The following is a 113,274-nucleotide window of genomic DNA, read 5'->3' as shown; positions in this document are numbered from 1 at the left end:
CTGTCCCTGTCGGCTGACATGGCGGTTGCGATCGTTGCGAACATCGCAACAAGGCGGACGGTGTCGATTGTCGTCATGCTATTGTCCCTTGACGAGGAGCAGGTTTAGCCGGCGCGAAACATGGCGCAATCGCAAGGGTGGTCCAGCATCGTCTGCAACTCGCCGTCCAGCCGGTGCAGAGAGATCGAGGCCCCGGCCATTTCGAGCGAGGTGCAGTAATTGCCGACCCAGGTCGCGTGGATGGACACACCGATCTCATCGAGCCTCTGCTTCACGCGTCGGTTCATGATGTAGAGTTCCATCAGCGGCGTCGAGCCGAGCGAGTTGACGAGCACCGCGACCTTGTCGCCGCGCGTCGGTGCCATCTCGTCGAGGATACTGTCCAGCATCTCGTCAGTGATCTCGTCTGCTGTTTTCAGCTTCTCGCGCGCGATGCCGGGCTCGCCATGGATACCCATGCCGATCTCCATCTCGTCCGGCCCGATCTCGAAATTCGGCCGGCGGGTCTGTGGCAGCGAGCAAGGCGACAGCGCTACGCCCATGGTGAAAGTGTGGTCGTTTGCCTTGCGGGCGATGCGCTCGCATTCGTCGAAGGACAGCATCCGGTCGCAGGCGGCACCGGCCGCCTTGAAGATGAAGAAATTGCCGGCGACGCCGCGGCGCTTGTGCCGATCGCCAATGGGCGCGGAGGCGACATCGTCCGTGCTTAGCACGGTACGAACCTCGATGTCGTCCATGGCAGCCATCTCGGCGGCCATGTCGAAATTCATCACGTCGCCGGCATAGTTGCCGTACATGAACAGCACGCCGGCGCCGCCGCTGACTGCCTTGGCGCATTCAAGGATCGGATCTGGCGGCGGCGAGGCAAAGACATTGCCGATGGCCGCCGCGTCAGCCAACCCCTTGCCGACGAAGCCGAGAAAGCTCGGCTCATGGCCCGAGCCGCCGCCGATGACGAGGCCCACCTTGCCCTGGCGCGGTCCGTCGCGGGCGATGATGGAGCGTGGACTGCCGTCCACACTTCTGAGATGGCGGGGATGCGCGGCGAGAATGCCTTCCAGCATCTCGTCGACGGCGCGGTTGCCATCGTTGATGATCTTCTTGGTCTGCACCCGGCATCCTCCCGATTTCGGTATTTTCGCAGATAATACTGGGTGTTACCGGGATTTCCACCCGGCAAGGAGCATTTCGCGCATCGAAGTGCACCTGATCCAGCCATCGGCTGTTTCAACCGCCGAGGCCATCGCGGATGGCTGAGAAATAGCGATCGGTTCCGACCTGGCCGCCCTTGAGCGCAACCTCCAGTCCGTCGATCGCCTTGACGCGTGAATGGGCAACGCAAAGCGGCGAGCCCGGCGAAGCGGGCAGCGGCATGCGGATTGTCAGGGCATCGACACCCATCTCGCCGAGTGCGTGGCTCGACGTGTCGCCGCCGGCAATGACCACGCGCCGCAAACTCTGTTCGATCGTCAGGCTGCGAAGGATTTCTCCGAGACCGCGGCCAAGCTTGTGGCGGGCGCCTTCCTGCCGGTCGATTTCGGCGCCCCTGTCGGCAGTGGGGCCAAGCGCGGTGTAGAGGATGACGCTGCGCCCGGCTTGCAGACTGGCACGGCCGCTTGCCGTCGCACGCGTGATCGCCTGCTCCGAAGCCTGCGAAACCAGTTCGACCGGATCGACCTCGATGCCGTCGAAACCGTCCGTCAGGGCATGTCGGATCTGTCGTTCGGTGGTCGGCGAGCAACTGCCCGACACGACGGCTATCCGGTCGGCAACGCCCGGCGGCGTGAAACCTGGCCCAGCGCTGACGATGTCATTCGACGCCCATTCGGCCAGCAACGCATACTCGACCCCGGACGAGCCGACGACAAAAGAACCGCCTGGCTTGCGAATGCGCCACAGCTCCTTGCCGGCCAGAGCCTGCGTTTCCAGATTGTCGACATCGACAAGCACGATAGCGGTGCCGTCTCCGGTCAGGCGATCGAACGCCGCCGACCGCGACGCGGACTGCAGCATCACGAGGTCGACCAGCCCGGAACTCAGCGCCGTCTGCCGCGACAGATGGATCAGCAGATCGGATTCATCCATCGGCGTCGTCGGATGGCGGCTCATCACCGGGTGGCGGTCGATGCGAAAATATTGGTCGCGATAGGCGGCGAACAGATGGCCGAAGGCGGTGTAGCGCTTGAGCTGCGGCGCGCCGACCAGCAGCGGCACGCTGTCCTGCGCGAACACCGAGCGGCCGATCTCGATGGCTCGGCCGATGCTGCCGATCGTCGGGCTGGAATCGAAGGTCGAGCAGACCTTGTAGTGGCAGATCGCGGCGTTCAGCGTCTTCAGCCAGGCGAAGGCCTCGCGCAGATGCGTGTCCATCCACTGCGGCGTCTCGCTGCGGCTGGAGCCGGCCAGCCCGATCGCCTGGCAATGCGCGAATCGCGACAGCAGGGCTGCATCCGGCTGGCGCATGAACAGCACGGTCGGCACGCCGCCGAGCTCGAGCGCCTCCATGACATCGGTCGAGCCGGTCAGATCGTCGCCATAATAGCTGAGAAGCAGGTCTTGCATGGCTTCAGGCTGCCTTGCCGTCGCCGAATTTTTCGATCGACCGCGCCAGTTCGGGATGGTTTTCGGCGAAGTCCGCCAGCGGAATGCCGTCGACCGCCGCTTGCCAGGCTTGCTGCACGGCGCGCACGCCGGCTCCAGGCCCGTCCGGATGGCTGACGATGCCGCCGCCGCAGAGATAGAGAAGATCGACCGTCCGTCCGGTCCGCGCATATGTCTCGGGCGCCTGACCGCCCCACTGGCCGGAGCCGGCAACCGGCAAGGCGCAGTCCTCAGGCGAGAAGATCGGCGTCGTCACCGCCTTGAAGGATTCGACGAAAGAGTCATCCGGCTCCCAGTATTTTGAGGCGATGCCGTTGATCTGGAATTGGTCGACGCCAAGCAGCCGCCAGAACTGCTGCCAGACCTTGAAGTCCATGCCAAGGCCCGGGTGGCGGGTGAGGATGTCCCAGCCGTTGCGGTGAGCATGCAGCACTAGGCTGGAGCGCTTTCTCAGGAACGCCATGCCGCCGAGCCCGATCGAATTGATGTTGATAACAGCGCAATTGCCGCCGGCCTTCGCCACCATATCGTGGTTGCGCATCATCTCGTCCGGATCGGCATGCGAGATACCGAAGGCATACATCACCTTCTTGCCGGTCTTCTGCTCGTGGTCGAGGATCAGCGGCATGATCGCCTTCACCCGTTCGGCCAGCGGCGAGTAGGCCGGGCTCATCAGCTTCTCGTCGTCCTTGATGAAATCGACGCCGGCGGCGATCAGTTCCGCTACCATTGCCGCCGTCTCATGTGGCCTCAAGCCCAGCGCCGGCTTGACGATCGTGCCGATGATCGGGCGGTCCGTCACACCGGTCAGCCGGCGGCTGCCGGCGACACCGAACTGTGGGCCGCGATGCGCGCCACGAAAATCCTCCGGCAGCTTCATGTCGACGACGCGAATGCCTGTGAGGCCCTTGATCGAATAGGTGCCGCCGATGGCGATCGTCATCAATGCCGAAAGGTCGGTGCCGATGGCATCGAACGGAAAGCCGATATCGACGTCCGCACGTCTGAATGGCCCGTTGCCGTCATCGGGAAGCGACGGCCGCTCAGCGTCGGGCAGAGGCCGGATCGCCAGCACGCGCGCCGCCACCCGGGCCTTCAGCTCCTCGGTCTCGCCGGGCAGCGCGACGAAGGTGCCGGTCGACTGATCGCTGGCGATCTTGGCCGCCAGGGCTTCGATGCTTCCAGGCGTTTCGATGCGATAGGTGAGGGTGATCATGGTCTGCTATCTCAGGCCGAATGCATTCGAAAAAAGTTCCCCGATCCTCGAAATCTGGTATAATGAGTACATAAGTATTGCAAGCGATATCCTGCTCGCCGGACACTGGCCGGTTGACGGACAATCATTCCGGGAATCGCGGCAGCAATGCTAAATAGGGGCCGGTCAAAGGAGTGATTCGCGACGATGAACCGTTCGGAGCCGATTGTCCGGCGCAAGCTTTCCGACGAAGTGTTTCTGAGGCTGAAGCGGCTGATCACCAGCGGCGAATTGATGCCGGGCGACGACATGCCGTCGGAGCGCGAACTGATGGAGCGCTTCGAGGTCGGCCGACCGGCGATCCGAGAGGCGATGCAGGCGCTGAGCAATATGGGGCTGGTCGCGATCTCGCATGGCGAGCGCGCCAAGGTGCTGCAGCTGACCGCCAAGTCGATCATCAAGCAGGTCGATGGCGCCGCCAAGATCATCCTGTCGTCATCGAAGGACACGCTGGAGCACCTGAAGACCGCGCGCATCTTCTTCGAACGCGGCATGGTCAGGGAAGCCGCCGAAAAGGCAACCGCCGAGGACGTGCAGCGGCTGCGGGCGACCGTTGCCGAACAGCGGGGCTTCCGTGGCGACTCCGAAGCCTTCATATCCGCCGACATGAAATTCCATACCCAGATCGCCGCGATTTCCGGCAACCCGATCTATGTCGCCGTCAGCGAGGCGATGCTGGGCTGGCTGAAGGAATACCACACCGAAATGCTGATCTGGACCGGCAAGGAACAGTTCACGCTGACCGAGCATGAAGAGATCATCGGCCGCATCGAGAAGATGGATGCGGACGGCGCCGAAAAGGCGATGATCAAGCACCTCGAGCGCTCGCGCGCGCTCTATGTGATGAACTCCGAAAAGTAATTTCAGCCGAGCCGGGTGATCGCATAAGGCGTCATCACGAGATGGCCTTGGCCAAAAGCTGAAATGTCGACCGGCACGTCGACCGCCGTCAGGTTCGCCAGCCATGCGATTGTCTTGCCCGAGGCCGAGCGCCCGGCCAGCGCCAGCACCTTGGTCTCGTCGCTTGTCCTCGCCGCCACATGCGCAAGGCCGGCCAGTTCGCAAAGTCCTTTGACCGCCCTGAAGAGCGGCCGGGGTGATCCTTCCGCGACGGGTTCTCCGGATGACGCCAGCACGCCGAACGGTCCTGTGAAGCTGGAGAGCGTGAGCTGTTCCAGTCCGGCCGGTGCGACACGCGCGGCATAGCCGATCGTCCATACCGCCGCGAACAGGCCGGCATGGCGCGGATCCCGATCGGCCATGGCGATGCGCTGTCTGCCGGGATTGGGTTTGGTCGCGCCGCCATAGGGGTTCTGGCGCATGGCAATCGTCGACGGACCGATCCGGTAGGGTTTTGCCCCGAAGATCGCCCGTGCCGATTGGGTGATGAAAGGCAGCGCCTCCAGTGATTGCATGAGGCTGAGATCGTCGGCGGTGTGCACGATCGGGCAGGTGCAATGGGTGACGAAATCGAGCTGGTCTGCGGGCACGCGCTTGCGGTTGAGTTCGGTGAAATAGCTGAACATGCCGCCGCCGAGGCGGATATCGGGAAAGGCGCGCCGCGCCGCCGCATAGACCTCTTCGAGCGGCGGGCAGGGCGGCCACGCGCTGCCCGGCGGCGTCGACTGCCGGTCGACCGAAGGCGACACCGCAATGGCCGAGAGTTTCAGCCCGGCCTCGCGCACGAGGCCGGAGACGTCTGACAGCTCGGCGTCAAGATCGCCTGTGCCGGCAACGACGCATTCGAGGGTCGTCTCAACTGCGCAGGCAGTTGCGAGTCGGGCGAAAGTGCGCAAGGCGTCGAGCCCGTGGCCGCGCGTCGGATCGTAGTGAAACAGCAGCTGTTGTGGGCCGAGAGTCGACAGCGTGGAGAGGTTCGCCAGCGCCGTCTCGATATCCTCGGGATAGATGACCACACCGACATCGGGCAGCCTTGGTCCGGCCTCGCCGAGTTCAACGCGGACCGGTTCGCCGGCCACGGCGGTAGCCGGCGCTTTGCCTTCACCTGTGATGCGCAGGCTGATCGTCTGGCGCAGGGACTGGCCGGCAGGCAGCACGTACGGCCATGGCAGCGCCAGCGGCCGCACATAGGTCTTGTAGGAGGCGTCCGACCAGTTGCGCTGGTCCTCCATCTCGAATGTATCGCCTTCCATCCGGCATTCTGCTGTGACACCAGGCCGAACCTGATGGATGATGGCGCGGATATCCTTGAAAGGCTGCCAGGGGTCGATCAGTTCGGGAAGCTTTGTCGCCACCACGTTGCCGTCTGTATGCTCGACCGTGACCGGGCTGCCGGCGAGGTCGGCGATCGGGTGCAGGATGCAGAAGCCGCAGCGATTGGTTTCGAAATTGCTTTCGGGAAGGGCGCTGACGTCGAAGACCAGACGGCCATCGGCGGAACCTTTGATGGTGGCGCGGAAGCCGAGCCGGCTTCCGTCGGGAGCCACACAGCTTGCCGAATAGCTGACCGAAAAAGCGTCGGCGTCCTGGTCGATGATCAGGTCCGTCAACGTTGGCTCGTAAGTGCCCCAGTCGCGGTCGCGGACGATATAGGCGATGGCGCGCAGTACTTCGGTGCCGCCATGGCGAATGGTGCGCAGATTGCCATTGACGAAGTCCGCGCTGAGCGCGCCTGCGCTGAGCCTGACCGGCTCGGTCTCGACCGCACGCGTGCCGTAGAGCAGGAGGGCGTCGGCGGTCATTTCAGCAAGGCGTCGAGTTGCACCGGTTGCCGGCTCGCGGCACCGGCATAGGCGGCCTCGACCAGCGCGAACGTTTTGAGATTGTCGGCGCCCGAAGTCGCCGGTTCGATCCCCTTTGCCAGGCAGTCGACCCAGTGCTGCTGGATGGCGACGACGCTTTCCTGGATGTTGTGCCAGGGCCGCGACGCCCACGGCAGCAGCGGCGGCGAAACGTCGGTGACGGCCGTGCCGCTCTTGCCGGTGACGGTGAGCCGGTATCCCTGCGCCAGCCGGATCGTGCCGTCGCTGCCGTCGATCTCGATCAGCGTCTCGGGAAACGGCTCGGTGGCAAGCTTCGTCGCATAGCTGCAATCGACCACAGACGTTGCACCGCTGTTGTGATCCATCAGCATCGTCGCGACGTCCTCGCCTGCGATGCCAGGGTTGATGCGCGTTGTTCGCGTGGTGATGACAGACACGTCGCCGAGCAGGAAACGGGCGATGTCGAGGATATGGATGCCGAGATCCTCGATGATGAAGCGCTTTCCCGTCGCCAGATAGGGCTGGCCGGAAAACACGTCATAGGCGGAGCGGAAGGAGATGCGCCCGAAGAAAGGCGTGCCGATCTTGCCGCTGTCGAGCACGGCGCGCACCGCCTGGATCGGCGACTGCCAGCGAAAATTCTCATGCACCATCAGCGGCACGCCGGCTTCCACGCATGCCCTGACCATCGCCTTTGCGTCGGCAAGCGTCGGCGCGAACGGCTTTTGGCAGATCACCGGAACGCGATGGGCGGCCGCCATTTCGACAAGCGGACGATGGCTGGGCGCGGTGGTGGCGATATCGACGAAGTCGAGGCTTTCGCCGGCAAAAAGTTCCGCCGCATCGGTATAGCGCTTCGCAATGCCGAACTGGTCGCCGACGATCTTGAGCCGCTCCGGATCACGGTCGCAGATGGCGACGATAGAGGCGCCTGCTATGTCGCGCCAGGCATGCATCTGGTTGACGGCAAAGAAGCCGCAGCCGATCAGTGCTCCTCGCAGCTCCGCCATGATCAGCCAGCCTTTGCCATCTGCATCAGTGTCACGCGGCTTTGCAGCCGGCGCTGTGCCTGGTCGACGACGACGGCGACGATGATGACGAGACCCTTGATCACCATTTGCCAGAACGAACTCACACCCATCATCACCAGTCCGTCCGAAAGAATGCCGATGACGAAGGCGCCGACGATAGTGCCGCCGATCGTGCCGCGGCCACCCGACATCGAGGTGCCGCCGAGCACTGCCGCCGCAATGGCGTTGAGCTCGAAACTTTCGCCTGTCGCCGGATGCGAGGCCATCAGTTCGGACGAGATGATCAGGCCGACGATCGCCGCGCAGAAACCAGAGAACATATAGACGAACATCTTCACCATGTTGACACGGACGCCCGAAATCCGCGACGCCCGTTCGTTGCCGCCGACGGCGAAGATGTGGCGGCCGAGCGGCGTGTATTTGGCGAGATAGGCGGCTCCCAGTGCAACGACGATCAGGATCCAGATCGCCACCGGCAGGCCGAGCAGCCGGCCAGCACCGAGGAAGCCGAAGCCGGTGGTGCCCAGTTCCGGCTTGCCGACGAGGTTGGGGAAGGTGCGGCCGTCCGACGACAGCAGCGCCAGGCCGCGCGCGACATAGAGCACGCCGAGCGTGGCAATGAACGGTGCGACGTTCAGCCTGGTGATCAGCAACCCGTTGACGGCGCCGATCAATATGCCGACCGCCAGCGTGATCAGAGCGATCTCGAAGACGTTGAAATAGATCGTGTAGCCGATCTGCAGGTCGATGCCGTTGAGCACGAGATAGCCGGCCACCATGCCGCACAGGCCGACGATCGAGCCGACCGAAAGGTCGATGCCGCCGGTGATGATGACGAAGGTCATGCCCATCGCCAGGAACGCGTTCAGCGCCACGTGTTTCGACATCAGGATCAGATTCGCGGTCGACAGGAAATTCGGCGCCGCGATCGAGAAGAAGATCAGGACGGCGATGAGCGCGATGAAGGTCCTGAGCTTCATCAGAGTCAATAGCACGGAGCCGCTGGAAGCGGAGGGAGTGGCCGCCTTGGCTGGGACGTCAGTCATGGACGGTGCTCTCCGTGTGGGGCCGGTCCGTGGCCAAGCGCCGAGGCAGCGACGAGTATCGCCTCCGTCGCCTCGGCGCGGTCGAACATGCCGGTCAGTTTTCCATTGCTCATCACCGCGATGCGGTCGGACAACGCCATCACCTCGTCGAGATCCGAGGTGGCGAACAAAATCCCCAAACCGTCGCGGGACAGTTTGCGCATGGTGCGGAACACATCGGCCTTGGCGCCGACATCGATGCCTCGGCTGGGCTCGTCCATCAACAGCACCTTGGGTTCGGTGAGCAGCGCCTTGCCGATCACCACCTTCTGCTGGTTGCCGCCCGACAGCGACGACACTTCCTGCGCCGGGTCGGCGACCTTGATCGCCAGTTCCCGCACCATCCGTGTCACTGCCTGCCTTTCGTCGGCGCCACGGATATGGAACAGGCGGGCAAATCGCGACAGGCTGGCAAGCGTCAGGTTGCTGGCGACCGAGAGGATCGACACCAGCCCTTCACGCTGGCGGTCTTCGGGGATCAGTGCCAGCCCGCGCCGGATGCGCCGCGTCGTGTCGCGCTCCGTGACCTTTATGCCGCCAATGAAGATCGCGCCTGTCGAATGGCCGTGGCGGCCCATGATGCAGTCGAACAGTTCGCTGCGGCCGGCGCCCATCAGGCCGTAGATGCCGAGGATCTCGCCGGCGCGCAGCGACAGCGAGACATGGTCGACGGCAAGCCCGCCGGTGGCGCGCGGCAGGCATATCTCCTCGGCCCGGAAGATCTCCTCGCCCGGAAGGTGGCCGTCGGCTTTGGCGAAGTCCTTGGCGTCGGAGCCGATCATCTGGCGAACGATCCACTGCGTGTCGACGTTCTTCATCTCTTCCTGGCCGGTGATGCGGCCGTCGCGCAGCACGGTGATGTAATCGCCGATACGGATCAGCTCTTCCAGCCGGTGCGAGATGTAGACGATGGCCACGCCGCGCGCCTTGAGGTCGGCGATCACCTTGAACAGGATCTCGACTTCCGCCGCGCTCAGCGCCGAGGTCGGCTCGTCCATGATCAGGATGCGTGCGTCGAGTGAGACCGCCTTGGCGATCTCGACCAGCTGCTGCTGGCCGATGCGCAGATCCTCGACCAGCATGTCGGGCCGTATGCCGGCTTGCAGGCGTTCTAGAAATTCCGCCGCGCGGTTTTCCTGTTCCTTACGGTCGATCTTGCCGAACCGGTTGGTGATTTCGCGGGTGGCGAAGATGTTCTCGGCAACGCTCATGTTACCAAACAGGTTCAGCTCCTGGAACACCATGCCGATGCCACGGTTCACCGCATCCGCTGACGACGAGAAGGAAACCTCTTCGCCCTCCAGCAGAATGCGGCCGGCTGTTGGTCGTTCGACACCGGCGATGATCTTCATCAGCGTCGACTTGCCGGCGCCGTTTTCGCCGACCAGCACGTTGACCGCGCCCTTGCGCACCTCGAAATTGGCGCGCTTGACCGCGACGGTGCCGGAATAGACCTTGGAGATGTCCTCCAGCTTCAGGATGATTTCGCGCTCCGCGGCCGCGCTCATGCTTTCGGCCCGATCTCGGCCTCCGCCGGCGTCACCAGCGGCAGGTCCTGGCCGCTGCCCAGCGTATAGGCGCCCACCACCTTGGCGCTGCGGCCTTCCAGCGCTTCGCGCGGCAGCTTGGACAGCACCGTCTTGTCGGCGTAGCTGTTGAACGCCTTGCCGAACTGGGCGAAGTCGATCTGGTTGGTGAAGTCGTTGAACTGGATGAAGTCCAGGCTGTCGCGCAGCGCCGTGCCGCGCACCGCCGGTCCGATCTGCACCCGCGCATCGGCCTTGCCGTCGCCGTCGACATCGATATCGATCGTCGCCGCGCGGGACTGCGTGTTCGCCGCGACGATCTTGCCTTCCAGGCGAACCGCGAAGGTCCACGGCGAATTCGCCTGCTTGTTCGGATTGCCGTATTTGGCGCCGGCAGAAGCGGCGTCCGTCGTTGCCAACGCGTGAACCTCCGGAAACGGTCCGGCTTTCTGCTGGAGATAGGGCACGACCTTCGCCGCCCATATCTCTTCGACCATCTTGTCAGGATTGAAGGCGGGAGCATTGCCCGCGTCTCCCGATTTCGTCGGCAGGATCTTGCAGGCGGTCAGGCTGATGCCGACCATCACGGCAAGGATCGGCCAGTTCGGCTTGGTGTTCAGCATGGCGGCCTGTTGTTCAGCATCGTGGGCGGTCCACGGAAAATGGCGGCGAGGGGCGCCCCTGGGGTTCGCCCCTCGCTATTCGTCTCACGCGGGCTCAGTTCGTCAGCGCGAAGGTCTCCAGCTTGGCGGCATTGTCGCCATTGACCAGAACGCAGTCCATCAGCTGCTTTTCCTTGGCCGGCGACTTCTTGTTCTTGATGAAGTCGTTGGCCTGCTCGACCGCCATCTGCGCCTGCGCGAAGGCGGGCTGCAGGACCGTCGCCTTGATGCCGCCGGAGGTGATGGAGTCGCGCACGTCGTTCGATCCGTCGAAACCGACGACGATGACGTCCTTGCGGTTCGCCGCGGCAAGTGCCGCATAGGCGCCCATCGCCATCGTATCGTTGCCGGAGATGACGCCCTTGATGTCGGGATTGGCCTGCAGGATCGATTCCATCTTGGAATAGGCTTCCGTCTGGCTCCAGTTGGCCGACTGCTGGGCGACCATCTTCAGGTCCGGATAGTCGTCGATGACGTCGTGATAACCCTTGGAGCGGATGCCGGCATTGGTGTCGGATTCCTTGCCGACCAGCTCGACGAAATTACCCTTCTCGCCCATCAGCTTGACGAATTCCTGCGCGCCGAGTTGGGCGCCCTGATAGTTGTTGGAAACGATCTGCGCGACGGCGACGCCGGTGGCGTTGATCTCGCGGTCGATCAGGAAGGACGGAATGCCTGCGTCCTTGGCCTTCTGCACGGCGGCGACGGTTGCGTCGGCGCCGGCATTGTCGAGGATGATCGCCTTGGCGCCACGGCCGATCGCGGTGTCGATCAGCTCGGACTGCTTGTTGGCGTCGTCGTCATGGACCAGCACCAGCGCCTCGTAGCCGAGCTCCTTGGCCTTGGCTTCGGCGCCGACGGCTTCCGCCTTGAAGAACGGATTGTCGTGCGACGGCGTGATGATGGCGATGAGATCCGCCGCGTAGGCGGGAACGGCCGTGCCAAGCGCCAGCATGCCGGCGAAAGCCGCAAGCGTCATTCTGCGTGTGAGTTTCATGAAGTCCTCCCGTTTGAAAAATTGCCTTGGTCAACCAAGGCCTCTGTCGGCATCCGAATTCGTCAGGCAGCGCGGCGGCGGATCGCTTTCGGACTAAAGAGCCGTTTGCCGGCTTCCCCTCCACGGATCGTCACTCCAGCCATCCCCATTCGCCCAGGCTTCGAACTCCCTGCGAAACCCTGTCGATCCGAGCCATGAACAGCTAAGCCAACTGGTATGATGAGTCAACCACAAATTCAGGTGATGTGTACCTGATGAGAGCGCTGGCGCTCTTGCCTTCTCCCCTTTGTGGGAGAAGGTGGATTGGCGCGCAGCGCCAAGACGGATGAGGGGTGTTCCAGGGAACGCCAACGCCTCACTCCGCTGGAACACCCCTCATCCGTCGCCTTCGGCGACACCTTCTCCCACAAGGGGAGAAGGCAAGGGCGTCAAGTGATGCGCTGAATGCTGGCGGCGATCTCTTCCGGCTCGAACACGCGTTTCCAGTCGTCACGCATCAGCACCGGCTTGCCGAATTCGATCGCCTTGTTGCAGGCGTCCGAGAAAACGCCCTTGGTCTCGCCGAAGATGACGGCGCCGAGCACGTTCATATGGCCAAGCAGGAAGTCGAGCGCCGCCTGCTTGTCGACGCCGCGTGCCACGACCTCGTCGACGGCTTCCTTCATGACAACCAGCAGCGAGGCGCACACCGTCTCCGAAAGGCCAGGCTCCAGCAGCGCCATCTGTTCGACGCTGACGCGGTGCGAACGCATGACCGGCGCCCAGATGATCTTCGCGATCGCCTCGCCCTTGGCGTAATCCTCTTCCGGTCCCTGCATCAAGGCGCTGACCATATGCTGCTTGGCCTTGACGCCGCCGAAATAGTCCTTCTTGGCCGCCATGTCTGTCTCGTCATTGAAGATCGGCGGGTGGCAGGGGTGGGTGACGAAATAGGTGAGGTCCGGCCGCTTCGGCAGATGGCCGGCAAAGGGTGCCGCCGCGTCGAGCACCACCACCATCGTGCCTGATACCAGCTTGCTCTCGATGCTGGTCGCCACCTTGCCGATATGCGTGTCCGGAACCGCCAGGATCACCACATCGGCGCCCTTGAGCGCCTCGTCGGCGCTGACCGTATCGAAACCCAGTCCGGTCTTCAGCCGTTCGCGGCCGGCATCGCTGACCTCGACATGGCGTATCGTGTAGGGCGATCCGCGAAAATTGGTCGACAGGCGGTAGCCCATTTTTCCGCCGGCACCGAACAGCGCAATCGTTGTCATCTGGTCACTACTCCTGATCTCAATCGACGGTATCGCCCGTCGTCAACTTATCAACTGGTATAATCACGCTACCAGATTTTGGCAATCCGATAATGGCGAAATGCGGTGCAGGTCAAGCGCGCGCCGCGTCATCGCCTGCCGCCCGGCAAGCTCCAGCACAAATTGCTCCGTGAACAGAACCTTGGATGGCGCGCTCAGGGATACGATCTCTAGATCAGCCCGAAGAAGCCCGCACTGGCCGCTAAGTGCGCATGGGCGCTGCTCTGCCATCACCAGAGATAAACCGGCATGTGATAGGCGGTCGGAGACCGAGCGCTACTTCAAAAGATCGACCAGCACGTCGAAAGCGGCGTCGATGTCGGCGCGGACCGCGGCCCTGACGGCCTCCGCGTCCCGGTTTCTCAATGCCGCGAACATCTCCTGATGGTGTTCGTTGGCGGTCGAGTAGTTTCCCGAATCGTGCAGCATGTTGAAGTAGGGGCTGATCTGCAGCCAAAGGTTCTCGATGATGTTGAGCATGTTCTCGGAACCGGCCGCCCGATAGATCGAGAAATGAAAGGCGTAGTTGGCGCGCAGATAGGATTTGACGTCGCCGGCGGCATTGGCCTGTTCGAGTGCATCCAGATGCTGGCGCAGCTGCGCCACACCCTGGTCGTCCATGCGCTCCGCCGCCCATGCGGCCGCGATCGCCTCGATCTCGAACCGGACATTCCTGAGGTCGATGAGGCGCGCGCGGCTGAGCGCTGGAATGCCGATCGACCGGCCTGAAACCACCATCAGTGCGTTGGCGGCCGTCAGGCGCCGCAGTGCTTCCCTGACCGGCATCGGGCTGACGCCGAAAGCGTCGGCGAGGCTCTGAACGGTGACCATCTCGCCGGGCACGATGGAGCCGTCGAGGATCAGTTCGGTGACATGGCGATAGACCCTGTCCTGCAGGGTTTCCCTGGACAGGGGCGTGATCTCGACCCCCGGCTTTCTGTACGCCGATCCAGCCATCTCCCATCAACCTTCCCGCCCAAGGGCGACGCTACCGCTAGAGCAATTCCAGGAAAGTGGAAAACGGTTTTCCGTCCGGAATTGCGCCAAAGCAAAGAGATTCCTGTGTCCGGAATGCAAGGTTCAAGGTGCCGCGTCAAGCGCTCACGACTCCCCGGTTTTGATATCAAGCTATTTCATCATTGATCTTTGATCAAATCATGTTACGGTCGCTGGCATCGAATGACAAGGGTTACGTTCGTGCCCTTGGGAGGCATTCGGTCGTTCGGATCGGGAGGAGTTTCATATGGGTATCGGATTGAAAGTCCGGCGGCTCGCGCTGCTGGCCGGCATGGCTGTATGCGCCCTTGGGCTGTCGGCCGCTCAGGCAGCCGAGAAGCACAAAATCTTTCTCAGCATGAGCTACATCGGCAATGATTGGCAGGCGGAGGCGGCCAACATGGTCAAGGCCATGGCCGCTCACAAGAGCCTGGCCGACAAGGTCGACCTGCAGGTCCAGGTCGCCGGACCCAACGCACAACGCCAGATCCAGCAGATCAACGCCATGGTGCAAAGCGGCGCCGAGGCGATCGTCGTCTACCCGATCTCGCCGACCGCGCTCAATCAGGTCGTCAAGAATGCCTGCGACAAGGGTGTGAAGGTCTTTGCCTACGACGCCGAGATCACCGAGCCCTGTGCCTACAACGTCCACATCGACCAGCTGGAAGCGGGCAGGGTGACCGCCGAATGGCTGGTCAAGAAGCTCAATGGCAATGGCAACATCATCGCCATCACGGGTGTTCCAGGAACATCCGTCGACGATCAACGGACAAAGGCCGCCAAGGAAGTCTTCGCCAAGTACCCTGACATCAAGATCGTCGGCGAGGCTGTCGGCATGTGGAGCCAGGCGGTCGCACGCACCGAGCTTTCGAAGATACTGGCCACCCGCAATTGGGACGACATCAACGGGCTGTGGATGCAGGTCGGCTGCTTCACCGCCAACTCGATGCAGCTCGAGGCCGGCAAGAAGACCAGCGAACTCCTGCCTTGCGCCGGCGAAGGCTCCAATGGCGGCCGCATCCAGATGCTGCCGGAAGGGACCGAAGTCGAAGGCGCGGCGCCGCCCTATGCACCGGCGGGCGCGCAACGCATTTCCTATGCCTCGCCGCCCTATTCCGGTGCGCTGGCGCTGAAGCTCGCCGTCGAGGCGATCGAAGGCAAGGACGTGCCGAAGACCACCATCCTGCCACTGCCGGTCGTCACTAATGAGACGATCAAGCTGTGCGACGAAGGCACATGGGCGGAGATGAAGGCAGGCTGCAACGCCTTCAAGCCGTCGCTGGTCTCCAATCCCGGCTGGTTTGCCTCGATCTTCTCGGACCAGACACCCGAGGTCGGCCTCGCCGCTGCCCTCGTCGGACAGCCGGAGAACTAATGCTTGTCGCCCAAAAGTGCTTTGCGGTTTTGGGACAACGACATGCATAAAAACAAAAGACTTAAAGCGCGTCACGCGCTTTAAGGCCTCCCAAGGCAAATCGCGACGATGCACGGATGTCTTGTCTGTGCATCGTCGATCCGCGCTCATGCGTGGCGTCCCAAAATGCGCAGCCTGCGATCGAGGATATGACAGAACATACCGCGCTTCCCGCCATCGAGATCGACGGCATCAGCAAGGCGTTCGGCCCGACCGTCGCCCTGGACGGCGTGTCGTTCCGGATCGCGCCCGGCAGCGTCCATGCACTGCTGGGTGAAAATGGCGCCGGCAAGTCGACGCTGGTGAAGCTGCTCTCCGGACTGGTCCGGCCCAGCGAAGGCCATGTCCGTGTCTTCGGCAAGGAGATCGCCTACGGCGCACCGCGCGCCGCACACGCGCTGGGCGTGCAGACCGCGTTCCAGGAGATGACCCTGGTGCGCGATCTCTCCGTTCTCGACAACATGCTGCTGCCCTACGCCCCCGTCGGCGTCTCCGGCCTGATCCGGCGCAGTGCCGCCCGCACGGCTGTCCGCCGCCATATCGACGAGCTCGGTTTTTCCGTCGATCTCGACGCCGAGGTGAGCGAGCTCGAGCTTTCGGTGCGCCAGAAGATCGAGATCGCACGCGCCGTCTACCGCAAGCCGCGCATCCTGCTGCTCGACGAACCGACCTCGACGCTCGCCGGCCGCGACGTCGACTGGCTGGGTGACATCATCGCCAGGCTGAAGGCGGCGGGCACCACCATCGTCTTCATCACCCATCGCATGCGAGAAGTCCGCGCCTTTTGCGAGACGCTGACGATCCTGAGAAACGGCCGCCACATCGTCACCGCGCCGGTTGCCGACGTCTCGGATGGCGACGTCATCGAAAAGATCATCGGCCGCAGCATCGAGCAGACCTTCCCGCCCAAGCCCGATGGCGCCCAGGCTTTCGGCCCGCCGGTTCTGGGCGTGCGCGACCTCAAGGTAGGACGCAAGCTCGACGGCGCCGGATTCGACCTGCGCAAAGGCGAGATTCTCGGCGTTGCCGGATTGCAGGGCATGGGCCAGCAGGATCTGTTCCTGGCCTGTTTCGGCATGGCCGAAATCACTCGCGGCCACATCCTCGTCGACGGCCGCAAGGTCTGGCTCGGTTCGCCCGCCGATGCCTTGCTGCCCAACATGGCGATCGGCCTGGTGCCTGAGGATCGCAAATCCGAAGGCCTGTTCCTGAAACTGTCGGGCAGCCAGAACGCCACGCTTCCCGTGATATCGCGGTTCACACGGCTAGGCCTTGTCGACGCGCAAGCCGAGACCCGCTCCGTCGAGGCGACATTCGCCACTGTCGAGGTCGATCGCCGCGCGCTGTGGACACGGGCCGGCGCATTTTCCGGCGGCAACCAACAGAAGATCGCCATCGCCAAATGGCTGGTGGCGCAGAGCCGCATCCTGCTTTTGTTCGATCCCACCCGCGGCATCGATGTCGGCACCAAGCATGAGCTCTATGTGATGATGCGAAACTACGTGGCTTCGGGCGGTTCGGTCCTGCTGCACTCGACGGAGATTCCCGAACTGGTCCACCAATGCGACCGGGTCCTGGTTCTCTATGACGGGCGCATCGCAGCCGAGCTCGAAGGCGACGCCATCACCGAGCCAGCGATCATGCGCCCGGCGCTCGGCCATGCCGGAGAAGCCGCCGCATGAGCAGCGCAAGCCTTTCATCTCCCGGTTCCGGTGGCTTGGGGCTGCGCCGCGCGCTGATGCGCAACCGCGGCGCGCTGATCGCCGCGGCCGTCCTTGCGATCCTGCTTTTCATCGTCGACTGGATCAGCGCCGGGCCGCTGACCTATTTCGATGTGTCGTTCCTGTCGAGCGGCGGCGCGACGTCGGCGCTCGCGGCGATCGGCCAGACGATCGTGATCCTGTCGGGCGGCTTCGACCTTTCCGCCGGCGCGGTGATATCGCTGGTCAATGCCGTGCTGGCATCGAGCATGGACCCGATGGCGCCAGGCGCCAGCATCATCTTGTGGACCGCCGTCGGCATCGGCGTCGGCATGGCCGTGGGTGCCTTCAACGGCTTCTTCATCGCGGTGCTGCGCATGCAGCCCATCGTGGTGACGCTGTCCACCATGTTCATCCTGCAAGGCGTGACGCTTCTGGTGATGGACAAGCCCGGCGGCTTCGTGTCGCCCGATCTCGGTACGTTCTACCTCGGCGACGCGATCACCGGCTGGCTGCCGATGCCGCTGGTGGTGATCGGCGTCGTCCTGCTCGCCTGGTTCTGGCTGAAGGGAACCCGCTTCGGCATGGCACTTTATGCGGTCGGCAGCGATACGGAGTCGGCCGCTTCCGTCGGCATCAATGTCGTGCTGGTGCGCTTTGCCGTCTATGTCATCGCCGGCGGCTGCTATGGCCTTGCCGGCGTGTTCATCAGCGCGCAGACCGGCAGCGGCGATCCGCTGGTCGGCAATCCGTTGCTTTTGTCGATGTTCGCGGCGGTCGTCGTCGGCGGCACGCGTCTAGGTGGCGGGCAGGGCGGCCCGGTGGGCTCTGTCTTCGGCGCATACATCCTGATGATCGTGGTGAACATCCTGCTTGTGCTCAACGTGTCGGCCTACTATTCGACCATCGCCGAAGGCACCATTTTGGTGCTGGCAGCGCTTGCCGGCTCCATCTCCCATGCATCGGTGCTTGCCGTGCAGCTGCGCGCCGCGCGCGCCCGGCTTGCCGCCTGGCGCGCCGGCATATTGCCCTCGCAGCTCGAGCGCGTGGACCGGCGTCTCAAGATCACCGAGCCATCGCCTGGCCAACGCAGTCCGGCAGCGCCGCGCCCTGCCTTCCATCTGCGCAATGCGGAGACGCTGCGCTATGCGCTGCCGGCCTATGTCTGCCTGCTGCTCATCGTGGTCGTCACGCAGATCTGGCTCGGCCGCGCCATCCTCAATCCGGGCTACTGGAACTCGCTGCTTGTGCTGTCGTCCTTCCTCGCCGTCCTGGCGCTCGGGCAGGGAACCGTCATCCTGACCGGCGGCCTCGATCTCTCCGTGCCGTGGACGATCGGCATTTCAGGCGTAGTCCTGGCCGGCATGGTCAACGGCTCCGACGCGGCCCTTGTCTACGCCTTGCCGGTCGTGCTGGTGATGGCTTGCGCGATCGGCTTCGCCAATGGTTTCGGCATCGTCTATCTCGGCATCTCGCCGATCGTCATGACGCTCGCCACCAACGGCATCCTGCAAGGCTGCGCGCTGCTCTATTCGCAGGGAACGCCGGCCGGTTTTTCCTCGCCGATGCTGCGCTGGGTCATGACGGCCAGGCTCGCCGGCCTGCTGACGCCGATCGTCCTGCTGATGGTTGTCTTTGTCGTGGCGGCGGTGCTGCTGCTCGGCCGCACGCCGTTCGGACGCAGGGTCTACGGCATCGGCAATGGACTGCGCGCGGCGCGCTTGTCGGGCATCGGCGTCGAGCGCACGCTGATCCTGGTCTACATGCTGTCGGCCGTCTGCGCGGCTGTTGTCGGCATCATGCTGACCGGCTTTTCGGGACAGGCGAGCCTCGGCATGGGCGACGACTATCTTTTGCCCTCGATCGCCGTGGTGGTGGTCGGCGGCGCGCTGATCACCGGCGGCCGCGGCCACTATCTCGGCATGCTTGGCGGCGTGTTGTTGCTGACGGCATTGCAGATGCTGCTTGCAGGCACCACGCTTCCCTACGCCACAAGGGCAATTCTTTACGGGCTGGTCGTTCTGGGCGCCGTCATGGCGCTGCGCGAAAGACGGCTGCAATGAGAAGGACAGGACGATGAGCACAAGAGCGCCGGCATCGGCGGACGACTTTCTGACTGGGCTGAAAGGCCAGCGCGTGCTGGTGACGGCAGGCGCCGGCGGCATCGGTTTTGCCATAGCCGACACGCTGTCGCGGCTCGGCGCCCGCATCGTCGTCTGCGACGTTTCCGACGAGGCGCTGGCCGCTGCTCCCGGCAAGATCAACCTGGTCGCCGCTGTGAAGGCGGACGTTTCGCGCGACGAGGACGTCGACCGCCTTTTCGAGGCGGTCGAGAAAAAACTCGGCGGGCTCGACGCGCTGATCAACAATGCCGGCATTGCCGGGCCGACCGGCGGCGTCGATGAGATCGATCCGGCCGACTGGCGGCGCTGCATCGACATCTGCCTGACCGGCCAGTTCCTGTGCGCCCGACGTGCCGTGCCGCTGATCAAGGCAGCGGGCGGCGGCTCGATCGTCTCGATGTCGTCGGCCGCCGGCCGCCATGGCTACGCCTTCCGCACGCCCTATTCGGCGGCCAAGTTCGGCGTCATCGGTTTGACGCAGAGTCTCGCCAAGGAGCTTGGGCCGCATGGCATCAGGGTCAACGCCATCCTGCCCGGCATCATCGAGGGACCGCGCATCGAAGGTGTCATCTCGGCACGCGCCAAGCAGGTCGGCATCAGCCACGAGGAGATGACGGATCGCTATCTGCAGAACATCTCGCTGCGCCGCATGACCAGCCCCTATGATGTCGCTGCGATGGTCGCCTTCCTGCTCTCCGATGCGGGCATCAACATCTCCGGCCAGTCGCTCGGCGTCGACGGCAACGTCGAAACACTTTGAGGAGCGGGTCCATGGCCAATGTCGCGATTGTCGGAAGCGGGTTCATCGGCCGGGCCTGGGCGATAAGCTTCGCCCGCGCCGGCCATGATGTGCGCATGTGGGACCAGTCGCCCGCCGCGACAGGCGGTGCGCGCGATTACATCGCTGGCGTGCTAGGCGACCTCGCCGGCAACGACCTGCTGCGCGGTCAGTCCGTCGATACGGTGCTCGGCCGCATCGCCATTGTCGCCGAGCTGGCGGAAGCGCTGGCGGGTGCGGTCCACGTTCAGGAAAACACGCCCGAAAACCTCGAGGTGAAACGGGAGGTGTTCTCCCTGATCGATACACTTGCCGATCCGCAAACCGTCATCGCCAGTTCCACCTCGGCGCTGTTGCCGTCGAAATTCACCGACCATCTGCAAGGACGGCACCGCTGTCTGGTCGTGCATCCGATCAATCCGCCCTATCTCATTCCGGCGGCCGAAATCGTGCCAGCGCCGTGGACTTCGCCCGAGACGATCGAGAAAACCCGCGCCTTCCTCATCGACGCCGGCCACGCGCCGCTGGTGATGAAGCGCGAGCTTGACGGCTTCATCATGAACCGCTTGCAAGGGGCGTTGCTGGAGGAGGCTTTCCGGCTTGTCGCCGACGGCTACGCCAGCGTCGAGGATGTCGATATCGGCATCCGCGACGGACTGGCGCTGCGCTGGTCGTTCATGGGTCCGTTCGAGACCATCGATCTCAATGCGCCCGGCGGCGTGCGCGACTATGTCGAGCGCTATCAGTCGATCTATTCGAACATTTTTCCGCAGATGCTGCGCCGCGTCGACTGGGCGGGCGAGGTGATGAAAACCGTCGAAGCCGACCGCCGCGAACGCCTACCGCGCGAAAACCTCGGCGAACGGCAGGTGTGGCGCGACCGCCGGCTGATGGCGCTGGCGGCGCACAAGAAAAAATCGGACCAGGAGTACGGACAATGATCGAAACGAGCCGCAAGCCCGGCGCTCAGCAGACCAGGGGCAAGGTCATCATCACCTGCGCGGTGACGGGCGCCATCCACACGCCGACCATGTCGCCCTATCTGCCGATCACGCCGGACCAGATCGCGTCTGAGGCAATCGCCGCGGCCGAGGCTGGCGCGGCGATCCTGCATCTGCATGCGCGCGATCCGGAAACCGGCAAGCCCGACCAGACGCCGGAGGCCTTCGCCCGCTTCCTGCCACGCGTCAAGCAAGGCACCAATGCCGCCATCAACATCACCACCGGCGGCAGTCCTTACATGAAGGTGGAGGAGCGCGTGCGGCCGGCCGCCCAGTTCAAACCGGAAGTCGCCTCGCTCAACATGGGCTCGATCAATTTCGGGCTCTATCACCTGGCCGACAAATACGAGACCTTCAAATTCGACTGGGAAAAGCCGCATCTGGAAGCGACGCGCGACCTCGTCTTCCGCAACTCGTTCAAGGACATCGAGTACATTCTGGCGACCTGCTACGACAACGGCACGCGCTTCGAGTTCGAGTGCTACGACATCGCCCATCTCTACAACCTTTCCCACTTTGCCGACCGCGGGTTGGTGAAGCCGCCTTTCTTCGTGCAGTCGGTGTTCGGACTTTTGGGCGGCATCGGCACGCATCCCGAAGACGTCGCCCATATGAAGCGCACCGCCGACCGGCTGTTCGGCGATCAGTTCCGCTGGTCGGTGCTCGGCGCCGGCGCCAGCCAGCTTCGCATCGCCGCGCAATCAGCAGCCCTTGGCGGCAACATCCGCGTCGGGCTGGAGGACAGTCTGTGGGCGGGCAAGGGCAAGCTTGCCAAGTCGAATGCCGAGCAGGTCTTGCTTGCCCGCAAGATCATCGAAGGGCTCGGCATGGACGTGGCGACGCCTGACGAGGCGCGCGAGATACTGTCATTGAAGGGCGGCGACAAGGTCGCCTTCTGACGCGACCTGACCAATCGCTGCGTGGTGCCAATATCGAGGAGGACGGCATGAAGATCGAAGTCGTGGTGGACGTGAAGACCACACTGGGCGAGGGGCCGCTTTGGGACGTCGAACAGGAGCGTCTCTATTGGATCGACAGTTTCGACGGGCGGGTATTTCGGGCAACCGCCGACGGGCGCGAGATCCGATCATGGGATGTGCCGATGAAGATCGGCTCGATGGCGCTGCGCAGGGATGGCAGCGGCGCGGTGGTGTCTCTGCAGCGCGGTTTCCATCTGCTCGATTTCGCCACCGGCGATGTGACGTTGATCCACGATCCGGAGCCGGACAGGCCGATGAACCGGCTCAACGACGGCAAGGTCGACCGGCGCGGCCGCTTCTTCGCCGGCTCCATGGATACGATGGAAGAGGGGCCGTCCGGCGGTCTCTACAGGCTCGATCCGGATTTCACCGTCACCCGGATCGATTCCGGCATCATCTGTTCCAACGGCCCATGCTGGAGCCCCGACGACCGCACCTTCTATTTCGCCGACACCTGGACTGGGGAAATCTGGGCCTACGACTACGATATCGCCACCGGCGCCGCCACCAACCGGCGCACCTTCGTGCGCGTCGACACCAGCCGGGGTGGTGCGGCGGACGGCTCGACGGTCGATGCCGAGGGCTATCTGTGGAACGCGCTGGTCTATGATGGAAGGCTGGTGCGCTACGCGCCGGACGGCAGCATCGACCGCGTCATCGACATGCCGGTCAAGAAGATCACCAGCGTCATGTTCGGCGGGCCGAAGCTCGATATCCTTTACGTCACCTCGATGGCCAAGCCGCCGCTGCCGCGCTTTCCCGGCGACGGCGTCTTGCGGGGCAGCCTGTTCGCCATCACCGGTCTTGGCATCAAGGGCGTTGCGGAACCGCGCTTCGGCGGCTGACGCCAAGCAAACGAAGCGCCCGCATGCATACGCGGATCAAGCCTTGGCGTGCACGAATTCCTCGTTGAAAATATGGGCCGACACCAGGCCGCGTTCGAGAAGCCGCGCGCGTGCGGCTTCCACCATCCCCGGCGGTCCGCAAAGATAGGCCTCGCTGCCGGCGTCGAAAGCGATGGTTTCGACGCGCTTGAGCGAAAGATCCGCCGCCGAAGTCCCGAAACCTTTAGCCATTTGAGAACAGCGGTCACTTCGTCGTTGACGAACAGCCGGATCAGGTCATCGCCCTGATTGCCTCAGCCAATGACACTATGCGCGGCGGTCAACGGATCACTGGCCAAACAGATCCGGTCGGGCGACGTTGAGCCGTTGCACCGTCCGCAGCACTTCGCGCAGATGCGCCGCCATGCGCGCGCCTGCCTGTTTTGCCTCGCCGGTTTCCACGGCCTCGAAGATCGCCACATGCTGGGCGAGCAGCGTTTCGAGGTGGCCGGGCTCGGGCAGGCTCAGATAGCGCACACGGTCCATCTGCAGCTTGACCACCTGGATCACCCGCCAGCTCTTGGGCAGGCCGGCCTCTTCGCACAAGCTGCGATGGAAACCCTCGTCGAGCTCGAGGAACAGCTCGCGGTCGCCCTCGGCAACCGCCTTGGCCTGCTGGGCAAGGTTCACCCTGCCTGCCGCGATGAAGGCGCTCGAGCCGTGGCCAGCCAGCTTCTGCACGACGGAGACTTCGAGCGCTTCGCGAATGAACTGCGCTTCCTCGACGTCGCTCAGCCGGATCGGCGCGACGAAGCTGCCGCGCTGCGGCAGGATGTCGATCAGCCCTTCATCGGCAAGCCGGATCAGCGCCTCGCGCACCGGCGTGCGGCTGACACCGAGCTGCTGGGCGAGATCCTGTTCGCTGAGCGCTTCCGACGGCAACATCGCCAGCGTCGTGATGGCTCGGCGCAGGCGCTCGTAGATCTGCGGCGAGATCGGCATGCGGTTGTTGACCGGCTCCAGCACCCGCGAGGGTTCGCGCTGACCGGCGTTCTTCAGCCTGGCAGCATTGCCTGAAAACCTGGTCGCCCCCGAAAGCTTGGTTCCCATGACGAATCCGTTGCTGTGAATGGCACTGCACTGCTCCGGTCATGACACTGCGCACGTCGCAACTCAAGCGGCAAGCAAGATCGAGACATCATTGACATACTACCATGGTAGTGTGTATGACGCCACTCGGCCAGGGGAGAGGAGCCGGCATGAAGATCACGGACATCAAGGCGACCACCGTCACCGTTCCGCTGGAAGCAGCATTGCGGCACAGCAACGGCACGCATTGGGGGCGCTTTGTCCGCACCGTGGTCGAGGTCGAGACCGACGAAGGCATTCTCGGCCTCGGCGAAATGGGCGGCGGCGGCGCGGGCGCCGAGCTGGCCTTCGCCGGACTGAAGCCCTACCTCGTCGGCCACGACCCTTTCGATCTCAACCGCATGCGCTACGCCATCTGCAATCCGACAGCGTCGCTCTACAACAACCGCACCCAGCTCCATGCAGCGCTCGAATTCGCTTGCCTCGACATCATCGGCAAGAAGCTCGGCGTGCCGGTCTATCAATTGCTTGGCGGGCGCGTGCGCGATCGGATCGGCTTCGCCTCCTATCTGTTCTTCCGCTATGCCGACCGCCGCAGCGGCAAGGGCGAGGTCCGCACCGTCGATCAATTGCTCGAGCATGCCCGCGCGCTCAAGGCCGAACACGGGTTTTCCGCCCACAAGCTCAAGGCCGGCGTATTTCATCCCGATTACGAACTCGAGTGCTTCAGGGCGCTTGCCGCGGAATTCCCTGCCGACACGCTGCGCTACGATCCGAATGCGGCACTGTCGGTCGAAGAGGCGCTGCGTTTCGGCCAGGCCATCTCGGACCTCAGGAACGACTATTTCGAGGATCCGACCTGGGGCCTGGCCGGCATGCGCCGCCTGCGCGAGAAGCTTTCCATCCCGCTGGCCACCAACACCATCGTCATCGATTTCGAACAGCTCGCCACCAATGTGCGCGACCCTGCCGTCGACGTGATCCTGCTCGACACAACCTTCTGGGGCGGCATCCGCGCCTGCGTGCGCGCCGCGCAGATCTGCGACACGTTCGGCCTCGGTATCGCGGTGCATTCCTCAGGCGAACTCGGCATCCAGCTCGCCACCATGCTGCATCTCGGTGCCGTGCTGCCCAACCTCGTCTTCACCGCCGACGCGCATTACCACCATCTCGCCGACGACATCATCGTCGGCGGCAAGATGCGCTACGAGAACGGTGCGATCGCCGTGCCGGAGGCGCCGGGCCTCGGTGTCGAACTCGATCGCGACAAGCTCGCAACCTATGCCGAGCTCTACCGCTCGCTGGGCGGCTATGCCTACGACCGCGATCCTGGCCGGCCGGGCTGGTATCCGCTGCTGCCCAACACGAATTTCGCCGACCATCGAGACGCCGCCGTCCCCGATCTCGGGCTGGGGTGAAATTTTTCGTTCGAAATGGTCGGTGGGAGGACGCTATGACTTTCAACAGGAGGAGAACGAAATGAGCAGAACCAGAACAGCTGGCAGGGCCTTCCTTATCGCGGCGCTGCTTTCCTGCACGACCCTTGCCACGACGGGCGCGCGCGCCGATGACGGCGTCGCCAAGGGCGACACGTCGGCCAAGAAGATCGCCTTCAGCAATTCCTACGCCGGCAATTCCTTCCGCCAGGTGATGATCAAGAGTTTCGAGGAGATGGGCGCCAAGGCCGTGGCCGACAAGCAGGTCGCCGCCACCGCCGTCGTCAGCTCGAACAATTCGGTGACCGAGCAGGCGAGCCAGATCGAGAACCTGATCCTGCAGGGCTATGACGCGATCATCGTGCTTGCCGGCTCCGACACCGCACTCAACGGCGCCATCAAGGATGCCTGCAATGCCGGCATCACTGTCGTCGCCTTCGCCAGCGGCGTCACCGAGCCTTGTGCCTATGTCGTCGACTACAACCTCGATTCCTATGCCAAGGCCGAACTGGATTTCATCTCCAGCAAACTCGGCGACAAGCCGGCCAACATCCTCGAAATCCGCGGCATGGCCGGCGATGGTTTCGACAAGCGCCTGCATGAAGGCGTCGAGAAGGCGATGAAGGCTCACGCCAGCTACAAGGCCGTCGGCGAGGTCTATGGCCAGTGGACGGCGACGGTGGCGCAAAAGGAAGTGTCGGGCATCCTGCCTTCGCTGCCTCAGGTCGATGCCGTGCTGACGCAGGGCGGCGATGGCTATGGTGCCGCGCAGGCGTTCAAGGCCGCCAACCGGCCGCTGCCGATCATCATCATGGGCAACCGCCAGGACGAACTGGCGCTGTGGAAGCAGGAACACGACGCCAGCGGCTACCAGACCTTCTCGCTCGGCGCGACGCCAAGCGTCTCGCAGGTCGCGTTCTGGGTCGCGCAGCAGATCCTCGCCGGCAAGCAGGTGCCGAAATTCGTCGAGGTGCCGCTCTTGCAGATCAACCAGCCCGACCTCGATGCCTGGCTGAAGACGGTTCCCGAGGGCGGCGTCATCAATGCCGAATATCCGCAGGAGCTGGTGGCCAAGATCATCGACGCCAACGTAAAGAAGGAGCCTCTGCCGGGCGTTCCCGCGCCGAAATGAGCAGCATGGCTGAATGATGAACGATCCCACGCCGCCCAAAAAGGACGCAGCAGAGACAGGCGATGCCGACAGCCTCCTCATCGAGGTGCGCGATGTCCGCAAGCACTATGATGCCGTGCATGCCCTGGGCGGCGTGGATTTTCATCTGAAGCCCGGCGAGGTCGTTGGCCTCGTCGGTCACAATGGCGCCGGCAAGTCGACGCTGATGAACGTGCTTGCCGGCACGGTCGAACGCAGCAGCGGCAGCTTTCGCCTCGGGGGGCGTGAGATCGGCGCATGGAGTGCGGCCAGCGCCCAGCAGGCCGGACTGCGCTGCATCTTCCAGGAACTGTCGCTCTGCGCCAACCTGACGTCGGCGGAAAACACCCGCATCGTGCACAGGCCTTTGCGCGGCTTGGGCTGGCGGCGGCGCGCGCGCCAGGTGATCGGCCCGGTGCTGGACGAGATCTTCCCCGGCCACGGCATCGATCTCGACAGGAAAGTCGCCGACCTGCCGATCGGCGAGCGCCAGATGGTCGAGATCGCGCGCGCCTTCACGCAGACCGGCATCAAATTGCGCGCCGTCATCCTCGACGAGCCGACCTCGGCGCTCGGCCACGAGGCAACGGAACAATTGCTCGCCCATATCCGCCGCGCCGCAGGGCGCGGCATTGCCTGCATTTTGATCACTCATCGCCTGAACGAGATCCTCGCCGTCTGTGACCGCACCGTCGTCATGGTCGACGGCAAGGTCGTCGCCGAGCGGCCGACCGCCGGCCTGTCACGCGCCGCACTGGTCGAGCTGATGGGCAGCATCGAACGGCCGCGCGACCGCTCCGCCGGCAAGGCGGCCTCGGTGCGAGCTCCGGTGATCCGGCATGCCGGCTGCGACACCGCTGACCTGACCATCGAAGTCGGCAAGGGCGAGATCATCGGCTTCGCCGGGCTCGACGGCCACGGCCAGCGCGAGCGGCTGCGCGCGATGTTCTATGCCGCGCGCCGGCAGCGCGAGGCCTTGCCGGGTGCCTATGTCGCTGGCGACCGCGGCTCGGAAGGCGTGTTCTCGCTGTGGTCGATCGCCGACAATCTGACCATCCGCAGCCTGAATGCGCTGACGCGCGGCGGCATGATTTCAAGCGCCGCCGCCCGCAAGTTGGCCGAGACCTGGTCGGACCGGCTCAAGGTCAAGGCGCCTTCGATCGACACGCCGATCCTGTCGCTGTCCGGCGGCAACCAGCAGAAGGTGCTGTTCGCCCGCGCGCTGGCGTCGGACGCTGAGGTGATCTTCCTCGATGATCCGATGCGCGGCGTCGATGTCGGCACCAAGCAGGAGGTCTACCGGCTGATCCGCGCCGAGGCCGAGAACGGACGTTCCTTCGTCTGGTACACGACCGAACTCGAGGAACTGACCAATTGCGAGCGCATCTATGTCTTCCGCGAGGGCCGCGCCGCGACCAGGCTGGAAGGCAACGCCATCGAGACCGGCCGCATCCTGCAGGCCTCGTTCGGAGGCGAGCATGTCTGACACGGCTGCCCGTGTTTCCGCCCGTTCCTCTTCCAATGCGCGCCCGGCCTTGCTCAATGCCCTGCAGGTTGGCCTGCCGGCGGTGGCGCTGCTGGTCATGCTGGTCATCATCTTCAGCATACGCCCGGCGGCGATGAGCTATTTCGGCTTCCACCTGCTGTTCAAGCTCTCGGTGCCGCTGGTCTTTGCCGCACTGGCGCAGATGATGGTGATCATGCTGGGCGACATCGATCTTTCGAATGGCGCCTTTGTCGGGCTGATCACCTGCATCACTGCGCTCTATCTGCAGGACGCGCCCGCGCTCGCGCTGCTGTGCTACCTGGTCCTGATCGCCGCCTATGCCGGCTTCGGCCTGCTCATCCACTCACGGCAACTGCCGTCGATCATCGTGACGCTGGGCATGTCCTTCATCTGGCTCGGCATCGCCGTCATCCTGCTGCCGGCGCCGGGTGGCGCGGCGCCGGTATGGCTTGCCGCGTTCATGAGCTGGCAGCCGCCTTTGATGCCGCTGTCGATCTGGCTGGCGGCACTGGCGGCGCTCGCCGGCCATCTCGTCATCTCGCGCTCCTCCTATGGCGCGGTGTTGCGCGGCGCCGGCGGCAATCCGCGCGCCGTCGAGCGCGCCGGCTGGTCCGTTATCGGCATCCGCGTCACGGTCTATGCCTCAGCCGGCCTGCTCGCCTGTCTGGCCGGGCTGACGCTCACCGGCCTCACCACATCGGGCGATGCCAATGTCGCGCCCGCCTATACGCTGCTCGGCGTCGGGGCAGTGATCCTCGGCGGTGGCGCCTTTACCGGCGGCGTCGTCTCGCCGGTAGGCACGGTGATCGGTGCGCTGACGCTGTCGCTCGCGGGCTCGTTGCTGTCCTTCCTGCAGGTGCCGCCGACATGGCAGATCGGCGCCCAGGGCGTCATCCTGTTTCTCGTGCTGGCCGGGCGCGTGCTCTTGTCGGAGCGGGCGCGATGACCCGGAGATTGAGCCTCGCGCCGTGGACCTACGGCTTCATCGTCGCGCTCGCCATGTGGGTGGCGACATCAGCCTATTCGGGTATCGGCAGCGCCGGCGCCACGCTCTCGGGCGCGCTCGCCTTCGGCGCTTTCAGCGTCGTGGTGGGAACCGGGCAGATGTTCGTGGTCGCCTCCGGGCCGGGCAATATCGACCTGTCCGTGCCGTCCGTGCTGACGCTGGCCGCCTATGTGTCGATGACGGTCATGCAAGGGTCCGATGGCATGCTGCTGCCTGGCCTCGCTGCCGCACTTGCTGTCGGCGCCGTCGCCGGTGCCGCGAACTTCCTTGCCATCATCGCATTGCGGCTGCCGCCGATCATCGCCACACTTGCCTGGAGCTTCGTCTTCCAGTCGCTTGCCTTCAATCTCGGCGGCCAGGCGACGCTGAAGCCACCGGCAGGCCTTTCCCGGTTCACCTCGCTAAGCTTGGGCGGCGTGCAGATCATGCCGATCGCGGTGATGGTGCTGACGCTGGTCGCCATGGTCGCTCTCAAACGCACGGTCTGGGGCCGGCAATTGCTGGCCACCGGCCAGAGCGAACCGGCGGCGCGGCTTGCCGGCATCAACGTCGCCGGGGTGCGGCTGATGGCCTATATGCTGTGCGGCACGGCCGCCGCGCTCGCCGGCTTTCTGCTCGCCGGCTTCAGCGGCGGCGCGGCACTCAACATGGGCGACGCCTATCTGATGGAATCGATCGCCGTGGTGGTGCTTGGCGGCACCAGCGTCGCCGGTGGACAGGCCAACGCGATCGGCATATGGGGGGCCGCATTGTTCTTCAACCTGATGTCCACCATGCTCAACACCTTTGGTATCCAAGCCGGCGTGCGCTTCCTTCTGACCGGCGCGCTGATCATCCTGATCGTCGCTCTCGTGCCGAGGCCGCGCGTCAGATGACATCCGCCACCGACACGCTCGCCGACCTGTTCGAAACAAAGGCGGTTTCCTTCGTCGACCTGACGCATCCGATGAAGCAAGGCATGCCGGTGTGGCCGACCCACCCGCATTACTGCCAGGAGATGGTTGAATCCTACGACCGCGGCGACGTCGCCTGCAACCACGCGCTAGCCATGAGCGAACACACCGGCACGCATTTCGACGCGCCGGTCCATTTCGTCCGCGGCGGCGCCGCCATCTCGGATATTCCCGTCGAACGTTTCTTCGGCCGCATGGTGACGATCGATGCGCGTGGCTGCCAGCCCCGGCAAGCGGTCGAGCCGGAGCACGTTTTCGCTTTCGAGGCCGAACATGGCCGCATACGGCAGGGAGACGCCGTATTCTTCCATTTCGGCTGGGATCGGCTCTGGGACGATCCGGCAGCGTTTCTTGCCGACTGGCCCGGCCTGTCGCGGCAAGCGAGCGAATTGCTGGTCGAGCGCGGCGTGCGCATTGTCGGTTCGGATTGCCTGTCGATCGATTGTTTCGGCAGCGAGGATTTCCCGGCGCACAATACGCTGCTTTCAGCCGGCGTGCTGATCGGCGAGAATTTCGCCCGGCTTGGTGAAGTGCCGCCGCTGTGCTTCCTGATCAGCTTGCCGCTGGCGATCGAAGGCGGCACCGGATCGCCGCTGCGCGCCATCGCGCTGGTCGAGGGCTAATTCCGGCTCATGAGAAGTCCAACTGGACCTTCAGCGTTCGCTGCGGTTCCTTCTCGATCAGGTCGAAGGCGGCGCGCGCTTCCGTCGCCGCGAAGACCTGCGTGATCATGCCTTGCGGGTCGAGCCGCTTGTCGGCCAGCCATTCGACGACGCGCGGCAACAGCCGGCGGTTCAGGCGCGAGCCGACGATGGTCAGTTCCTTGCGCACCACTTCCTGCTGGCTGAGGTTGGACGGGGCATCGGAAAAGCCGAGCAGGCCGATGCGGCCCGCCGGGCTGGCCAGCCGGCAAGCCTCGTCCAGAAGTGCCGGGATGCCGGCGCCATCAATGACCAGCGTCGGGCCAAGACCGTCATTTTCGCCGCGCACCGCGGCCGGCACCGGTTCGCGGATGGAGTGGATCACCCTATCGGCACCGAAGCGAAGCGCGCGCTCGAGACGGGCTTCATCGATGTCGGCCACGATGCAGCGCGCACCCTTGAGCTTGGCGACCTGCAGCAGGGTGACGCCGACCGTGCCGGCACCATAGATCAGCACCGTGTCCTCGGGTCCGCAACCGGTACGGTCAAGCACATTGGCGGCGATGGAAAACGGCTCGGCCAGTGCCGCAAGTCCAAACGGCATGTTGGCCGGCACCGGTATGGCATTTGCCGCCGGCACCGCCACGAAGGCGCGAAAACCGCCATCGCGGTGAACGCCCATCACTTCGAGGTTGGCGCAGACATTGGAGCGGCCGACCCGGCAGGGATAGCAGTGGCCGCACGACACCACGGGATCGACCACCACGCGGTCTCCCGCGGCAATGCCGGTCACATCGCGTCCGAGCGCGGTGACGGTGCCCGCGAATTCATGACCGATGATGCGCGGATAGACGGCGAACGGATTGGAGCCGTGCAGGATGTGAATGTCGGAGCCGCAGATGCCGGCACGGCTGACATGAACGATGACTTCGCCGGCGCCGGGCTCTGGCATGGCGCCCTGCCGGACTTCCAGCGACTGCGGCGCACGAACGAGAACTTCAAGCATGGGCCCACCACCTGTATACTAGTCGACAAGTGGCTGAAGTTCGTTCCGACGTCAAGCCACGAGCGCGTGTGGCGGCAGTTCGGGGGCCAGCGCGGAATGACAGGGCGGCCGCCCCGAACATCCGGGTCGGCTGTCCGGCGCGGTCGGGAAGCCGCGGTCGGATCAGGTATCAGGGACCGTGGGGGCCGCAGAGGTCGAGCGTCCACTGGATGGTTCCGCAATAGTCCCCGGCATAGCCGTTGTAGCTGCCGTAACCATTGTAGTAGCCGTCTATCCAGCCTTCATCGCCAACCCAATCATCGCCAACCCAATCGTCGCCAATCCAACCGCCGGCGGCCCAACCGCCACGGTGTCCATATCCGCCGCGCACAGCGTGTCGATGCGTGCTGCCGTGATGGGCCGCGGCGTGGTGGACAATATGGTGCCTGACGACCGCCGCATCGGCGACGGTGGCAAACGGGATCGCGCTCGTGGCCAACGCCAGCATGATGGAACCGATGATTGCTATTTGCCTTTTCATGAGGATGCCTCCTGTACATGCGAGACATAGATGGGGAAGAAAACGGCCTCTCACTCGACACGTTCCTTCACGAAATCGGGATGGGCACGCGCGTAAACGCAAATGCACCTTCAGGCGACGGCAGTTCGGACGCCGATCGCCGCTGACTTTGCCGATCTCCTCTCCGCCGGACTGGCAGTCAAAATTTGTTGACTTCCATCACAGCGGAAATGACTACCGCTTGCCTATTTGTCGGACCATAAGACAGGCCGTGTGATCAGGCTTCGGCTGGCTTGCCGCACAGAAGGCGATCCTGCCTTTGGGATAGAGCAGCCGCCTGCATGACGGAATTGGCCACAGTATTGGAACAGCCTCAATTTGCCACCGAGCGCGACCCGAGGCTGAGACTGATTATTCCGATCATCGTCGCCATCGCCTTTCTGATGGAGCAGCTCGATTCCACCATCATCACCACCGCGATCCCGGCCATCGCGCGCAGCCTCGACACGACGCCAGTCAGGCTGAACCTTGCGATCACCACCTACATTCTGACCCTGGCCGTGTTCATTCCCGTCAGCGGCTGGTTCGCCGACAGGTTCGGCGCACGAAGCGTGTTTGCGCTGGCGCTTTTCACCTTCACCCTTGGCTCGGCGCTGTGCGGCATGGCCAACAGTTTCGGCATGCTGCTGGCGATGCGCGCCCTGCAGGGGCTGGGCGGCGCCATGATGACGCCGGTCGGGCGGCTGATCCTGCTGCGCAGCTTTCCGCGCAGCGGGCTGATCACCGCCATGACCTACATGACCTTGCCCGCCATCATGGGGCCCGTGATCGGGCCTTTGCTCGGCGGCCTGTTGACCACTTATGCATCGTGGCGCTGGATATTCTATGTCAACGTGCCGTTCGGCTGCCTTGGCATTCTGGCCGCGCTGCGCTTCGTCGACGACTTCCGCGAGGAAGCGGTGCAACGCTTCGACTTCGCCGGGTTCCTGATGGTTGGATGCGGCGTCGCACTGCTGCAGTTCGGACTGGAAAGCATCGGCCGGCCGATCATCCCCGTTTCCGCGACGGTGCTGGTGCTGGCCGCTGCAATCCTGCTGCTGCTCGCCTTCGGTCGCTATGCGCGCCGCGTCGCAGCACCGGCCGTCGATCTGACGCTGTTTCGATTTCGTTCGTTCTGGGTCGGCACGCTGGCAGGCGGCCTGTGCCGCGTCGGCCTCAACGGCGTGCCTTTCCTGTTGCCGCTGATGCTGCAGGTCGGCTTTGGCATGAGCCCGGTCACTTCGGGCTCGCTGACATTCGTCGGCAGCTTCGGCGCCTTGCTCATCCGGCCGCTGCTGTCGCCATTGTTGCGGCGCTTCGGCTTCAATGTCGTGCTGATCGGCAGCGCGGTGGTCGGCTCAGCCGCCGTGGCGGGCTTCGGCTTGATCGACGCCGATACGCCGCACTGGATGATCGGCCTCTACGTCTTTGTGTTCGGGATCATCCGGTCGGCGCAGTTCATGACCTCCAACACGCTGTCTTATGCCGATCTGCCGGCCGACAAGCTCAGCCGCGCCACCAGCCTCGGCGGCGTCCTGCAGCAGCTCAGCGTTTCCTTGGGCGTTTCGATCGCGGCCATGGTGCTGGGTCTGGTCGCTGGCGAAACCCACATCGTGACGCCGGAGCGCTTCCATCAGGTGTTTTTGCTGACCGCGATCATCCCGCTGCTGTCCATTCCCGGTTTCCTGTACCTGCGCGCCGAGGACGGCGTGCAGGTCAGCGGTCACATTCGGAAGGGCGATCCTCGCAAATGACGTCGGATGCGCCTGACGGATTGCCTCACCGGATCGGTCGATTATTATAGGGCAGCCGCGTGATTGACAGCAGCCAGAAACGCTCTTTGCGGCAGACAGCTCGGAAAGATCGCAATGGCGAAGCGGGAAACGCGGGGAATGTGGGTCAAAGAGCTTTCGGCCGATGAGAAGCTGGCTGTGGGCACCTTATGCGAGCGATTCGTCGCCGATGTTTTGAAGCCTCGGTTCATACCCGGCCGGCCGAATCCGCTTGGCCAGCTGGTGGACATTTTCGGCAAATGGCGAGGAAGCAAATACGGTTTCTCCGCGCGTTACCGTTCGGGCCTTCCAGATGATGCCGGCGAAGAATTTGACGTCCCCTTCGCTCGGCTGGACCATGTGGAGGAGCATCGCGCCGAGACCCGGTTTAACGCTATGTGGTACAGGCACACCGGAACATGGTGGCGACTGCATGCGGCCGTCACACTCGATGAGGCCCTGCGTCTCATCGAAACCGATCCAAGGCTGCAGCCGCCGCTATGAACCGCGAGAGCATACCCCGTTTCGAGGTTGACGCCCTGCGCGACCTTGTCGGCAACAAGGTGTTCTCGCGCGGCGAAGCCTATTGGCGTGACGGGCTGGTGCAACTGCTGACTGTTGGGCCGAAGCGGGTGCTGGCGCAGGTTGCCGGTACGGAGGACTACCGCGTTGAGCTGATGGGGCGTGGCGAGTCCGTTGATGGTTCGTGTTCCTGCCGTGCCTTCGGCGATTGGGGCTATTGCAAGCATTTGGTGGCAACAGCGCTGGCGGCAAATGCGGCGGGCAGCGATGGCGAAGCGGAAGGTGCAAGCGTGTTCGCGCGTATTCGCGAACATCTGGAGGGTAAGGACAAGGCAGCACTTGTCGACATGATCATGGATATTGCCGAGCGCGACCCGACCCTGTTGCGGAGGCTGGAGATGACCACGCTGGCCACTCAGGACGGCGATGAGGCGACCCTCGAGGCGCGCCTCGGCAAGTTGATCGATGGCGCAACCGCCACGAATGGCTTCATCGACTACAGCGAGGCGCCCGACTGGGCGCAAGGTGTCGACGAGGCACTCGATGTGATCGCCTCGGTATCGAGCAAGCATGCCGGCATCGTTATGCGTCTCGCGATGCGAGCCATCGATAGGATCGAGGCTGCCATCGAGGATGTGGACGATTCCGATGGCCATTGCGCCCCACTTCTCGACCGGGCATGCGAAATTCATGGCAACGCTGCCCGCGAGGCGCCTTGCGAACCCTTGTCCCTGGCGCGTGACCTTTTCGCACGCGAGATGAATGGTGGCTACGACACCTTCGGCGGCGCGGCCGGGCGCTATGGCGACATACTCGGCGAAGAAGGATTGGCTGAATACCGTCGCCTTGCCACCGAGGCCTGGGATGAGTTGCCCGCAACCGCCGGCAAGAACCGGGCGGGTCACGTACTGCCTGGGGACCATTTCAGGCTCCAGGAAATCCTCGACTTCTTTGCCGAACGCGATGGCGATGTGGAGGCTCGCATCGCGCTTCGCGCCAAGCACCTGTCCTCACAGCAAGCCTATCTGCAAATCGCCAAATTCTGCCTCTCGCAGGGGAGGGCGGAAGAGGCCTTGCGCAGGGCCGAGGATGGCCTGTGGATATTCGAGGACGATCGGCCCGACGATCGGCTCGTTTTCTTTGCAGTCGACCTGCTGACCACAGCCGGTCGCGATGCTGACGCCGAAGTGCATCTGTGGCGCGCATTCGAGAAGGCGCCGAGCCTGGAACTGTATCAGCGGCTGTGCAAGGCGGGGGGCACGGTAGCACGCGATCGAGCGGTCTCGCGTCTCCAATCCAGGCTGGCGCGCGAGAAGCCATCCGCGTGGCATTATCCGGCCGATCTGCTCATCAGCATCCTGATCGAGGAGATGCAGTTTGACCTGGCGTGGGCGAACACGCGTGAACATGGCGCTTCCGAAGGGCTCAAGGAGAAGCTCGCGCAGGCCAGCGAAGCCACGCATCCGCGCGAAGCACTGAAGATTTATGCGGAGCGGGTCAACCAGCTGGCTCAGTTTGGCGGCAACAACGCCTATGCGGAAGCGGCAGTCTTGATCGGCCGTATGGCCGGCCTGCGCGGGGCATCCGAACACGCCGCTTACCTGGCGGATGTAAAGGCCCGCTTCGCCCGCAGGCGCAATTTCATGAAACTGTTGGCCTGACATGCGACGAGCGGCGATCGAGGAACAAGACCGTTACATGCTGGAACGCCAGCGGCAGTTCCGCGCGGCGGCGGATGTCGTCACCGATGCCTGGACGCGCTTCCGCGAGGTGGCGACGGTGGCCGTCATAGGCTCGGTCGCGAAGCCGCTCTGGAAAGAGGTGCCGCGCTTCAGCGAATTCCGGCGCGCACGGATCGAGGTCTGGCATGAATGCAGCGATCTCGATCTGGCACTCTGGCTCGACTCGCAGGAAGGACTTGGCGAGTTGCGCCGCGCCGCCACTCTTGCCCTGCGCGACGCGTTTGAGAGGGGAACAGGGATCAGCGTTGCCAATCACCAGCTGGATGTTTTTCTGATCGAACCCGGTAGCGACAACTATCTGGGTCGGCTCTGCGACTTCAATCGATGCCCGAAGGGAAAACACGACTGCCTGGTTCCCGGCTGTGGCGAGATCGCCTTCAACAAGCGCGTCGCGGGTTTCACGCCGCATGCCGATCTGCTCGCGCCGGCCCAGGGCGCGATGCTCTACAAGCGTGGCGTCGGCCGGATGCGCTCGGCGCTTGAGCTGCCGCAGGTCGGCTGAACGCCTGCAGAATTGGGCGAGCCGCGCTTTCACACTTTGCGGCCTTCCTGGTGCCGCTCGGCGCAAAAGCGGTGCGTATACAGGCATACTTATATCCACAAAGAGGATTTTTCATTAGGCTGGTACCACGTGAACGGGAGCATCGATTGCGAGGATTTGCGGAAAGCGTGATGCAGGGGCCGCGGACCGTGGCCGAGCAGGTCGCGAATGTCCTGCGCGAGGCCATTGCCAATGGAACCATCAAAGCAGGCACTCCGCTTCGCCAGGACGAGCTGGCCGAGCAGTTCGGCTTCAGCCGGATGCCCATTCGTGATGCCCTTCGCCAGCTGGAAGCCGAGGGCATTGTTTCCATCCACCCGACGAAGGGCGCGCAGGTCGCCCGGATGGACAGCGCCGAGATCAGTGAAATCTATGCGCTGCGCGAGCTGCTCGAAAGCGAGGCGCTCCGGCTCTCAGTACCCAGCCTCGCTGCCGCGAAGCTCGATGAGGCGGAACAGGTGCTCGATCAGATCGACGCGGAGCGCAATGTCGGCCGTTGGGGCGCACTGAACAAGGGCTTTCATCTGGCTCTCTACGACGCCTGCGGCAACCATCGATTGCTCGGCCTGATCGAGGCGCACCACAATGCGGCCGATCGCTACGTCCGCATCCTGCTGTCGAACCTGGACTATCGCAACCGCTCGCAGACAGAGCACCGCGACCTGCTGGCCGCCTGCCGGCGGCGCGACGGCGACAAGGCCACAAGCATTCTGAGGCAGCATCTTCGCGAAGGAAGCGAGACGCTGGTCAGCGCGATCAAGGAAGATGGCCTGTCGCGAAAATCCTGACGGCGTGGCTCGGGCTCCAGCGCCGGTTGCCTCCGCGCACGTTCACTGCCACATATTGCAACATCGATACTCGACCCGAGGATCATCACCATGTCCCCCGACAGCAGCTTGCCGGCGCGTGCCCTTGCCCCGCGTCGCCACGAAGAGATCCTGCGGCGGCTGGGCGTCCAGGGGTCTGTCAGTGTCGCCGAACTGGCCGGGTTCTTCGATGTCTCGCGCGAAACCATCCGCCGTGATTTGAAGCTGCTGTCGGACAAGGGGCAGCTCGGCATCGTGCATGGCGGCGCCGCTCGTTTCGAACCGAGCGAACCGGCGATGAGCCTGCGCAGCCAGGAAAATGCCCGCGGCAAGGCCGCGATCGGCAGGGTGGCCGCAGGGCTCATCCGCAACGGAATGGTGGTTTTCCTCGACTCAGGCACAACCACGCTGGCCGTGGCACAAGCCATGACCGACCTGCGCGATCTCACCATCTGTACCGCGAGCCTGCCCATCGCGCTTCTCCTGTGCCACGCTCCAGGCATGCGCGTGCATATGCTGGGTGGCGAAATCGACCCGGGGGAGGAGGCGGCGTCCGGCATCGACATGCTCGAGGCCATGTCGCGCTTTCGCGTCGATATCGCCTTCCTTGGCGGCGGCGCGCTCTCGCCCGACGGCGAGGTCACCGACTTCACCCGCGCCGGCGCCGAACAGCGAGGACGGATGATCGCACTTGCCGCGAAAACCTACTTCGTTCTCGACAGCAGCAAGTTCGCAAAACTGACGCCGCTCAGAATCCCGAATTTCGAGCGCGCCGCCGGCGTGATTGTCGATGCGAAACCGCAGGCGGACATCGCTGAAGCGATTGCGCGCAAAGGGCCTGAGCTGATGGTTGCATCGTGATGTGATATTTTGTGGCATTTTGTGTTGATATTTGGGATTCGCCTGCTATGATCCAGCCGGTGTCAAAACGGCAGGATGTCCCATGGCAAACGAATTCCCCACGCAAGCGCGCGTCGTCATTGTCGGCGGCGGCATCATCGGCTGCTCCGTTGCCTATCATCTGACCAGGCTTGGTTGGACCGATGTCGTGTTGCTCGAGCAGGGGCAGCTCAGCGGCGGCACCACCTGGCATGCCGCCGGCCTTGTCGGTCAGTTGCGTAGTCATTCCAACATGACCAGCCTGATCAAATACTCCACGCAGCTCTATGGCGAGCTGGAGGCCGAGACCGGGCTGGCCACGGGCTGGAAGAATTGCGGCTCGCTGTCGGTGGCGCGTACCGCCGACCGCATGACGGTGCTGAAACGCACGGCCGCGTCGGCGCGCGCTCAAGGGGTCGCCATCGACGTCATCTCGCCGAAGGAGGCAGCCGATCTGTGGCCGGTCATGGCGACCGACGATCTGGTCGGCGCCGTCTGGCTGCCGGGTGACGGCAAGGCCAATCCGACGGATCTCACGCAATCGCTGGCCAAGGGCGCACGCAATCGCGGCGCCAGGATCATCGAGCGGGTCAAGGTCACCGGCATCAGCGTCAGGAACGGCGTCGCCTGCGGCGTCGAGACCGACCGCGGCAACATCACCGCCGAGATCGTCGTCAACTGCGCCGGCCAATGGGCGCGCAAGGTCGGGCTGATGTGCGGCGTCTCGGTGCCGCTGCATTCGGCCGAGCACATGTACATCGTCACCGGCAGGATCGAGGGCGTGCATCCGGACCTGCCGGTCATGCGCGACCCCGACGGCTTCATCTATTTCAAGGAAGAGGTCGGCGGCCTGGTGATGGGCGGCTTCGAGCCGCATGCCAAGCCATGGGGCATGAACGGCATTCCGGAGAATTTCGAGTTCGCGCTGTTGCCGGACGATTGGGATCAGTTCGAAATCCTGATGGAAAACGCGCTTGTCCGCGTGCCGCAATTGGCTGAGGCCGAGGTCAAGAAATTCTACAACGGTCCCGAGAGCTTCACGCCGGACAACAATTTTCTCCTTGGCGAGGCGCCGGAGCTCAAGAACTTCTATGTCGGCGCGGGCTTCAATTCGATGGGCATCGCCAGCGCCGGCGGTGCGGGCAGGGCGTTGGCCGAATGGATCGTCAACGGCACGCCGACCATGGATTTGTGGCCGGTCGATATCAGGCGCTTCGCCGCGTTCAACAACAATCCGCGCTGGCTGCATGACCGGGTCAAGGAAACGCTCGGCCTGCACTACGCCATGCCGTGGCCGAACCGCGAACTGGACACCGCACGGCCGTTCCGCCGCTCGCCGCTCTACGACCGGCTTGCCGCCAAGGGCGCGTGCTTTGGCTCCAAGATGGGCTGGGAGCGCGCCAACTGGTTCGCTGCCCCGGGAGAGAAGGCCGAGAACGATTACGCCTTCGGCCGCCAGAACTGGCATGAGGCGGTTCGCCTCGAGATGAAGGCGACGCGCGAAGCCGTCGCCATCTTTGACCAGACCTCCTTCGCCAAGCTTCTCGTGCAAGGCCGCGACGCCTGCGTCGTGCTCAACCGGATTTGCGCCGGCAATATCGATGTACCGGTCGGTACGTCTGTTTACACGGGCGTACTCAATGCGCGTGGCGGCTACGAAAGCGATCTCACCGTGATGCGGCTGGGTGCCGAAAAATTCCTCATCGTCACCGGCTCCGCACAAGCGGTCCACGATGCCGACTGGATCGTTAAAAACATCCCGGCTAATGCCCATGCCATTCTGACCGACGTCACCTCGTCCTACGCGGTGCTGGCCTTGATGGGGCCGCGATCGCGCGATCTGTTGGGCAAACTGTCCTCGGCGGATCTTTCCAACGCCGGCTTCCCCTTCGCCACCATCTGCGAGATCGATATCGGCTACGCCACCGCCTATGCCAACCGCATGACCTATGTCGGGGAACTCGGCTGGGAACTGATCGTGCCGACCGAATTCGCCGTCGGTGTCTATGAGGCGTTGCATGAGGCCGGCCGCGAATTTGGCTTGACCGATGCCGGTTACTACGCACTCGACGCCTTGCGCATCGAAAAGGGTTTTCGCGCCTGGGGCCGTGAATTGACGCCTGATATCAACCCCTGGCAGGCCGGGCTTGGCTTCGCTGTCGCGATGGACAAGCCTGATGGTTTCATCGGCCGCGACGCGCTCGTCGAGGCAAGGCCCTCGGCAGCACCGGCAAAGCGCGTGGTGCTGTTCACACTCGACGACGCCGAACCCATGCTGTGGGGCGGCGAACTGATCCTGCGCGACGGCAAACCGGTCGGCGAGGTCCGCTCGGCCGCCTACGGCCACACGCTTGGCCGCTCGGTGGCGCTCGGATTGATCGAGAACGAGACCGGCGTCGACGCGGCGTTTCTCACCGGCGGCCGTTTCGAGATCGACCTCGCCGGCGATCGCCATGCCGCGACAGCGCATTTGCGCAGCCCCTATGATCCGAAGTCGGAGCGGGTGAAGGCGGATGTGGTGGAGGTGAGGGCGGCGGCTTAATCCACCGACATCGAGCGCGCCATGTCGAGGAACGCGCGCACGAGCTTGCCGCCGCTGCGTTCGCGTAGACAGATCAGCGCTTCATCCATCAAGGTCTCGGGAGCGTCGATGGCGATCGGCACCAGCCGCGAATCCTGGCCGAATTCGGCTGCCGAGACAAAGCCGATGCCGGCGCCCGAAGCGACGATCTCGCGGACGGCTTCGCGACCCTCGGCCTCGATCACCGGTCTGAGCTCGATCTTCGACGCAGCGGCCAAGTCCTCGAGCTTCTGACGGGTCTTCGAGCCGCGCTCGCGCATGACCAGCGATTCCTGCGCGAGTTGCTTGAGCGTCAGCGATTTCTTCGCCGCCAGCGGGTGATCGACGGATGCAAACGCGATGATCGGCGTCGAGTTGAGTTTCAGCACCTCGAAATCGCGCCCGGTCGGCACCTCGCCCAGCACGCCGATGTCGGCGTCGTAGCTGTAGAGGCTGCTGATCACCGTCTCGGTGTTGCCGGCGCGCACCGAAACCTGGACGCCGGGATAGCGGGCACGGAAGCTGCCGAGGATGTGCAGAAGATGATGTGCGGCGTCGGCAACGATGCGCAGCGTGCCGGAACGCAAAGCGCGTGACTCCGTCAGAAGCTCGAGCGCCTGCTGCTCGGTATCGAACATGCGGTGGGTTATTTCGAGCAGCTTCTGGCCCGAATGGGTCAGCGTGACCTGCTTCTTGTTCCGGTTGAACAGCAGCACATCATACTCTTCCTCGAGCTTGCGCACCTGATCCGATATCGCCGGCTGGGTCAGGAACAGCGCTTCGGCAGCCCGCGAAAAACCGCCGGAAATGGCCACTTGGTGAAAGGCCCGCAGCTGGACGTAGCGCATCTTCTATACCTCCGAAATTCCCGAAATCGTCGGCAGTCTATCATAAGGTGTGCTAACTAAAAGATAGAAATGAACGATTTGACTTATGCGTGGTCGGCCATCAGCCTTACTATGGGTCGACGTCTCTGCCGGCCGTTGGAGGCGCGGCCATGCAATTTTCCATCATTCTGCTGCATCTGGCGGGCGCCGTCATGTTGCTGCTGTGGGCGGTGCGCATGGTGCGCACAGGGGTTGAGCGCGCCTGCGGTCCCGCGTTGCGCGATGCGCTGAGGCAGGCGCGGGGCGCACGGCTCAGGTCAGCCGGTGCCGGCACCGTGCTTGCGGTGCTGCTGCAGAGCTCCACCGCCGTTGCCATGCTGGCGGCCGGGTTTGCCGCCAGCGGCATGGTTTCGACCGCCGGTGGGCTGGCGATCCTGCTTGGCGCCGACCTCGGTTCAGCCCTGGTCGTCCAGGTGCTGTCGTTCGACCTCAGCTGGCTGGTGCCGGCGCTGATCCTGGTTGGCGGCGCGATGGTCCTGAAATTCGAGGTGCGCGGCGTCCAACAAAGCGGGCGCATCCTGATGGGCATCGCATTCGTTCTGTTGTCGCTGCACATGATCGGCGAGGCGACCGCGCCGATGCGGCAGAGCACATTGCTGCCGCTGGTGATTTCCTATCTGCGCGCGGATTACTTCACCGCCTTTGCCGCCGCGGCCCTGTTCACATGGCTGATCCACTCCAGCGTGGCGGCGATCCTGCTGTTCGTCACGCTTGCCGCGCAAGGCGTCTTGCCGGTCGAGGTCGGCCTGTTCTTCATCCTCGGCGCCAATTGCGGCGGCGCGCTGATCGCGGTGTGGCTGACGCGCGGCGATGCCGTAGAGGCACGGCGTGTCCCGCTCGGCAATCTGATCTTCCGGGGGATAGCCGCGCTCGCCGCCTTGTTCGCTCTCCAGGCGGTGGTGTTTCCCGCATATCTGTTCGGCGCAACCGAAGGCCGCCAGCTGGTCAATCTGCATCTCGCTTTCAATCTGGCACTGATCGTCAGCTGTTTGCCCTTCACCGGCATGATGGAGCGGCTGGTCACCTTGCTGATCCCCGACAGGCCGGCGGCAAAGGCAGGGGAGGGCGTGGATCTCATGTCACGCCGCACCAGCGCGCTTGACCGCACCGTCATGCGCACACCCGGTCTTGTGCTGGCCAGTGCGACCCGCGAATTGCTGCGCATGGGCGAGGTCGTCGAAGTGATGCTGCGCCCGGTGATGGATTTCTTCGACGCCGGCACCGCCGACCAGATCCGCCAGGCACAGAAGCTCGATGACGAGGTCAACCGCGCCCATACCGAGATCAAGCTCTACATTGCCGAAGTCAATCGCGGCAGCATGACAGCTGCCGAGGCGCAGCGCGGCATCGAGCTCACCGATTTCGCCATCAATCTCGAACGCGCCGGCGACATCGTTGCCAAGAACCTGCTCGTGCTCACCGGGGAATTGCGTGACAAGAACCTGCGCTTTTCACGCGACGGCTGGAGCGAACTGGCCGGGCTTCACAACCGTGTCATGGCCAACATGCAGCTTGCACTCAACGTGCTGGTGTCGAGCGATCTCGAGTCGGCGCGGCAACTCGTCGTCGAGAAGGAAAGGATGCGCAAGCTGGAACGCATGAGCCATGATCGCCACCTCAGGCGCCTGCAGTCGGGAATGCCGCAGAGCATCGACACCAGCGACATCCATCTGGAGGCGGTGCGGGCGCTGAAGGAAATCAATTCGCTGATGGCTTCGGTCGCCTATCCGCTGCTGACGCAGAGCGGTGATCTGCTTGAAAGCCGGCTGGCGAGGGGCGGTGAGGCCGCGGACGCAATAGCGCCCGCGCTGGCCTGACGGGCGGCATTCGCCGCTCGCGAGTGGCAATTTTTACCCATCGTTAGAATCGATACTTCGATACAAAATAACGATTTTACAAATATGTCATTCAGGCCAAGAATAAGGCCACATCGAAAAGCAGATCGAGCGGAGGACAATATGCTCGCCGAGACGAAATTTGCCACGGAGCCGCTGGCCAGGCCGGCGCTGGGTGAGCCGTATCTGCTGACCCCAGGACCGCTCACCACGGCCTATTCGGTCAAGCAGGCAATGCTGCGCGACTGGGGGTCCTGGGACGGCGACTTCCGCGCCATGACATCAGACATGCGCCGCCGCCTACTGGCGCTGACCGGTGACACGCAAGGCGAGTTCGATTGTGTGCCGATGCAAGGCAGCGGTTCCTTCTGCGTCGAGGCGATGCTGGGTTCGTTCGTGCCCAGGGACGGCAAGGTTCTGGTCCTGGCCAACGGCGCCTACGGCCTGCGCGCCGCGCAGACCATGCAGTATCTCGGCCGCGCCTACACGCTGATCGACAAAGGCGACTATCTGCCGCCGCGCGGCGACGAGGTGGCGGCGGCGCTTGAGGCCGACCCTGCCATCACGCATGTGATCGCCATCCATTGCGAAACCAGTTCCGGCATCCTCAACCCGGTCGCCGAGATTGCGCAAGCCGTCCATGCCAAGGGCCGCAAATTGCTGGTCGATTCCATGAGCGCCTTCGGCGCCGTCGCGCTCGACGTCAACGAGATCCGCTATGAGGCGATGGTCTCGTCGGCCAACAAATGCATCGAGGGCGTGCCGGGTTTCGGCTTCATCATCGCCCGCAAGGACGAGCTCGAAGCCGCCAAGGGCCGCAGCCACTCGCTGTCGCTCGACGTCCATGCGCAGTGGGCGCACCTGAACAAGACCGGCCAGTGGCGCTACACGCCGCCGACGCATGTCGTCGCCGCCTTCCTCGAAGCTCTGCGCCAGCACGAGGCGGAAGGCGGCGTTGCCGGGCGTGGCGCCCGCTATACCAGGAACCGCGACGTCATGGTGGCCGGGATGCGCGAGCTCGGCTTCGAAACATTGCTGAAAGACCGCTGGCTGTCGCCGATCATCGTCACCTTCTTCAACCCGGCTCACGCCAATTTCGCCTTCGACCGCTTCTACGATCTGATGAAGGACAAGGGCTTCATCATCTATCCGGGCAAGCTGACCGCCGTCGATAGCTTCCGCGTCGGCTGCATCGGCCAGATGGATGAGCATGTCATGCGCCGCGTCGTCGAGGCGGCAGCTTTCTCATTGCATGAAATGGGCGTCGACACCGCCGCCCCACCCGCCGCGGCAATCGCCGAGCGCGCCAAACTCGCCGCCTGAAGCGGCTGATTTTCGAGGATTTTCGATGAACCAGATGTCTCCCATCAACGTCGCGGTCAACGGCCGCACTTACGCTTGGCCGCGTGTGCCGGCGATCGCCATCTGCCTTGACGGCTGCGAACCGGCCTATCTCGACGAAGCGATCAAGGCCGGGCTGATGCCGGCGCTGGTCAGGATCAAGCAAAAGGGCACGGTGCGTTTTGCGCACTCGGTCATTCCGAGCTTCACCAATCCCAACAATCTGTCGATCGCCACCGGCCGCCCGCCGTCAGTGCACGGCATCTGCGGCAACTACCTCTACGAGCGCGAGACCGGCAAGGAAGTGATGATGAACGACCCGCGCTTCCTGCGCGCGCCGACCATTTTTCAGGCCTTCTATGATGCCGGCGCCAAGGTTGCCGTGGTGACCGCCAAGGACAAATTGCGTGCGCTGCTCGGCAAAGGCCTCGCCTTCGATGAAGGCCGCGCGTTGTGTTTCTCGGCGGAGAAGTCGGACGCCACGACCAAAGCCGAGCACGGCATCGACAACGCCTCGAAGCATTTCGGGCTGCCGGTGCCGGAGGTCTATTCGGCCGAACTGTCGGAATTCGTCTTCGCCGCAGGCGTCCAGCTGCTGAAGGAGTTCCGCCCCGACATCATGTACCTGACGACGACCGACTACGTGCAGCACAAATACGCGCCTGGTGTGCCACAGGCCAACGCCTTCTACGAAATGTTCGACAAGTACCTGACCGAGCTCGATGCGCTGGGCGCGGCGATCGTCGTCACCGCCGACCATGGCATGAAGCCCAAGCACAAGGCGGATGGCTCGCCCGACGTCGTCTATGTCCAGGACCTGCTCGACGAATGGCTAGGCAAGGACGCCGCCCGCGTCATCCTGCCGATCACCGACCCCTATGTCGTGCACCATGGCGCGCTCGGCTCGTTTGCCACCGCCTATCTGCCTGATGGCGCCGATCAGGCCGATATCATGGCGAGGCTGGCCAAGATCGACGGCATCATGCTGGTCGTCGACAGCCCGACCGCCTGCGAGCGCTTCGAACTGCCGGCCGACCGCATCGGCGACATCGTGCTGATCTCGACCGAGAACAAGACCATCGGCACCAGCGAGCACCGCCATGATCTGGCAGCGCTCAACGAACCGCTGCGCTCGCATGGCGGGCTGACCGAGCAGGAGGTACCGTTCATCGTCAACCGGGTGCTGCCGGAACTGCCGAACGAACCTGTGTTGAGAAACTTCGACGCCTTCTACTACGCCACCATGGCGGCGGCACTGGCGTGACGGTTGGGTTGGGCGCCAGTAGGGTGTGTCGCCGTCCATGATGGTGCTGGTCGACCCCCACTCCGGCCCTTCGGGCCACCTCTCCCCCGATCGACGGGGGAGAGGAAGGGTGCTGAGCTCGCCGGCCTTGGCTCCCTTCCTCTCCCTCCGGAGGGGGGAGAGGTGGCGCCGCGAAGCGGCGACGGAGTGGGGGAAGCCATTGCCAAAGCGCGATGGCCTCGCCGACAAAAGATCAATGTTGCTCTCTGAGCACCGGGAACACTGACATGACCAAGCTTGACCCTGCCATCAAGGTCCGCCACGAGCCGATGCGCATTGCCGGCAAGAAAGTCGATGCCGACGGTGTCGTCGAGGTGCGCTACCCCTGGAACGACACCGTTATCGGCACCGTCCCGGCCGGGCGCGCCGAGCATGCTCGCCAGGCCTTCGAGATCGCCGCCGGCTACAGATCGAAGCTGACGCGCTACGAGCGCCAGCAGATCCTGTTTCGTACCGCCGAAGCGCTGGCGTCGCGCCGCGAAGAAATCTCCGATCTGATCACGCTCGAGCTTGGCATCTCCAAGGCCGACTCGCTCTATGAGGTCGGCCGCGCCTATGACGTGTTCACGCTGTCGGCGCAGATGTGCATCCAGGACGACGGCCAGATCTTCTCCTGCGATCTCACCCCGCACGGCAAGGCGCGCAAGATCTTCACCACGCGCGAACCGCTGAAGGCGATCTCGGCGATCACGCCGTTCAACCATCCGCTCAACATGGTCTCGCACAAGGTGGCGCCGGCAATCGCCACCAACAATTGCGTGGTGGTCAAGCCGACCGAATTGACGCCGATGACGGCGTTGCTGCTGGCCGACATTCTCTACGAAGCCGGCCTGCCGCCCGAAATGCTGTCGGTGGTGACCGGCTGGCCGACCGATATCGGCAACGAGATGATCACCAACGGGAACATCGACCTGATCACCTTCACTGGCGGCGTGCCGGTCGGCAAGATGATCGCCCGCACCGCCGGCTACAAGCGCCAGGTACTGGAGCTGGGCGGCAACGACCCGCTGATCATCCTCAACGATTTGTCGGACGACGATCTGGCAAAGGCGGCGGACCTGGCGGTGGCCGGAGCGACGAAAAACTCCGGCCAGCGCTGCACCGCGGTCAAGCGCATCCTCGTCCAGGAAAGCGTCGCCGACCGCTTCGTGCCGCTGGTGCTGGAGCGGGCAAAGAAGATCCGCTTCGGCGACCCGATGGACCGCTCGACCGACCTCGGCACCGTCGTGCACGAGAAGGCTGCTGCACTGTTCGAAGCCCGTGTCCACATGGCCGCCGAACAGGGCGCCGAAATCCTCTACAATCCGGGCCGGCAGGGCGCGCTGCTGCCGCCGATCGTCGTCGATCGCGTGCCGCACACATCCGAACTGGTGATGGAAGAGACGTTCGGGCCGATCATCCCGATCGTTCGCGCGCCGGACGATGACGATGCGCTGATCGCTTTGTCCAACTCGACCGCCTTCGGCCTGTCGTCGGGGGTCTGCACCAATGATTTCCGCCGCATGCAGAAATACATCGCAGGCCTTGAGGTCGGTACCGTCAACATCTGGGAAGTGCCGGGCTACCGCATCGAGATGTCGCCGTTCGGCGGCATCAAGGATTCGGGCAATGGCTACAAGGAAGGCGTCATCGAGGCGATGAAGAGCTACACCAATGTGAAGACATTTTCGCTGCCCTGGTCCTGACCGGACGGCATTGGCGAGCAGAACAATCGAGGGGGCGCTCGTCGCTCCCTCATTCGCGTTTCGGAGACCATGATGGCCGCGATATCTGAACTTGTGCATACCGAGGGCGATTCCAACACGACGGCGGCGCGCGGCCGCTGGGATGCCGGGCAGGACGATCCGCGGATCCGCGGCCTGCTCGATCGCGACGCTGCCGCCTTCATGCACCAGAGCCTGTCCAGCCCCTGTCTATCGACGATCGCAAAAGCCGAAGGCATCTGGATCGAGGATACCGCCGGCCGCCGCTTCATGGATTTCCACGGCAACAGCGTGCATCACCTCGGCTATGGTCATCCGAGGCTGGTGGCCGCGATCAAGAAGCAGCTCGACGACCTCTGCTTCGCACCGCGCCGCTTCACCTGCGAACCCGCCGTCGAACTGGCCGAGAAGCTGGCCACTCTGGCGCCGGGTGATCTCGGCAAGGTGCTGTTCACCACCGGTGGTTCCGACGCCATCGAGGTCGCGCTGAAGATCGCCCGCGCCGCGACCGGCCGCTTCAAGACCGTGTCGTTCTGGGATGCTTTTCACGGCGCTGGCTTCGGTGCCGCCAGCGTCGGCGGCGAGGCGACCTTCCGCTCCCACATCGCCGGCCCGATGATGACCGGCACCGAACATGTCGCGCCGTGGGATGGTTACCGCTGCCCCTATGGCCACGATTCCCTGGAGGCTTCGGGGCTCGCTTGCGCCAACATGATCGCCTACGTGCTTGGCCGCGAGCAGGACGTGGCGGCGGTCGTCGCCGAGCCGATGCGGGCGACACCCAACCCGCCGCCGCCCGGCTTCTGGAAGCGGGTGCGCGAGGCCTGTGACCGGCACGGCACGCTGCTGATCTTCGACGAGATCCCGACCGGCCTCGGCAAGACCGGCAAATTCTTCGCGCACGAGCATGATGGCGTGACGCCCGACATCGTCGTCCTCGGCAAGTCGCTCGGCGGCGGCATCCTGCCGATCGCCGCCGTCATCGCGCGCCGCGACCTCGACGTCACCGGCGGCTTCGCCATCGGTCACTACACCCATGAAAAGAACCCGGTGACGACGCGCGCCGCACTGACGACGATCGACATCATCCTGGAAGAAGGGCTGGTCGAGCGCGCGGCCGAACTCGGCCGGCACGTGCTGGGACGCATGCACGACCTGATGGCGCGCTCGCCCCATGTCGGCGATGTGCGCGGGCGGGGACTGATGGTCGGCGTCGAGCTGGTCGAGGACCGCGCCACGCGCCAGCCGGCGCGCGATCTCGCCGAGCGCGTGTTCTACGCCTGCCTCGAACAAGGCCTGAGCTTCAAGGTCAGCCAAGGCAATGTGCTGACGCTGTCGCCGCCGCTGGTCATTTCGAAAACCGATCTCGACCACGCGCTCGACATCGTCGAGGCCGCCGTGCTGACGGCCTGACCATGAAGGCCGTGCGCACCGACAGTGAACTCGAATGCCCTGAAATCGACGCCGGCTTGCGGGCGAGGGGCGTCGAACTGGTGACGCTGCCGGATGGCATCCCCGAAGCCGATCTCGTCAGCGCGGTCGCCGACGCCGACCTTCTGCTCATGTGCTACACGCCGGTCACTGCCAGAGTGATCGACGCGGCGCCCAAATTGAAGGGCATCGTCAAATATGGCGTCGGCATCGATGCCATTGACATCCCTGCCGCGATGCGGAGCGGCATTCCTGTCGTCAACGTGCCGGACTATGCCGAGGAGACCGTCGCCGAAGGCGCCTTCGCGCTGATGATCGCGCTGGCCAAGCGGCTGCCAGCCATCACCGCGGCGGTGTCGCGCGACGGCTGGATCTGGCCCGAGCAGCGCTAGCTGGGACGCGACATGTCTGGCGCCACGCTTGGGCTCGTCGGTTGCGGCAAGATCGGCCGCAGCATGGCGCGCATGGCCGGGCAGGGGTTTCGCGCGCGGGTGCTTGGCTTTGATCCCGGTGTCGATGCCGCAACGATGAGCAATGCCGGCGTCGAAAAGATGGATGACCTCCACGCCATGCTTCGTGTCTGCGACTTCGTTTCCATCCATTGCGTGCTGAACGACAGGACGCGCGGCCTGATCGGCAAGGCCGAGCTCGCCTGCCTCAAGCCTTCCGCCATCATCGTCAATGTCTCGCGCGGCGCGCTGGTCGACGAGGCCGCCCTTGTCGAGGCGATCATCTCGGGGCGCATCGGCGGCGCCGGGCTCGACGTCTATTCGGTGGAACCGCTGGCCAAATCGGGTCATCCGATGAGCGCGCTGTTCGGCCGCGACAACGTCATCCTGTTCCCGCATCTCACCTTCTTCACGCAGGAGGCGATGCGTCGCCTCGAAGACGACACGCTCGCCCGCTGCTTCGAAATCCTCGACGGCCGGCTGGTGACTGTCCGCTCGTTCGACCCGCGATTGCGGGCGCAGACCGCAGGCGTCACATTCGCCTGACCACCGCCACCTCTGCCGCCAATTACCGGCCTTCGGCGAGCCCGGATTGCCGCCACGACAGCGTTGCGACAATTCCATGACAACTATCAGAAGAACTTTGTCTATCATAAAATAAATAGATTTTACTTATCGATTGCCAATCCCCAGAGTTGCCACAACGACGAGATCGAACGGCGCCGCATGAGCCTCCGGCCCACAGGCGAGATCGTCACAGTGCATCGCAGAATGTGCCATCAATCACAGGGGAACTGATCATGAAATCGCGCAATGCAACCATAGTTATGGCCTTCGCCGCGTCGCTGTTGTCGTCGTCGGCTCTTGTCGGACCGGCGTTCGCCGACGGTGTCGTCACCATCTATTCCGCCGACGGCCTGCATGACGGCAATGGCAGCTGGTTCGAGACCGAATTCGCCGCCTTCACCAAAGCCACCGGCATCACCGTGCAGTACATCGAGGCAGGCTCGGGCGGTGTCGTCGAGCGCGTCGCCAAGGAAAAGTCGAACCCGCAGGCCGACGTGCTGGTGACCTTGCCGCCCTTCGTCCAGCGCGCCGCAGCCGACGGGCTGCTGCAGGATTACAAGCCGGAAGCGGCGGACCAGATCGATGGCGGCACCGACAAGTACCGGCCGCTGGTCAACAACTACATGAACTTCATCTACAACAGCGCCGTGCTGTCGGAAGCGCCGAAGGCCTATAACGATCTGCTCGACCCGAAGTTCAAGGGCAAGATCCAGTACTCGACCCCCGGTCAGGCCGGCGACGGCACCGCCGTCATGCTGCAGGTGATCCATGCCTTCGGCGGTGAGGATGCCGGCTTCGACTTCATGAAGAAACTGCAGGACAACAATGTCGGCCCCTCCGCCTCGACCGGCAAGCTGACGGCACTGGTCAACAAGGGCGAACTGCATGTCGCCAATGGCGATCTGCAGATGAACATGTCGCAGATGGCCGACAATCCCAACATCAAGGTGTTCTGGCCGGCGGGTCCCGACGGTGTGCGCTCCACCTTCGCGCTGCCCTATGAAATCGGCCTGGTCACCGGTGCGCCCAATGCCGACAACGGCAAGAAGCTGATCGACTTCCTGCTGGCCAAGGAAGCGCAGTCGACCATTAGCTCCGTTGCGCTCGGCATGCCGGCGCGCAAGGACGTGAAGCCGGATGACGCCAACTTCGCCAGGGCGCAGGAGGCGATGAAGGGTGTGACCATTTGGTCGCCGAACTGGGACGACGCGCTGAGCAAGCTCCCCGACTACGTCAAGCGCTGGAACGAAGCGACCGGAAGTTGATCCGCAAGGGAAACCTGGAGGACCACGCCATGTCGGCCGCAGCCTTTACTGGTACCAGTGTCATGGACATCGACGCCGCGAAGGTTCGCGGCGCCGGCTCCAACGTCCATTTCGACAAGGTCAGCGTCGCCTATGGCGCGCATGTCGTCCTGCATCCGCTGACCCTGGATATCGCGCCGGGCGAAATCCTGGCGATGATCGGCCCGTCCGGCTCCGGCAAGACCACCGCCCTGCGCGCCGTGGCCGGTTTCGTGCGGCCTGTCAGCGGGCGCATCCGCATCGGCGCCACCGACGTGACCGATCTGCCGCCCTATGAACGTGGGCTCGGCATGGTGGTGCAGAACTACGCGCTGTTTCCGCATATGCGGGTCGAGGACAACGTCGCCTTCGGCCTCAGAGCACAAGGCGCCGACAAGGCGCTGATCGGCGAGCGGATCAAGGATGCGCTCGGCACAGTCGGCATGTTGGCCTATGCCAGGCGCTATCCGCGCGAGCTCTCGGGTGGCCAGCAGCAGCGTGTCGCGATTGCACGCGCACTCGCGGTGCGGCCACGCGTGCTCCTGCTCGACGAGCCGCTTTCGGCGCTCGACGCGCAGATCCGCCGCAACATGGTCGAGGAGATTGCCCGGCTGCACCGCAGCCTGCCGGGTCTGACGATCCTCTACGTCACCCACGACCAGACCGAGGCGCTGACGCTTGCCGACAAGATCGCCATCATGCGCGATGGCAGGGTCTGTTCGCATGGACCGACGACCGAACTCTACCGCCGTCCGCCAAACCGCTTCACTGCCGAGTTCCTCGGCCGCGCCAATCTTCTGCCGGTCACTGTTGCGGAGGCCGTCGGCTCGAAGGGTTTTGCCACGGCAAGGCATGGCGACGCGCTGCTCACAGGCGCCGGCCGCAACGAGAAGGCAGGCGACAAGAGCCTGCTCTGCATCAGGCCGCAGCATCTGAGCCTGACGGCCGATAGTGAACATACCAACCGCATCGTCGGCACGCTCAGGGAAGTGCACTGGCAGGGCGAACTGACCCACCTTGTGCTCGATGTCGACGGCACGCCGGTGCGTGTCTCTGCGACCAGGCTGCCGATCGCCTTGCCCGAACCCGGCGCCAAGGTACCGCTCTTCTTCGCGCCCGCCGACACCTCGCTTCTCCCGGAAGATGCCGGTGTCTGAGGCGGTCGCACTTCGCGCGCCGGCGGTTCGGAGGGAACCCGGAAAGCTGTGGATCGTGCCGCCGGCGGCCCTGCTGGCGCTGCTGTTCTTCTACCCGCTGGCGCTGATCGCCCGGCAGGCCTTCCTCGATGACAGTGGCATCGCCAATTTCGCTGAAGTCATCCGCGTGCTGCATTCGCGCTTCTTCCTCAACGCGCTGATCAACACGGTGTCGATCTCGGTCGCGGCGACAGCCGGATGCCTGGTCGTCGGCCTCGTGCTGGCGCTGATCCTGGCCTTCGTGCCATTCCCCGGCAGCGGCTTCATCGCCCGGCTGATCGATACCTTCATCGCGCTGCCGACATTCCTGGTGACGCTGGCCTTCACCTTCCTCTACGGCTCCGCCGGCATGCTCAATGCCGGGCTGATGGAGACCTTTTCGCTGCCGCTGCCGCCCGTCGATTTCCTCTATTCGGCGTGGGGCGTGATCCTGGCCGAGGTCACTGTCTACACACCCTTCATCCTGCGGCCGCTGCTTGCGGCCTTCTCATTGGTTGACCATGGCCAGATCGAGGCAGCGAGCGTGCTCGGCGCAAGGCCGTTTCGCATCGTCCGTCAAATCATCCTGCCGGCGGCGGTTCCCGCGCTCATCGCCGGCGGCAGCCTGTGCCTGCTTTTGACCGTCAACGAATTCGGCATCGTGCTGTTCATCGGCGCCAAGGGCGTCATCACCCTGCCGCTGCTGATCTACGGCAAGGCGATCCAGGAATCAGCCTATCAGGTCGCCTGCATCATTGCCGTGGTCAACATCGCGCTGTCGCTCGGCCTGTTCGGCCTTTACCGTTTCGCCGCCGGCCGGTTGGGAGCCTAGCCATGCTGGTCTGGTCGCGCTCCGGTCGCCTTGTCCTGTGGCTGCTGTTCGCACTGCTGTTCGGCGTGCTGTTCCTGGCGCCGCTTGCGGTCATCCTCTTGTCCAGCCTCGCCGACCAATGGAACGGTGTGCTGCCCAATGGCCTGACGACGGAGCATTATACCGATGTCGTCAAAGGGCAGGCGTGGAACGCCGTCAAGGCCAGCCTGATCACCGGTTTCCTGGCCAGCGCGCTGGCGCTGGTCAGCGGCACCTGGGCGGCACTGTCGCTGCGCCTCCAGGGTCATGCCTTGCGGCGGTTGCTGGGTCTTTTGTTCTTCATCCCAAGTGCTGTGCCTTCGGTGTCCGTCGGCCTTGGCCTGCTGGTCGCGTTCAGCCATCCGCCGCTGCTGCTCAACGGCACGGTGGCGATCGTCATGATCGCGCATTTCGTGCTGATCTCGGCCTTCACCTTCGGCAATGTCTCGGCCGGCCTGGCACGGCTGTCACCCGATTTCGAGCAGGTGGCGTCGAGCCTCGGCGCGCGGCCCGCCTATCGGCTGTGGCACGTAACGTTGCCCTTGCTCGCGCCCTATCTGGTCGCCGCCTTCGGTCTGAGCTTCGCGCTGTCCATGGGTGAACTCGGCGCCACCGTCATGGTCTACCCGCCGGGTTGGGTGACACTGCCGGTCTCGATCTTCAGCCTCACCGATCGCGGCGACATCTTTGCCGGTGCCGCACTGACCATGATCCTGGTCGTGGCAACGCTGGCCCTGCTGCTCGGGCTCGAACGCATCACCGCGCGCGCCACGGGCTCGTAGGAATTTCCTGAGTCTCAGCCCTGCGCCGGCCTGCGTTCGACGATGTAGATGTGGTCGGCCGCCAGCACCACGTCGCCGCGCTGGTTGATCACCTCGCAGCGCTCGATCACCCGTCCTGAACCCGGTCGCTTCGGGTCGTCTTCCCTGGCTGCGATGGTGGTCCGTGTGCGGATCGTGTCGCCGATGAACACCGGCTTGATGAAGCGCAGCCGGTCATAGCCATAGGAAAAGGCGACGGGATTGACGACGCTTGCCGTCAGGCCAACGCCCACCGAGAACACCAGCGTGCCATGCGCAATGCGCTGGCCGAATGGCGTCGTCTTCATGAACTCGGCATCCATGTGATGCGGGAAGAAATCGCCGGTATGGCCGGCATGGACGATGAAGTCGGTTTCGGTGATGGTGCGGCCGCTGGTAAGGCGCGACGCACCAATCTCATAGTCCTCGAAATACTGGATCTGTTCCATCAGGGTCTTTCCGCGATCGGCGTTGCCGGTGCCGCACTCGATTGATACGCGGCCTCGACCAGCGCCATTGTGCCCCACGCATCTTCGACCGGGCTGATCAGCGTAGCATCTTCTCCGGCCGCAAAGCGCTGGACATTGGCCATGCGGCCGACGAAGGCGTCGGGAAACCACTCGCCGGCCAAGGGCACCGCGACCCAGTCCGTTCCGCCTTTCGGATGGATCTCCAGAATGTCCGGCTCGCCTGTGGGATAGTCGAGATTGAGGCCAAGCTTGAGATAGGCAGCGCCCTCGGTGCCGCAGATGCGGAACTCGCAGGCCTGGTGCCGGCGGCCGAACTTGTGGTCGTGGTTGATCGACAGGGCGCAGCGCACGGTGTCGCCATAGTCGAGAATGGCGCTGGTACGCGTCTGCGCCACCGCGTGTTTGGGGTGGCCGAGCGTCTTGGCGTGGACGCCTTGCGGGTCGCCGAGCAACTGCCGGATCAGATCGAGATAGTGGATCGAATGCATGGCGATCTCGACGCGCGGCGCCTTGAGCAGGAATTCCCACAGCTCCCACGGTGTCGCCAGCGCCAGCCAGGCGTCGAAGTCGACGATCTCGCCGAGCCAGCCCTTGCCGATCGCGTCCTTCAGCGCCAGCATCATCGGCGCGAAGCGCAGCTGGAAGTTCACCGCCGCATGCAGCTTCCTGGCGCGGCAGGTTTCGAGGATCGCAGTAGCCTCGGCAAGGTTGCTGCCCATCGGCTTCTGGATCAGCGCTACGGCGCCATCGGGCAAGGATTTCAGCACATCGGCATGACGCGAGGGCGGCGTCGCGAGGTCGAAGATCGCACCCTCGACGGCGGCAGCCTCCTCGGCCGAGCGAAAGGCTGTCACGCCCCATTGGTTGGCCAGTTTTTCAGCTCTGGCGTGGTCGGGGTCGTAGAGGCCGGCGATAGGAAAGCCGGCCTTCCGATAGGCCGGGAAATGCGCGTCGCCGACGATCGATCCGGCGCCGAAGGTGACGATCGGCCGGGGCTTGGAGGGTTTGGGCCAGGACTGGACGAGCAAGGCAGGGTCGAAACCGCCTTCAGTCATGATGGAAGACCTCATCCATCTCAGCCCACCACTCGCCTTCCTTTCGGGTCGCCAACGGCTCCTGGCAAGGCATGCAGACCGCCCACCATTCCTGCGTCTTCGGGTCGGCCGCCATCTTGGCCATGTCGGCGGCATAGTCGGTGCCATGGTACTCGAACGTGCTGAACAGCAGGTTCTCCGGCCGCTTCAGGTAGATCGAATAGTTCTTGATGTTGCAGGCCGAGATCATGGTCAGCACATCGGGCCAGACGGCGGCATGCAGGCGGACATACTCCTCGACCTTTTCCGGCTTCAGTCCCAGAACCATCCCCATCCGCTGCATATCAGTTCCCCTATTTGGTGATCGCCGTGGTGAATTCGGCGATGCTCATGGCCTTGACCGCGTCCCAGTCCCAGTCGATGCCGATGCCCGGTTCGTCCGGCGCCAGCGCCTGGCCATCCTCGATGCGCATTCGCTTGCCGGTCAACTGGTCGAGTTGCGGAATGTACTCGACATATCGGCCGTTCTGAACAGCGCAGGTCAGGCTGACATGCAGCTCCATCAGGAAATGTGGACAGACCGGAATGTCGAAGGCCTCCGCCGCGTGCGCAATCTTGAGCCAGGGCGTGATGCCGCCGATGCGGCCGACATCGACCTGCACGATCGAGCAGGCGCCTTTCTGCATGTATTCGCGAAAATGCCGGATGGAGTAGAGTGACTCGCCGATGGCGATCGGCGTTGGCGTCGAGTTCGACAGGCGCACATGCCCGTCAATGTCGTCGGCCGGCAGCGGCTCCTCGATCCAGGCGAGGTCAAGCTCGCGCAGCCTGGCGGCACGCCGGATCGCCTCGTCGACCGAGAATCCCTGATTGGCATCGGTCATGATCTCGTAGCCGTCGCCGACCGCCTTGCGCACCGCCGACAGGCGGGCAAGATCTTCCGAGCCGTGCGGTCTGCCGATCTTCACCTTCGAGCCGCGAAAGCCCTTCCCCTTGGCAGCCAACGCATCGTCGACCAGCGCCTGCGTCTCGATGTGCAGCCAGCCGCCTTCGGTCGTGTAGAGCGGGCAGCGGTCCTTGGCGCCGCCGGCCAGTTTCCACAAAGGCAGGTTCTGCTTCTTCGCCCGCAGATCCCAAAGTGCTGTATCGATGGCGGCGATGGCGATGGCCGTGATTGCGCCGATGGTGGTGGCATGCGTGGTGAATTCGAGATCGTGCCAGATCGCCTCGATCCTATCGGGGTCGCGGCCGATCAGGCGCGGCACCAGATGGTCGGACAGGAGCCGCATCACCGACGAACCGCCGGTGCCGATCGTGTAGCTGTAACCGGTGCCGACCGCGCCGTCGGAATCGGTGATGGTGACGATCGGCGTTTCCTGGCTGACGAAGCTCTGGATCGCGTCGGTGCGCTTGACCTTGGGCACAAGGTCCACCATCCGCAATTCGACTTTCTCAATTCTGGTCATGCCGATCAGCTCCGCAATGTCTTTCCGGTCTCAGTGGCAAACAGATGCGCCTGCGACATGTCGAGGCTCATGGCGACCCGCTCGCCCGGCCTCAGCGGTCTCGGGTTCAGCATGCGCGTCACCCAATCCGTGCCGTTGAATTCGACGAACACCAGCGTCTCGTTGCCGAGCGGTTCGGTGACGGTGATCGGCAGTTCGATCTGGTGGACGTCGGCCGCACCGCCGGAACTGATGCCATGGCCGGTCGGATAGATGTCGTCCGGCCGCAGCCCGAACACGACCTTATCGGCGGTCGCGACGTTGGCCTTGAACTGGCCGGGCAGCGGCAGTCTTTCGCCGCTGGCGAAAACCATCTGGCCGTCATCGATCGTGGCCTCGTGCAAATTCATCGGCGGCGAGCCGATGAAGCCGGCGACGAAGCGTGTCGCCGGCCGCCGGAAGACCTCGTCGGGCGTGCCTACCTGTTCGATATGGCCGTCGCGCATGATGACGATGCGGTCGGCGAGCGTCATCGCTTCGACCTGGTCATGGGTGACGTAGATCACCGTCGATTGCACCTTGGCATGAAGCTTCTTGATCTCGGTGCGCATCTGCGTGCGCAATTTGGCGTCGAGGTTGGAGAGTGGCTCGTCGAACAGGAACACGTCTGGATCGCGCACGATGGCGCGGCCCATGGCGACGCGCTGGCGCTGGCCGCCGGACAGTTGCGACGGGCGACGATCCAGCAGCGTGTCGAGGCCGAGGATGGCCGAGGCCTCGGCGACGCGGCGCTCCATGTCTTCCTTGGCCGCCCCCGCGATCTTCAGGGAAAAGCCGAGGTTCTCGCGCACCGTCATGTGCGGATAGAGCGCGTAGGACTGGAACACCATCGAGATGTTGCGCGAGCGCGGCGGCAGGTCGTTGACGACACGCCCGCCGATCTCGATCGAGCCGGCGCTGATTTCTTCCAGCCCGGCGATCATGCGCAGCGTCGTCGACTTGCCGCAGCCGGACGGGCCGACCAGGGCGATGAATTCGCGGTCGGCGATATCGAGGTTGATGCCATGCACGATCCCGATATTGCCGTAGCGCTTGGTCAGCTTGGTGAGGGTAACGGTTGCCATTGGATCAGCCTTTCACCGCGCCGGAGGTCAGGCCGCCGACAAGGTGTTTCTGGACGATGTAGGTGAGGGTGAGCGCCGGGATGATCATCACCACGGCCAGCGCGCACATGCCGCGCCAGTCTATGGTGAACTCGGCCGTGTAGTCGAGCAGGCCGACCGGCAGCGTCTTGGCGCTCACCGAGCGGGTCAACTGCGAGGCCAGCGCGAACTCGTTCCAGCAGGTCAGGAAGGCGAAGATTGCGGCAGACGCAATGCCCGGTCCGGCGAGCGGGAACTCGACCTGCCAGAACGCCTGCCAGCGCGTGCAGCCATCAATCTGCGCCGCCTCCGCGAGGTCCTTGGGCACCTGACGGAAGAAGCCGTCGATCAACCAGATCGTGAACGGCACGTTGAGCGCGACATAGGCGAGGATCAGTCCGAAATGCGTGTCGATGATGCCGAGCCGCACATAGAGGAAGAACAGCGGCAGCGAGAGCGCAATGCCCGGCACCGTGCGCGTCAGCATCAGGCCGAGGAACACGCTCGATTTGCCGCGGAAGCGGTAGCGCGCGAAGGCATAGCCGCCGGCCATGCCGATGGCCACCGCGATCACCGTCGAGGTCACCGAGATGATCAGCGAGTTGCGGAAATATTCGATGACAGGGATGCCGCCCTTGCCGATACCGCTGAACATCGCGACATAGGCGTCGAACGAAATCTCCTGCGGGATCCACACCGGCGGCTTGGCCATGATCTCGACGGTCGGCCGTAGCGACGAGATGACGATCCACAGGCCCGGCAGGCAGATCGTCAGCATCGCCAGGAACAGGCCGATGCGATAGACGATGCCCGTGAGCCGGCGCTTCAGGCGGGCGGAAGAATTCTCGTCCATCTTCACCACTCCGCACCGATCTGCGTGCGCGCCGCGGCGAGCTTGTTGAAGAAATAGACGGTGAAGGCGATCGACAGCAGGATCGAGAAATAGGCCATGGCGTTGGCCATGCCCATGCGCCCGTCGCTGTAGGCGGTGCGCGCCACCAATGTCCAAAGCAGCTCGGTGCGTCCCGCCGGTCCGCCATCGGTCATGATCTTGACGATGTCATAGGCGCGCGCCACGTCGAGCGAGCGGATGGTCATGGCGATGTAGGCGAAAGGCATGACGAACGGCCACGTCACATAGCGGAATGTCTGCCACGGCGTGCAGCCGTCGACGCGCGCCGCCTCGATCGGCTCCTTGGGCATCGCCAGCAGACCGGCGAGGATCAGGATGGCGAAGATCGCCGTCGACGACCAGATCTCGGCGATCGAAATGGCGATGAAGGCGAGATGGCCTTCGATCAGCCACGGTATGGCATCCCTGGTGATGCCGAGTGATTGCAGCGCATTGTTCACCAGGCCGATATTGTCGTTGAACATGAACTTGAACTGGAAGCCGACCAGGATCGGCGAGAACATCATCGGAAACATCATCAGCGTGCGCAGGATGCGCTGGCCGCGCGTCGCCTTCTCGACCAGCATGGCGAGGCCAAGGCCGAGCAGCATTTCAAGATTGAGCGCGATGGTCAGCAGCAGAACCGTGCGGCCGAAGGCCCACCAGAAATCGGTGTTGGACAGGATCGAAAGATAGTTCCGGATGCCGATGAAGACGTAAAATGTCTCGGGCTTGGTCAGGCGGAACGGCGTGAAGCTGGAGTACAGGGACAACAGCAGCGGTACCACGACAACCGCCGCCAGCACGATGCCAGCCGGAAGCAGCAGCAGGAATGGCGCGGATGGCTTGAAGCCCTTCATCAGAATTCCTGTAAGGCATTGCATTAGGTTGTCGGCGCCTGTCGAGGCGAGGGCCGGGCGATAGAAGAGTCAAATTGGATCGGCCAGCGCTCTTGCCCGGCAAGACGCGATCGCCTCCCCCATTCATGATGGGGGAGGCAGTCCTGGGAGTAGTTTCTACAGCTTGCCGGCGTCCTGGAGGATTTGCGTTGCCTTGGCAGCCGCTTCGTCCAGTGCCTGCTTGGAGGTCTTGTCGCCGAGGATCGCCGCCTGCAGCTCGGGATAGACGGCGTTCGAGATCTCGATCCACTCAGGCGTCTGCGGCACGGCAAAGGCGTGCTTGGCCTCTTCCTGGAAGGCGGTAAGAACCTCCTTCTTGTAAGGATCGTTTTCGGCCTGCTTCAGGTCCCAGTCCCAGACCGCGGTACGGGTCGGCAGCGGGCCGGCGGCGGCCTCGAGCTTCTGGCTGTCCTCGTTGGTCAGCCACCACACCAGCGAGGCCGCTGCCTCCTTGTTCGGGCAGTTCTCGGTCACCGAGAAGCCATGGAAGCCGGACCAGCCGGTGCGCTTGCCGGAAGAGCCCTTCGGCGCGACTTTCACGCCGACATTGCCCGCGACCTTCGACGACTTCGGATCGTTGAAGAAGCCTGCCCAACCCGGCCAGTCGAGGTTGATGGCGACGGTGCCGGAAGCAAAGCCCTGGCCGAGATCGTCCCAGAGATAGTTGGTGGTTCCGGCCGGCACGGCCTTGGCCTTGTAGAGGTTGACGAACCAGTCGAGCGCCCGGATGCCGGCCTCGGAATTGAAGACGGGCTTGCCGTCCTTGTCGAGGTACTCGCCGCCTTCGGCAACCACCATCTCGTAGAAGCGGCCGTTGATCGCCTCTTCCTTGCCGGCGAACTGCGTGCCGTAGAAATTGGGCGGGTTGGCGAAGAACTCGGCCTGGTCGGTGACCTCCTTCCAGGTGTCCGGCGGCACCAGATCATAGCCATATTTCGCCTTGAACTTGGTCTTGTTGTCGGCGTTCTCGTACAGGCTCTTCTGGTAGTAGAGCGCCGAAACGTCGAACTGGGCGCGCGGCAGCATCTCCAGCTTGCCGTCGATGGTGGCCGACTTGATCGTCGACGGCACAAAGGCGTCGATCTCCGCCTTGGGCAGCAATTTGCTCAGGTCGGTGTAGAGGCCCGTATATTGCGGCGCGAAGGACGAATGGTTCCAGCCGACGCACCAGTTGGTGCTGCCCGAAGCAATGTCGGACTTGAGCTCCTTGTCGATGTCGAAGCCGTTCTTCTTGGTCAGGATGTTGACCTTGGCGCCGGTCGCCTTCTCCCATTCGGGGATGCGCTCGTAGAGTTTTTCATATTGCTGGCCGCCGATCAGCTTCACGTCGACGGTCACGCCTTCGAACTTGCCGGGCAGGTCGCCGGCGAGGGCAGCGCCTGCACCTGACGCAAGCATCAATATGCCGGCGGACACGCCGGAAAGCAGTCTGTTCATTGGTATCCTCCCTTGGTGCGCCTCAGCGGCGACCGCAACTCGTCTGATGACAAGAAGTGCTACATTCATATACAAACAAAACATTCACGGATACGTCAAGGCGAAATTTGTTTCCGCCAGACGTGTTCCTGCGTATATGAAGGGCAAAATTCACTGGAGGGATGAGCCATGGACGACAGCGAAGACGAGCGCTATCGCGCGCCGGCGCTCGACAAGGGGCTCGATATCCTTGAACTGCTGGCGGGCGTCGACGGCGGCCTGACGCAGGCCGAAATCGCCAAGAAGCTCGACCGCAGCCCCAACGAATTCTACCGCATGCTGGACCGGCTGGTGCGGCGCGGTTATGTCACCAGGCTCGACGGCGACCGCTATTCGCTGACGCTCAAGCTGTTCGGCCTGGCGCAATTGCATGCGCCGGTGCGGCGGCTGGTTTCCTACGCCACGCCGCTGATGCGCGAACTGGCCGAGACTTCGCAGCAGGCCAACCAACTCGTTGTTTTTGATCGCGGTTCCGCCGTCGTCATCGGTCAGCAGGAGGCACCGAATTATTGGGGCATCTCGATCCGTGTCGGCTCGCACATCAGCCTGTTCGACACGGGTTCGGGCCATGTGCTGCTCGCCTTCCGCTCGCCGGAAGAGCGGCAGATGATGATATCGGAACATGTCCGCAGCACCGACAAGACGGCGCAATCGGCCGAGTTCTTCACCCGTCTCGACCAGATCCGCGACCGCGGCTACGAGATGATGGCCTCGATGCAGACCGCCGGCGTCTTCAACCTCTCCGCCCCGGTGCGCAGTTCCGACGGCAAGGCGATCGCCGCGCTGTCGATTCCCTACATCACCGTCGTCAACGCGCCTTCGGCGCCCGACATCACAAGGACGATCGAGCTGCTGCTGGTCACGGCGGAAAAGCTGTCGCACCTCGCCGGCTCTGCGGTCGGCTCATCGGCGTAAATTCTTATTTGAATGAAGAATTCCTCCGTGAGATGATTTGAAAAGCCCGGAGGAGGAGCCAGCCATGATCATCGACACCCATCTGCATCTCATCGATCGCTCGGCCCTGCGCTACCCCTGGCTCGCCGGCGTGCCGGCGCTCAACCGCGATTTCGCCTATGAGGATTACGCCGTGGAGGCGCACCGTGTCGGCGTCGAGCGCGTGCTGCATATGGAGGTCGATGTCGATCCGGCCGACATCGAGGCCGAGACCGCTCGTGTCGAAGTACTGTCACGGCAACCCGGCAGCATGCTGGCCGGGGTGATCGCGTCCTGCCGGCCCGAAGAGGCGGACTTTCCCGCCTATCTCGAGCGTCAGCGAGTAACCCCTTTCGTCAAGGGCTTCCGCCGCGTGCTGCATGTGATGCCCGACGAGCTTTCGGAGGGCGCGCTGTTTCGCGACAACATCAAGCGGCTTGGCGGTACGGGCCTGACCTTCGATCTCGTCGTGCTGCCGCACCAGATCCCGAAGGCGATCGCGCTGGCCGATCTGGCGCCCGATGTCCAGTTCGTGCTCGACCATTGCGGCGTCCCCGATATCAAGGGCGGAGCCGAGCATCCGTGGCGCGAACACATGAGCGAGATCGCGCGGCGCCCGAACGTCACGGCCAAGATTTCCGGGGTCGTCGCCTATGCCGATGCGGGCAGCTGGACGGCTGAGACGCTGCGCCCTTACGTCGAGCACACAATCGGTGCGTTTGGCTGGGACCGTGTCGTCTGGGGCAGCGACTGGCCGGTCTGCACGCTTGGCGGCGGCCTGTCGACCTGGGTGGCGGCGACCCATGCGCTGCTTTCAGGTTGCAGCATTGCGGAGCGCGACAGGCTTTTGTCCGCGAATGCCCGCAAGCTGTGGCGGCTCGACTGACTGGGTTCGCTCACGCTTCATAGGCAGCGCCGGGCGCCGGAGAACTTTCCCGAAACAGGCGATTGAGATCGGCAACGACCGCGGCGGCTTTGTGCCGAGAGGTCATGCCGGAAAGGATGCGGTCGGACGCGGCCTGCTGGAACGCCATGTAGCCGTCATGGCGTGGCCGCACCCATGCGCCTTCCAGCGTCGCGCGCGTATCCCGATAGAAATTGCCGGTCGCTTCATTGATGGTCTGGTCCTCCCAGGCCGCGGCATGGCCGGGCTGGCCGCCGGCGGCGGCATAGGCGCCGCGCTGGACATCGCCGCTGGCGACCCAGTAGGCGAAATCGATCGCGGCATCTTTCGCGCTGGAAAACGCCGAAACCGCTATGCCGGTGCCACCGAGCGCTGAACCGACCGGACCAACGGAACCGATGACCGGGATGTCGGCGAAGGCCAACCGGTTTGCCCGAAAACCAGCCATGGCATAGGAAACGTAGCCGTAGATCAGCGGCGCGCAGACGATACGGGAACCGGCCTCTGCCATGCGTTCCGAGACGGCAATCGGATCCATCTCGAAGCAGGCCGGGTCGACCAGCGCTGCGATCTCCCGCATCGTCTCAAACACTTCGCTGCCGGTTCCAAGATCAATGAGATCGCGGGACGGATCGGTCGCGCAAGAATGTCCGAGATTGCCGGCAAGCGTGTAGAACACCATCAGCACATGCGGCGGGCGCAGCGGCAGCAGCACGCGGCCTTGCCGGGCAAGATCGAGCACGTCGCTCCACCGCGCCGGCGGCGCATCGAGCGCGTCCGGCCGCCATGCCTGGACCTGTGTCGCCGCATCGATCGGGAAGGCCCATTGCCGTCCCTGCCAGTTGTAGCTCGGATAGGATTGGCCGACGCTGCCAGAGGCGAGCGCGGCGAGCTCCGTCCCGCGACCGTTGACGTCGAGAGGCTCGAGGCAGCGTTCCGCCGTGATCTGGCCGACATGCGGGTGGTCGATGACGATGAGGTCATAGGCGCGCGCCAGTTCCTCAACGGGGAAGGATTCGAAATCCTGCAGCGAGCGCTTGTCCCATTCGACGGCAACACCAGTCTTCTGCTCCCAGAGAGAGGAACAGGCGACCATTGGGTCGTAGCCACGCGGATGGCTCCAGGTCATGCCTTTGAGCGTGGGCAGGCTCACAGGCCGAACTCCGCGCGGATTGCAGCACTATGCTCGCCGATGCGCGGCGCGGCCCGATCGACCTTGGCTCTGATACCATCGACCCTGAGCGGCGAACTGGTGGTGAGGATCGATACGTCATCCTCGCGCGTCACCGTCTGCAGCATGTCGAGCGACTGGAACCCTTCGCTCGCCAGCATTTCCGGCCAGGTCAGCACCTTGGCGCACCAGATGTCGGCGGGTTCGAGAATGGCAAGCCATTCGTCGATGGTTTTGGTGGCGATCCTTTGCGCGATGATCGCCTTGATGTCGTCGCGCGCGGTGAACCACGACGCAGGCTTGTCGCGATAGGGTGCGAGTTCGCTGAGCGACAGCAGATCGGCCAGCTTGGGGATCGGCGTCATGGCTATGGCGAGATAGCCGTCCTTTGCCGGGTAGACGCCGTAAGGCGCCGACAGATAGGCGTGCGCACTGCGGAAGTTGGAGCGTTTGGGCAAGCGGCGGCCGTCATTGAGATGCGTGGTCAGCACCTCGAACTGGAAGTCGACCAGCGCTTCCAACAAGCTGGTCTCGATATGGCTTCCCTGACGGGTGATGCCGCGCCGCACCAGTGCTGCCAGAATACCTTGCGCGCAGGCCGCACCGGCCAGCATATCGCCGATGGCGAGGCCGAACGGCACCGGCCCCTGGTCCTCGTCGCCGTTCAGCCACATCACGCCGGAGCGCGATTGCGCCAGCAGGTCCTGGCCGGGCCGCTTGACCCACGGACCGTCCTCGCCATAGCCACTGATCGAGGCATAGACCAGCCGTGGGTTGATCTTGCGGACGGCTTCATAGTCCAAGCCGAGCCGTTCGATGACGCCCGGCCGGAAATTCTGGATCAGCACGTCGGCCTTGGCCAGAAGGCCGCGCAGTACCGTGAGATCCGCCTCGTTCTTGAGGTCGACAGCAAGACTTTCCTTGGCCCGGTTGATGGCATGGAAGATGGTGGAATCGCCGCCGATCTCGGTGTCGCTGAGATAGAGCCGGCGCGACAGGTCGCCGCCATCCGGACGCTCGATCTTGATGACGCGGGCGCCGAGATCGAGCAGCCTGAGCGAGCAGTAAGGCCCGGACAGGAACTGGCTCATGTCGACGACGACAAGACCGGCGAGCGGCAATTCGGCTGCTGCCGGCATCGCTATTTCTCCGTCTTGCCGACGAAGTCGGCGGGGTTGCGGTACTTCACCGTCTGCAGATGCTCGCAATAGAGAACGAGTTCGCCTTCGCCCTTGAACACCTCATAGCTGGCGCGGATCAGCCCCATTTCCTTGTAGCGGGGCTTCTTGTCCAGGTTGGAGCGGATCGAATAGATCGTGTCGCCAATGAAGACAGGCTTTATGAAACGTAGTCTGTCGTAGCCATAGGAAAAGGCATTGACGCAATTGGTGGCGACCAGACCAAGGCCTGCCGAAAAGACGAAAGCGCCGGCAATCAGCCGCTTGCCGAAAATGCCTTCGCTCTCGGCAAACATCTGGTCCTGCACATAGGGGTGGATGTCGAGCACCAGCGTGTTGAAAAGGTGGCTGTCGCCTTCCGCCATCGTGCGGCGCAATGAGCGGATTTTCTGGCCGACTGGCCAGTCCTCATAGAACCAGTTTTCGGCGTTCCACACCGGCAGCGCGGCGTGATCTTCAGGCATGTTCTTGGGATACGTCGAGGCGACGCCGACCGTGGGCGCGAAGTCGTTCATGGCCGGCTCCGCCAGTCTTGCCGGAAGTGCCGCGCAATCGTTTGAACACGCGTCAAGGCGCCTGAATGCACGACGTCTCCTCCCTCCAATCTTCTTTTGTAAATAGTATTTTCACATATGAGGCTTCGTTGCAAGCGTGAACAGGCGAAATTCTCACGCCTCCCGCGCGCCGAAGTGCTGGCGGGCAGGGGAGGAAATCATATAGGGATTGTCTGGTCTTTGCCGGCAGCCTGAACCGCGAGGCCCCCTGTTTTCAGGGCGCTCGCGGTGCTGGTCTCAGCGTTTTGCGCGCCATCGAGATCGGCACGCCGATGTGTGTCAGGATCGTGAGCTGAACGCCCGCAATTGCCCATCACATCGAAGGCTCGACAAAACGAGCCGGGCTCAAGCCTGTTGTATTGCCGAGAGCTTCCAGTTCGATCCATTCTCACGCACGAAGGTCCACAGCTCGGTCGTCTCTGTCGGGTGATCAGCGTCACCCTCGACGACCTTGCCGCTGGCCCGTTCGCGCGTCACGTCGCGAGACTCGTAGCGCAAGGCGGCCGTGGCGTAGTCGTGGTCATCCTCGCGCCAGCTTTCGGCCACGTCGGCCTGCAGCAAGTGGATGTCCGTTACCTCGTTCCTGAGACCTTTCTGGGCATTGTCGGCCAGCTCCTCGGACAGGTAGGACACCATCTCGGGGGTCGTCGCCCGGCGCAGGGCGGCATGGTCTTCGCGCCCGAATGCTTCCTGGACATCGGTCAACAGCTGCTGGAATGCGTCGAGATCGGTCTGGGCCAGCGTGATCTCCTCAGAGGCCGCGGCCGGAGAGCCTCCGCCCGATCCGCCGCCAAAGCCGGGAATTGTGAAGGAGCCTGCAGTTTGCTGTTGTGCCGTTGCGCGGTTCTCAAATCGCGAAGCCTGGACATTGCCGGCACCGGCGAGCGCCGGGGCAGGACCACGCGCCGACTGCGAGCGGAAGAACCTGATAGCCAGCATGATTGCGCCACCGATGAGCAGGGCCTGAAGCAAGAAGCCGAACATGCCGGCCAGACCGCCGAAGCCTTGGCCCACGAGCAGTCCGATCAGCCCGCCGAGCAGCAGGCCGCGCATCATTGTTCCACCGAAGCCGCTCATGAAGCCGGGCCTCTGCAGGCCGGCCTGTGGCTGTCGGGCCGCGTTGTTCACGCCGGTGCTGGGCGTCATCGAACGCTCGACCGGAGCGGTCGGCGCTGGCGCTGTTCTGGTCGGCGGCGCCGATTGGAACGTACGCGTGCCGCGACTGCCGAAACTGCCGCCGCGACGGGCCTCGGCATGGTCCATCGCGACCATCGAGAATGCCAGGAACAGTCCGGCAAAGAGGGTGGCAAATCGGCTGGTTCGAGACATCATCGGGGATGACCTTTATCGATGTGGTTTTCGGGAATTTTCAACAAACGCCGGCACGGGTCCCGGGCGTCATGCCGTCAATCGAACAACTCTTCGAAGAACGATTTCTTCCGCTTCGGATAGCGGTGGCCCTGCGAGCGGGAATAATCGTCATCGCGGCCCTGGCCATGTTGCGGCGGGGAGAATGCTGCCGGCTGCGGCGCGGGCGCCGCTTCCCTGCCGGAACGCTCGATGATCTTGTCGAGTTCCCCTCGATCAAGCCAGACGCCGCGGCACTGCGGACAGTAATCGATCTCGATACCCTGGCGTTCGCTCATCACGAGCGCGACGCGGCAGGAGGGGCAAACCATACCAAGGAGGGAAGATGTCATGTGGGGCTCCAAACCAAAAAAGAATGGGCCCGCTTGACCGAAAAGATGGAAACGGGCCCGTTAAAGCGGTCCGACATCACAATCGCCAAAAGCGACAGTCAGAGGGGCCCGGCCCGCACGCAACAGTTAGGGATGCAGAGCCACGCCTTCAAGGGCGATCTTTTCAGCAAGAATGATTTGTTCGCCATCTCCGCTCAAACCGTCACCACGATCTCAGATCGTCACCACGATCTTGCCGAATTGCACGTTCGACTCCAGATAGCGGTGCGCCTCGACGATCTGGTCGAACGCAAAGGTCCGGTCGATGATCGGCCTTAGAGTCCCGGTCTCGAGTCCTTCGAGGATGAACGCCTTGGCGGCCTCCAATTTGGCCGGGTCGCCGGTGATCTCGTGGACGAGGTAGCCGCGCAGCGTCAGCGTCTTGGCCAGCACGGCTGACAGTGGGAATGGCGTCGGCTCGCGGCTGAGGCCGCCATATTCGATGAGAATGCCGCCACGCGCTATCGCCGCTGTCAATGGCTCGAAGATCGGGCCGCCGATCGGATCGAACACGACGCGCACGCCTTCTGGCCCTGCGATCTCATTCAGCCGTGCCGTCAGATCCTCCTCGGCCAAGGCGACGACATGCGCCGCACCGGCGTCGAGGAGAGCCTGCTTCTTGGCCGATGTCCGCGTTACTGCAATCGTCATCGCGCCGATCCTGTTGGCGATCTGGATCGCCGCAAGCCCGACGCTGCTTGAGGCCGCGGTGATGACGACGGCATCTCCACTTCCAAGCCTGGCGATATCGATCAGCGCGCCATAGGCGGTGAGATATTGCATCCAGACCGCCGCCGCCGTCCGCCAGTCGAGCGACGGCGGATGCTTGACCACGAGCCCGGCGGGATAGGTGGCCAACTCGCCATAAGCCGGCCAGCGGATCATCGATTGCGGCGGGATGACACTGACGCTGTCGCCTGGCGCGAAATCCTCAACACCTTCGCCCACCGCCTCGATAACACCCGCCGCCTCGAGGCCAAGTCCTGAGGGCTGCGTCGGCGTCTCGATATAGGTACCCGCGCGCAGCAGCACCTCGGCGCGATTGAGGCCGAGCGCCTTGACGCGGATTTGAACTTCGCCTGGGACCGGTGGAGGAAGCTCGACATCCTCGATGCGCAGAACCTCGGGACCTCCATGCTGGTGAAAGCGAACCACACGTGCCATTCGGGACACTCCAAATCATCTGAACCGAATGAGCTATGCAGCTGAGCTCTCCGGGGATAAATGGCTGTGAAGTGAGAACAGTAGAAACCAGGAGTTCCGAATATGGATCGGCTTGAGAGCATGGCCGTGTTCGTCAGAGCCGCCGACCTCGGTTCGTTCGCAGCCGCCGCAGTCGCACTCGATCTGTCCGGACCGATGGTTGGCAAGCATGTCCGGTTTCTCGAGGAACGGCTGGGCGTGCGGCTGCTCAACCGGACCACACGCAAGCAGAGCCTGACCGACTTCGGCCGCGCTTACTATGAACGCTGCCGCGTGGTGCTGGCAGAGGCCGAGGCCGCCGATGCGCTCGCCGCGGACCAGTTCTCCGAACCGCGTGGCAAACTGCGCGTCACCATGCCGGCGCATTTCGGCCGCCACTGCGTGACCCCCGTGCTACTGAAGCTTGCTCGGCAATATCCGATGCTGGAGCTCGACCTGTCGCTCAGCGACCGCTTCGCCGACCTTGCCGAGGACGGTTACGACCTTGCCATCCGCACCGGCACTCTGGACGACAAGGCTGGAATGATCGCGCGCCGCGTCGCGCGCCAGGGCATGGTCGTCTGCGCCGCGCCCTCCTATCTTCAGCGCCATGGCGAACCGCGGCGGATCGAAGACCTCGCCGACCATCAAGCGATTGTCTACCGCCGGCTCGGCCAGGTGGTTCAGCCGTGGCTGTTTGTGCGAGAAGGGCAACCCGTGCAGGAGATCACGCCAACCGGCCGGCTGCGGCTCGACGATCTCGATGCTATCGCCGACGCGGCTGCCGACGGGATGGGGCTTGCCTGGCTGCCCTACTGGCTGGTGCGCGAGCGCATTGAAGCCGGCGCGCTGGTGGCGCTGTTGCCGGACCAGCCGCGATATCTCTACGACTGCCATGCCCTTTGGCTGCAGACACCGCATCTGCCGCTGAAGGTGCGGCTGGCCGTCGATGCGCTGGCCGCCGCCTTGCCGAAATCGATGGCCTAGCCGTAGCGTCGCAGCCGCTTTCAGTTGAGATCGCGCGGATACTCCTTGACCTCGCTGCGGTCGACGATCCGCTCATCGCCGTCATGGGCGGTCATGTGGGTCTCGATCCGCCAGACTTTTCGCAGCGCCCTTACCGTCGCCTTCACCGAAAGCCGCGCCTGCCAGTCGCCACGGCCATAGGATTTCTCCCAGGTGCAGGTGCCGACCGCCGAGTTCGGATCGCCCGGGTGGATGGTGAACCGGTCGACATGCCTCGCCGCGACAATCATCTGCGTATGCGGATGCCGCACCGTGCCGCCATCATTGACGACCTGATAGACGGTCTCGCCGGTGACCTGGTCCGTCGACACCGAGCGCTGGAAGCCGTCGCCCTTGGCCAGCACCTCTTGCTCCATCGGCGTGGCGCTTTCCGCGCCCAAGAAAGCCCCTAGCGTGTCGTCCAGCGGCTGCGGTGGGCGCACCGGCAGGATCAGCCGGCTGTCGCCGCAATGGATCGACAACGTCGCCTGCTCGGCCGTCGGGAAGACGATCGGCCAGTGCGATGTCGCCAGTGCCAGCCGGATACGCTCGCCGACCTCGAAACGCTGCCCGCAGCAGCGCAGCTTGATGCGGACGGCTTCCGCCTGGCCCGGCACCATCGGTGCGATGTCCAGATCATCGTTGCGGTGGCTCAAGTTGAGGATGCCGTAGCTGACGCGCGAGGCAGCACCTTCGGGAAACACTTGCGACAGCGTCGCGGAGAGAAGCGCGACCGGCTTGTCGGAGGAGAGCTTGACCTCGAATTCGGGGAAACCGAGGATCTCGACTGCTTCGCTCAACGGCGCGGTCTCGAAGATCAAGGCATTGCCTTCTTCCGTGCGCTGGTCGACCGGCAAGGTCGGCATCACGCCATAGCCGCACCAGGCGCCGGAAGACAGGCCGGCCGTCTGCGGCGACGAAATCTCCAGGATCGTATCTTCGCCCTTGGCCTCGCTCAGCACATGAGGGCCAAGGTTCAGCACCTTTTCGCCGACGCCGGGTCCCGGCCACGCCGGTTCCGCGACCCAGCGGCCGGGCCGCTCGTCATAGATCGCCGCCGGCCGTGCGGGGTCCTGGATCCAGGCGCGCAGCATCGGCTCGTCGGCAATGCCGGTGTCGATGCCCTTGAGATACTGATCCCACCAGCGCAGGCACTCCTGTAGGAATCCGATGCGCGGGCCGGGCATGGCGAAGTGCGGATATTTGTGGCCCCAGGGTCCGATCAGGCCTTTGCGGGGACCGCTTAACTTCTCCAGCATCCGGAAGATCGGATTGGGGTAGCCGTCGGCCCAGCCGCCGACGGCATAGACCGGGATTTCGACATCGGAATAATCCTCGCAGATCGAACCGTGCTTGTAGAAATCGTCGCGGCGCTGGTGTTCGAACCAGTCCTGCATCCAGATGCCGTTGCCGTTCAGCCGTTGCTCCCAAAGATCCCGCCAGCGGTCGCCGACGATCAGCGGATCGGGCGGGGTCATGGCGATCGCCCAGGCGGTGGTGCCCCACATCAGATTGTCGCACATCATCGCGCCGCCGAGATAATGCACGTCGTCATTATAGCGGTCGTCGGTCGAGCACAGCGAGACGACGGCTTTCAGCGCCGGCGGGCGGCGGGCGGCGACCTGCAGCCCGTTGAAGCCGCCCCAGCTGATGCCGATCATGCCGACGCTTCCCGAGCACCAGGATTGCCTCGCCAGCCATTCGATGACCGCCAGGCAGTCATCCTGCTCCTGCTTCAGATACTCACCCTTGCACAGTCCCTCGCTGTCGCCCGAGCCGCGCATGTCGACCCGCACGCCGGCATAGCCGTGACCGGCGAAATAGGGATGCGTCAGCGCATCGCGCTCCACCGTTCCGTCACGCTTGCGATAGGGCAAATATTCGAGGATCGCCGGCACCGGATCGGCTTCCGCGTCTTCCGGCAGCCAGACACGCGCCGCCAGCTTGATGCCGTCAGGCATCGGAATCCACAGGTTCTCGATCTCGCGGATTTTTCGCGGGAAATCGGTGACGACGCGGATATCTTGCATGGCGGCTCCTCTCAACGCCCCGGCCGACACTTGTGCCGGTGACGATCCTTATGTGTTCAGCGGGAAATGGCAGGTCAGGCGGCTGTTGCCGACCGTGGCCGGGACGGGGACATCCACCGCGCAACGGGCCTGAGCCTGCGGGCAGCGTGTGTGGAATTCGCAGCCTGAGGGGCGCGCCAGCAAGGACGGAACGTCAGCCGGCAGCGTGATGCGCTGATGCACCCGATCTGGGTCCGGCTCGGGATTGGCCGACAGAAGTGCCGCCGTATAGGGATGGTGCGGGGCGCGGAAGATCGCTTCGGTTTCGCCCTGCTCGACGAAGCGCCCGAGATACATCACCGCCATGCGGTCGGCGATCTGGCGCACGACATGCAGATTGTGAGTGATGATCAGCATCGACAGGCCCATGCGGTCGCGCAGATCGTTGAGCAGGTTCAGCACCTCTCCCTGCACGGAGACGTCGAGGCCGGCGGTCGGTTCGTCGGCGACGACCAGCACCGGGTCCAGCGCGATCGCCCGCGCCACGCCGACGCGGCGCGCCTGGCCGCCGGAAAGCTGGTGCGGGTAGCGGTCGGCGAAATCGCGCGGCAGCCCGACCAGCGCGAGAAGCCGTGTGACTTCGGCGTTCAGATCGCGATCCGACAGCCCGTGAATGACGAAAGGCTCCGACAGCAGCGACCGCACGCTGAGCCGCGGCGACAGCGATCCGACCGGATCCTGGAACATCATCGGCATGCGCCGCCGCACCAGCTTCAGGGCGGCGTTGGACAGGCCTTGCAGTTCCTGCCCTTCAAACAGGATCTTGCCCGCCCTCACGGGCTGAAGACCGTTGAGCGTGCGCGCCAGCGTCGTCTTGCCCGAGCCGGATTCGCCGACCAATGCGAAGGTGCTGCCTCGTTGAAGGGTGAAGCTGACGCCGGAGACCGCTTCGATCTCGGTGGCCCGCCCGGCAAGCCTGGCGGACAGGCCGCCGACCCGGAACGAGACGCGCAAATCGCTGACACGGAGCAGGTCGTCGGAGCTCATGCGCGCACCCTTTCCAAAGGGATATCCGCATGCCAGCAGCGGGCGATGTGCGACCCAGCGATAAGGGCTGCGGGAGGCACGGTCAGGCATTGGGCGTCGGCGCGATCGCAGCGCGGCTGGAAGACGCAGCCGCTCGGCCGATGGCGCAAATCCGGCAAGGTCCCGGCAATGGTCGGCAGGCGAGCCACACGCTGCGACAGCCGCGCGGGGTCGCAGGCCAGCAGCTTCTGCGTGTAGGGATGGCGCGCGTCGTTGAAGATTTCGCGGGTCGTGCCGCTCTCCACCACCTCGCCGGCATACATCACGATCATCTCGTCGCAGAGTTCCGCGATCACGCCCAGATGATGCGAGATGAACAGCACCGAGCAGCCGATGTCGCGCTGCAGATCCTTGAGCAGTTCGATGGTGGCCACCTCCAGCGTCGCATCGAGCGCCGTGGTCGGCTCGTCGGCGATCAACAGCGCCGGTTCCATCATCAGCGCCATGGCGATGGCAATGCGCTGCTTCATGCCGCCGGAGAACTCATGCGGAAACTGCGTCAGCCGGCTTTCCGGATCGGGAATGCGAACCTTGCGCAGCATGGCGACAGAGCGCGCATCCTTGTCCCGCTTCGACAGACCGGAGCGATACTGGATGTCGCGCATCTGCCGCCCCACCGAAAGCACCGGGTTGAGCGCGCCCATCGGATCCTGGAACACGGTGGCGATCCTGAGACCGCGCAGGCCGCGCATCGCGGTGGGGTCGAGCCGGGCCAGGTCCTTGTTGCCCTCGAAGATGATCTCGCCCGATGTGATTTCGCCATTGTCGGCAAGCAGGCCGAGAATGGCATTGATGAGCGTCGACTTCCCGCAGCCGGATTCGCCGACCACGCCGACGCTGCGGTTGGCTGGCACGGAAAAGCTCACCTGCTTCAGCGCTTCCAGCCGGCCGCTCTCGGTGTGGAAGGCGACGCTCAGATTGTTGACGTCGAGAACCGTCATGACCGCCCCTTCAGTCTGGGATCGAAGAGGTCGCGCAAGGTCTCGCCGAAGAAGGTGAAGCCGAGCGTGGTCAGCACGATCGGCAGGCCGCCGGCGATCACGATCCAGTAGGAATCGCGGATGTTGGCGAAGCCGTCATTGAGGATCGCACCCCAGCTCGGCGTCGGCGGCCGCACGCCGAGCCCGAGGAAGCTCATTCCGGCCTCGATCGCCACCACCACGGGAATGTCCATCGATATCAGGATCAGGATCGGGCCGATGATGTTGGGCAGGATATGAACGCGCAGGATGCGGCCGGCGCTTGCCCCCATCGAGCGCGCCGCCATGACATGTTCGGCTGACTTGAGCACCAGCGTCTGCGTCCTGATGATGCGGGCATAGCCCGGCACATTGACCAGCATCACCACCAGCACCACCGCGTAGAGCGAGGGGCCGAACAGCGTGACCAGTGTCAGCGCCAGCATGACGGTGGGAAAGCTCTTCACCGCGTCGAAGATCAGCAGCAGCACATTGTCAAGCCAGCGCGGCCCATAGCCGGCGATCAGCCCCAGCACGACGCCGACGACCAGCGACACCGCCGTCGCGCCGAGCGCGATCAAAAGCGCGACGCGTCCGCCGTACAAAACGCGGGTCAGAAGATCGCGGCCGAGATGGTCGGTCCCGAGCAGATGCAGGAGGCTTGGCGAAGCGAAGCGTTCGGCCGGCGATATCTTGCTCGGCGCATAGCTGGTCAGGGCGCTGGCAAACACCGCCGACAGCACCACGACCGTCACCAGCGTCAGGCCGACGGCGCCGAGCGGTTCGCGCATGATGCGGCGCACGGTGCGCCACATCATGCCGAGACGGAAGCTGCGGGATGGCAGCTCAATTGAAACTTGATCTGACACGGGGATCCAATAGGCCGACCAGAATGTCGGCCGCTACGTTGACGAGGACGAAGAAGACCGTGGTGACCAGCACGGCTCCCGAGACGATGGGGTAGTTGCGCACCGAGATCGCCTCGTAGACCAGCTTGCCGATGCCGGGGCGGGCGAAGACGATTTCGGCGAAAACGGAAGACGACAGCATGTGGCCGATGCCGACGCCGAGCAAGGTGATCGTCGGCAGTACGGCGATGCGCAGCGCGTAGGTGTAGACGATCCGGTTTTCGGTCAGGCCGAAGGCGCGCGCGGTGCGGATATGGCTGGCTTCCAGCGTCTCCAGCATCGAGGCGCGCACCATGCGCGAGATGTAGCCGATCCAGCCAAGGCCGACCGCCAGCGACGGCAGGATGAGGTGCTGAAGCCGGCTGGCGAGGTCGCCCGGCTCACCGGCGCCGATCGCCGGCAGCCATTGCAGCGCGACCGCGAAAACCAGCAGCGAATAGATGGCGACGACGAAGGACGGCACCGCGATCATCGCCACCGACAGCACCCCGATCACCTGATCGACAAAGCCGCCGCGCCGCACCGCCGCGATGCAGCCCAGCGGGATGCCAAGCGCCACCGACCAGGTGATGCCGCCGACCACCAGCGCCAGCGTGAACGGAAGCTGTTCCATCACCACGTCCAGCACCGGCCGGTTCGACAGCACCTCGGTGCCCAGGTCGCCGCGCAGGACCGATCCGTAGAAATGCAGGAACTGCCGCCACACCGGCTGGTCGAGGCCCATGCGCACGCGCAGCGCCTCCATCATCTCCGGCGTCGCGCGAGGGCCCAGCGCAACGGAGGCCGGGTCGCCGGGAATGAGGTAAACCATGGCGAACATCATCATCATGGCGACGCTGATGATGATGGCGCCAAGCCACAGACGCTTGAGGGCGTAGCGGATCATTTTCGGTACCTGCCGGACGGTCTTTGGCGGGGACAAGCCCCGCCCGCCGATATCATGCCGGTTTGAAGTCGGTGAACACGGGTTCGCCGTTCGGCTTCAGGCCGGCCACAAGCGTGTCTCGATTCATGATGCCGGTGACCTCATGCGTCAGGAAAACGTAGTTGCCGTTTTCCTCCATCAGATCCTGGAGCTTCTTGTAGATGACATCGCGTTTTGCCGCGTCGAGCTCGACCATGCCTTCGGCATTGAGCTTGTCGAACTCCTCGCTGGAAAAACGCTCCCAGTTCCAGACGCCGATCTGGTCGCGGGTGAACCAGGCTGTCGCCCAGCTCGGATCCGGCTGCATGGAGAAGCGGCTGATGATCATCTGCAGCTTTTTCCAATAGTCGCCTTCCTTGGCGCCAAGCGTCCAGAAGGTGCCGCTGTCGTTCTGCTTGATCTCCACGGTGAGGCCGACATCCTGAAGGTTCGACTGCACGACCTGCGCCGCGGTCAGGCGCTCGGTCTTGTTGAGGATGTCGAGCGTGATCGTCGTGCCGGCCAATCCCTCCTTGGCGATCATGTCGCGGGCGCGGTCCGGATCGAAATCGAACAGGTTCTTCTCGCGATGGCCCGGCAGACCGGGCGCGATGATGCCGGTGGCGGTGGCGGCGGCGCCGAAATAGGCGGCGTCGACCACTGCCTTGCGATCCACGGCGTACTGTACCGCGCGGCGCATGTTGGGATTGTTGAAGGGGGCAACATCCTGATTCATGCCGAGCCAGACAAAGGCCAGCGAAGGCTTCTCGACCACGGTCGTCTTTGGCGGCGGCGTCTGCTTCAGCCGCGAGATGGAGGAGACCGCGGTCCAGGTGTAGTCGAGGTCGCCGGCTTCGTAGCCGAGTTCGGCCGTCTTCTCGTCCTCGATCGGATGGATGTGGATTTCCGCGAAGGCGCCTTGCTCGTACTTCCAGTCGGGATTGCGCACCAGCACGGTGCGCTGCTTGGGCAGCCATTCCTTCAGGATGTAGGGGCCCGACTGGGCCACCGGCTTGACGCCCATCTTGCCACCGAGTTCGGTGATGGCACGCTTCGACAGGATGGTGCCGGACGGCGTCGGCAAGGTCGATGTCCACAGCGGCGCGAAGGCCTGCTTCAGGTGGATCAGCCCCGACAGCTTGTCCTTGACTTCGACTTCCTTGAGCGTTGCCCAGTCGCCGGAATAGGGGCTCTTATTGGCGGGGTCGGCAATGCGTTCGATCGAAAACTTGACGTCTTCGGCCGTCATCTGGCCGTAGCCATCGGTGAAGCCGATATTGTCGCGCAGCTGGAAGGCGACGGTCAGCGGATCGAGCTGCTTGATCGTCTCCGCCGCCATCGGCCGCCAGCCCCAGCTGTCGCCCGGCGTCGTGACGACGAGGCCGGCGAAGATGACGCTGGTGATGTCGCCTTCGGGCGCCGCCAGCCGGAAGCAAGGGTCGAGCGTCTGGATGTCGGCGTAGGATCGCACCTTGAGGATCGGCCCGTCGCTCGACCAGGAAACTCGTGGATTGACCATCGAGGCGAGGCCGAAAGCGCCGGCTCCGGCAAGCAGGCTGCGGCGCGAAACCCTGGTGTTGGCTAGGATGGACATACTCTACCCCTCTGTTGTTTTCTTGGTCTTGTTTCCAGCCGCTGGCCATTCCCCAAGCCGGGCCGAATGTGTCGGTCATCTAAAACTGCTAATAATAGACACGTATGTCTAGCGAAAATTTTGCCGACATGTCCGAATCTTGGATACGAGCGATCTTGCGGGAAATCTCGATATCCGATCCGACCCCGCCGATGCGTCGGCATGGGCGGGCGGGCAAGGTGAAATGAGGCCGCACAGAATGGTGCGGCCTGGCCTCGCCATTCGGTTGCTGCTGGATCAAGAGCTGGAGCGGAGATGCGCCTCTCCGCCTCCCTTTACTTCCAGATTTCAGCCGCCAGGCGCATGAAATTGCCGCCCAGGACGTCGCGCACGGTCTGCTCGGACTGGCCGCGGCGCAGAAGTACGTCGGTCAGTTCACGCATCTGACCTGGAGCCGCGTAGGTCGTCGCCCCCTCCGGATATTCGCTCTTGGGCCAGAATTGCGGGTTGTCGGAAATGATGCGGTCGATGCCTTTGAAGTCTACCGGAAAGGCGTAGTCCAGTCCGATGCCGACATGATTTGGGCCAACCAGGTCGACGAGATATTCGATGTGGTCAGCCAGCCTGTCTGAGTCAGTGCGTCCTTCTCCCAGGAAACGATTGAGCCCGACAATCGCGACGATGCCGCCGGTGCGCGCGCAGGCCTTTATCTGCTCGTCGGTGATATTGCGGCCATGGCCGCACAGGGCCTTGGCGTTGGAGTGCGAGAAGATGACCGGCCTGTTGGAGTACTCCATCACCTCCATCGAGGTGCGGTAGCCGGTGTGGGTGACGTCGACGAACATGCCGAGACGGTTCATCTCGTCGATGACCTGGCGGCCGAACGCCGTCAGGCTGGTCTCGACATCGTGACAACCGCCGCCGGCGAGGTTGTTCCTGTTGTAGGCAAACAGGATCTGGCGGACGCCCAGATGGTGATAGAACTCCACCATCTCGATGCGGCCGTCGAGCGCGTTCATGCCCTCGATGTCGAAGGTGATCGCCAGTTTGCCCTCGAGCTTGGCCTTGCGGATTTCCGCGACGGAGGAGACCAGCGTGTAGTGCTCGGGATTGGCAAGGATCCAGTGGCGGAAATTCGCCAGGGTCCGCACTGTCTGCTCCCAGGGCAACAGGTCGAAGCCGACATCGATCGACAGATAGTTGATGCCGGCGTCACGCCAGATCTGAAGATTGTTCAGGTCCGCAGCCGGGTCCGGCATGAAGCCGGAATGCGCATCCCATATGATTTCACTGTCGAAAATGGCCTTGGCGGCAGTCGAAACGGTCACTTTTTCCTCGCTCTCTCGGCAACACCAACACGACGGAAGGCCGGATCAAGCGGCGTTCCGGACGTGTGATCCAGATGCAGTGCGCATCAAGTATCAGGCCACAGACACATGTGTCTAGACAGTCCGGAATGAGCCTGTATGGTCGCCGTCGCTGCCATTCGGACAATGCGGCGCGGCTCCAGCGAATGGATGCGCGACGGGTCCTGAACGCATCCTTGTGAGGGTATCCGATGCAACGGGATTTTCGCTCGTCAGTGGAATTCGAAGCCGTCCACAGGTTCTACAGCGATCTTCTGGGCGCACCCGGACATGTTTTCGGCGGCCGCTCGCTGTGTGGTCATCAGGATGCTGGACAGCTTTATTTTATCGGCCAGAGTTTCGAAGGACCGATCGAGGGCGGAACCAGCAGCAGGCTCTACCAGGTCGAGCGCGGCAGTGGCGCGATCAAGCGCCTCAGCGACAGGGAAGCGCGTCAGATCCGCTTGTCGCCCGACGGCACGGTGCTGGCATTCGCCTGCCAGGGTGAAGGTCCTGCGACGGACCTGATCGAGACGAGGTCAGACGGCGCTGTTGTCGCGAGCGTCGCCTTGCGTGGGCGCATCGAGCAGATCGACTGGTCGCCGGACGGCAAAAGGCTTCTTCTCGTGGTTGCCGGCGCCGCCGCGGACCTTGCCGGCATCCATGGCGGCTACGCCCAGAAGCAGCCCGCCAAAGCCGAGGCCTGGCTGCCCGAGGTGCGGCTCGGCGAAGGCGAGGATTTGTGGCGCACCCTGTGGATATGGGATCTCGACGGCACTGCGCGCCAGCTCACGGCACCGCCGTTGAATGTCTGGGAAGCAAGCTGGTCCGGCAAGGACAGCATCGCGGCACTGGTCAGTGACGATCACAGCGAAGGCAGCTGGTACAGGGCGCGGCTGGCATTGGTCGACGCCGGCTCGGGTGAGGCACGGATCGTTCACGCGCCGCGGGACCAGATCGGCTGTGTCAGAGGCAACCCGAGCGGCGACAAGGTCGCGTTCGTGCAGGCCTTCTGCAGCGATCGCGGACTGGTTTCGGGCCTGCTTTCCATTCTCGACGTGACGACGGGCGACGTTGCGATGGCGGACACGCTGGGCATCGATGTGACGTCGATCGAATGGCGCTCGACGACGATGATCCATTTCGCCGGCGCGCGCGGTCCCGAAACGGCAAGCGGAGATTTCTCGCTCGAGCACTCGGTTGCCGCGCAACATTGTGCGTCGCGCGAACTTACCCATGGCGAGTGGGTGCCCGCGTCCAGTCCGATCGGAGACAAGGGCTCGCTGTTCATCGCCGAATCCTGGTCGCGCGCGCCGTTCCTGGCCGAAGAGACCGACGGCACAATTGTCGAACTGGCCTCGCTGGCAGCACAAGGTGAAGCCGGCGCCACAGCACCGTGCGGCACGATCGAGCCGTTCGAATGGACGGCGCCGGACGGGCTGAGGATCCAGGGCTGGCTGGTGCGGCCACAGGCGGTCACCGGCCCGACGCCGCTGCTGGTCGACGTCCATGGCGGACCGGTCTCCGCGCACCGCAACCGCTGGCTGGGCCGGTCGCGCGCCGGCGCCATTCTCGCCAGTCGCGGCTGGACGGTCCTCTTCCCCAACCCCAGGGGCAGCACCGGGCGCGGCGACGACTTTGCCCGCGCGGTGAAGGGCGACATGGGCGGCGCCGACGCTCAGGATATCATCAGCGGCGTTGACGCGTTGATCGAGCGGGGCCTTGTGGATGCCGCGCGCGTCGCCGTGACGGGTACCAGCTATGGCGGCTTCATGTCGGCATGGCTGCCGTCGCAAAGCGATCGTTTCGCGGCGGCGATACCGATCTCTCCGGTCGGCGACTGGTACAGCCAGCACCGGACATCGCAGATCCCCGAATTTGACGAGATCATGCTGACGACGTCGCCGTGGGAATCAGGTGGCGATTATTTTTCGCGAAGCCCTGCCTTCCACAAACAGAAGAAGATCGTGCCGACGCTGATCATGGCCGGAGCCATCGACAAGAGCACACCGCCCGGCCAGGCCGAGGAATGCCATTTCGCGGCGCTCAGATCGGGGGCGCCGAGCGCGCTCGTCATCTATCCGAATGCCGGACACAGCCTGCGCGGCTACCCCGAATATATCGACAGCGCCGCCCGCATTCTGTGGTGGCTGGAAAGACATGTGGGTCCAGCCGGCGGCACCGGACCATCAGCAAAAGGAGACCAGGGATGAGTTCAAACGGCAGCCATGGCAGGGGAGATAACAGGCATATCGCGGTGATCGGCGGCGGCATCATCGGCTGCAGCGCGGCTTTCCATCTGCTGCGGTCCGGCGTGCGCCAGGTGACGGTCATCGATGCGGGCCAGCCGGGTGCTGCAACCACCAGCGCTGGCGCGGGATTTGTCTCTCATTGGTCCGCCGGCATGATCCCGCTCGGCGAAGAAGGCCTCCAGCTGCAGCAATATGGCCTCGATTTCTATCGCCGGCTGCATGAGGTCGGCGTCGAGATCGGCTATCGGCCGAACGGCACCTTGATCATGGCGCTGACCGAGGACGGGCGCGAGCGTTTTGTCCGCCCGGTGCTGGACTCTCCCTATGCGCCGCCGGAAATGCAGGATCTGAACGCCGCGCGGATCGGCCAGAAGATGCAAGGCCTCATCGACCCGGCCCGGGTCAATTCGGCGGCCTACAATCCGCTCGGCATCCAGCTCGACACCAAGCTGGCGATGGGGGTGCTGACCGGCCAGATCAGCGAGCTCGGTGGCATCTTCCGCAGCAAGACACGTGTCACGGCCGTCCATGATGCCGGCGACCGGGTGACGATCGAGACCGACCAGGGCAGCCTTGAGGCCGATGGCGTGATCGTTGCCGCCGGCGCCTGGAACAACCGGGTCATATCGGGCCTCGGCTGGCAATTGCCTCTGCTGCGGGTCGTCGCGACGCGCATCGTCACCGACGACCGTGGGCTGCCGTCGACCATTCCCACCGTCCAGTGCCGCGAATTGCGGCTGTGGCTGCGCGAGACATTCGGCGCCGTCATGTGGGGAACCGGCCGGCACTACAAACCTCTGTACAAGACGAACGATAACGAAATCGAGCCCGGCCAGCCGCACAATCTCAAGCTAATGCAGGAGACCTCTGAGCAGGAGCTTGCCGAGCTGCAGACGGTATTCCCGCCACTGCGCGGTTCGACGATCGCGAGCTGGGCGCAAGGCGTGCCGTGCTACACGCCTGACAACGGCCTCATCGTCGGCAAGGTGCCCGGCAGCGACAACGTCGTGGTTGTCGGCGGCGACAATGAGAGCGGCGTCACCCATGGACCAGGTCTTGGCCGGCTCTCCTGCGAACTGGTCCTCGGGCAGACCCCGTTCGTTTCCGCCGGGCGGTTCCGTGTTGATCGCTACGCCTCCGACGCCTTCAAGTCGGAGGCCGAGATCGAAGCCGCCATGCCGGTCTGGGGCGCGCGTCATGAAGCGTCGCGGTTTGGCCGCGAGGCCTGATCCGTCAGCTGTCGCCGACGCTGACTTGTCAGCTGTCGCCGACGCTATCGAGCAGCGCCTGCGCCACCGCCCTGACCACCGGGCCGGCATTCTTCCTCATGACGATGTGGAAGGAGCCGGCGTGGCGCCGCGAGGTCTTCGTCAGCCGGACGAGCTGGCCGCGACGCAGATGCTCGTCGGCGAATCCGGCCCAGGCGAGTGCCGCGCCGCGCCCGGCGATGGTTTCGTGTATCATCGACATGTAGCCGGTGAACCGAGGTCCATCGAGTTTTCGGTCGGTTCCGATCCACGATTGCCAACTGTCGATCGCGCCCGGCGGCGTCACCTGATGCAGCAGCGGCACCGCCATGAAAGCCTCGGGCTCTTCCGAGGCGAGCGCCGGATAACGCGCCAGGAACGCCGGCGCGCAAACCGGGAACCATTCACCGTCGAGCAGTTTTTCGGTCGCGAATTCGGGCCATTGCCCGGCTTCACCGAAACGGATCGACAATGCCACTTCAGGCTGGTCGAAATCCCTGTAGTCGGTGGATGTCTGCAAAAGCACCCGGCCATCGGCCACCCGCGAGGTGATGAGGTCGAAGCGCGGCATCAGCCATGCCTGCGCGAGGTCGTGGCTGCAGCCGACCACGAATGTATCGCTGTCGTGCGCGGTTAAATCCTCGACCGCTTGCCTGATGGTGCCGAGACCGTCGCGGATCGCTTCGGCCAGCGTGTTGCCGGCCCCGGTGACGGCGACGCGGTTGCCTTTGCGCGTGAACAGCTCGACCGATAGCTGGCGCTCAAGATTGGCGACATGCCTGCTGACCGCCGATTGTGCGATGTTGAGCTCCTGCGCGGCCAGCGTCAGCCCGCCATGCCTGGCGGCGGCCTCGAAGACGACCATGGCGTTCAGCAAGGGAAGCGATGTCTTGAGGGTTTTCACGATCCAAACCTGCCTTCATGCCTTTTCGATATGAAGGTCTATCATATCTGTATTTGCCGCAAGCCTTTCCGCATCGCACACTCTATCGAAACATCATCCTAACGCCAGCGAGCAGAAAGGTGTTTGCCGTGCAGGCCTACACACCGAACAGCCAGCCTATCGACAGAAGCGAGACCGTCAGGCTGATCGACCGGCAACGTCCGGACTGGTCGCTGGAACAGGCCTTCTATGCGGATCCGGCGATCTTCGCGCTGGAACGGGACTTGTGGTTTCCGCGCCAATGGATGCTTGTCGCCCATGCCAGCGAGGTCCCCGAAAAGGGTCGCTACATCGTGCGCCAGCTTTTCGACGAGGAGATCATCGTCGTGCGCTTCGGCGACGGCGAGGAGGACATCGCGGCCTACTACAATGTCTGCACTCATCGCGGCTCGCGGCTTTGCGCCAAGGATGGTCGCGGCAAGCTTCTGGTCTGCCCCTATCATGCCTGGTCATTCAGGCTCACCGGCGAACTGAAGTCACGGCAGGATCTACCGGCAAGCGTCGATCCGGAAGCGCTGGGACTGCACCGCGTGCCCTGCAAGAATTTCGGCGGCCTCGTCTTCTGCGGCCTCGATGCCAATTCGCTGCCCGACATCCAGCCTGTCGCGGACGGGCTGACGGGCGGGTTGCGCGAAAACGGCCTCGACCGTGCACGCATCGTCGCGCGCAAGAACTATCTCACCCGGGCGAACTGGAAGCTGGTGCTCGAGAACTTCCTCGAATGCTATCACTGCCGGCCGGCTCATCCCGAATATTACCGCGTCAACGGCCATGTCAAAGTGACCGCGACCCGCGACGCTGACAAGGCAATCGCGTGGCAGAACGAAATCGAAGCCTGGCACAGCGTCATCGGCGATGCCGAGTTCCACAAGGGTGCGTGGCAGGCGGGCGACCTCGACACGATGCCGTTTGCCATGCACCGCAAGCCGATCGGCTCCGGCCGCAACACGCTGTCCAATACGGGTGAGGGGGTCTCGTGCCTGATGGGCGGCCGTCACGCCTATGATGGTGGCGAAAGCGGTTTCCGCCTCGGACGTCTGTCCTTTGCAAGTGCTGCCAATGACTATGTCACGCTGTTCCAGATGATACCGCGCAGCGCCACGGAAACCGACGTCATTCTGACCTGGCTCGTCGACAAGGATGCCGATGGCGACGTCGACGCCGATGCGATCAGCTGGATGTGGGACGTCACCACGGTGCAGGACAAGAAGATCACCGAGGACAATGCCGACGGCATCATGTCGCGCGCCTACCGGCCGGGCCCTTATACGCCGCTGGAAAGCCAGACCTCGTTCTTCGTGCAGACCTATTTGTCGGAACTGCGGTCGCTGATCACCGGCACGCGCGGCGCGCCGCTCAGCCAGTGGTCTGCGCCGAAGGAGCTTTTCGCATCGCCGAAAGCGGCGAGCTGCAATACGCGGCTGTGATCGGAGATCCGCACGGCTCGGGCACCTTGTGGTTCCCGAGCCGCGCAGCTTTGTCTGCTAGAGCAATTCCAGGAAAAGTGTGAAACGGTTTTCCGTCCGGAATTGCGTCAAAACAAGGAGCTAGAGTTTGCAGTAAGGCGTTACCGGCGCGATGGTGCCGAAATCCCTAGCGATCTCGTAGCCGATGCCGTCGGCCGCCGCCTTGCCGACATAGGAATGGCACAGCGTGTGGTTGTTGGTGGCGTCGACGCGGATCTTGCCTTGCGGCGCGTCGAACTCGATCGACGGCAGCGCGGCCAGCACATCATCGTCCTTCAGCGATCCGGCCTTCTCGGCGGCCAGCGCATAGAGATGCAGGCCGTTGTAGCCGGCTTCGCCGATGCCGTTGACCATCTTCTCCTGGCCGAACTTCTCGCGGAAGCTCGAGATGAACTTCTTGTTGACCGGGTTGTCGAGCGCCATCCAGTAGGGCTGCGGTGCGTAGGTGCCGGCCGCGACGCCGGGCGGCAGCGCGTCCTTGTTGAAGACCTCGTCGAGGGGCGCGATCAGCGGCTGCTTGATGTCGAAGCTGCGATACTGCTTGAGCTGGGTGACGGCATCGTTGCCGACCACCATCGACCAGACGACATCGGGCTTCAGCGACTTGATCTTCTGGAAGGCCGGGCCGAAATCGGTGGTGCCGAACGGATAGTAGTCGGCGCCGATGATCTTGCCGCCGGCCTTCTCGTAAGCTGCCGTGATCGCCTCGGTCATCTTCTGCGGCCATGCATAGTCCGAAGCCATGACATAGATCGTCTTGCCGAGGTTCTCGGCCACCCATGGCATCATCGGATCGACCTGCTGCATCGGGATCGGGCCGGTGGCGACGAAGTAGCGGTTGCACTCGCCGCCTTCGAAATTGGTCGGGTAGAAGAACAGCTTCTTGGCTTTCGAGGTCACCGACAGCGTAGCGCTGCGCTCGGGCGAAATGATCGTGCCCATGATCACGTCGACCTTGTCTTCGTTGATGAGCTTGCGCGCCTTGTCGATGGAGCCCTTGGTGGTGGTCTGGTTGTCTTCGATGATGAGCTCGACCTGGCGCCCGCCAATGCCGTTGGCGGCGTTGAGTTCGGCGGCGGCGAGCTTGTAGCAATTGAGCAGCGTCTCGCCGAGGATCGCCTGCAGCCCGGTGATCGGGATCGACAGGCCGACCTTGACGGTGTCGGCGGCGCGCAGGATCGACGGCGCGCCGACCATGGCAAAGGCGGCCGCGGCGCCGCCTGATTTCAAGACAGTTCTTCTGCTTATCATTGTTGTGTTCCCTTCCAGTCCCAGGCGCGCCCCATGCACGCCTTACAAAGCCAACAGGTCCTTCAGCAGGGTCTCGTCGGCGAACGCCTCCGGCGCGCCTTCATGGACGATCCTGCCCTTCTCCATCACCAGGCAGCGGTCCGATGCCTTGAGAACGAGATCGAGATTCTGCTCGACGAGAACGATCGCGATGCCGCGCTCGCGGGCGATGCGCGGCACCAGCTCGGCGATCGACTGCACGATGTTCGGCTGGATGCCTTCCGAGGGCTCGTCGAGCAGCAGCACCGACGGCAGGCCGCACAGCGCGCGGCCGATCGCCAGCATCTGCTGCTGGCCGCCCGAGAGCGTGCCGGCGACCTGCGCCTCGCGTTCGCGCAGGATCGGAAAATAGCCGAAGATGTCGTCAGGAATGCCGCCGTCACCACGGTCCTTGGCGGCGCGGGTGCCGACTTCCAGGTTTTGCCGCACCGTCAGCTGGTTGAAGATGCCGCGTCCCTGCGGCACATGCGCGATGCCCGCCCGCGCGCGGCGGAAGGCGGGTGCGTTCGTGAGGTCCTGGTCTCCGAGAACCACCGCGCCACCGCTCGCCGGCAAGCCGCCGGCGATGACGCGCAGCAACGTCGTCTTGCCGGCGCCGTTGCGGCCGAGCAGGCCGACGACTTCGCCCGGCGCGACGCTGAGGTCGATGCCGTTCAGCACCGGGAGCAGGCCGTAGCCGGCCGAGACCGCGATCGTCCGCAGCATGGTCAGCGCCTCCCCAGATAGACATCGCGGACCATTTCGTCGGTCTCGATGTCATGGAAAGGACCGCTGCGCAGCCGGCGTCCCTGATGCAGCACCAGCGTTTCGCAGTTCAGCGCCCGCACGAAGCGGATGTCGTGTTCGACGGCGACGATCGAGAATTCGCCCTTGAGCCGCAGCAGCATCTCGGCCGTCGCCAGCGTCTCTTGTGGCGTCATGCCGGCGGTCGGCTCGTCGAGCAAAAGCAGCCGTGGCTCGATTGCCAGCGCCATGCCGATCTCCAGCCATTGCTTCTGGCCATGCGCGAGTTCGCCCGCCAGCGTGGCGGCACGGTTGGTCAGCGCGACCAGTTCCAGCAGTTCGCCAACCGGGCGCACAGGCGAGGGCGCGCCCCAGCGCGCGACTTTCAGATTGTCTTCCACCGAGAGGCTCGGGAAGACAGACGGGATCTGGAACTTGCGGGCGATGCCGAGCCGCGCGATGCGGTGCAACGGCAGGCCTGCGATGTCGTGGCCGAGGAAGCGTACGCTGCCGCTGGTCGGGCGAAGCGTGCCGGTCAGTACGTTGAGGAAAGTGCTCTTGCCGGCGCCGTTCGGCCCGATGATGCAGCAAAGCTCTTTGTCTCGCACGGTGAGGTTCAGCGCCTCGAGCGCCTGCAGTCCGCCAAAGCGGATGCCGACATTCTCGGCCTGGAGCAGGATGTCGCTCATTGCGCGCGCCTCCTGCCTTTGAACAGGCTCTTCAGCCGCGCGTAGATCGACAGGATGCCGTCCGGCAGGACAAAGACGATGATGACGAAGACGCAGCCGAGCAGCAGCGGCCACAGGCTCGGGTTGAAGCTGCTGATCGTCTGCTGCGCGCGCTGGATGAAGATGGCGCCGAGCACCGGCCCAAGCAGCGTGCCACGCCCGCCGACCGCCACCCAGACGATGACCTCGGTGGACAGAAGCAGTCCGGACAAGTCTGGTGCAACCAGCCCTGCCATGCAGACATAGAGGGCGCCGGCAAGTCCGGCGATGGCTGCCGACAGGACGAAGGTGACGAGCAGCCGCAATGGCGCGTTGTGGCCGAGCGCTGCCGCCCTGACTTCATTGTCCTGGATGGCGGTCAGCACCGTGCCCCAGCGGCCACGGCTGATCGACCACAGCGCCAGCACGGCCACCGCGACGATGGCCGAGACGAAGATGTAGCTGGGCAGGTCCTGGCTCAGATCGACATGCAGCCCGCCAAGATCGAACTCGATCGGCGGGATGCCGATCAGGCCGCTGTCGCCGCCAGTGACCGAACTCCAGGAAACCGCGGCCTGCTGGCAAATGACGCCCATCGCCAGCGTGACGATGGTGAAATAGCTGCCGCGGATGCCGCCGAAGAACAGGAAGTAGCCGATGATCGCGGCGACGAAGGCCGCACCCGCCACCGCACCCATGATACCGAGCAGGCTGGCGAAGGGGATGGCGTCATTGAGCGTGACCAGCGCCATGATGTAGCCGCCAATGCCGAAGAAGGCGGCGTGGCCGAAACACAGGATTCCGGTGCGGCCCCAGAAGAAATCGAGGCTTGCGGCAAACAGGCCGAAGATCAGCGCGTCGCGGATCACCGTCAGCTGATAGCCGTCGGCGAAGAGGGGATAGACGATGGCGAGCGCCACGCAGACGGCGAAGATCAGCAGCCAGTTGCGATCCCGGGCGATCATCGCGATGCCCCGTTGAACAGGCCGTTGGGCCGCAGACGGACAGCGACGATGGCCGCGAGCAGCACGATCGCTTGGGCCAGCGATGGCGAGATCTGGTAGTTGAGGATGCTGGTCAGCCCGCCGACAAAGACGCTGCCGGCGACAAGGCCGCCGATCGAGCCGACGCCGCCAACAATGACGACGAAGAAGGCGTTGGCAAGATAGTTCACCCCCATCTGCGGCAGCACGATCGCCAGCGGCGCGACCAGTCCGCCGGCAAGCCCTGCGATGGCCGCGCCGAAGGTGAAGGCAATGGCGTAGGTGCGCCGCGTGTTGATGCCGACGCCCTCGGCCATCTCGCGGTTCTGGATGACGGTGCGGATGTCGAGCCCGAAGGATGTCCGGCTGATCAGCAGGATGACGCCGAGCAAGGTCAGCATGGCGATGCCGATCAGGATCAGCCGGTAGGCCGGATAGACGGTGAAGAGGAGGTCGAGCGTGCCCTCGATCGGCGGCGTTACCGGCTTGGCGCCGAGACCAAAGGTCAGTTCCAGCCCTTGCTGCAGGATCAGGCTGACGCCCCAGGTGGCGAGCACCGTCGAGACCGGCCTGGAATAGAGATGGCGGATGATGGCGAATTCGAGGATACAGCCGACCACCGCGCCGGCGATGGGCGCCGCGGCCAGCCCCAGCCAGAACGAGCCGCCCATGCTCTGGACGAAATAGACCGCGAAGGCGCCGACGGTGACGAACTCGCCATGCGCCAGGTTGGTGACGTTCATCAGGCCGAAGCTGATCGCCAGCCCGAGGCCGACCAGCATCAGGATGCTGATCAGCGTCAGCGCATTGAGAAGCGTGGTGACGAGAAAATCCATCGCGTCAGGCCGCGCTGGCGAGGCGTTGGCGCAGGCCGGCGAGCAGGCCTTCGGCGGCATCGATCACCGCTGCCTGGTGCGGCTGCAGATCCTGCCCGGCCCATTCGTCGATATGCTCCGACAGCGGGTCGACCACTTCGGTGCGATGATTGGCCAGCGTCTCGATGACGGCATGGCCGCAGAACGGCACATAGCCCTCGGAGTAGCCGCCTTCATGGGTCATGATCAGGCGCCCTTGCGAGGTCTCGGCGGCCAGCGCCACCATGCGCGCGGCGAGGCGCCGGAAGCATTCGCTGTTGAGCATCATGCGGCCGAGCGGATCAAAGCCGGACGCATCGAAACCGGAGGCGACAATGACCAGGTCCGGTCTGTAGGCACGCAGCGCCGGCGCGACGACGCGGTCGAAGGTCGCTTCATAGGCGCCGGTGCCGCTGCCGGCCGGCAGCGGGATGTTGATGTTGTAGCCTTCGCCAGCATCTTTCCCGTTGTCGGCCAGCGCACCGCGCCCGGTCGGGTAGAGATTGTCCTGATGCACGGAGATGGTCAGCACCGACGGGTCGGAATAAAACACCGTCTCGGTGCCGTTGCCGTGATGCACGTCCCAGTCGACCACCGCAGCGCGCCCGAGCAGGCCTTCGTGCTGCAGCCGGCGCACGGAGACGCCGATGTTGGAGAACAGGCAGTTGCCCATCGCCTGGTCGGGTTCGGCATGGTGTCCCGGCGGCCGCGCCAGCGCATAGGCATTGTCGACGCGGCCGGTCAGCACGGCGCGCATCGCGGCATAGGTGGTGCCGGCCGACAGCAGCGCGATCTCGAAACTGTTGAGACCGATCGGCGCCTGTGGCCCGGCGAAACCGGAGCCGTGCTCGCTGAGCATGCGGATATCGTCGACATGGCGTTGCGTGTGGACGCGCAAAAGGTCTTCGACCGAGACCGGCTCGGGGATGATCGGCACCAGATGCCGCGACAGGCCGCTGACCTGGATGAGGTTGTTCAGTCGGCGCTTCGAGCCGGGCGATTCCAGATGCCGGCCGGGTTCCACGAAACGGCCGGGAGGCATCATGTCGGCGCTGGAGCCGGTGTCATGCCACATCAGCTGTTCGTGAAAAACGTAGCCTGTCGCCATGCACAGCGTCCTCTAAAAACCAGGTGACGCTTAGCAGGCTTACAACGGCTCCGCCCGCCCCGAAAGGAGGGCTGCGCCTGTTATCTATGCCCCTCCTTTCGGAGGGGTAGGGGCGCCTGCGGACCCTTGCGCGGCGCGCACGGCCTGGACCCGGTTGGTCACCGCGAGCTTGCCGAAAATGTTCTTCAGGTGCCATTTCACCGTGGTTTCGCTCACCGACAGCGCAAGGGCGATATCGCGATTGGACATGCCCTCGGCGAGATAGCGCAGCAGTTCGGCCTCGCGCTGGGTGAGATGTTCCTTCTCAGCGGCTGGTGTGGCCAGCTTGCGCGTCGCCACGGGCATTGTCTGCGCGGCGTCGATGATGCGCGTCGCATAGGCCGACAGTGCGGGATCGGTCTTTGCCTGGGCCGCACGCAGCCGCATCAACCCTTCGACGACAGATCTTCCCTCGTCGACAAAGGAACGGATGAAGCCGGAGGGTTGTGCGAGGCGCAGCGCGTCGAGGAGAGTGCGGTCTGCCTCGCGCGGATCGTGGGCGGCGCTGGCTGCCTTGGCGCGCAGGATCAGCGCCAATATATGGCGGCGCATACGCCCGCTGTCTCTCGTGCGCTCCAGAAGCGCGTCGAAAATCTGCGCTGCGTCGGCATAGGATTTCTCGGCCGTCAGCAGGCGGCCCTCGGCGAAGAACTCGAACTCGTTGGCGGTGGTGATGACCGTCGACGCCTCGGTCTCTTCGCCGCGATGCTCGGCCAGCAGCGTGCGCCCCTCGGCATTGCGGTTCTGGTCGAGCAGCACGCGTATGCGGTCATGCATGATCATCGATGCTAGGCGGCGATACACCGTGCCCCGCACGCGTTGATAAACGCGCTCCAGCATGTCCAGTGCCGCTTCGGTACGGCCGGTCAGCTGCAGCACGCGGGCATAGGTCGGCACGCTGGCCAAGGGATAGACGATGACCGCCGCGCCCTCGATCTGCGGTCCGAGATTCTCGACCAGGGTCAGCGCCTCGCCCGACGCGTTGGTCTCGTAGGCAAGTTCGGCAAGCAGCGTGCCGGCCAAGGCCTCGGCATAGGAATTTGCGCCGATCCGCGCCCTGGCCTCGATGATGGCGTTGCGCAGCAGCCGCTCGGCGGCGGGCAGGCGCCCCGCCGAACGCTCGACGACGGCCATGTAGCAATTGGCGATGGTGACGCCGAGCAGGCTGCCGCTGCGCTCGTGCGCCCGGCGTGCCGCATTGATCGCAGCGCGGGCACCTTCGAGGTCGCCCAGCGCATAGAGGTTGTAGCCAATGACATTGGCGGTCGCGCCCTCCATGAACCAGGCATCGGGCGCGATGACGCGCAGGGCGGCAAGGGCTGTGTCGCGCGCCTGATCGAACTGCTCCAGCGTGCTGTGGACGGCAGCGGCAAGGACCACCAGCTCGGCCTCGATCGTGGTTCCGGTCATGGTGCCTGGGTCATTGCTGTCGGCCGGTCCGGTCTCGACCAGCTTGCGCGCGTTGCTGAGCGTCTGTTGGGCAATCTCGGGCTGGCTGCTGTGCACCGCCAGCCACAGAACCACCAGTTGCAGCCGGATGCGCTGGTCGACCAGTTTTCTGGGCAGCAGCGCCAGCAGCTGCCGTACGTAAAGAAGCTGGCACTGGGCGATGAGGTCGAGCGCGTTGTTTTCGACGAACACCGCCGCACGGGCCTGGTCGCCGGCGGCCAGCGCGTGCCCGATCGCCTCGGTCAGCATCTTGCGCTCGCCGAACCATTCGGCGGCTGCCAGATGCAGCGGCGCGATCATCTCCGGCTCGCGCCGTTCCATTTCGCGGCTGAGGAAATCGCGGAACAGATGATGGTAGCGGAACCAGCGCCGCTCTTCGTCGAGCGGCACCAGGAACAGGTTGCGCGTCTCGATTTCGGTGATCGCCGCCTCGGCGTCGGCCGCGCGCATCACCGCCCGGCAGGCCTCGGCGCTGAAGCGTTCGAAAATCGAGCTGTAAAGCAGGAACTTCGCGATCGCCGACGGCAATTCCAGGAACACTTCGCCCATCAGGAAGTCGGCGACGTTGCGGTTGGCGCCGGTGAAATTGCCGATCACCGTCTCGGGTGCATGCGCGGCACTCAGCGACAGCGAGGCCAGTTGCAGGCCGGCGGCCCAACCTTCAGTGCGCGAGCACAAGGTTTCCACCGTGCCGCTGCTGACGCTCAGGCCCAGCTTCTCGTTGAAGAAGGCTTCGGCCTCGGACGAAGCGAAACGCAGATCGTCGGGGCCGATTTCGAAAACGTCGCCAAGCACCCTGAGCTTGCCGAGCTGCAGGTCGGGCAGGCTGCGCGAGCCGATGACGAAGGCAACGTTTGCCGGCGCTTGCCGGGTCAGGCGCTCCATGAACCGCTTCACCGCCTGCGCCTCGATGGCGTGGTAGTCGTCGAAGAACAGTGTGATGTCAGCCTCGCGCGCCGCCAGACCCGCCACAAGTGCTGCGAGCACGACATCGAGCTGCGGGATCGGGCTCGACTGGAAGGCGAGGTCGAGTTCCGCTGGGTTCTGCACCAGATGGCGCAGCGCCCCCACCAGATGCGACAGGAAGGCACCCTCATCATTGTCTGATACCTCGCAGGACAGCCATGCGGTCAGCCGGCCGAGTCGCACGACTTCCGTGGCCCATTGCGCCATCGTCGTCGACTTGCCGAAGCCAGCCGGCGCGGCGAACAGCACGATGCGCGTGTCGACATGGCGCTCAAGCGTCGACAGGATGGTCTCGCGGCGGACCCATCGGCGATGGTGCGGCGACGCTTGGCTGACGGATTGCGGAGCTGTTCTCATCTAGGTCCGCGCAACCTGCCGGCTCTCCGGGGAGAGCGAGGCTCCCTTGCCATTGCTCCACTCCGCGTCGATCAGGGGAATCTGCGGTGCGGCATTGCGCGGCAACGTTCCCTTGATGCGGGGATCGTCGACAATCTCAAACCCGGTCGCGAAGGGCACAAATCCGCAGGCACTGTAGAACCCGATGACGCTGTGATGGTCGAAGCTGCTTGTATGCAGCCAGATACGGTTCGGATCGAGACGCCATGCGAGATCCAGTGCGCCGGCCATCAGCCGCTTGCCGAAACCTCGGCCGGTCAATGAGGGGAACAGGCCGAAATAGGTGATCTCGATCTCGCTGCTGTCGGCGACGAAGAATTCGACCATGCCGAGATGGGCGCCGGTCTCGTCATGGCCGTAGTAGAGGTGCTGGCGCGGGTCGGCGAAATGCGCCGCGATCTCGGCATCGGACATTTCGGAAACCCGATCCCACAGCCAGGGCGCGCCGATCTCGAGGAAGACCGCCCGATAGGAAGCGCAGTCGGGCATGGCGATCCGGGTCATCGCCAGAGGTTGCGCGAGATCGGGCTGTGGAGCGCGCGCCTCCATCCACGTCACGGCATTGGCGAGCTTGCCCGCCGGCAGGCGCCGGTAGCCAGTGGCGAGATCGGTGATTTCGGCCGGCATCGTGTCTTCGGTGATCAACGCATTCCTCGTCATGTCTTCCAGACAGCAGTATCGGCTTGCTGCATCCGATGCCAACTCCCCAGCGGCGTGGCGGCATCGAACGGCAGCTCTGGCCTGAAGTTTCGGTCCGTATGCCTCTTGCAATTCATAGAAATGGCATATGAGATATGATACACCATCCAGATGAAAGTGAAATATGATGCCTGAGCGGATTGCGGACGAGGCCATTCTCAGCGCGGTCGATGACGGCTTCGCGCGGCAAGTCGCGTTTCTGCAAGACCTCGTGCGCTTTCCCTCGCAGCGTGGCGAAGAACATGCCGCACAATCGTTCATGGCGGCTGCCTACGAGGCTGACGGCTATGCAGTCGACATGTGGCGCGTCGATGTCGATGCGATTCGCGACCTGCCTGGTTTTTCACCCGTGGCGGTTTCCTATGACGACGCCTTCAATGTCGTTGCCACCCACACGCCGCGCAACGCGACCGGCCGCTCGCTGATCCTCAACGGCCATATCGATGTCGTGCCGACAGGGCCGCTCGACCGCTGGGTCCGTGATCCCTACGATCCGGTGATCGAGGACGGCTGGATGCATGGCCGCGGCGCCGGCGACATGAAGGCCGGCCTGTCCGCCTGCCTCTATGCACTGGCCGCCTTGCGCAGCCTTGGCCATCAGCCGGCCGCGAACGTCTATCTCCAGTCGGTGGTCGAGGAAGAATGCACCGGCAATGGCGCGCTCGCCTGCCTGCAGCGCGGCTACCACGCCGACGCCGCCTTCATTCCCGAACCGCTGGAGCCGAGGCTGATGCGGGCGCAGGTCGGGCCGATCTGGTTCAGGGTCGAGGTCGACGGCGATCCGCAGCACGCCTCGGGTGCATTCTCGGCCGGCGCCAATGCCATCGAAAAGGCCTTCGTCATCATCCAGGCACTGAAGCAGCTCGAAATCGTCTGGAACGCGCGCAAGGTCGATGACAAGCATTTCCACGATCACCCGCACCCGATCCGCTTCAACCTCGGCAAGATCGAAGGCGGCGAGTGGACATCGAGCGTTCCGGCGCGCTGTGTCTTCGAGATGCGCGTCGCCACCTATCCCGGCCAGAAGCTCGAAGACGCCAGGGCCGAGCTCGAGGCCTGCATCGCCGATGCGGCGCGCGCCGACCCGTTCCTGGCCAACCGCCCGCCGAGCCTCACCTACAATGGCTTCATGGCCGAGGGCTTTGTGCTGGAGGGCGCCGACGAGATGGAAGCCGTGCTGCGCCGCAGCCACACCGCCGTCTGGGGCGAACCGCTGACGGAACATGTGACCTCGGCGACCACCGATGCGCGCTTCTTCGGCCTCTACGCCGACACGCCGGCGATCGTCTATGGCCCGATCTGCCGCATGCCGCATGGCTATGACGAGGCCGTCGATCTCGACTCGGTGCGCAAGGTCACCCAGACGATCGCCCTGTTCATTGCCGACTGGTGCGGCCTCGAACCCGTCGAGGCTAGGCCATGAATGCGGCCGTCCCCGATGCGTTCGGCGAAACACTCGCCGAGGACGCGCCTGATGTCTCGACTGCCGACGCGCTTGCCATTTTGCGCCGGCATTACGGGCTCACCGGCACCGCGCGCCCGCTGCCTGGCGAACGTGACCATAATTTCCACATCCAGACAGACGGCGAGGGCGAGTTCGTCCTGAAGATCTCCCATCCGGCGGAAGAAGCCGGCTTCACCGACTTCCAGAACAAGGCGCTCGGCCATATCCTTGCGGTCGACCCGACCTTGCCGGTTCCCTCGGTGCGCAAAAGCCTCGAAGGCGAAGCGCAGTTCGCGATCAGTGTCGGCGGATCGGCGCCGCGTATCATCCGGCTGGTCACCTATCTGCCCGGCCAGTTGCTGTCGCGCTCGCCGACTTCTGAGGCGCAGGACCGCATTCTCGGTATCTTCCTCGCCCGCCTTGGCCGGGCGCTGCGCGGTTTCTTCCATCCGGCCGCCGGCAGCGACCTGCTCTGGGACATTCGCAAGGTCGCCAAGACGCGCCCGATGATGGCCCATATCGCCGATCCCCGGCGGCGGGCCATGGTCGGGCGTGCGATCGACTCCTTCGAGGAGCATGCGGCGCCGGTCATCCCGAAACTGCGCGCGCAGATCGTCCACAACGACATGAATTCCTACAATGTGGTGATGGATGCGTCGCGGCCGGAGGTCGTGAGCGGCATCCTCGATTTCGGCGACATGATCCATTCGCCGCTGATCTGCGACCTCGCCATCGGCGCCGTCTATCGCTGGCCGGCGGAAGGTCATCCGCTGGCGCCGGCCGCGCGCTTCGTCGCCGGCTATCAATCGGTGCAGCCGCTCGAGGCGGAAGAGATCGGCATTCTTTTCGATTTGATCCGTGCCCGCCTTGCGCTCATCGTCAACATCGCCAGTTGGCAGGCCGAGCGCTTTCCGGCCAAGCGCGACTATGTGCTGCGCCTCGCCACCGAGGTCTGGGCTTCGCTCGAACGGCTGGACGAACTGTCGTCCGCTGACGCCCGCCGCTATTTTCTCGACCATTCCAATCCGGAGTAGATGCTCGTGTCCCAGTCCTCGCCTTACCCTGCAAATGCCGACGCGGCTGCATCGGAGCGCGCGCTGCTCGAACGCCGCGCCAGGCTGCTCGGGCCGACCTACCGCGCTTTCTACCGCAACCCCATCCATCTGGTGCGCGGCAGCGGTGTGTGGCTCTACGACGCCCAGGGCCGTAGATTCCTCGATGCCTACAACAACGTCGCCTCGGTCGGGCACTGCCACCCGCGCGTCGTCGAGGCGCTGTCGGGGCAGGCCGCCACGCTCAACACCCACACGCGCTATCTCAGCGAGATCATCCTCGACTATGCGGAGAAACTTCTCGGCACCGTTCCGGCCCATCTCGGCCACGCCATGTTCACCTGCACCGGCAGCGAGGCCAACGATCTCGCCATTCGCATCGCCCAGCATTCCAGCGGCGGCACCGGGGTAATCATCACCGATTTCGCCTATCACGGCGCCACGATCGCGACGGCGCAACTTTCGCCGGCGGCGGTCGGGGCAAAGGGCGTACCCGCGCAGCATCGCAGCGTAGCGGCGCCGGACACGTTCCGCGACCATGGCCGGGCCGCGCATGATTTCGCCAGGAATGTCGCTGCCGCCATCGAGGACATGCGCGCAAAAAATATCCGTCCTGCCGCACTGCTTCTCGACTCGGCCTTTTCCAGCGACGGCATTTTCTTTCCGGCTGCCGCGGTCATGCGCGAGGCGGCGGACCATGTGAAAAAGGCCGGCGGTATCGTCATCGCCGACGAAGTCCAGTCCGGTTTCGGCCGGCTCGGCCAGGGCATGTGGGGCTTCGCCAATTATGGCATCGAGCCCGACATCGTCACCATGGGCAAGCCGATCGGCGATGGGCACCCGATGGGCGCCGTGCTGGTGCGGCCGCAGCTTGTCGCCTCGTTCGGCTCGAACACCGGCTATTTCAACACTTTCGGCGGCAATCCCGTCGCGGCCGCCGTCGGCATCGCCGTGCTGGAGGTGATCGAGGGCGAAGGTTTGATCGAGAATGCACGCAATGTTGGCGCCTATACGAGTGAACTGCTGCGCGCGCTGCAGGGCCGGCATGGCGCGGTCGCCGACATCAGGCACAACGGCCTTTATTTCGGCGTCGAGCTGACGGCGGACGGCGACGAGGCTCTGGCTGCCACCAAGACATCAGTGGTCGTCGAAGCCATGCGCGAGGACGGCGTTCTGATCTCGTCCTGCGGTCCGCGCGGCAATGTGCTGAAGATCAGGCCGCCACTGCCGTTTGCCAGGGACAATGCCGAGCAACTGGCCGAGACGCTCGATCGCGCGCTGTCGAACTGGTGATCGGAGCGGGCCGCGCATGCTGAAGCTCGAACATCAAACCCTGAATGACCGCGCCTATGGCGCGCTCAAGCAGGAGTTGATTTCCGGCGGCTTCAGCCCGGGCCAGACACTGGTCATCCGCAAGCTTGCCGAGACGTTCGGCATCTCGACGACGCCGATCCGCGAGGCGCTGCAGAGGCTTGTCGCCGAGCGGCTGCTCGAGATGCAGAACAACCGCTCGGTCATCGTGCCGTTGCTGTCCGCGCCTGCCTTCGAGGAACTGACGCGCATCCGCATCGCGGTCGAGGGACTGGCGGGCGAGATGGCGGCGACCAGGATGAGCGAAAGCGGGCTGGCTGACATACAGGCGACGCTCGCCGGCATGCAGCACGCCATCGAGGCGGGCGACGCCAGGGCCTATCTGACGCTGAACGAGGCGTTCCACTTCGCCATCTACCAGCATGCCGGAGCGCCGATCCTTTTGAACATGATCCGCGACCTCTGGGGACGGGTCGGCCCCTATCTCAAGCTGCTGATGCAGGCCGATCGCTACATCCCGCAGTCCAACGACGCACACCGCAAGATCGTCGCCGCACTGGAGCAGCGCAGCGGCCCCACTGTGCGGACTTTCATAGAAGAGGACATCGCAATGGCGGCCGCTGTTCTGTCGGCAAACCTTGGCACGGCCAGGTGATGGCCTAGCTCGTCTCGTCCAGCCGGTCGCGCAGCATGCTCCAGCCGAGCAGCATGTTGGGCGCATGCCGCAGCAAGGCATGGAATGGGATTGGCGCCGGCGGCGCAAAGGGCAGCGGCAGGTCGCGGGCGTCGGTTCCAGCGGCCCAGTCCGCCAGCACCTTGCCCATCGCCGTGGTCATGGCAATGCCGCGTCCGTTGCAGGCGCGCCCGGCGATCAGGCCGGGCCCGAGGTCGATCAGGTGCGGCAGGAAATCCGGTTCGACCGCTGCCATTCCCGACCAGTTGTAGGCGAGCGGCGGCAAGTCGGGCAGACCGAGATGCCGGCCAAGCCGCCGCCAGATCATCCGCGGTACGCGCGTATCGGCGCCGACGCCGACGACATGCATGCCGCCGCTGATCAGACGGTCGTCCGCGTCGAAGCGGAAGGTGAACAGATTGCGCCTGGTGTCGCCGACACCCTGCCCGCCGGGAAGCAACCGGCTGCGTACTTCACGAGGCAATGGCGCTGTCGCGATCTGGAAGACTTTCAGCGGGAAATAGGTTCGCTGCAATGTCGGATTGAGGGACCAGCCATAGGCGTTGGTGGCGATCAGCACCTTGCCGGCGCGTACCGATCCCGCCGGCGTTTTCAGCATCCAACCATCGGCCATGCGATCAACCGAGGTGACGCGCGTCTGCTCGAAGATCTTCGCGCCGGCCTTCTCCGCTGCATCAGCGAGCCCGCGCGCATAGGCGACCGGATTGAGCACGCCGCCAGAACGATCCATCCAGCCACCGACATAGCCTGGCACGCCAGTCAGGGCTTCGATCTCCTGCCGATCCAATGTGACTGCCGGCCGGCCACGCTGCGCCCATTGCCCCGCGCGTGACTTGACCTTCTCGAAGGCGGCAGGCGAATGCGCCGGCTGGATCCATCCGTTCTGCACGGCGTCGCAGTCGATGCCGTGCTGCCGGATCAGGCGGAAAACCAGGTCGGCGCTGCCGGCGGCGAAATCGATCAGCCTTTCGCCGCGCGAAGGTCCGAGGTGGGCCAATATGTCGACCGGATCCATCTTGGCGAAGTTCGGCACGACGAAGCCGGCATTCCTGCCGGTCGCGCCCCAGGCGATGAATTCGGCTTCGAGAACGGCGACGGAAAGTCCTTTCCCCGCCGCGTGCAGCGCGGTTGAAAGGCCGGAAAAGCCGCCGCCGACAATGGCCAGGTCGACATCGAGCCCGCCCTGTAGCGACGGCCGCTCGCGGCGGCTGCCGCTGACCGCATGCCAGAGCGACGCGCCCTGCGCTTCCTGCCGGACCACGGCATTCATGAGCCGGAACTGCTCTCGCCCGCAGCGATCTTTGCCCGCTTGCTGAAGCGGGACCGCCGCGGCCTGTCGCCGAACAGGCCGTTCGGCCGGATCAGCAGGATGACACAGAGCATGACGCCGATGGCGGCGATCTGCAGCGCGGCGGCGCGAGCCTGCTGTTCCGGCGGGAACAGGATGCTGGTCAGCGTGCCCGAGCCGGCCCATATCGCCCACACCAGGATGCTGCCGATGACGGCGCCGAGATTGCTGCCCGAGCCGCCGACGATCAGCATCACCCAGACCTGGAAAGTCAGGATCGGCAGGTAATTGTCCGGCGCGATGAAGCCGGTGAAATGCGCCTGCAGCGCGCCGGCCAGCGCCATGATGGCGCCGCCGACGGCAAAGGCCTGGACGCGGTAGAAACGCGCGCTCTTGCCGAGTGAAATCGCCGCCCGCTCATCCTCGCGCAGCGCCTTCAAGACACGTCCCCACGGGCTTCGCGACAAATGTTCCAAGGCGAGATAGGCGATCAGCGTCACCACCGAGACCACGGCAAGGTTGGACAGGTTGAACAGTAGCGGCGTCTCGGCAAGGCTTCCGAAGGGGCGCGGGATGAAGCCGATGCCGAACGGGCCGCCCGTCAGCTTCTGCGCATTGAGCGCGACCAGTTGCACGACGACGGCGACGCCAAACGTGGTGATCGCCAGATAGTCGGATCTGAGCCGCAGCGTCGCCATGCCGGTAAGCGCCGCGGCGATGCCGCCGACGACCATGGCGCCGAGCCAGCCGACAAGGATCGGCAGGCCGAAGCCGCCAAGCCGCGCGGCATCGTCCGGTGTCGTAAGCAGCGCGGATGTATAGGCACCGATGGCAACGAAGCCGGCGAGGCCGACATTGAACAGGCCGGTCAGGCCCCACTGCAAATTGAGCCCCAGCGTGACCAGCGAGAAGATCAGCGCGGTGGTCAGGAAGAAGGCGCCGTAGCCGAGCAGGTCCATCAGCGTTCCCTTACACCAAACAGGCCGATCGGCCGCACGAACAGCACCGCCATCAGGATGATGAAGGAGACGGCGGCGCGCCATTCAGCGCCGATCAATTGCACTGCGCCCGCTTCGGCGAGCCCGATGATCAGGCCGCCGAGCACGGCACCGGGGATGCTGCCGATGCCGCCGAGGATGGCGGCGGCGAACATCGGCAGCAGCATGTCGAAGCCCATGAACGGGCGGATCTGCACCAGAATGCCGATCATCACGCCGGCCACGCAGGCGAGCGCGCCGCCGATGACCCAGGTGACGCGCACCACGCTGGCGACGTCGATGCCGACGATGCGGGCCAGTGCCGCGTTCTGGCTCAGGGCTTGCATCGAGCGGCCGGTCTGCGTGCGCGTCATCAACAGATGCACGCCGAGCACTAGCACGGCGGTCAGTAGCAGAAGGGCGATCTGGTCGGGCGTGATGCGGATGCCGAAGCCGACCGGCATGGCGATCTGGATCGCCCGACTGAAATAGGTCGGCCGCGAGGTGAAGGTGAATTCGAGCAGGCTTCTCAGCGCCATCGAGGCGCCGAAGCTCGCCATCACCACGATGATCGCCTGGCCTTGCGAGCGCAACCGCGCAAACAGCACTTTGTCGAGCAGCAACGCCAAGAGGGCAGTGAAGGCCATGCCGACGATCAGTGCCACAATCAGCGGCCAGCCAAAGGAGAGGGGACCAATGGGTGCCACCTTGCCAACCATCGCGCCGATAGCGCTGACGACCGCGAGCGTGGCATAGGTGCCCCAGGCCATGAAGTCGCCATGCGCGAAGTTCGAGAAGCGCAGGATCGAATAGGTGAGCGTCACGCCGATGGCGCCGAGGCCGATCATCGAACCCGTCAGCAGCCCGTCGACGACAAATTGCAGGCTCATGCCGCGCTTCCTCCTTCGGACTTGAGCGGGCGCTGGCCGAGATAGAGTTCAGCGACGACCGGATCGTTCCACAGTTCGGAGGCGATGCCCTCGTGCCTGTCCTTGCCTTCGACCAGCACATAGGCGCGGTCGCCGATGGCAAGTGCAGCCTTGGCGTTCTGTTCGACCAGCAGAATGGTGACGCCGGATTTGCGGATGTTTGCCAACATCTCGAACACCATCGAGACGAATTTCGGCGACAGGCCGGCCGACGGTTCGTCCAGCACCAGCACCTTGGGATGGACGATCAGCGCCCGTGCAACGGCGAGCATCTGCCGCTGCCCGCCCGACAGGTTGCCGGCGGCGGTGCGCCGCTGGCGGACGAGATCGGGGAAGGCGGCATACATCTCCTCGATGCGCGCAGGAATCTCGCGCCGCTCGAGGATGCCGCAGGCAACTCTGAGATTGTCCTCGACCGACATCAGCGGGAAGATGTTTTCGGTCTGCGGCACGAAGGCCAACCCAAGCCGCACCATGGTGTGCGCGGGGGCGGCCGTGATGTCCTTGCCGTCCAGAAACACCGTGCCGCCGGTGATCGGGACGAGGCCGGCGATCGCCTTGATGAAGCTCGACTTGCCGGCGCCGTTGGGGCCGAGGACGACGACGATCTCGCCCTTCCTGACGGTGATCGAGGCGCCGCGCACGATCGGCACGCCGGGCTCGTAACCGGCTTCGAGGTCGCGGACATCGAGAACGATCTCGCTCATGCCGCGCCTCCGAGATAGGCCTCGATGACGCGCGGGTCGCGAGCGACCTCTTCGGCCGTGCCTTCGCTGAGCAACTGGCCGCTCGCCATGACGAGGACGCGATGGCAGAGCCGCGTCACCATGTCGATGTTGTGCTCGATGAGCAGGAAGGTGATGCCGCGCGCATTGATATCGCGGATGCGGTCGATGATGACTTCCAGCAGCGTCGCGTTGACGCCCGCCGCCGGTTCGTCGAGCAGGATGATAGCCGGGTCGGCCATCATGACGCGGGCGAGTTCGAGCAGCTTGCGCTGGCCGCCGGAAAGCACGCGCGCCGGCTCATGCGCAAGATGGGTGAGGGTGACCAGTTCCAGCAGTTCGAGCGCTTTTGCCCTGGCGGCTCTCTCCTGCGCGGCCACCCGCCATGGCGTGACGAAGTTGGCGAGCAGCTTTTCGCCGGCCTGGCCCTGTGCGGCCAGCATGATGTTTTCGATCAGCGTCAGATTGGGCAGCGGGCGCGGGATCTGGAAGGTGCGGCCAAGGCCACGGCCGATGCGCAGATGCGCGGCTTCGCCCGAGACAGGCGTGCCGTTGAGCAGGATTTCGCCGCTGGTTGGCAGGATGCTTCCGGCGAGCAGATCGAACATCGTCGTCTTGCCAGCGCCGTTGGGGCCGATCAGGCCGAGGATTTCTCCCGCTTTGACGTCAAACGAGACATCGTTGACCGCGACAAGGCCGCCGAACCGCCTGACGACATTCCTTGCCGTCAGAACTGGCGCGCGGGTTTCCCCTTGCCGTTTGGTTGCCTCGCTCATCAAACCCTCTGGCCGAAGACGATCGTTGCCGTCTCCTGATTATGATTTGTGATCACACTTGCTTTGATCACGCTATTCGGCTTTAATTTCATCCGCAAGCCGAAAACCGGCCAAGAACGGAATTCCATGCAAAAGGCTGCCATCGAAAAGAACAACGAGGCGATCGCTGCCCAACTGGCGCCGGTCGGCCGCGAAACGGTGCAGGACCGCGTCTACTCCGAACTGCGCCGCGCCCTGATCGGCGGCCTGTTCGAGCCAAGCCAGGTGCTGACCATCCGGGGCTTGGCTGACGCCTTGGTCACCTCGACCATGCCGGTGCGCGAGGCACTCGGACGGCTGATCACCGAAAAGGCGCTGGAGGCGCTGCCCAACCGTTCGGTGCGCGTGCCGCCGATCACGCTGGAACGCCTCGATGATCTCTTGCGTGCCCGCATCCTGATCGAGGGCGAAGCGATCGCGCTGGCCGCCGCCCGCATGGGGCCGCGCCAGATCGCCACCATCGAAACTATTCTCGGCGAATGGGACGAGATGCGGGCGCTGAAGCACAAGAAGGACGTCGATCGTGAAGTGACGCTCAACCAGAGCTTTCACTTCGAAATCTACCGCTCCTGCGGTTCGGCCGTGCTGATCCCGATGATCGAGAGCCTGTGGCTGCAATCAGGACCCTGCATTCGTGTCGCCATCTATGCCTTCTCGGAAGCCGGCGAGGTCGACACCGCCCAGTATCACCGCCGCATCGTGACGGCGCTGTCCACGCAGGATGCGCAGGCCGCGCGCGAGTCGCTGGTCGCCGACATCAGCCGCCCCTTCACCTTCCTGCGCAGCAAGCTGCAGGCCGCCGCCGCGAAAGACCAGACATGACCGCCATCAGGATCACCGAGCCGCGCTCGCAGCTTTCCGTGACGGCGCTGTTGCTGCCCGGGAAGGCCCCGGAAAACGCTGCCTTCCTCTTGGCCTATCTCGGCACGCCACGCGTCGTCCCGGGCATCCATGCGATGTGGACAGGGCCGGAAATCTCCTGTCCGGTTCCCGCCGCCGATCTCGTGGGCCAGGCCTATGCAAAACCGTTGCCGGCCGAGAACGCGACGCTGACGCCGCAACCGGGCGACATCGTGCTGTCCTACGTGCCGCCACGCATGTGGGGCGGCAATCCCAATGCGATCTTCGACATCGGCCTCTACTACGGGCAGGGTGCGCGGCTGCTGTTTCCGATCGGCTGGCTGGCCGGCAGCGTGGTGGCGCAGGTACGCGTCGAAGAGCGTGATCAATTCGCCGCCGCTTGCGGTGTCATCCGCCGCAACGGCGCCTGCGATGTCACCTTCAGCCTGGTGGAGGCCTGAAATGGCCGACGACAGTTTCGAGCTGTTCGACCTTCGCGTCGAGGCGGTCATCCCCGAGGGAAAGCCAATCTATTGCGGCGCCAAGGCCGGCGACTACTTCGAGCTCAAGGGCGAGATGCTGTCGATGCCGGCAGGGCAGGGGTTTTCGATTTATTCGATCTCCGCCGTGTTGCCGCTGCTGGCGGCCAAGCAGCGCCCTACCCACCCGAACGACTGGATGACCTCGGACGCCGAGATCGCCTGTCCCGATCCCAATTGCGCCAGCCGGCTCCGGATCGTCAGGGTGGCCAAGCGGCGGTTCAGCCACGCCGAAACCACGGCCGTGCCGCTGCCGAAAGAGGATGACCTGACATGACCGCCAAGACCTTCGAACTCGGCCCCGGCTACACGATCTCGCGCGTCATTCGCGGCGGCTGGCAGCTGGCCGGTGGCCACGGCGCCATCGACCGCAGCCAAGCGGTTGCCGATCTGATCGCCACTTTCGATGCCGGCATCTGGACCTATGATTGCGCCGATATCTATACCGGCGTCGAGGAACTGATTGGCGCCGCGCGCCTGCGGCTGGCCAGCGAGCGCGGCCTCGACGTCGCCGCCCGGATGAAGGTGCACACCAAGCTGGTGCCCGACCTCGAACGGCTGGCCAGCATCAGCCGCGACTACATCAGGGGCATCGTCGACCAGTCATTGCGGCGGCTGAAGACCGAACGGCTCGATCTCGTGCAGTTCCATTGGTGGGACTATGAACAGCCGCGCTATGTCGATGCCATGGGCTGGCTCGACGAACTCCGGCTGGAAGGCAAGGTGCGCAATCTCGGCACAACCAATTTCGACACGCCAAGGCTGGCGGAAATTTTGGCGGCCGGCATCCCGCTGGTCAGCCAGCAGCTGCAATATTCCGTGCTCGACCAGCGGCCGGGCAACAGCCTTGCGGCACTGGCAAAACAGAACGGGGTCAGCTTCCTCTGCTATGGGTCGGTTGCCGGCGGTTTCCTCAGTGACAAATGGCTTGATATGGCCGAGCCCGCCACGCCGCTCGAAAACCGTTCGCTGGTCAAATACAAGCTGATCATCGATGATTTCGGCGGTTGGGACCTGTTCCAGCACCTGCTTCAGGCGCTGAAGGCCGTTGGCGACCGCCACGGCGTCGACATCGCGACCATCGCCAGCGCCTGGGTGCTGGAGCAGCCGCAAGTGGCGGCCGTCATCGTCGGCGCCCGCAACCAGGCGCATGCGCTGGCCAATGCGAAAATCATGGACGTTGCGCTCGACGCCGATGACCGGGCGCGGATTGCTGCCATCATCGCACAAGGCACCGGCCTCGAGGGAGACGTCTACACGCTGGAGCGCGATCGTCACGGCCGCCACGGTTCGATCATGCATTACAACCTCAATGCGGGGAAGAAATGAGCGGCGAGCCCTCCCTGTTTTCACGCGCCAGCACCGAGGTCATCGACCTGCATCGCTTCTTCGTCGACTGGTTCGTCGCCGCGCGCGCCAACACGGCTGATTTCAGCCGCTTCGAACGCGCCATGGGCAAAGACCTCAGCATGGTGGCGCCGGACGGGCAGGTCCTCGATCGCGAAGCGGTCGTCGATCATGTCCGCTCAAGCCGCGCCTCTTGCGACGACGGTTTTGCCATTTCGATCGAGGACATCCGGCCCGGCTGGCAGGACGCCGATACCATCGTCGTCCTTTATGTCGAAGCGCAGCTGCGCGCAGGCAAGCACAGCCGCCGCCAGTCGAGCGCGGTCTTCACCACCAGTTCATCGGCGCCCAACGGCGTCGAATGGCGACATCTGCATGAAACCTGGCTGCAGGTGCCGGAACGCTGAACAGGCTACAGAATTCAAACTACAGTCGAGTAACGAAAGGGGAACAACAATGAGAAAGACAATACTCCAGCTCACCACAGCACTTGCCCTCGTGACGATGGCGGGTGCCGCGCAAGCCGCCGATTGCAAGATCACCGTCGGCCTCGTCATGGAACTGACAGGCCCGGCCGGCGAATATGGCCAGGCCGGCGCCAAGTCGGTCGAGATGGCCTTCCGCGACATCAACGCGGCCGGCGGCGTGCGCGGCTGCGATCTCGTCACCGACACGCGCGACAGCCAGAGCCAGGGCAACATCGCGGTCGACGCCGCCACCCAGCTGGTTCAGGTCAAGAAGGTTCCGGTCATCATCGGCGGCATCATCTCGTCGGTGTCGATCCCGATCCTGACCTCGGTCACGGCACCGGCTAAGATCGTCCAAGTCTCGCCGGCGTCGTCCTCGCCGACGCTGACGGCACTCGGGCGCGACGGCAAGACCAACGGCATCTTCTTCCGCACCATCACCTCGGATGCGCTGCAGGGCGTCGCCGCCGCCAAATATGCCGTCGACAAGGGCTTCAAGAAGCTGTCGATCATCCACGTCAACAACGATTTCGGCGTCAACATGGTGGCCGAATTCTCGCGCGCCTATAAAGCGCTCGGCGGAACCATCGTCTCCGACACGCCTTACAATGAAAAGCAGTCGAGCTATGCCTCGGAGGTCACGGCGGCGATGGCCGGCGAACCGGACGGGCTCTATCTCGTCAGCACGCCGGTCGACGGCGCCACGGTTGCCCGCACCTGGATTTCGCAGGGCGGCGTGCAGAAATTCCTGCTCAATGACGGCATGAACAGCCCTGATTTCATCGAGTCCGTCGGCGCCGATTATCTGAAGGAAGCCTACGGCACCTCGTCCGGCACCAGCCCGACGGCTTCGACGGAGTATTTCACCAAGAACTACAAGGAATTCTCCGGCATCGAACCGACCAATCCAGCGGCCGACCGTTCCTATGACGCCGGCGCCATCGTTGGGCTGGCGATCGCCATTGCCGGTTCGGAGGATCCGGCCAAGATCAAGGACGCGATGTACAAGGCCGTCGATCCCGCCGGCACGCCGATCTTTGCCGGCAAGGAAGAATTCGCCAAGGCGCTCGGCCTGATCAAGGACGGCAAGCCGATCCGCTACGAAGGCGTCATCGGCCCGGTCGCCTTCGACAAATATGGCGATATCACCGGCCCGTTCCGGCTGTGGAAGATCGTCGACGGCAAGGTGGCGACCGACGGCGAAATGACCACCGACGACGTCAACGCCCTGCAAGCCAAGCTTCAGTAAAACAACTTGTCGTCCGGCGTCGATCCGATCTCATCGCGATCGATGCCGGACGGTCGGCCAGCCCCGCATTGTCACGACCGATCATGAGGCGTTTGCACCGATCGGAGTTTGACCAGAAGCCGATCATGAATAGGATTGGCCGATGTCACCCGAAACACAACAACTTCTGTCTGCTCTCGACAATCGGCTGGGCGCGGGCGGCGTTCTCGCCGGCCTGGATGTGGATCAGCGCTATCGCGACGATCCCGACGGCAAGCTCGGCGCGCTTCCCGAAGCGGTGCTGCGCCCGCGCGACACCGAGGGTGTGGCAGCGGCGCTCGCCGCATGCAACGATCTCGGCCAGCCGGTTGTCATCCAGGGTGGACGCACCAGCCTGGCAGGCGCTGCGCGTGTGCAGCCGGGTGAGGTGGTGCTGTCGCTGGAGCGCATGACCGGCCTCGCCGTTCCAGATCGCCAGGCTGGCAGCATCGTTGCCGAAGCGGGCGCGACGCTGCAGGCGGTGCAGGAGGCAGCCGACGGCGCCGGGCTGATGTTCGGCGTCGATATCGGCGCGCGCGGTTCGGCGACGATCGGCGGCAATGTCGCCACCAACGCCGGCGGCATCCGTGTGCTGCGCTACGGCATGTACCGGGCGCAAATTCTGGGGCTGGAAGCCGTGCTTGCCGATGGCTGCGTGCTGACCTCGCTGAAGGGCCTGCTCAAGGACAACTCCGGCTACGACCTCAGCCAGCTCTTCATCGGCACGGAAGGAACGCTCGGCGTCGTCACCCGCGCCGCGCTCAGGCTGCATCCCAAGCCGGCGTCCGAGGTCAACGCCTTCTGCGCGCTCTCCTCGCTCGATGCGGCGATCGCCCTGCTTGGGCTGCTGCGGCAAAAGCTCGGGCCCCTACTGTCCGCCTATGAGGTCAATTTCGCACCGCTTTATGACCTCATGGTCGCCAGCATGGCCATGCCGGCGCCGCTGCCGGCCGGCTCGCCCGTCTATGTGCTGGCCGAGATCCAGGGCAGCGAGCCCGAACGCGACGGCGAGCGCTTCGCCGAGGTGTTGATGCAGGCGGTCGAAGACGGCGTGATCGACGATGTGGTCGTCTCGCAGTCGCCGCGCGAATTCCGGGCGCTGTGGGACGTGCGCGAGGACGCCAATCGCGTCCTGTTTTCGATCAAGGGTCTGATCGGCGTCGACATCAGCATCCCGCTGGCGCGCATGGGAGCATTCCTGCGGGAAGCGGATATCGCCATTCATGCCGTTGATCCCGGCGCCGACATCTATGCCTTCGGCCATCTCGGCGACGGCAATCTGCATTACCAGGTCCGCACGGTCGATACGGCGGCGGCATATGACATCGTCTATCGCGGCGTGGCCGCGGCTGGAGGTGGTGTCTCGGCCGAACATGGCATCGGCCTCGACAAGAAGAAGTGGCTGCATCTGGTCCGCAGCGATGCCGAGATCGCCACGATGCGGCGGCTGAAGGCAGCCCTTGACCCCAGAAACATCCTCAATCCGGGACGGGTTTTCGACCTTAACCAAGCCGCCTTCTCCCGATGACGATTGCCCGGTACCTCAGGTCCGTTCCGTCGCGACTTGTCTGGGAATGAGAAAGCGCGCGGCAAGCACGCAGAGCAGCACGGTAAACATCAGGATCAGTGCCACCAGCGCATTGATGTCGGGCGAGAAACCAAGCCGCATCATCGCCCACAGCCTGACCGGCAGCGTACTCTGGGTACCGGTGACCAGGATGGTGATCATGGTCTCGTCGAACGACAGCGCGAAGGCCAGGATGGCGCCGCCGACCATGGCGCTCGACAGGTTCGGCAGGATGATACGCCAGAACGTCTGCCAGCCGGTGGCGCCGAGATCGTAGGACGCTTCGACCAGCGTGCGGCTCATCGACTGCAGCCGCATCAGCACCGTGCGGTAGACGATCGCCAGCACGAAAACCGTGTGACCGATGACGACCGTCAGCAGCGAGCGTTCGAGGCCGATTTCGCGAAAGAAAATCAGCAGCGCCAGGCCGCTGATGATCGGCGGCATCAGGAACGGCAGGAAGATGATGAACTGCAGGATAGACCGTCCCGAACGGCGCCCATGATAGTAGAGCGCCAGCAGCGTTCCGCTGACGACCGACAGGATGACAGTGCAGACGCCGACGATCAGCGTGGTGCGCAAGGCGGCCAATATGTCGTGATTTTCGGCCAGCGTGACATAGGTCGAAAGGGTCGGAGACGACCAGTCGACATTGCCATGCGAAATGGTGAAGAACGACGACACGATCGGCACGAACAGCGGGCTGTAGAGCAGCACCGCGACCAGCGTCGTGATCGCAGCCAGAAAGATGGTGGACAGTCGGGGCAGGGCGCTCATACCGAAGTCCCCCGGTTGCGTCCGAAGCGTTCGCCGACAAGGATTGCCGCGATCACCACGATTGCCAGCGCCACCGACAGCGCCGCGCCGAACGGCCAGTTATAGGCCGTGCCGAACTGGCTGTAGAGGATGCGGCCGAAGGTGAAGCCGCTGATCCCGCCGACCATTTGCGGTGTCAGGAAATCGCCGATCGCCAGCACGAAAACGAAGCTCGCCGCCGAGGCGACGCCGGGCAGGCTGAGCGGCAAGGTGATGCGCAGGAAGGTCTGCAAGCCACTTGCACCGAGATCGTCGGAGGCACGCAGCAGCACCTGCGGGATCCGCTCCAGCGACAGGAAGATCGGCAGGATGGCGAAGGGAATTAAGAGCAAGGTCAGCGTTAGCAGGATGGCGTTCATGTTGAACACGAAAAGCGTCGACGGTTCCTGCAGGATGCCGAGCGCCACCAGCGCCTTGTTGAGGAAGCCGTTGAGGCCGAGGATGCTGCGGATCGCATAGATCTTGATGACGTAGCTCATCAGCAGCGGCACCAGCAGCAGCATCAGCAAGGCATAACGCCACCGCCCTTTCAGCGTCGTCAGGAAATAGGCGGCGGGATAGGCAAGCAGGATGCAGATGATGGCGACCGAGACGCACAGCACGATGGTGTTCCAGAACACCGGGAGAAAGACCGGATCGGTGAAGAACCTGACATAGTTGCCCAGTGACAAGCCGTAGACGATCGTGCCCTGGTCGACGCTGAAGAAGCTGTAGCCGAGGAAGATCGCCAGCGGCACCAGGACGAAGATCACCGGCAAGGCAAACGCCAGCACTGTCACCAGCAGCGACAGCCGTCTTTCCGCAGGCTGTGTCGATCCGGCCTCGCTCATGCCAACACCAGATGGCCTTCATGCGGCGCAAACGAAAGCGATACAGCCTCGCCGGATTTGAGCGCGCTGCCGTCGACCCGGCTCGGCACGCGCAGCCGCAAGCGTTGCGCGGCATTGTCGGCGCCGGCCGTGATGGTGGCGACGGTCGACGAGCCGGCAAAGGCCATGTCGGAGATCGTGCCGGAAAAGCGGTTGTCGGTGTCCTTTGCATCCGCAAGGTGCAAGGCTTCTGGACGGAATGCAGCGTAGGCGCTGGCGCCTTCCGCTGCGGCCTTCAAATGCGGCTGGTCACTGATCGAACAAACCAGGCGGCCGAGCGCCGTCTCGATCGATCGCAGCTCGCCTTGGACGGCCCCAAGTTTTCCGGCCACCAGATTGTTCTCGCCGAAGAAGCGCGCGACGAACTCGCAATTCGGCTTGTAGTAAAGGTCGTGCGGCGTGCCGAGTTGGCGGATATGGCCGGCTTCCATGACGCAGATCCGGTCAGCCATGCCGATGGCTTCTTCCTGGTCATGGGTGACGAACAGGAAGGTGGTCTTGATTTCGCGCTGGATGGATTTCAGGAAGACCTGCATCTGCCGGCGCAGTTCGAGGTCGAGTGCGGCGAGCGGCTCGTCGAGCAGGATCAGGCGCGGCTGGCAGATCAGCGCACGGGCGAGTGCGACGCGCTGGCGTTGGCCGCCGGAAAGCTGCGCGGGAAAGCGGTCGGCGAAACGCCCGAGCTGGACCAGGTCCAGCGCCTCCGCGACACGGCGCGCGATTTCCTTGCGCTGGATATGGCGAACCGAAAGCCCGTAGCCGACATTGCCGGAAACGGTCAGGTGCGGAAACAGCGCATAGTCCTGGAACACCGTGTTGAACGGCCGTCGGTTGATCGGCATGCGGCTGATGTCCTGGCCGTCCAGCCGGATCTCGCCTGAGGTCAGCGGCTCCAGCCCGCCGATCAGCCGCAGGACCGTGGTCTTGCCGGAGCCCGAAGGCCCGAGCACGGTGAGGAACTCACCGTCCCGGATCGACAGGTCGATGTCGTGCAGCACGGGAACCGTGCCGTAGGATTTCGAGACGGACCGCAGCGTCAGCAGGTCGGTGTTCTGGTTCATGAAATACTCTCGCATACGCTTCGGCGGTCCGGAACTTCCGGACCGCCGGGTCCTTCGAAGGCATAGAACGGAAAGGTCAGGGCGTGGCCTTGACCTCGTTCCACATGTCCGAACGCTTGAGCGGGTCCTCGACATTGTTGAGCCAGACCAGCTTGTCGTTGCCGCCGGCGCTGCCGGTTTCCGTCACCGTGTTGCCGAAGCCGGTGCGCTCGGAAAGCTCGCCGCTGACCTTCTTGCTCAGCATGAAGTCGATCCATTTCTCGGCCGCCGCATTGTCGCGGACACCCTTGGAAATGACCCAGTTGTCGAGCCAGGCAAGCGCGCCCTCGCTTGGATTGACGTAGGCGACATGGGCGCCGATCTTCTGCAGTGCCTTGACTTGCTGTTGGCCGTAATTGGCCCAGATCAGGGCCACATCATTGTTCTGGTAGATCTGCTGCGCCTCGTCGGCGGTGGTGTAGAAGCTCAGCACGTTGCGCTTGAGTTCGACCAGCTTGGCCTTGACCGCCGCCATCTGCTCTTCGTTGAGGTTGAACGGATCCTTGTAGCCGAGCGTCAGCGCCGTGAACGAG

At 64.1% G+C, this 113,274-nt stretch carries 105 protein-coding genes (2 of these 105 running past the window's edge); 49 read left to right on the top strand and 56 right to left on the bottom strand.

Going from position 1 to position 113,274, the window contains the following annotated elements; all coding sequences use genetic code 11:
• From dhaL to oiaX, 4 genes are all read right to left on the bottom strand, one after another.
• Positions 1 to 77, bottom strand: the 5' end (the start) of a protein-coding gene (gene dhaL / locus FCU66_RS02730; RefSeq protein WP_136619396.1) for a dihydroxyacetone kinase subunit DhaL. Its footprint begins 565 nt before the window's first position; the window shows 77 of its 642 coding nt (coding positions 1-77); its start codon is at positions 75 to 77; its stop codon lies off the left edge, out of view.
• A 27-nt stretch (positions 78 to 104) separates the two neighbouring features.
• Positions 105 to 1,112 (bottom strand): dihydroxyacetone kinase subunit DhaK, encoded by a 1,008-nt coding sequence (locus FCU66_RS02725; RefSeq protein ID WP_136619397.1) that lies wholly within the window; start codon positions 1,110 to 1,112, stop codon positions 105 to 107.
• Positions 1,113 to 1,227: 115 nt separating this feature from the next.
• Entirely contained in the window at positions 1,228 to 2,562 is a 1,335-nt protein-coding gene (locus FCU66_RS02720; RefSeq protein ID WP_136619398.1) for a four-carbon acid sugar kinase family protein, read from the bottom strand.
• Positions 2,563 to 2,566: 4 nt separating this feature from the next.
• Entirely contained in the window at positions 2,567 to 3,817 is a 1,251-nt protein-coding gene (oiaX, locus tag FCU66_RS02715) for a 3-oxo-isoapionate-4-phosphate decarboxylase OiaX (protein WP_136619399.1), read from the bottom strand.
• Positions 3,818 to 4,003: 186 nt separating this feature from the next.
• Here oiaX and FCU66_RS02710 point away from each other — a divergent pair, with 186 nt between their 5' ends.
• Positions 4,004 to 4,717: a transcriptional regulator NanR gene (locus FCU66_RS02710; RefSeq protein WP_126068163.1), complete on the top strand. Its 714-nt coding sequence runs from the start codon at positions 4,004 to 4,006 to the stop codon at positions 4,715 to 4,717.
• A gap of 2 nt (positions 4,718 to 4,719) precedes the next feature.
• On the opposite strand, the gene apnL is transcribed toward FCU66_RS02710, so the two are convergent.
• The 8 genes from apnL to FCU66_RS02670 form a co-directional block, all read right to left on the bottom strand.
• Complete coding sequence (gene apnL, locus FCU66_RS02705) at positions 4,720 to 6,558, bottom strand: D-apionate lactonase (RefSeq protein WP_136619400.1); 1,839 nt, start codon at positions 6,556 to 6,558, stop codon at positions 4,720 to 4,722.
• Positions 6,555 to 7,589, bottom strand: a complete 1,035-nt coding sequence (locus FCU66_RS02700) for a Gfo/Idh/MocA family protein (RefSeq protein WP_136619401.1) — start codon at positions 7,587 to 7,589, stop codon at positions 6,555 to 6,557. Before FCU66_RS02700 ends, apnL begins: the two co-directional genes overlap by 4 nt.
• Before the next feature lie 2 nt (positions 7,590 to 7,591).
• Positions 7,592 to 8,656, bottom strand: a complete 1,065-nt coding sequence (locus tag FCU66_RS02695; protein ID WP_136619402.1) for an ABC transporter permease — start codon at positions 8,654 to 8,656, stop codon at positions 7,592 to 7,594.
• Entirely contained in the window at positions 8,653 to 10,203 is a 1,551-nt protein-coding gene (locus FCU66_RS02690) for a sugar ABC transporter ATP-binding protein (RefSeq protein ID WP_136619403.1), read from the bottom strand. The genes FCU66_RS02695 and FCU66_RS02690 overlap by 4 nt, the downstream gene beginning before the upstream one ends.
• Complete coding sequence (locus FCU66_RS02685; RefSeq protein ID WP_136619404.1) at positions 10,200 to 10,844, bottom strand: DUF2291 family protein; 645 nt, start codon at positions 10,842 to 10,844, stop codon at positions 10,200 to 10,202. Before FCU66_RS02685 ends, FCU66_RS02690 begins: the two co-directional genes overlap by 4 nt.
• 94 nt (positions 10,845 to 10,938) lie before the next feature.
• Complete coding sequence (locus FCU66_RS02680) at positions 10,939 to 11,880, bottom strand: D-ribose ABC transporter substrate-binding protein (protein WP_024502459.1); 942 nt, start codon at positions 11,878 to 11,880, stop codon at positions 10,939 to 10,941.
• Positions 11,881 to 12,308: 428 nt separating this feature from the next.
• Positions 12,309 to 13,136 (bottom strand): phosphogluconate dehydrogenase C-terminal domain-containing protein, encoded by an 828-nt coding sequence (locus FCU66_RS02675; RefSeq protein WP_136619405.1) that lies wholly within the window; start codon positions 13,134 to 13,136, stop codon positions 12,309 to 12,311.
• Between the two features lie 315 nt (positions 13,137 to 13,451).
• The gene (locus FCU66_RS02670) at positions 13,452 to 14,132 is read right to left on the bottom strand and encodes a GntR family transcriptional regulator (RefSeq protein ID WP_136619406.1); all 681 of its coding nucleotides are present in this window, start codon (positions 14,130 to 14,132) and stop codon (positions 13,452 to 13,454) included.
• Positions 14,133 to 14,418: 286 nt separating this feature from the next.
• Between FCU66_RS02670 and FCU66_RS02665 the strand changes: the two genes are divergently transcribed.
• The 7 genes from FCU66_RS02665 to FCU66_RS02635 all read left to right on the top strand — a co-directional run bounded on the left by FCU66_RS02665 (position 14,419) and on the right by FCU66_RS02635 (position 23,012).
• Positions 14,419 to 15,546 carry a sugar ABC transporter substrate-binding protein gene (locus FCU66_RS02665; RefSeq protein ID WP_136619407.1) on the top strand — a complete coding sequence of 376 codons (1,128 nt, stop codon included), beginning with the start codon at positions 14,419 to 14,421 and terminating at the stop codon, positions 15,544 to 15,546.
• Positions 15,547 to 15,734: 188 nt separating this feature from the next.
• Positions 15,735 to 17,267, top strand: a complete 1,533-nt coding sequence (locus FCU66_RS02660) for a sugar ABC transporter ATP-binding protein (protein ID WP_136619408.1) — start codon at positions 15,735 to 15,737, stop codon at positions 17,265 to 17,267.
• Positions 17,264 to 19,348 (top strand): ABC transporter permease subunit, encoded by a 2,085-nt coding sequence (locus FCU66_RS02655; protein ID WP_136625392.1) that lies wholly within the window; start codon positions 17,264 to 17,266, stop codon positions 19,346 to 19,348. Before FCU66_RS02660 ends, FCU66_RS02655 begins: the two co-directional genes overlap by 4 nt.
• A 13-nt stretch (positions 19,349 to 19,361) precedes the next feature.
• The gene (locus tag FCU66_RS02650) at positions 19,362 to 20,168 is read left to right on the top strand and encodes an SDR family oxidoreductase (protein WP_136619143.1); all 807 of its coding nucleotides are present in this window, start codon (positions 19,362 to 19,364) and stop codon (positions 20,166 to 20,168) included.
• 11 nt (positions 20,169 to 20,179) lie between these two features.
• Positions 20,180 to 21,127 (top strand): 3-hydroxyacyl-CoA dehydrogenase, encoded by a 948-nt coding sequence (locus tag FCU66_RS02645; RefSeq protein WP_136619142.1) that lies wholly within the window; start codon positions 20,180 to 20,182, stop codon positions 21,125 to 21,127.
• Complete coding sequence (kce, locus tag FCU66_RS02640) at positions 21,124 to 22,086, top strand: 3,5-dioxohexanoate:acetyl-CoA acetone transferase (RefSeq protein WP_136619141.1); 963 nt, start codon at positions 21,124 to 21,126, stop codon at positions 22,084 to 22,086. The genes FCU66_RS02645 and kce overlap by 4 nt, the downstream gene beginning before the upstream one ends.
• Positions 22,087 to 22,133: 47 nt before the next feature.
• Positions 22,134 to 23,012, top strand: a complete 879-nt coding sequence (locus tag FCU66_RS02635; protein ID WP_136619140.1) for an SMP-30/gluconolactonase/LRE family protein — start codon at positions 22,134 to 22,136, stop codon at positions 23,010 to 23,012.
• Between the two features lie 36 nt (positions 23,013 to 23,048).
• On the opposite strand, the gene FCU66_RS02630 is transcribed toward FCU66_RS02635, so the two are convergent.
• Positions 23,049 to 23,243 (bottom strand): hypothetical protein, encoded by a 195-nt coding sequence (locus FCU66_RS02630; RefSeq protein ID WP_136619139.1) that lies wholly within the window; start codon positions 23,241 to 23,243, stop codon positions 23,049 to 23,051.
• Between the two features lie 96 nt (positions 23,244 to 23,339).
• The gene (locus FCU66_RS02625; RefSeq protein WP_081738640.1) at positions 23,340 to 24,101 is read right to left on the bottom strand and encodes a GntR family transcriptional regulator; all 762 of its coding nucleotides are present in this window, start codon (positions 24,099 to 24,101) and stop codon (positions 23,340 to 23,342) included.
• Between the two features lie 149 nt (positions 24,102 to 24,250).
• On the opposite strand from FCU66_RS02625, the gene FCU66_RS02620 reads away from it, so the two are divergent.
• The 6 genes from FCU66_RS02620 to FCU66_RS02595 all read left to right on the top strand — a co-directional run bounded on the left by FCU66_RS02620 (position 24,251) and on the right by FCU66_RS02595 (position 30,755).
• Complete coding sequence (locus FCU66_RS02620; RefSeq protein WP_136619138.1) at positions 24,251 to 25,498, top strand: enolase C-terminal domain-like protein; 1,248 nt, start codon at positions 24,251 to 24,253, stop codon at positions 25,496 to 25,498.
• Between the two features lie 61 nt (positions 25,499 to 25,559).
• On the top strand, positions 25,560 to 26,648 hold the full coding sequence (locus FCU66_RS02615) for an ABC transporter substrate-binding protein (RefSeq protein WP_136619137.1): 1,089 nt from the start codon (positions 25,560 to 25,562) through the stop codon (positions 26,646 to 26,648).
• A gap of 13 nt (positions 26,649 to 26,661) precedes the next feature.
• A complete protein-coding gene (locus FCU66_RS02610) occupies positions 26,662 to 28,152 on the top strand; it encodes a sugar ABC transporter ATP-binding protein (RefSeq protein ID WP_246093741.1) in 1,491 nt (496 codons plus the stop codon).
• A 97-nt stretch (positions 28,153 to 28,249) separates the two neighbouring features.
• A complete protein-coding gene (locus FCU66_RS02605; protein WP_425462835.1) occupies positions 28,250 to 29,119 on the top strand; it encodes an ABC transporter permease in 870 nt (289 codons plus the stop codon).
• On the top strand, positions 29,116 to 30,054 hold the full coding sequence (locus FCU66_RS02600) for an ABC transporter permease (protein ID WP_136619135.1): 939 nt from the start codon (positions 29,116 to 29,118) through the stop codon (positions 30,052 to 30,054). Before FCU66_RS02605 ends, FCU66_RS02600 begins: the two co-directional genes overlap by 4 nt.
• Positions 30,051 to 30,755: a cyclase family protein gene (locus FCU66_RS02595; RefSeq protein ID WP_168991940.1), complete on the top strand. Its 705-nt coding sequence runs from the start codon at positions 30,051 to 30,053 to the stop codon at positions 30,753 to 30,755. Before FCU66_RS02600 ends, FCU66_RS02595 begins: the two co-directional genes overlap by 4 nt.
• 7 nt (positions 30,756 to 30,762) lie before the next feature.
• Here the strand turns inward: FCU66_RS02595 and FCU66_RS02590 are convergent, their stop codons facing one another.
• Together FCU66_RS02590 and FCU66_RS02585 are read right to left on the bottom strand one after the other, a co-directional pair.
• Positions 30,763 to 31,779, bottom strand: a complete 1,017-nt coding sequence (locus FCU66_RS02590; protein WP_136619133.1) for a Zn-dependent oxidoreductase — start codon at positions 31,777 to 31,779, stop codon at positions 30,763 to 30,765.
• A gap of 169 nt (positions 31,780 to 31,948) precedes the next feature.
• Positions 31,949 to 32,299 carry a hypothetical protein gene (locus tag FCU66_RS02585; RefSeq protein ID WP_136619132.1) on the bottom strand — a complete coding sequence of 117 codons (351 nt, stop codon included), beginning with the start codon at positions 32,297 to 32,299 and terminating at the stop codon, positions 31,949 to 31,951.
• A 320-nt stretch (positions 32,300 to 32,619) separates the two neighbouring features.
• Between FCU66_RS02585 and FCU66_RS02580 the strand changes: the two genes are divergently transcribed.
• The 7 genes from FCU66_RS02580 (at position 32,620) to FCU66_RS02550 (ending at position 41,121) form a co-directional block, all read left to right on the top strand.
• Positions 32,620 to 34,071, top strand: a complete 1,452-nt coding sequence (locus FCU66_RS02580) for a DHA2 family efflux MFS transporter permease subunit (RefSeq protein WP_136619131.1) — start codon at positions 32,620 to 32,622, stop codon at positions 34,069 to 34,071.
• 114 nt (positions 34,072 to 34,185) lie between these two features.
• A complete protein-coding gene (locus FCU66_RS02575) occupies positions 34,186 to 34,593 on the top strand; it encodes a DUF3024 domain-containing protein (RefSeq protein WP_136619130.1) in 408 nt (135 codons plus the stop codon).
• Positions 34,590 to 36,272: an SWIM zinc finger family protein gene (locus FCU66_RS02570; RefSeq protein WP_246093740.1), complete on the top strand. Its 1,683-nt coding sequence runs from the start codon at positions 34,590 to 34,592 to the stop codon at positions 36,270 to 36,272. Before FCU66_RS02575 ends, FCU66_RS02570 begins: the two co-directional genes overlap by 4 nt.
• 1 nt (position 36,273) lies before the next feature.
• Positions 36,274 to 36,855, top strand: a complete 582-nt coding sequence (locus FCU66_RS02565) for a hypothetical protein (RefSeq protein WP_136619129.1) — start codon at positions 36,274 to 36,276, stop codon at positions 36,853 to 36,855.
• A gap of 170 nt (positions 36,856 to 37,025) precedes the next feature.
• Positions 37,026 to 37,682, top strand: a complete 657-nt coding sequence (locus FCU66_RS02560) for a GntR family transcriptional regulator (RefSeq protein WP_136619148.1) — start codon at positions 37,026 to 37,028, stop codon at positions 37,680 to 37,682.
• A gap of 90 nt (positions 37,683 to 37,772) precedes the next feature.
• The gene (locus FCU66_RS02555) at positions 37,773 to 38,561 is read left to right on the top strand and encodes a DeoR/GlpR family DNA-binding transcription regulator (protein ID WP_136619128.1); all 789 of its coding nucleotides are present in this window, start codon (positions 37,773 to 37,775) and stop codon (positions 38,559 to 38,561) included.
• Between the two features lie 82 nt (positions 38,562 to 38,643).
• Positions 38,644 to 41,121 carry a GcvT family protein gene (locus tag FCU66_RS02550; protein ID WP_136619127.1) on the top strand — a complete coding sequence of 826 codons (2,478 nt, stop codon included), beginning with the start codon at positions 38,644 to 38,646 and terminating at the stop codon, positions 41,119 to 41,121.
• Here FCU66_RS02550 and FCU66_RS02545 read toward each other — a convergent pair.
• Complete coding sequence (locus tag FCU66_RS02545) at positions 41,118 to 41,987, bottom strand: LysR substrate-binding domain-containing protein (protein ID WP_136619126.1); 870 nt, start codon at positions 41,985 to 41,987, stop codon at positions 41,118 to 41,120. The two genes, FCU66_RS02550 and FCU66_RS02545, sit on opposite strands and share 4 nt — an antisense overlap.
• A 149-nt stretch (positions 41,988 to 42,136) precedes the next feature.
• On the opposite strand from FCU66_RS02545, the gene FCU66_RS02540 reads away from it, so the two are divergent.
• From FCU66_RS02540 to FCU66_RS02495, 11 genes are all read left to right on the top strand, one after another.
• Positions 42,137 to 43,843 carry a Na/Pi cotransporter family protein gene (locus FCU66_RS02540; RefSeq protein ID WP_136619125.1) on the top strand — a complete coding sequence of 569 codons (1,707 nt, stop codon included), beginning with the start codon at positions 42,137 to 42,139 and terminating at the stop codon, positions 43,841 to 43,843.
• Between the two features lie 141 nt (positions 43,844 to 43,984).
• Positions 43,985 to 45,184: a 2-aminoethylphosphonate--pyruvate transaminase gene (locus FCU66_RS02535; RefSeq protein WP_136619124.1), complete on the top strand. Its 1,200-nt coding sequence runs from the start codon at positions 43,985 to 43,987 to the stop codon at positions 45,182 to 45,184.
• Between the two features lie 25 nt (positions 45,185 to 45,209).
• Positions 45,210 to 46,466 (top strand): phosphonoacetate hydrolase, encoded by a 1,257-nt coding sequence (gene phnA, locus FCU66_RS02530; RefSeq protein WP_136619123.1) that lies wholly within the window; start codon positions 45,210 to 45,212, stop codon positions 46,464 to 46,466.
• A gap of 266 nt (positions 46,467 to 46,732) precedes the next feature.
• A complete protein-coding gene (phnY, locus tag FCU66_RS02525; RefSeq protein ID WP_136619122.1) occupies positions 46,733 to 48,190 on the top strand; it encodes a phosphonoacetaldehyde dehydrogenase in 1,458 nt (485 codons plus the stop codon).
• Positions 48,191 to 48,262: 72 nt separating this feature from the next.
• Positions 48,263 to 49,621 (top strand): (R)-1-hydroxy-2-aminoethylphosphonate ammonia-lyase, encoded by a 1,359-nt coding sequence (gene pbfA, locus FCU66_RS02520; protein ID WP_136619121.1) that lies wholly within the window; start codon positions 48,263 to 48,265, stop codon positions 49,619 to 49,621.
• A gap of 2 nt (positions 49,622 to 49,623) precedes the next feature.
• On the top strand, positions 49,624 to 50,031 hold the full coding sequence (locus FCU66_RS41785; RefSeq protein WP_246093737.1) for a Rossmann-fold NAD(P)-binding domain-containing protein: 408 nt from the start codon (positions 49,624 to 49,626) through the stop codon (positions 50,029 to 50,031).
• 12 nt (positions 50,032 to 50,043) lie between these two features.
• On the top strand, positions 50,044 to 50,634 hold the full coding sequence (locus FCU66_RS41780) for an NAD(P)-dependent oxidoreductase (protein WP_246093735.1): 591 nt from the start codon (positions 50,044 to 50,046) through the stop codon (positions 50,632 to 50,634).
• Between the two features lie 254 nt (positions 50,635 to 50,888).
• A complete protein-coding gene (locus FCU66_RS02510) occupies positions 50,889 to 51,920 on the top strand; it encodes a 2-aminoethylphosphonate ABC transporter substrate-binding protein (RefSeq protein WP_136619120.1) in 1,032 nt (343 codons plus the stop codon).
• A gap of 29 nt (positions 51,921 to 51,949) precedes the next feature.
• Entirely contained in the window at positions 51,950 to 53,095 is a 1,146-nt protein-coding gene (locus tag FCU66_RS02505) for an ABC transporter ATP-binding protein (protein ID WP_136619119.1), read from the top strand.
• Positions 53,088 to 53,945 carry a 2-aminoethylphosphonate ABC transporter permease subunit gene (locus tag FCU66_RS02500; protein WP_136619118.1) on the top strand — a complete coding sequence of 286 codons (858 nt, stop codon included), beginning with the start codon at positions 53,088 to 53,090 and terminating at the stop codon, positions 53,943 to 53,945. Before FCU66_RS02505 ends, FCU66_RS02500 begins: the two co-directional genes overlap by 8 nt.
• A 2-nt stretch (positions 53,946 to 53,947) precedes the next feature.
• Complete coding sequence (locus FCU66_RS02495) at positions 53,948 to 54,745, top strand: ABC transporter permease subunit (protein ID WP_136619117.1); 798 nt, start codon at positions 53,948 to 53,950, stop codon at positions 54,743 to 54,745.
• Between the two features lie 14 nt (positions 54,746 to 54,759).
• Here FCU66_RS02495 and FCU66_RS02490 read toward each other — a convergent pair whose 3' ends face one another.
• The 8 genes from FCU66_RS02490 to FCU66_RS02455 form a co-directional block, all read right to left on the bottom strand.
• Positions 54,760 to 55,215, bottom strand: coding sequence for a MaoC/PaaZ C-terminal domain-containing protein (locus FCU66_RS02490; protein ID WP_168991945.1), 456 nt, complete (start codon positions 55,213 to 55,215; stop codon positions 54,760 to 54,762).
• On the bottom strand, positions 55,212 to 56,288 hold the full coding sequence (locus FCU66_RS02485) for a Gfo/Idh/MocA family protein (protein ID WP_136619115.1): 1,077 nt from the start codon (positions 56,286 to 56,288) through the stop codon (positions 55,212 to 55,214). The genes FCU66_RS02490 and FCU66_RS02485 overlap by 4 nt, the downstream gene beginning before the upstream one ends.
• Positions 56,281 to 56,610 carry an L-rhamnose mutarotase gene (locus FCU66_RS02480; protein ID WP_136619114.1) on the bottom strand — a complete coding sequence of 110 codons (330 nt, stop codon included), beginning with the start codon at positions 56,608 to 56,610 and terminating at the stop codon, positions 56,281 to 56,283. The genes FCU66_RS02485 and FCU66_RS02480 overlap by 8 nt, the downstream gene beginning before the upstream one ends.
• Positions 56,611 to 56,620: 10 nt before the next feature.
• On the bottom strand, positions 56,621 to 57,733 hold the full coding sequence (locus FCU66_RS02475) for a mandelate racemase/muconate lactonizing enzyme family protein (RefSeq protein ID WP_136619113.1): 1,113 nt from the start codon (positions 57,731 to 57,733) through the stop codon (positions 56,621 to 56,623).
• A 5-nt stretch (positions 57,734 to 57,738) separates the two neighbouring features.
• Positions 57,739 to 58,836 (bottom strand): ABC transporter ATP-binding protein, encoded by a 1,098-nt coding sequence (locus tag FCU66_RS02470; protein WP_136619112.1) that lies wholly within the window; start codon positions 58,834 to 58,836, stop codon positions 57,739 to 57,741.
• A 4-nt stretch (positions 58,837 to 58,840) separates the two neighbouring features.
• The gene (locus tag FCU66_RS02465; protein WP_008875704.1) at positions 58,841 to 59,707 is read right to left on the bottom strand and encodes a carbohydrate ABC transporter permease; all 867 of its coding nucleotides are present in this window, start codon (positions 59,705 to 59,707) and stop codon (positions 58,841 to 58,843) included.
• Positions 59,708 to 59,709: 2 nt separating this feature from the next.
• Complete coding sequence (locus FCU66_RS02460; RefSeq protein WP_136619111.1) at positions 59,710 to 60,606, bottom strand: carbohydrate ABC transporter permease; 897 nt, start codon at positions 60,604 to 60,606, stop codon at positions 59,710 to 59,712.
• A 156-nt stretch (positions 60,607 to 60,762) separates the two neighbouring features.
• Positions 60,763 to 62,082, bottom strand: coding sequence for an ABC transporter substrate-binding protein (locus FCU66_RS02455; protein ID WP_136619110.1), 1,320 nt, complete (start codon positions 62,080 to 62,082; stop codon positions 60,763 to 60,765).
• A gap of 168 nt (positions 62,083 to 62,250) precedes the next feature.
• Between FCU66_RS02455 and FCU66_RS02450 the strand changes: the two genes are divergently transcribed.
• Entirely contained in the window at positions 62,251 to 63,036 is a 786-nt protein-coding gene (locus FCU66_RS02450; RefSeq protein WP_109661711.1) for an IclR family transcriptional regulator, read from the top strand.
• A 64-nt stretch (positions 63,037 to 63,100) separates the two neighbouring features.
• Positions 63,101 to 63,940: an amidohydrolase family protein gene (locus FCU66_RS02445; RefSeq protein WP_136619109.1), complete on the top strand. Its 840-nt coding sequence runs from the start codon at positions 63,101 to 63,103 to the stop codon at positions 63,938 to 63,940.
• A 10-nt stretch (positions 63,941 to 63,950) separates the two neighbouring features.
• Here the strand turns inward: FCU66_RS02445 and FCU66_RS02440 are convergent, their stop codons facing one another.
• The 6 genes from FCU66_RS02440 to FCU66_RS02415 all read right to left on the bottom strand — a co-directional run bounded on the left by FCU66_RS02440 (position 63,951) and on the right by FCU66_RS02415 (position 69,764).
• Positions 63,951 to 65,111: an extracellular solute-binding protein gene (locus FCU66_RS02440; protein ID WP_136619108.1), complete on the bottom strand. Its 1,161-nt coding sequence runs from the start codon at positions 65,109 to 65,111 to the stop codon at positions 63,951 to 63,953.
• Positions 65,108 to 66,268 carry a CaiB/BaiF CoA transferase family protein gene (locus FCU66_RS02435; RefSeq protein WP_136619107.1) on the bottom strand — a complete coding sequence of 387 codons (1,161 nt, stop codon included), beginning with the start codon at positions 66,266 to 66,268 and terminating at the stop codon, positions 65,108 to 65,110. Before FCU66_RS02435 ends, FCU66_RS02440 begins: the two co-directional genes overlap by 4 nt.
• Positions 66,269 to 66,270: 2 nt before the next feature.
• Positions 66,271 to 66,822, bottom strand: a complete 552-nt coding sequence (locus FCU66_RS02430; protein ID WP_136619106.1) for a MaoC family dehydratase — start codon at positions 66,820 to 66,822, stop codon at positions 66,271 to 66,273.
• A gap of 384 nt (positions 66,823 to 67,206) precedes the next feature.
• Positions 67,207 to 68,193, bottom strand: a complete 987-nt coding sequence (locus FCU66_RS02425) for a Tim44 domain-containing protein (RefSeq protein ID WP_136619105.1) — start codon at positions 68,191 to 68,193, stop codon at positions 67,207 to 67,209.
• Positions 68,194 to 68,267: 74 nt separating this feature from the next.
• Positions 68,268 to 68,561: a TFIIB-type zinc ribbon-containing protein gene (locus FCU66_RS02420; RefSeq protein WP_136619104.1), complete on the bottom strand. Its 294-nt coding sequence runs from the start codon at positions 68,559 to 68,561 to the stop codon at positions 68,268 to 68,270.
• Positions 68,562 to 68,774: 213 nt separating this feature from the next.
• Positions 68,775 to 69,764, bottom strand: a complete 990-nt coding sequence (locus tag FCU66_RS02415) for a zinc-dependent alcohol dehydrogenase family protein (protein WP_136619103.1) — start codon at positions 69,762 to 69,764, stop codon at positions 68,775 to 68,777.
• A 102-nt stretch (positions 69,765 to 69,866) separates the two neighbouring features.
• Here FCU66_RS02415 and FCU66_RS02410 point away from each other — a divergent pair, with 102 nt between their 5' ends.
• On the top strand, positions 69,867 to 70,769 hold the full coding sequence (locus FCU66_RS02410) for a LysR family transcriptional regulator (RefSeq protein WP_136619102.1): 903 nt from the start codon (positions 69,867 to 69,869) through the stop codon (positions 70,767 to 70,769).
• A 20-nt stretch (positions 70,770 to 70,789) separates the two neighbouring features.
• Here FCU66_RS02410 and FCU66_RS02405 read toward each other — a convergent pair whose 3' ends face one another.
• The 7 genes from FCU66_RS02405 to FCU66_RS02375 all read right to left on the bottom strand — a co-directional run bounded on the left by FCU66_RS02405 (position 70,790) and on the right by FCU66_RS02375 (position 79,554).
• Positions 70,790 to 72,817, bottom strand: coding sequence for a CocE/NonD family hydrolase (locus FCU66_RS02405; RefSeq protein WP_136619101.1), 2,028 nt, complete (start codon positions 72,815 to 72,817; stop codon positions 70,790 to 70,792).
• Between the two features lie 48 nt (positions 72,818 to 72,865).
• Positions 72,866 to 73,843, bottom strand: a complete 978-nt coding sequence (locus FCU66_RS02400) for an ABC transporter ATP-binding protein (RefSeq protein ID WP_136619100.1) — start codon at positions 73,841 to 73,843, stop codon at positions 72,866 to 72,868.
• Positions 73,840 to 74,823, bottom strand: coding sequence for an ABC transporter ATP-binding protein (locus FCU66_RS02395; RefSeq protein ID WP_136619099.1), 984 nt, complete (start codon positions 74,821 to 74,823; stop codon positions 73,840 to 73,842). Before FCU66_RS02395 ends, FCU66_RS02400 begins: the two co-directional genes overlap by 4 nt.
• A complete protein-coding gene (locus FCU66_RS02390) occupies positions 74,820 to 75,710 on the bottom strand; it encodes an ABC transporter permease (protein ID WP_246093733.1) in 891 nt (296 codons plus the stop codon). The genes FCU66_RS02395 and FCU66_RS02390 overlap by 4 nt, the downstream gene beginning before the upstream one ends.
• Positions 75,688 to 76,635 (bottom strand): ABC transporter permease, encoded by a 948-nt coding sequence (locus FCU66_RS02385; protein WP_127811119.1) that lies wholly within the window; start codon positions 76,633 to 76,635, stop codon positions 75,688 to 75,690. Before FCU66_RS02385 ends, FCU66_RS02390 begins: the two co-directional genes overlap by 23 nt.
• Before the next feature lie 52 nt (positions 76,636 to 76,687).
• Positions 76,688 to 78,247, bottom strand: a complete 1,560-nt coding sequence (locus FCU66_RS02380) for an ABC transporter substrate-binding protein (protein ID WP_136619098.1) — start codon at positions 78,245 to 78,247, stop codon at positions 76,688 to 76,690.
• A gap of 314 nt (positions 78,248 to 78,561) precedes the next feature.
• A complete protein-coding gene (locus FCU66_RS02375) occupies positions 78,562 to 79,554 on the bottom strand; it encodes a dipeptidase (protein ID WP_136619097.1) in 993 nt (330 codons plus the stop codon).
• Positions 79,555 to 79,784: 230 nt separating this feature from the next.
• On the opposite strand from FCU66_RS02375, the gene FCU66_RS02370 reads away from it, so the two are divergent.
• On the top strand, positions 79,785 to 81,785 hold the full coding sequence (locus FCU66_RS02370; RefSeq protein WP_136619096.1) for a S9 family peptidase: 2,001 nt from the start codon (positions 79,785 to 79,787) through the stop codon (positions 81,783 to 81,785).
• On the top strand, positions 81,782 to 83,053 hold the full coding sequence (locus FCU66_RS02365; RefSeq protein WP_136619095.1) for an NAD(P)/FAD-dependent oxidoreductase: 1,272 nt from the start codon (positions 81,782 to 81,784) through the stop codon (positions 83,051 to 83,053). The genes FCU66_RS02370 and FCU66_RS02365 overlap by 4 nt, the downstream gene beginning before the upstream one ends.
• Positions 83,054 to 83,081: 28 nt before the next feature.
• On the opposite strand, the gene FCU66_RS02360 is transcribed toward FCU66_RS02365, so the two are convergent.
• Entirely contained in the window at positions 83,082 to 83,975 is an 894-nt protein-coding gene (locus FCU66_RS02360) for a LysR family transcriptional regulator (protein ID WP_136619094.1), read from the bottom strand.
• A gap of 128 nt (positions 83,976 to 84,103) precedes the next feature.
• Between FCU66_RS02360 and FCU66_RS02355 the strand changes: the two genes are divergently transcribed.
• Positions 84,104 to 85,441, top strand: a complete 1,338-nt coding sequence (locus FCU66_RS02355; RefSeq protein WP_168991938.1) for an aromatic ring-hydroxylating oxygenase subunit alpha — start codon at positions 84,104 to 84,106, stop codon at positions 85,439 to 85,441.
• 120 nt (positions 85,442 to 85,561) lie between these two features.
• Here FCU66_RS02355 and FCU66_RS02350 read toward each other — a convergent pair whose 3' ends face one another.
• The 8 genes from FCU66_RS02350 to FCU66_RS02315 form a co-directional block, all read right to left on the bottom strand.
• The gene (locus tag FCU66_RS02350) at positions 85,562 to 86,710 is read right to left on the bottom strand and encodes a substrate-binding protein (RefSeq protein WP_246093731.1); all 1,149 of its coding nucleotides are present in this window, start codon (positions 86,708 to 86,710) and stop codon (positions 85,562 to 85,564) included.
• 63 nt (positions 86,711 to 86,773) lie between these two features.
• Positions 86,774 to 87,475, bottom strand: a complete 702-nt coding sequence (locus FCU66_RS02345) for an ABC transporter ATP-binding protein (protein ID WP_136619091.1) — start codon at positions 87,473 to 87,475, stop codon at positions 86,774 to 86,776.
• Positions 87,476 to 87,477: 2 nt separating this feature from the next.
• The gene (locus tag FCU66_RS02340) at positions 87,478 to 88,182 is read right to left on the bottom strand and encodes an ATP-binding cassette domain-containing protein (RefSeq protein WP_136619090.1); all 705 of its coding nucleotides are present in this window, start codon (positions 88,180 to 88,182) and stop codon (positions 87,478 to 87,480) included.
• The gene (locus FCU66_RS02335) at positions 88,179 to 89,165 is read right to left on the bottom strand and encodes a branched-chain amino acid ABC transporter permease (RefSeq protein WP_136619089.1); all 987 of its coding nucleotides are present in this window, start codon (positions 89,163 to 89,165) and stop codon (positions 88,179 to 88,181) included. Before FCU66_RS02335 ends, FCU66_RS02340 begins: the two co-directional genes overlap by 4 nt.
• Positions 89,162 to 90,019 (bottom strand): urea ABC transporter permease subunit UrtB, encoded by an 858-nt coding sequence (urtB, locus tag FCU66_RS02330; protein WP_136619088.1) that lies wholly within the window; start codon positions 90,017 to 90,019, stop codon positions 89,162 to 89,164. Before urtB ends, FCU66_RS02335 begins: the two co-directional genes overlap by 4 nt.
• A 4-nt stretch (positions 90,020 to 90,023) precedes the next feature.
• Positions 90,024 to 91,145, bottom strand: coding sequence for a class II histone deacetylase (locus FCU66_RS02325; RefSeq protein WP_136619087.1), 1,122 nt, complete (start codon positions 91,143 to 91,145; stop codon positions 90,024 to 90,026).
• Positions 91,146 to 91,229: 84 nt separating this feature from the next.
• The gene (locus FCU66_RS02320) at positions 91,230 to 93,956 is read right to left on the bottom strand and encodes a winged helix-turn-helix domain-containing protein (protein ID WP_136619086.1); all 2,727 of its coding nucleotides are present in this window, start codon (positions 93,954 to 93,956) and stop codon (positions 91,230 to 91,232) included.
• A complete protein-coding gene (locus FCU66_RS02315; protein ID WP_246093729.1) occupies positions 93,957 to 94,655 on the bottom strand; it encodes a GNAT family N-acetyltransferase in 699 nt (232 codons plus the stop codon).
• A gap of 166 nt (positions 94,656 to 94,821) precedes the next feature.
• Between FCU66_RS02315 and FCU66_RS02310 the strand changes: the two genes are divergently transcribed.
• From FCU66_RS02310 to FCU66_RS02295, 4 genes are read left to right on the top strand one after another with little or no spacing between them, the layout of a single operon-like run.
• Entirely contained in the window at positions 94,822 to 96,117 is a 1,296-nt protein-coding gene (locus FCU66_RS02310; protein ID WP_168991937.1) for an ArgE/DapE family deacylase, read from the top strand.
• Positions 96,114 to 97,172: a phosphotransferase gene (locus FCU66_RS02305; RefSeq protein WP_136619083.1), complete on the top strand. Its 1,059-nt coding sequence runs from the start codon at positions 96,114 to 96,116 to the stop codon at positions 97,170 to 97,172. The genes FCU66_RS02310 and FCU66_RS02305 overlap by 4 nt, the downstream gene beginning before the upstream one ends.
• Positions 97,173 to 98,483: an aspartate aminotransferase family protein gene (locus FCU66_RS02300; protein ID WP_168991936.1), complete on the top strand. Its 1,311-nt coding sequence runs from the start codon at positions 97,173 to 97,175 to the stop codon at positions 98,481 to 98,483. It abuts the gene before it with no gap.
• A 16-nt stretch (positions 98,484 to 98,499) separates the two neighbouring features.
• A complete protein-coding gene (locus FCU66_RS02295) occupies positions 98,500 to 99,156 on the top strand; it encodes a GntR family transcriptional regulator (protein ID WP_136619081.1) in 657 nt (218 codons plus the stop codon).
• A 4-nt stretch (positions 99,157 to 99,160) separates the two neighbouring features.
• Here the strand turns inward: FCU66_RS02295 and FCU66_RS02290 are convergent, their stop codons facing one another.
• Genes FCU66_RS02290 through FCU66_RS02270 form a run of 5 tightly spaced genes read right to left on the bottom strand, consistent with a single transcriptional unit; the run spans position 99,161 to position 103,890 of the window.
• A complete protein-coding gene (locus FCU66_RS02290) occupies positions 99,161 to 100,465 on the bottom strand; it encodes an NAD(P)/FAD-dependent oxidoreductase (protein ID WP_136619080.1) in 1,305 nt (434 codons plus the stop codon).
• Positions 100,462 to 101,445, bottom strand: coding sequence for a branched-chain amino acid ABC transporter permease (locus FCU66_RS02285; RefSeq protein WP_168991942.1), 984 nt, complete (start codon positions 101,443 to 101,445; stop codon positions 100,462 to 100,464). The genes FCU66_RS02290 and FCU66_RS02285 overlap by 4 nt, the downstream gene beginning before the upstream one ends.
• Positions 101,442 to 102,350 (bottom strand): branched-chain amino acid ABC transporter permease, encoded by a 909-nt coding sequence (locus FCU66_RS02280; protein ID WP_136619078.1) that lies wholly within the window; start codon positions 102,348 to 102,350, stop codon positions 101,442 to 101,444. The genes FCU66_RS02285 and FCU66_RS02280 overlap by 4 nt, the downstream gene beginning before the upstream one ends.
• Complete coding sequence (locus FCU66_RS02275) at positions 102,347 to 103,096, bottom strand: branched-chain amino acid ABC transporter ATP-binding protein (RefSeq protein WP_136619077.1); 750 nt, start codon at positions 103,094 to 103,096, stop codon at positions 102,347 to 102,349. The genes FCU66_RS02280 and FCU66_RS02275 overlap by 4 nt, the downstream gene beginning before the upstream one ends.
• Positions 103,093 to 103,890, bottom strand: a complete 798-nt coding sequence (locus FCU66_RS02270; RefSeq protein ID WP_136619076.1) for an ABC transporter ATP-binding protein — start codon at positions 103,888 to 103,890, stop codon at positions 103,093 to 103,095. Before FCU66_RS02270 ends, FCU66_RS02275 begins: the two co-directional genes overlap by 4 nt.
• A gap of 126 nt (positions 103,891 to 104,016) precedes the next feature.
• On the opposite strand from FCU66_RS02270, the gene FCU66_RS02265 reads away from it, so the two are divergent.
• The 7 genes from FCU66_RS02265 (at position 104,017) to FCU66_RS02235 (ending at position 109,917) form a co-directional block, all read left to right on the top strand.
• Positions 104,017 to 104,751, top strand: coding sequence for a GntR family transcriptional regulator (locus tag FCU66_RS02265; protein WP_127327034.1), 735 nt, complete (start codon positions 104,017 to 104,019; stop codon positions 104,749 to 104,751).
• A complete protein-coding gene (locus FCU66_RS02260) occupies positions 104,748 to 105,230 on the top strand; it encodes a DUF3830 family protein (RefSeq protein WP_136619075.1) in 483 nt (160 codons plus the stop codon). Before FCU66_RS02265 ends, FCU66_RS02260 begins: the two co-directional genes overlap by 4 nt.
• Position 105,231: 1 nt before the next feature.
• A complete protein-coding gene (locus FCU66_RS02255; RefSeq protein ID WP_136619074.1) occupies positions 105,232 to 105,585 on the top strand; it encodes a TIGR04076 family protein in 354 nt (117 codons plus the stop codon).
• Entirely contained in the window at positions 105,582 to 106,637 is a 1,056-nt protein-coding gene (locus FCU66_RS02250; RefSeq protein ID WP_136619073.1) for an aldo/keto reductase, read from the top strand. The genes FCU66_RS02255 and FCU66_RS02250 overlap by 4 nt, the downstream gene beginning before the upstream one ends.
• The gene (locus FCU66_RS02245; RefSeq protein ID WP_136619072.1) at positions 106,634 to 107,062 is read left to right on the top strand and encodes a DUF4440 domain-containing protein; all 429 of its coding nucleotides are present in this window, start codon (positions 106,634 to 106,636) and stop codon (positions 107,060 to 107,062) included. The genes FCU66_RS02250 and FCU66_RS02245 overlap by 4 nt, the downstream gene beginning before the upstream one ends.
• Positions 107,063 to 107,111: 49 nt before the next feature.
• Positions 107,112 to 108,371, top strand: coding sequence for an ABC transporter substrate-binding protein (locus tag FCU66_RS02240; protein WP_136619071.1), 1,260 nt, complete (start codon positions 107,112 to 107,114; stop codon positions 108,369 to 108,371).
• A 142-nt stretch (positions 108,372 to 108,513) separates the two neighbouring features.
• Entirely contained in the window at positions 108,514 to 109,917 is a 1,404-nt protein-coding gene (locus FCU66_RS02235; RefSeq protein ID WP_136619070.1) for an FAD-binding oxidoreductase, read from the top strand.
• A gap of 15 nt (positions 109,918 to 109,932) precedes the next feature.
• Here the strand turns inward: FCU66_RS02235 and FCU66_RS02230 are convergent, their stop codons facing one another.
• The 4 genes from FCU66_RS02230 to FCU66_RS02215 form a co-directional block, all read right to left on the bottom strand.
• Complete coding sequence (locus FCU66_RS02230; RefSeq protein ID WP_136619069.1) at positions 109,933 to 110,733, bottom strand: ABC transporter permease; 801 nt, start codon at positions 110,731 to 110,733, stop codon at positions 109,933 to 109,935.
• Positions 110,730 to 111,602 (bottom strand): ABC transporter permease, encoded by an 873-nt coding sequence (locus FCU66_RS02225; protein ID WP_136619068.1) that lies wholly within the window; start codon positions 111,600 to 111,602, stop codon positions 110,730 to 110,732. Before FCU66_RS02225 ends, FCU66_RS02230 begins: the two co-directional genes overlap by 4 nt.
• Complete coding sequence (locus FCU66_RS02220) at positions 111,599 to 112,702, bottom strand: ABC transporter ATP-binding protein (protein ID WP_136619067.1); 1,104 nt, start codon at positions 112,700 to 112,702, stop codon at positions 111,599 to 111,601. The genes FCU66_RS02225 and FCU66_RS02220 overlap by 4 nt, the downstream gene beginning before the upstream one ends.
• Positions 112,703 to 112,778: 76 nt before the next feature.
• On the bottom strand, positions 112,779 to 113,274 hold the 3' end of the coding sequence (locus FCU66_RS02215) for an ABC transporter substrate-binding protein (protein WP_136619066.1). Its footprint extends 530 nt past the window's final position; only the last 496 of its 1,026 coding nucleotides appear in the window; its start codon lies off the right edge, out of view — the gene reads right to left on this strand; its stop codon occupies positions 112,779 to 112,781.

Source organism: Mesorhizobium norvegicum, assembly GCF_004919685.1.
GTDB lineage: Bacteria > Pseudomonadota > Alphaproteobacteria > Rhizobiales > Rhizobiaceae > Mesorhizobium > Mesorhizobium norvegicum.
This window is presented reverse-complemented; position numbering and strand designations above follow the sequence as displayed.

What these genes read in the sequence shown, in the direction of transcription:
- FCU66_RS02625 (WP_081738640.1), bottom strand. Translation starts at nt 24,101, where the DNA reads ATGGGAACCAAGCTTTCGGGGGCGACCAGGTTTTCAGGCAATGCTGCC.
- FCU66_RS02450 (WP_109661711.1), top strand. Translation starts at nt 62,251, where the DNA reads ATGGACGACAGCGAAGACGAGCGCTATCGCGCGCCGGCGCTCGACAAG.
- FCU66_RS02260 (WP_136619075.1), top strand. Translation starts at nt 104,748, where the DNA reads ATGACCGCCATCAGGATCACCGAGCCGCGCTCGCAGCTTTCCGTGACG.
- FCU66_RS02320 (WP_136619086.1), bottom strand. Translation starts at nt 93,956, where the DNA reads ATGAGAACAGCTCCGCAATCCGTCAGCCAAGCGTCGCCGCACCATCGC.
- FCU66_RS02380 (WP_136619098.1), bottom strand. Translation starts at nt 78,247, where the DNA reads ATGTCCATCCTAGCCAACACCAGGGTTTCGCGCCGCAGCCTGCTTGCC.
- FCU66_RS02655 (WP_136625392.1), top strand. Translation starts at nt 17,264, where the DNA reads ATGAGCAGCGCAAGCCTTTCATCTCCCGGTTCCGGTGGCTTGGGGCTG.
- FCU66_RS02545 (WP_136619126.1), bottom strand. Translation starts at nt 41,987, where the DNA reads ATGCGCTACGTCCAGCTGCGGGCCTTTCACCAAGTGGCCATTTCCGGC.
- FCU66_RS02370 (WP_136619096.1), top strand. Translation starts at nt 79,785, where the DNA reads ATGCAACGGGATTTTCGCTCGTCAGTGGAATTCGAAGCCGTCCACAGG.
- FCU66_RS02660 (WP_136619408.1), top strand. Translation starts at nt 15,735, where the DNA reads ATGACAGAACATACCGCGCTTCCCGCCATCGAGATCGACGGCATCAGC.
- FCU66_RS02295 (WP_136619081.1), top strand. Translation starts at nt 98,500, where the DNA reads ATGCTGAAGCTCGAACATCAAACCCTGAATGACCGCGCCTATGGCGCG.
- FCU66_RS02245 (WP_136619072.1), top strand. Translation starts at nt 106,634, where the DNA reads ATGAGCGGCGAGCCCTCCCTGTTTTCACGCGCCAGCACCGAGGTCATC.
- FCU66_RS02630 (WP_136619139.1), bottom strand. Translation starts at nt 23,243, where the DNA reads ATGGCTAAAGGTTTCGGGACTTCGGCGGCGGATCTTTCGCTCAAGCGC.
- FCU66_RS02560 (WP_136619148.1), top strand. Translation starts at nt 37,026, where the DNA reads ATGCAGGGGCCGCGGACCGTGGCCGAGCAGGTCGCGAATGTCCTGCGC.
- FCU66_RS02345 (WP_136619091.1), bottom strand. Translation starts at nt 87,475, where the DNA reads ATGCTGCGGACGATCGCGGTCTCGGCCGGCTACGGCCTGCTCCCGGTG.
- oiaX (WP_136619399.1), bottom strand. Translation starts at nt 3,817, where the DNA reads ATGATCACCCTCACCTATCGCATCGAAACGCCTGGAAGCATCGAAGCC.
- FCU66_RS02540 (WP_136619125.1), top strand. Translation starts at nt 42,137, where the DNA reads ATGCAATTTTCCATCATTCTGCTGCATCTGGCGGGCGCCGTCATGTTG.
- FCU66_RS02335 (WP_136619089.1), bottom strand. Translation starts at nt 89,165, where the DNA reads ATGATCGCCCGGGATCGCAACTGGCTGCTGATCTTCGCCGTCTGCGTG.
- FCU66_RS02470 (WP_136619112.1), bottom strand. Translation starts at nt 58,836, where the DNA reads ATGGCAACCGTTACCCTCACCAAGCTGACCAAGCGCTACGGCAATATC.
- urtB (WP_136619088.1), bottom strand. Translation starts at nt 90,019, where the DNA reads ATGGATTTTCTCGTCACCACGCTTCTCAATGCGCTGACGCTGATCAGC.
- FCU66_RS02460 (WP_136619111.1), bottom strand. Translation starts at nt 60,606, where the DNA reads ATGAAGGGCTTCAAGCCATCCGCGCCATTCCTGCTGCTGCTTCCGGCT.
- phnA (WP_136619123.1), top strand. Translation starts at nt 45,210, where the DNA reads ATGAACCAGATGTCTCCCATCAACGTCGCGGTCAACGGCCGCACTTAC.
- FCU66_RS02275 (WP_136619077.1), bottom strand. Translation starts at nt 103,096, where the DNA reads ATGAGCGAGATCGTTCTCGATGTCCGCGACCTCGAAGCCGGTTACGAG.
- FCU66_RS02575 (WP_136619130.1), top strand. Translation starts at nt 34,186, where the DNA reads ATGGCGAAGCGGGAAACGCGGGGAATGTGGGTCAAAGAGCTTTCGGCC.
- FCU66_RS02605 (WP_425462835.1), top strand. Translation starts at nt 28,250, where the DNA reads ATGCTGGTCATCATCTTCAGCATACGCCCGGCGGCGATGAGCTATTTC.
- FCU66_RS02315 (WP_246093729.1), bottom strand. Translation starts at nt 94,655, where the DNA reads ATGACGAGGAATGCGTTGATCACCGAAGACACGATGCCGGCCGAAATC.
- FCU66_RS02310 (WP_168991937.1), top strand. Translation starts at nt 94,822, where the DNA reads ATGCCTGAGCGGATTGCGGACGAGGCCATTCTCAGCGCGGTCGATGAC.
- phnY (WP_136619122.1), top strand. Translation starts at nt 46,733, where the DNA reads ATGACCAAGCTTGACCCTGCCATCAAGGTCCGCCACGAGCCGATGCGC.
- FCU66_RS02475 (WP_136619113.1), bottom strand. Translation starts at nt 57,733, where the DNA reads ATGACCAGAATTGAGAAAGTCGAATTGCGGATGGTGGACCTTGTGCCC.
- FCU66_RS02305 (WP_136619083.1), top strand. Translation starts at nt 96,114, where the DNA reads ATGAATGCGGCCGTCCCCGATGCGTTCGGCGAAACACTCGCCGAGGAC.
- FCU66_RS02255 (WP_136619074.1), top strand. Translation starts at nt 105,232, where the DNA reads ATGGCCGACGACAGTTTCGAGCTGTTCGACCTTCGCGTCGAGGCGGTC.
- FCU66_RS02405 (WP_136619101.1), bottom strand. Translation starts at nt 72,817, where the DNA reads ATGCAAGATATCCGCGTCGTCACCGATTTCCCGCGAAAAATCCGCGAG.
- FCU66_RS02635 (WP_136619140.1), top strand. Translation starts at nt 22,134, where the DNA reads ATGAAGATCGAAGTCGTGGTGGACGTGAAGACCACACTGGGCGAGGGG.
- FCU66_RS02700 (WP_136619401.1), bottom strand. Translation starts at nt 7,589, where the DNA reads ATGGCGGAGCTGCGAGGAGCACTGATCGGCTGCGGCTTCTTTGCCGTC.
- FCU66_RS02690 (WP_136619403.1), bottom strand. Translation starts at nt 10,203, where the DNA reads ATGAGCGCGGCCGCGGAGCGCGAAATCATCCTGAAGCTGGAGGACATC.
- FCU66_RS02645 (WP_136619142.1), top strand. Translation starts at nt 20,180, where the DNA reads ATGGCCAATGTCGCGATTGTCGGAAGCGGGTTCATCGGCCGGGCCTGG.
- FCU66_RS02510 (WP_136619120.1), top strand. Translation starts at nt 50,889, where the DNA reads ATGAAATCGCGCAATGCAACCATAGTTATGGCCTTCGCCGCGTCGCTG.
- FCU66_RS02550 (WP_136619127.1), top strand. Translation starts at nt 38,644, where the DNA reads ATGGCAAACGAATTCCCCACGCAAGCGCGCGTCGTCATTGTCGGCGGC.
- FCU66_RS02250 (WP_136619073.1), top strand. Translation starts at nt 105,582, where the DNA reads ATGACCGCCAAGACCTTCGAACTCGGCCCCGGCTACACGATCTCGCGC.
- FCU66_RS02325 (WP_136619087.1), bottom strand. Translation starts at nt 91,145, where the DNA reads ATGGCGACAGGCTACGTTTTTCACGAACAGCTGATGTGGCATGACACC.
- FCU66_RS02495 (WP_136619117.1), top strand. Translation starts at nt 53,948, where the DNA reads ATGCTGGTCTGGTCGCGCTCCGGTCGCCTTGTCCTGTGGCTGCTGTTC.
- FCU66_RS41780 (WP_246093735.1), top strand. Translation starts at nt 50,044, where the DNA reads ATGTCTGGCGCCACGCTTGGGCTCGTCGGTTGCGGCAAGATCGGCCGC.
- FCU66_RS02680 (WP_024502459.1), bottom strand. Translation starts at nt 11,880, where the DNA reads ATGAAACTCACACGCAGAATGACGCTTGCGGCTTTCGCCGGCATGCTG.
- FCU66_RS02220 (WP_136619067.1), bottom strand. Translation starts at nt 112,702, where the DNA reads ATGAACCAGAACACCGACCTGCTGACGCTGCGGTCCGTCTCGAAATCC.
- FCU66_RS02465 (WP_008875704.1), bottom strand. Translation starts at nt 59,707, where the DNA reads ATGGACGAGAATTCTTCCGCCCGCCTGAAGCGCCGGCTCACGGGCATC.
- FCU66_RS02565 (WP_136619129.1), top strand. Translation starts at nt 36,274, where the DNA reads ATGCGACGAGCGGCGATCGAGGAACAAGACCGTTACATGCTGGAACGC.
- FCU66_RS02695 (WP_136619402.1), bottom strand. Translation starts at nt 8,656, where the DNA reads ATGACTGACGTCCCAGCCAAGGCGGCCACTCCCTCCGCTTCCAGCGGC.
- FCU66_RS02480 (WP_136619114.1), bottom strand. Translation starts at nt 56,610, where the DNA reads ATGCAGCGGATGGGGATGGTTCTGGGACTGAAGCCGGAAAAGGTCGAG.
- FCU66_RS02455 (WP_136619110.1), bottom strand. Translation starts at nt 62,082, where the DNA reads ATGAACAGACTGCTTTCCGGCGTGTCCGCCGGCATATTGATGCTTGCG.
- FCU66_RS02240 (WP_136619071.1), top strand. Translation starts at nt 107,112, where the DNA reads ATGAGAAAGACAATACTCCAGCTCACCACAGCACTTGCCCTCGTGACG.
- FCU66_RS02670 (WP_136619406.1), bottom strand. Translation starts at nt 14,132, where the DNA reads ATGGCTGGATCGGCGTACAGAAAGCCGGGGGTCGAGATCACGCCCCTG.
- FCU66_RS02685 (WP_136619404.1), bottom strand. Translation starts at nt 10,844, where the DNA reads ATGCTGAACACCAAGCCGAACTGGCCGATCCTTGCCGTGATGGTCGGC.
- FCU66_RS02720 (WP_136619398.1), bottom strand. Translation starts at nt 2,562, where the DNA reads ATGCAAGACCTGCTTCTCAGCTATTATGGCGACGATCTGACCGGCTCG.
- FCU66_RS02410 (WP_136619102.1), top strand. Translation starts at nt 69,867, where the DNA reads ATGGATCGGCTTGAGAGCATGGCCGTGTTCGTCAGAGCCGCCGACCTC.
- FCU66_RS02610 (WP_246093741.1), top strand. Translation starts at nt 26,662, where the DNA reads ATGATGAACGATCCCACGCCGCCCAAAAAGGACGCAGCAGAGACAGGC.
- FCU66_RS02415 (WP_136619103.1), bottom strand. Translation starts at nt 69,764, where the DNA reads ATGGCACGTGTGGTTCGCTTTCACCAGCATGGAGGTCCCGAGGTTCTG.
- FCU66_RS02555 (WP_136619128.1), top strand. Translation starts at nt 37,773, where the DNA reads ATGTCCCCCGACAGCAGCTTGCCGGCGCGTGCCCTTGCCCCGCGTCGC.
- FCU66_RS02430 (WP_136619106.1), bottom strand. Translation starts at nt 66,822, where the DNA reads ATGAACGACTTCGCGCCCACGGTCGGCGTCGCCTCGACGTATCCCAAG.
- FCU66_RS02485 (WP_136619115.1), bottom strand. Translation starts at nt 56,288, where the DNA reads ATGACTGAAGGCGGTTTCGACCCTGCCTTGCTCGTCCAGTCCTGGCCC.
- FCU66_RS02595 (WP_168991940.1), top strand. Translation starts at nt 30,051, where the DNA reads ATGACATCCGCCACCGACACGCTCGCCGACCTGTTCGAAACAAAGGCG.
- FCU66_RS02225 (WP_136619068.1), bottom strand. Translation starts at nt 111,602, where the DNA reads ATGAGCGAGGCCGGATCGACACAGCCTGCGGAAAGACGGCTGTCGCTG.
- FCU66_RS02270 (WP_136619076.1), bottom strand. Translation starts at nt 103,890, where the DNA reads ATGAGCGAGGCAACCAAACGGCAAGGGGAAACCCGCGCGCCAGTTCTG.
- FCU66_RS02400 (WP_136619100.1), bottom strand. Translation starts at nt 73,843, where the DNA reads ATGAGCTCCGACGACCTGCTCCGTGTCAGCGATTTGCGCGTCTCGTTC.
- FCU66_RS02395 (WP_136619099.1), bottom strand. Translation starts at nt 74,823, where the DNA reads ATGACGGTTCTCGACGTCAACAATCTGAGCGTCGCCTTCCACACCGAG.
- apnL (WP_136619400.1), bottom strand. Translation starts at nt 6,558, where the DNA reads ATGACCGCCGACGCCCTCCTGCTCTACGGCACGCGTGCGGTCGAGACC.
- FCU66_RS02445 (WP_136619109.1), top strand. Translation starts at nt 63,101, where the DNA reads ATGATCATCGACACCCATCTGCATCTCATCGATCGCTCGGCCCTGCGC.
- kce (WP_136619141.1), top strand. Translation starts at nt 21,124, where the DNA reads ATGATCGAAACGAGCCGCAAGCCCGGCGCTCAGCAGACCAGGGGCAAG.
- FCU66_RS02420 (WP_136619104.1), bottom strand. Translation starts at nt 68,561, where the DNA reads ATGACATCTTCCCTCCTTGGTATGGTTTGCCCCTCCTGCCGCGTCGCG.
- FCU66_RS02290 (WP_136619080.1), bottom strand. Translation starts at nt 100,465, where the DNA reads ATGAATGCCGTGGTCCGGCAGGAAGCGCAGGGCGCGTCGCTCTGGCAT.
- FCU66_RS02570 (WP_246093740.1), top strand. Translation starts at nt 34,590, where the DNA reads ATGAACCGCGAGAGCATACCCCGTTTCGAGGTTGACGCCCTGCGCGAC.
- FCU66_RS02505 (WP_136619119.1), top strand. Translation starts at nt 51,950, where the DNA reads ATGTCGGCCGCAGCCTTTACTGGTACCAGTGTCATGGACATCGACGCC.
- FCU66_RS02340 (WP_136619090.1), bottom strand. Translation starts at nt 88,182, where the DNA reads ATGAGCGACATCCTGCTCCAGGCCGAGAATGTCGGCATCCGCTTTGGC.
- FCU66_RS02600 (WP_136619135.1), top strand. Translation starts at nt 29,116, where the DNA reads ATGACCCGGAGATTGAGCCTCGCGCCGTGGACCTACGGCTTCATCGTC.
- FCU66_RS02280 (WP_136619078.1), bottom strand. Translation starts at nt 102,350, where the DNA reads ATGAGCCTGCAATTTGTCGTCGACGGGCTGCTGACGGGTTCGATGATC.
- FCU66_RS02535 (WP_136619124.1), top strand. Translation starts at nt 43,985, where the DNA reads ATGCTCGCCGAGACGAAATTTGCCACGGAGCCGCTGGCCAGGCCGGCG.
- FCU66_RS02710 (WP_126068163.1), top strand. Translation starts at nt 4,004, where the DNA reads ATGAACCGTTCGGAGCCGATTGTCCGGCGCAAGCTTTCCGACGAAGTG.
- FCU66_RS02590 (WP_136619133.1), bottom strand. Translation starts at nt 31,779, where the DNA reads ATGCTTGAAGTTCTCGTTCGTGCGCCGCAGTCGCTGGAAGTCCGGCAG.
- FCU66_RS02385 (WP_127811119.1), bottom strand. Translation starts at nt 76,635, where the DNA reads ATGATCCGCTACGCCCTCAAGCGTCTGTGGCTTGGCGCCATCATCATC.
- pbfA (WP_136619121.1), top strand. Translation starts at nt 48,263, where the DNA reads ATGGCCGCGATATCTGAACTTGTGCATACCGAGGGCGATTCCAACACG.
- FCU66_RS02585 (WP_136619132.1), bottom strand. Translation starts at nt 32,299, where the DNA reads ATGAAAAGGCAAATAGCAATCATCGGTTCCATCATGCTGGCGTTGGCC.
- FCU66_RS02235 (WP_136619070.1), top strand. Translation starts at nt 108,514, where the DNA reads ATGTCACCCGAAACACAACAACTTCTGTCTGCTCTCGACAATCGGCTG.
- FCU66_RS02675 (WP_136619405.1), bottom strand. Translation starts at nt 13,136, where the DNA reads ATGACAACGATTGCGCTGTTCGGTGCCGGCGGAAAAATGGGCTACCGC.
- FCU66_RS02665 (WP_136619407.1), top strand. Translation starts at nt 14,419, where the DNA reads ATGGGTATCGGATTGAAAGTCCGGCGGCTCGCGCTGCTGGCCGGCATG.
- FCU66_RS02265 (WP_127327034.1), top strand. Translation starts at nt 104,017, where the DNA reads ATGCAAAAGGCTGCCATCGAAAAGAACAACGAGGCGATCGCTGCCCAA.
- FCU66_RS02425 (WP_136619105.1), bottom strand. Translation starts at nt 68,193, where the DNA reads ATGATGTCTCGAACCAGCCGATTTGCCACCCTCTTTGCCGGACTGTTC.
- FCU66_RS02580 (WP_136619131.1), top strand. Translation starts at nt 32,620, where the DNA reads ATGACGGAATTGGCCACAGTATTGGAACAGCCTCAATTTGCCACCGAG.
- FCU66_RS02365 (WP_136619095.1), top strand. Translation starts at nt 81,782, where the DNA reads ATGAGTTCAAACGGCAGCCATGGCAGGGGAGATAACAGGCATATCGCG.
- FCU66_RS02650 (WP_136619143.1), top strand. Translation starts at nt 19,362, where the DNA reads ATGAGCACAAGAGCGCCGGCATCGGCGGACGACTTTCTGACTGGGCTG.
- FCU66_RS02615 (WP_136619137.1), top strand. Translation starts at nt 25,560, where the DNA reads ATGAGCAGAACCAGAACAGCTGGCAGGGCCTTCCTTATCGCGGCGCTG.
- FCU66_RS41785 (WP_246093737.1), top strand. Translation starts at nt 49,624, where the DNA reads ATGAAGGCCGTGCGCACCGACAGTGAACTCGAATGCCCTGAAATCGAC.
- FCU66_RS02620 (WP_136619138.1), top strand. Translation starts at nt 24,251, where the DNA reads ATGAAGATCACGGACATCAAGGCGACCACCGTCACCGTTCCGCTGGAA.
- FCU66_RS02435 (WP_136619107.1), bottom strand. Translation starts at nt 66,268, where the DNA reads ATGCCGGCAGCAGCCGAATTGCCGCTCGCCGGTCTTGTCGTCGTCGAC.
- FCU66_RS02300 (WP_168991936.1), top strand. Translation starts at nt 97,173, where the DNA reads ATGCTCGTGTCCCAGTCCTCGCCTTACCCTGCAAATGCCGACGCGGCT.
- FCU66_RS02230 (WP_136619069.1), bottom strand. Translation starts at nt 110,733, where the DNA reads ATGAGCGCCCTGCCCCGACTGTCCACCATCTTTCTGGCTGCGATCACG.